At 72.2% G+C, this 111,665-nt stretch carries 97 protein-coding genes and 6 pseudogenes (1 of these 103 running past the window's edge); 45 read left to right on the top strand and 58 right to left on the bottom strand.

What is annotated here, in order from left to right:
- The 3 genes in view from ACZ4VT_RS00910 to ACZ4VT_RS00900 are tightly spaced (at most 52 nt apart) and all read left to right on the top strand, a layout consistent with a single transcriptional unit that may run on beyond the window.
- Positions 1–2,263: the 3' portion of a DEAD/DEAH box helicase gene (locus tag ACZ4VT_RS00910; protein ID WP_467945396.1), read on the top strand. The gene continues 260 nt to the left of window position 1, outside the view; 2,263 of the gene's 2,523 nt are visible here — the last part of the coding sequence; the start codon falls outside the window, past its left edge; it ends in the stop codon at positions 2,261–2,263.
- 52 nt (positions 2,264–2,315) lie between these two features.
- Positions 2,316–3,230 carry an acyl-CoA thioesterase gene (locus tag ACZ4VT_RS00905; protein WP_467945395.1) on the top strand — a complete coding sequence of 305 codons (915 nt, stop codon included), beginning with the start codon at positions 2,316–2,318 and terminating at the stop codon, positions 3,228–3,230.
- Between the two features lie 8 nt (positions 3,231–3,238).
- The gene (locus ACZ4VT_RS00900; RefSeq protein ID WP_467945393.1) at positions 3,239–3,640 is read left to right on the top strand and encodes a YchJ family protein; all 402 of its coding nucleotides are present in this window, start codon (positions 3,239–3,241) and stop codon (positions 3,638–3,640) included.
- Here ACZ4VT_RS00900 and ACZ4VT_RS00895 read toward each other — a convergent pair.
- Positions 3,604–4,455 (bottom strand): DUF6397 family protein, encoded by an 852-nt coding sequence (locus ACZ4VT_RS00895; protein WP_467945391.1) that lies wholly within the window; start codon positions 4,453–4,455, stop codon positions 3,604–3,606. The two genes, ACZ4VT_RS00900 and ACZ4VT_RS00895, sit on opposite strands and share 37 nt — an antisense overlap.
- 149 nt (positions 4,456–4,604) lie before the next feature.
- A complete protein-coding gene (locus ACZ4VT_RS00890; RefSeq protein WP_030709095.1) occupies positions 4,605–5,003 on the bottom strand; it encodes a roadblock/LC7 domain-containing protein in 399 nt (132 codons plus the stop codon).
- A gap of 106 nt (positions 5,004–5,109) precedes the next feature.
- Between ACZ4VT_RS00890 and ACZ4VT_RS00885 the strand changes: the two genes are divergently transcribed.
- The gene (locus tag ACZ4VT_RS00885) at positions 5,110–5,547 is read left to right on the top strand and encodes a PPOX class F420-dependent oxidoreductase (protein ID WP_467945389.1); all 438 of its coding nucleotides are present in this window, start codon (positions 5,110–5,112) and stop codon (positions 5,545–5,547) included.
- Positions 5,548–5,595: 48 nt separating this feature from the next.
- Here ACZ4VT_RS00885 and ACZ4VT_RS00880 read toward each other — a convergent pair whose 3' ends face one another.
- The 5 genes from ACZ4VT_RS00880 to ACZ4VT_RS00860 form a co-directional block, all read right to left on the bottom strand.
- Positions 5,596–6,213, bottom strand: coding sequence for a GTP-binding protein (locus ACZ4VT_RS00880; protein ID WP_467945900.1), 618 nt, complete (start codon positions 6,211–6,213; stop codon positions 5,596–5,598).
- Positions 6,214–6,329: 116 nt separating this feature from the next.
- Positions 6,330–6,710 carry a DUF742 domain-containing protein gene (locus tag ACZ4VT_RS00875; RefSeq protein WP_467945387.1) on the bottom strand — a complete coding sequence of 127 codons (381 nt, stop codon included), beginning with the start codon at positions 6,708–6,710 and terminating at the stop codon, positions 6,330–6,332.
- A gap of 17 nt (positions 6,711–6,727) precedes the next feature.
- Positions 6,728–7,171 (bottom strand): roadblock/LC7 domain-containing protein, encoded by a 444-nt coding sequence (locus ACZ4VT_RS00870; RefSeq protein ID WP_319733760.1) that lies wholly within the window; start codon positions 7,169–7,171, stop codon positions 6,728–6,730.
- Entirely contained in the window at positions 7,171–9,843 is a 2,673-nt protein-coding gene (locus tag ACZ4VT_RS00865) for a sensor histidine kinase (protein WP_467945385.1), read from the bottom strand. The genes ACZ4VT_RS00870 and ACZ4VT_RS00865 overlap by 1 nt, the downstream gene beginning before the upstream one ends.
- 139 nt (positions 9,844–9,982) lie before the next feature.
- On the bottom strand, positions 9,983–10,765 hold the full coding sequence (locus ACZ4VT_RS00860) for an MHYT domain-containing protein (protein WP_467945898.1): 783 nt from the start codon (positions 10,763–10,765) through the stop codon (positions 9,983–9,985).
- Between the two features lie 177 nt (positions 10,766–10,942).
- Between ACZ4VT_RS00860 and ACZ4VT_RS00855 the strand changes: the two genes are divergently transcribed.
- Complete coding sequence (locus ACZ4VT_RS00855; protein WP_467945383.1) at positions 10,943–11,542, top strand: class I SAM-dependent methyltransferase; 600 nt, start codon at positions 10,943–10,945, stop codon at positions 11,540–11,542.
- 51 nt (positions 11,543–11,593) lie between these two features.
- Here ACZ4VT_RS00855 and ACZ4VT_RS00850 read toward each other — a convergent pair whose 3' ends face one another.
- The gene (locus ACZ4VT_RS00850) at positions 11,594–12,508 is read right to left on the bottom strand and encodes an oxygenase MpaB family protein (protein WP_467945381.1); all 915 of its coding nucleotides are present in this window, start codon (positions 12,506–12,508) and stop codon (positions 11,594–11,596) included.
- Between the two features lie 135 nt (positions 12,509–12,643).
- On the opposite strand from ACZ4VT_RS00850, the gene ACZ4VT_RS00845 reads away from it, so the two are divergent.
- Both ACZ4VT_RS00845 and ACZ4VT_RS00840 read left to right on the top strand, forming a co-directional pair.
- Positions 12,644–13,423, top strand: a complete 780-nt coding sequence (locus tag ACZ4VT_RS00845; RefSeq protein ID WP_467945379.1) for a hypothetical protein — start codon at positions 12,644–12,646, stop codon at positions 13,421–13,423.
- Between the two features lie 249 nt (positions 13,424–13,672).
- Positions 13,673–14,671, top strand: coding sequence for a polyprenyl synthetase family protein (locus ACZ4VT_RS00840; RefSeq protein WP_467945378.1), 999 nt, complete (start codon positions 13,673–13,675; stop codon positions 14,669–14,671).
- A gap of 139 nt (positions 14,672–14,810) precedes the next feature.
- Here ACZ4VT_RS00840 and ACZ4VT_RS00835 read toward each other — a convergent pair whose 3' ends face one another.
- Complete coding sequence (locus ACZ4VT_RS00835; protein WP_351286947.1) at positions 14,811–14,993, bottom strand: hypothetical protein; 183 nt, start codon at positions 14,991–14,993, stop codon at positions 14,811–14,813.
- Positions 14,994–15,176: 183 nt separating this feature from the next.
- Here ACZ4VT_RS00835 and ACZ4VT_RS00830 point away from each other — a divergent pair, with 183 nt between their 5' ends.
- On the top strand, positions 15,177–18,173 hold the full coding sequence (locus ACZ4VT_RS00830) for a DEAD/DEAH box helicase (protein ID WP_467945376.1): 2,997 nt from the start codon (positions 15,177–15,179) through the stop codon (positions 18,171–18,173).
- A gap of 3 nt (positions 18,174–18,176) precedes the next feature.
- Positions 18,177–19,478 carry an SWIM zinc finger family protein gene (locus ACZ4VT_RS00825; protein ID WP_467945374.1) on the top strand — a complete coding sequence of 434 codons (1,302 nt, stop codon included), beginning with the start codon at positions 18,177–18,179 and terminating at the stop codon, positions 19,476–19,478.
- Positions 19,479–19,485: 7 nt separating this feature from the next.
- Here ACZ4VT_RS00825 and ACZ4VT_RS00820 read toward each other — a convergent pair whose 3' ends face one another.
- The gene (locus tag ACZ4VT_RS00820) at positions 19,486–19,626 is read right to left on the bottom strand and encodes a hypothetical protein (protein ID WP_467945372.1); all 141 of its coding nucleotides are present in this window, start codon (positions 19,624–19,626) and stop codon (positions 19,486–19,488) included.
- Between the two features lie 14 nt (positions 19,627–19,640).
- Here ACZ4VT_RS00820 and ACZ4VT_RS00815 point away from each other — a divergent pair, with 14 nt between their 5' ends.
- The 5 genes from ACZ4VT_RS00815 to ACZ4VT_RS00795 all read left to right on the top strand — a co-directional run bounded on the left by ACZ4VT_RS00815 (position 19,641) and on the right by ACZ4VT_RS00795 (position 25,696).
- Positions 19,641–20,966: a GAF domain-containing protein gene (locus tag ACZ4VT_RS00815; protein WP_467945371.1), complete on the top strand. Its 1,326-nt coding sequence runs from the start codon at positions 19,641–19,643 to the stop codon at positions 20,964–20,966.
- A gap of 55 nt (positions 20,967–21,021) precedes the next feature.
- Positions 21,022–22,545: an acetaldehyde dehydrogenase ExaC gene (gene exaC, locus ACZ4VT_RS00810; RefSeq protein WP_467945369.1), complete on the top strand. Its 1,524-nt coding sequence runs from the start codon at positions 21,022–21,024 to the stop codon at positions 22,543–22,545.
- 495 nt (positions 22,546–23,040) lie between these two features.
- A complete protein-coding gene (locus ACZ4VT_RS00805; protein ID WP_467945367.1) occupies positions 23,041–23,517 on the top strand; it encodes a cupin domain-containing protein in 477 nt (158 codons plus the stop codon).
- A gap of 239 nt (positions 23,518–23,756) precedes the next feature.
- Positions 23,757–25,202, top strand: coding sequence for a molybdopterin-dependent oxidoreductase (locus ACZ4VT_RS00800; protein ID WP_467945366.1), 1,446 nt, complete (start codon positions 23,757–23,759; stop codon positions 25,200–25,202).
- Entirely contained in the window at positions 25,199–25,696 is a 498-nt protein-coding gene (locus ACZ4VT_RS00795; protein WP_467945364.1) for a hypothetical protein, read from the top strand. Before ACZ4VT_RS00800 ends, ACZ4VT_RS00795 begins: the two co-directional genes overlap by 4 nt.
- A gap of 22 nt (positions 25,697–25,718) precedes the next feature.
- Here ACZ4VT_RS00795 and ACZ4VT_RS00790 read toward each other — a convergent pair.
- Positions 25,719–26,020, bottom strand: a pseudogene (locus tag ACZ4VT_RS00790) (class I SAM-dependent methyltransferase); the annotation flags it as partial.
- A 303-nt stretch (positions 26,021–26,323) separates the two neighbouring features.
- Here ACZ4VT_RS00790 and ACZ4VT_RS00785 point away from each other — a divergent pair.
- From ACZ4VT_RS00785 to ACZ4VT_RS00775, 3 genes are all read left to right on the top strand, one after another.
- Positions 26,324–28,234 carry a potassium channel family protein gene (locus ACZ4VT_RS00785; protein ID WP_467945897.1) on the top strand — a complete coding sequence of 637 codons (1,911 nt, stop codon included), beginning with the start codon at positions 26,324–26,326 and terminating at the stop codon, positions 28,232–28,234.
- 49 nt (positions 28,235–28,283) lie between these two features.
- Entirely contained in the window at positions 28,284–29,264 is a 981-nt protein-coding gene (locus tag ACZ4VT_RS00780) for a GlxA family transcriptional regulator (protein WP_467945363.1), read from the top strand.
- Positions 29,265–29,396: 132 nt separating this feature from the next.
- Positions 29,397–30,146 carry an MBL fold metallo-hydrolase gene (locus ACZ4VT_RS00775; protein WP_467945362.1) on the top strand — a complete coding sequence of 250 codons (750 nt, stop codon included), beginning with the start codon at positions 29,397–29,399 and terminating at the stop codon, positions 30,144–30,146.
- 526 nt (positions 30,147–30,672) lie between these two features.
- On the opposite strand, the gene ACZ4VT_RS00770 is transcribed toward ACZ4VT_RS00775, so the two are convergent.
- From ACZ4VT_RS00770 to ACZ4VT_RS00755, 4 genes and pseudogenes are all read right to left on the bottom strand, one after another.
- Positions 30,673–31,971: an ArsB/NhaD family transporter gene (locus ACZ4VT_RS00770; protein WP_467945360.1), complete on the bottom strand. Its 1,299-nt coding sequence runs from the start codon at positions 31,969–31,971 to the stop codon at positions 30,673–30,675.
- Positions 31,968–32,441, bottom strand: coding sequence for a CBS domain-containing protein (locus tag ACZ4VT_RS00765; RefSeq protein ID WP_467945358.1), 474 nt, complete (start codon positions 32,439–32,441; stop codon positions 31,968–31,970). The genes ACZ4VT_RS00770 and ACZ4VT_RS00765 overlap by 4 nt, the downstream gene beginning before the upstream one ends.
- Complete coding sequence (locus ACZ4VT_RS00760) at positions 32,428–32,562, bottom strand: hypothetical protein (protein ID WP_467945927.1); 135 nt, start codon at positions 32,560–32,562, stop codon at positions 32,428–32,430. The genes ACZ4VT_RS00765 and ACZ4VT_RS00760 overlap by 14 nt, the downstream gene beginning before the upstream one ends.
- Before the next feature lie 43 nt (positions 32,563–32,605).
- A pseudogene (locus ACZ4VT_RS00755) lies at positions 32,606–33,052 on the bottom strand (molybdopterin-dependent oxidoreductase); the annotation flags it as partial.
- Here ACZ4VT_RS00755 and ACZ4VT_RS00750 point away from each other — a divergent pair.
- Positions 32,948–33,277, top strand: coding sequence for a TfoX/Sxy family protein (locus ACZ4VT_RS00750; RefSeq protein WP_467945357.1), 330 nt, complete (start codon positions 32,948–32,950; stop codon positions 33,275–33,277). The pseudogene ACZ4VT_RS00755 and the gene ACZ4VT_RS00750 sit on opposite strands and share 105 nt — an antisense overlap.
- A gap of 9 nt (positions 33,278–33,286) precedes the next feature.
- Here the strand turns inward: ACZ4VT_RS00750 and ACZ4VT_RS00745 are convergent, their stop codons facing one another.
- Positions 33,287–33,730, bottom strand: coding sequence for an SRPBCC family protein (locus ACZ4VT_RS00745; RefSeq protein ID WP_467945355.1), 444 nt, complete (start codon positions 33,728–33,730; stop codon positions 33,287–33,289).
- A 14-nt stretch (positions 33,731–33,744) separates the two neighbouring features.
- Positions 33,745–33,987, bottom strand: a complete 243-nt coding sequence (locus ACZ4VT_RS00740) for a CGNR zinc finger domain-containing protein (protein WP_467945354.1) — start codon at positions 33,985–33,987, stop codon at positions 33,745–33,747.
- Here ACZ4VT_RS00740 and ACZ4VT_RS00735 point away from each other — a divergent pair.
- Positions 33,898–34,579: pseudogene (locus ACZ4VT_RS00735) on the top strand (NAD-dependent epimerase/dehydratase family protein). The gene ACZ4VT_RS00740 and the pseudogene ACZ4VT_RS00735 sit on opposite strands and share 90 nt — an antisense overlap.
- A gap of 61 nt (positions 34,580–34,640) precedes the next feature.
- Here ACZ4VT_RS00735 and ACZ4VT_RS00730 read toward each other — a convergent pair.
- Both ACZ4VT_RS00730 and ACZ4VT_RS00725 read right to left on the bottom strand, forming a co-directional pair.
- Positions 34,641–35,213, bottom strand: a complete 573-nt coding sequence (locus ACZ4VT_RS00730) for a dihydrofolate reductase family protein (RefSeq protein WP_467945352.1) — start codon at positions 35,211–35,213, stop codon at positions 34,641–34,643.
- Positions 35,214–35,374: 161 nt separating this feature from the next.
- Positions 35,375–35,549 (bottom strand): annotated as a pseudogene (locus ACZ4VT_RS00725) (ATP-binding protein); the annotation flags it as partial.
- Positions 35,550–35,634: 85 nt separating this feature from the next.
- On the opposite strand from ACZ4VT_RS00725, the gene ACZ4VT_RS00720 reads away from it, so the two are divergent.
- The 3 genes from ACZ4VT_RS00720 to ACZ4VT_RS00710 are packed head-to-tail and all read left to right on the top strand — an operon-like array spanning position 35,635 to position 37,624.
- Positions 35,635–36,351 carry a glycosyltransferase family 2 protein gene (locus ACZ4VT_RS00720; protein ID WP_467945351.1) on the top strand — a complete coding sequence of 239 codons (717 nt, stop codon included), beginning with the start codon at positions 35,635–35,637 and terminating at the stop codon, positions 36,349–36,351.
- Complete coding sequence (locus tag ACZ4VT_RS00715) at positions 36,348–36,968, top strand: TIGR04282 family arsenosugar biosynthesis glycosyltransferase (RefSeq protein WP_467945349.1); 621 nt, start codon at positions 36,348–36,350, stop codon at positions 36,966–36,968. Before ACZ4VT_RS00720 ends, ACZ4VT_RS00715 begins: the two co-directional genes overlap by 4 nt.
- On the top strand, positions 36,965–37,624 hold the full coding sequence (locus ACZ4VT_RS00710) for a class I SAM-dependent methyltransferase (protein ID WP_467945347.1): 660 nt from the start codon (positions 36,965–36,967) through the stop codon (positions 37,622–37,624). The genes ACZ4VT_RS00715 and ACZ4VT_RS00710 overlap by 4 nt, the downstream gene beginning before the upstream one ends.
- 234 nt (positions 37,625–37,858) lie before the next feature.
- On the opposite strand, the gene ACZ4VT_RS00705 is transcribed toward ACZ4VT_RS00710, so the two are convergent.
- Both ACZ4VT_RS00705 and ACZ4VT_RS00700 read right to left on the bottom strand, forming a co-directional pair.
- The gene (locus ACZ4VT_RS00705; protein ID WP_467945345.1) at positions 37,859–38,272 is read right to left on the bottom strand and encodes a hypothetical protein; all 414 of its coding nucleotides are present in this window, start codon (positions 38,270–38,272) and stop codon (positions 37,859–37,861) included.
- Positions 38,272–39,414, bottom strand: coding sequence for a molybdopterin-dependent oxidoreductase (locus ACZ4VT_RS00700; RefSeq protein WP_467945344.1), 1,143 nt, complete (start codon positions 39,412–39,414; stop codon positions 38,272–38,274). Before ACZ4VT_RS00700 ends, ACZ4VT_RS00705 begins: the two co-directional genes overlap by 1 nt.
- A gap of 114 nt (positions 39,415–39,528) precedes the next feature.
- On the opposite strand from ACZ4VT_RS00700, the gene ACZ4VT_RS00695 reads away from it, so the two are divergent.
- Positions 39,529–40,992: a glycosyltransferase 87 family protein gene (locus ACZ4VT_RS00695; protein ID WP_467945342.1), complete on the top strand. Its 1,464-nt coding sequence runs from the start codon at positions 39,529–39,531 to the stop codon at positions 40,990–40,992.
- Here the strand turns inward: ACZ4VT_RS00695 and ACZ4VT_RS00690 are convergent.
- On the bottom strand, positions 40,940–41,731 hold the full coding sequence (locus ACZ4VT_RS00690) for a bestrophin-like domain (protein ID WP_467945340.1): 792 nt from the start codon (positions 41,729–41,731) through the stop codon (positions 40,940–40,942). The genes ACZ4VT_RS00695 and ACZ4VT_RS00690 overlap by 53 nt on opposite strands.
- Before the next feature lie 1,181 nt (positions 41,732–42,912).
- Here ACZ4VT_RS00690 and ACZ4VT_RS00685 point away from each other — a divergent pair.
- Entirely contained in the window at positions 42,913–46,644 is a 3,732-nt protein-coding gene (locus tag ACZ4VT_RS00685) for a S8 family peptidase (protein ID WP_467945338.1), read from the top strand.
- A 226-nt stretch (positions 46,645–46,870) separates the two neighbouring features.
- Here the strand turns inward: ACZ4VT_RS00685 and ACZ4VT_RS00680 are convergent, their stop codons facing one another.
- The 7 genes from ACZ4VT_RS00680 to ACZ4VT_RS00650 all read right to left on the bottom strand — a co-directional run bounded on the left by ACZ4VT_RS00680 (position 46,871) and on the right by ACZ4VT_RS00650 (position 52,366).
- Positions 46,871–47,293, bottom strand: coding sequence for a hypothetical protein (locus ACZ4VT_RS00680; RefSeq protein WP_467945337.1), 423 nt, complete (start codon positions 47,291–47,293; stop codon positions 46,871–46,873).
- Positions 47,294–47,372: 79 nt separating this feature from the next.
- Positions 47,373–48,905 carry a peroxidase family protein gene (locus tag ACZ4VT_RS00675; RefSeq protein ID WP_467945335.1) on the bottom strand — a complete coding sequence of 511 codons (1,533 nt, stop codon included), beginning with the start codon at positions 48,903–48,905 and terminating at the stop codon, positions 47,373–47,375.
- 662 nt (positions 48,906–49,567) lie between these two features.
- On the bottom strand, positions 49,568–50,008 hold the full coding sequence (locus tag ACZ4VT_RS00670; RefSeq protein WP_467945334.1) for an alpha/beta hydrolase: 441 nt from the start codon (positions 50,006–50,008) through the stop codon (positions 49,568–49,570).
- A gap of 367 nt (positions 50,009–50,375) precedes the next feature.
- The gene (locus tag ACZ4VT_RS00665; protein WP_467945333.1) at positions 50,376–50,894 is read right to left on the bottom strand and encodes a hypothetical protein; all 519 of its coding nucleotides are present in this window, start codon (positions 50,892–50,894) and stop codon (positions 50,376–50,378) included.
- A gap of 217 nt (positions 50,895–51,111) precedes the next feature.
- On the bottom strand, positions 51,112–51,672 hold the full coding sequence (locus tag ACZ4VT_RS00660; protein ID WP_467945332.1) for a hemerythrin domain-containing protein: 561 nt from the start codon (positions 51,670–51,672) through the stop codon (positions 51,112–51,114).
- Positions 51,673–51,825: 153 nt separating this feature from the next.
- Positions 51,826–52,095: a hypothetical protein gene (locus ACZ4VT_RS00655; RefSeq protein WP_467945331.1), complete on the bottom strand. Its 270-nt coding sequence runs from the start codon at positions 52,093–52,095 to the stop codon at positions 51,826–51,828.
- A 40-nt stretch (positions 52,096–52,135) separates the two neighbouring features.
- Positions 52,136–52,366, bottom strand: a complete 231-nt coding sequence (locus ACZ4VT_RS00650; RefSeq protein WP_467945330.1) for a DUF6480 family protein — start codon at positions 52,364–52,366, stop codon at positions 52,136–52,138.
- 332 nt (positions 52,367–52,698) lie between these two features.
- On the opposite strand from ACZ4VT_RS00650, the gene ACZ4VT_RS00645 reads away from it, so the two are divergent.
- A complete protein-coding gene (locus tag ACZ4VT_RS00645; protein ID WP_467945329.1) occupies positions 52,699–53,499 on the top strand; it encodes an SDR family NAD(P)-dependent oxidoreductase in 801 nt (266 codons plus the stop codon).
- 66 nt (positions 53,500–53,565) lie between these two features.
- Here the strand turns inward: ACZ4VT_RS00645 and ACZ4VT_RS00640 are convergent, their stop codons facing one another.
- The 8 genes from ACZ4VT_RS00640 to ACZ4VT_RS00605 form a co-directional block, all read right to left on the bottom strand.
- Positions 53,566–54,375, bottom strand: a complete 810-nt coding sequence (locus ACZ4VT_RS00640) for an SDR family oxidoreductase (protein WP_467945328.1) — start codon at positions 54,373–54,375, stop codon at positions 53,566–53,568.
- A 544-nt stretch (positions 54,376–54,919) separates the two neighbouring features.
- Positions 54,920–55,369, bottom strand: a complete 450-nt coding sequence (locus tag ACZ4VT_RS00635) for an SRPBCC family protein (RefSeq protein ID WP_467945326.1) — start codon at positions 55,367–55,369, stop codon at positions 54,920–54,922.
- Positions 55,370–55,746: 377 nt separating this feature from the next.
- Positions 55,747–56,160, bottom strand: a complete 414-nt coding sequence (locus ACZ4VT_RS00630) for a CBS domain-containing protein (protein WP_467945324.1) — start codon at positions 56,158–56,160, stop codon at positions 55,747–55,749.
- 109 nt (positions 56,161–56,269) lie between these two features.
- Positions 56,270–57,199: a non-homologous end-joining DNA ligase gene (gene ligD / locus ACZ4VT_RS00625; protein ID WP_467945322.1), complete on the bottom strand. Its 930-nt coding sequence runs from the start codon at positions 57,197–57,199 to the stop codon at positions 56,270–56,272.
- Positions 57,196–58,209 carry a non-homologous end-joining DNA ligase gene (gene ligD / locus ACZ4VT_RS00620; RefSeq protein WP_467945320.1) on the bottom strand — a complete coding sequence of 338 codons (1,014 nt, stop codon included), beginning with the start codon at positions 58,207–58,209 and terminating at the stop codon, positions 57,196–57,198. The genes ligD (ACZ4VT_RS00625) and ligD (ACZ4VT_RS00620) overlap by 4 nt, the downstream gene beginning before the upstream one ends.
- Positions 58,206–58,667, bottom strand: coding sequence for a DNA polymerase ligase N-terminal domain-containing protein (locus ACZ4VT_RS00615; protein WP_467945318.1), 462 nt, complete (start codon positions 58,665–58,667; stop codon positions 58,206–58,208). Before ACZ4VT_RS00615 ends, ligD (ACZ4VT_RS00620) begins: the two co-directional genes overlap by 4 nt.
- A 63-nt stretch (positions 58,668–58,730) precedes the next feature.
- Complete coding sequence (locus ACZ4VT_RS00610) at positions 58,731–59,417, bottom strand: UdgX family uracil-DNA binding protein (protein ID WP_467945316.1); 687 nt, start codon at positions 59,415–59,417, stop codon at positions 58,731–58,733.
- Between the two features lie 248 nt (positions 59,418–59,665).
- The gene (locus ACZ4VT_RS00605) at positions 59,666–60,217 is read right to left on the bottom strand and encodes a DUF5133 domain-containing protein (RefSeq protein WP_467945314.1); all 552 of its coding nucleotides are present in this window, start codon (positions 60,215–60,217) and stop codon (positions 59,666–59,668) included.
- Positions 60,218–60,476: 259 nt separating this feature from the next.
- Here ACZ4VT_RS00605 and ACZ4VT_RS00600 point away from each other — a divergent pair, with 259 nt between their 5' ends.
- From ACZ4VT_RS00600 to ACZ4VT_RS00575, 6 genes and pseudogenes are all read left to right on the top strand, one after another.
- Entirely contained in the window at positions 60,477–60,668 is a 192-nt protein-coding gene (locus ACZ4VT_RS00600) for a hypothetical protein (protein ID WP_467945312.1), read from the top strand.
- Positions 60,669–60,679: 11 nt separating this feature from the next.
- Entirely contained in the window at positions 60,680–61,702 is a 1,023-nt protein-coding gene (locus ACZ4VT_RS00595; protein ID WP_467945310.1) for a DNA topoisomerase IB, read from the top strand.
- 124 nt (positions 61,703–61,826) lie between these two features.
- On the top strand, positions 61,827–63,080 hold the full coding sequence (locus tag ACZ4VT_RS00590; protein WP_467945308.1) for a cytochrome P450: 1,254 nt from the start codon (positions 61,827–61,829) through the stop codon (positions 63,078–63,080).
- A gap of 161 nt (positions 63,081–63,241) precedes the next feature.
- Positions 63,242–63,688, top strand: coding sequence for an STAS domain-containing protein (locus ACZ4VT_RS00585; protein WP_467945306.1), 447 nt, complete (start codon positions 63,242–63,244; stop codon positions 63,686–63,688).
- Positions 63,689–63,701: 13 nt separating this feature from the next.
- A pseudogene (locus ACZ4VT_RS00580) lies at positions 63,702–64,589 on the top strand (FAD-binding oxidoreductase); the annotation flags it as partial.
- A gap of 281 nt (positions 64,590–64,870) precedes the next feature.
- A complete protein-coding gene (locus tag ACZ4VT_RS00575) occupies positions 64,871–66,685 on the top strand; it encodes a thiamine pyrophosphate-requiring protein (protein ID WP_467945304.1) in 1,815 nt (604 codons plus the stop codon).
- Between the two features lie 231 nt (positions 66,686–66,916).
- On the opposite strand, the gene ACZ4VT_RS00570 is transcribed toward ACZ4VT_RS00575, so the two are convergent.
- A complete protein-coding gene (locus ACZ4VT_RS00570) occupies positions 66,917–67,240 on the bottom strand; it encodes a plasmid stabilization protein (protein ID WP_467945302.1) in 324 nt (107 codons plus the stop codon).
- 327 nt (positions 67,241–67,567) lie between these two features.
- Here ACZ4VT_RS00570 and qcrB point away from each other — a divergent pair, with 327 nt between their 5' ends.
- Positions 67,568–69,229, top strand: coding sequence for a cytochrome bc1 complex cytochrome b subunit (qcrB, locus tag ACZ4VT_RS00565; RefSeq protein ID WP_467945300.1), 1,662 nt, complete (start codon positions 67,568–67,570; stop codon positions 69,227–69,229).
- Between the two features lie 11 nt (positions 69,230–69,240).
- Here qcrB and ctaF read toward each other — a convergent pair whose 3' ends face one another.
- The 4 genes from ctaF to ACZ4VT_RS00545 all read right to left on the bottom strand — a co-directional run bounded on the left by ctaF (position 69,241) and on the right by ACZ4VT_RS00545 (position 75,250).
- Entirely contained in the window at positions 69,241–69,630 is a 390-nt protein-coding gene (ctaF, locus tag ACZ4VT_RS00560) for an aa3-type cytochrome oxidase subunit IV (RefSeq protein ID WP_467945298.1), read from the bottom strand.
- On the bottom strand, positions 69,627–71,300 hold the full coding sequence (gene ctaD, locus ACZ4VT_RS00555) for an aa3-type cytochrome oxidase subunit I (protein WP_467945296.1): 1,674 nt from the start codon (positions 71,298–71,300) through the stop codon (positions 69,627–69,629). Before ctaD ends, ctaF begins: the two co-directional genes overlap by 4 nt.
- A gap of 575 nt (positions 71,301–71,875) precedes the next feature.
- The gene (locus ACZ4VT_RS00550) at positions 71,876–74,260 is read right to left on the bottom strand and encodes a SpoIIE family protein phosphatase (protein ID WP_467945294.1); all 2,385 of its coding nucleotides are present in this window, start codon (positions 74,258–74,260) and stop codon (positions 71,876–71,878) included.
- Between the two features lie 747 nt (positions 74,261–75,007).
- On the bottom strand, positions 75,008–75,250 hold the full coding sequence (locus ACZ4VT_RS00545) for a DUF6479 family protein (protein WP_467945292.1): 243 nt from the start codon (positions 75,248–75,250) through the stop codon (positions 75,008–75,010).
- Between the two features lie 559 nt (positions 75,251–75,809).
- Between ACZ4VT_RS00545 and ACZ4VT_RS00540 the strand changes: the two genes are divergently transcribed.
- Positions 75,810–76,811, top strand: a complete 1,002-nt coding sequence (locus ACZ4VT_RS00540; protein WP_467945290.1) for a PHP domain-containing protein — start codon at positions 75,810–75,812, stop codon at positions 76,809–76,811.
- Positions 76,812–77,068: 257 nt separating this feature from the next.
- Here the strand turns inward: ACZ4VT_RS00540 and ACZ4VT_RS00535 are convergent, their stop codons facing one another.
- A complete protein-coding gene (locus ACZ4VT_RS00535; protein WP_467945288.1) occupies positions 77,069–77,485 on the bottom strand; it encodes a CBS domain-containing protein in 417 nt (138 codons plus the stop codon).
- Positions 77,486–77,946: 461 nt separating this feature from the next.
- Here ACZ4VT_RS00535 and ACZ4VT_RS00530 point away from each other — a divergent pair, with 461 nt between their 5' ends.
- From ACZ4VT_RS00530 to ACZ4VT_RS00520, 3 genes are all read left to right on the top strand, one after another.
- On the top strand, positions 77,947–78,222 hold the full coding sequence (locus ACZ4VT_RS00530; RefSeq protein WP_467945286.1) for an early set domain-containing protein: 276 nt from the start codon (positions 77,947–77,949) through the stop codon (positions 78,220–78,222).
- A gap of 169 nt (positions 78,223–78,391) precedes the next feature.
- Positions 78,392–80,818 carry a molybdopterin oxidoreductase family protein gene (locus ACZ4VT_RS00525; protein ID WP_467945284.1) on the top strand — a complete coding sequence of 809 codons (2,427 nt, stop codon included), beginning with the start codon at positions 78,392–78,394 and terminating at the stop codon, positions 80,816–80,818.
- Complete coding sequence (locus tag ACZ4VT_RS00520; protein WP_467945282.1) at positions 80,815–81,459, top strand: GPR1/FUN34/YaaH family transporter; 645 nt, start codon at positions 80,815–80,817, stop codon at positions 81,457–81,459. Before ACZ4VT_RS00525 ends, ACZ4VT_RS00520 begins: the two co-directional genes overlap by 4 nt.
- A gap of 213 nt (positions 81,460–81,672) precedes the next feature.
- On the opposite strand, the gene ACZ4VT_RS00515 is transcribed toward ACZ4VT_RS00520, so the two are convergent.
- Positions 81,673–82,086 carry an SRPBCC family protein gene (locus tag ACZ4VT_RS00515; protein ID WP_467945281.1) on the bottom strand — a complete coding sequence of 138 codons (414 nt, stop codon included), beginning with the start codon at positions 82,084–82,086 and terminating at the stop codon, positions 81,673–81,675.
- 431 nt (positions 82,087–82,517) lie between these two features.
- Here ACZ4VT_RS00515 and ACZ4VT_RS00510 point away from each other — a divergent pair, with 431 nt between their 5' ends.
- The 3 genes from ACZ4VT_RS00510 to ACZ4VT_RS00500 all read left to right on the top strand — a co-directional run bounded on the left by ACZ4VT_RS00510 (position 82,518) and on the right by ACZ4VT_RS00500 (position 84,584).
- A complete protein-coding gene (locus ACZ4VT_RS00510) occupies positions 82,518–82,928 on the top strand; it encodes a hypothetical protein (RefSeq protein WP_467945279.1) in 411 nt (136 codons plus the stop codon).
- 106 nt (positions 82,929–83,034) lie between these two features.
- Positions 83,035–83,802, top strand: a complete 768-nt coding sequence (locus ACZ4VT_RS00505; RefSeq protein ID WP_467945277.1) for a GAF and ANTAR domain-containing protein — start codon at positions 83,035–83,037, stop codon at positions 83,800–83,802.
- 47 nt (positions 83,803–83,849) lie between these two features.
- Entirely contained in the window at positions 83,850–84,584 is a 735-nt protein-coding gene (locus ACZ4VT_RS00500; RefSeq protein ID WP_467945275.1) for a GAF domain-containing protein, read from the top strand.
- Here ACZ4VT_RS00500 and ACZ4VT_RS00495 read toward each other — a convergent pair.
- The 5 genes from ACZ4VT_RS00495 to ACZ4VT_RS00475 all read right to left on the bottom strand — a co-directional run bounded on the left by ACZ4VT_RS00495 (position 84,550) and on the right by ACZ4VT_RS00475 (position 88,894).
- Positions 84,550–85,023, bottom strand: a complete 474-nt coding sequence (locus tag ACZ4VT_RS00495; RefSeq protein ID WP_467945273.1) for an STAS domain-containing protein — start codon at positions 85,021–85,023, stop codon at positions 84,550–84,552. The two genes, ACZ4VT_RS00500 and ACZ4VT_RS00495, sit on opposite strands and share 35 nt — an antisense overlap.
- Positions 85,024–85,345: 322 nt before the next feature.
- Positions 85,346–85,807 carry a DUF5709 domain-containing protein gene (locus ACZ4VT_RS00490; protein WP_467945271.1) on the bottom strand — a complete coding sequence of 154 codons (462 nt, stop codon included), beginning with the start codon at positions 85,805–85,807 and terminating at the stop codon, positions 85,346–85,348.
- A 117-nt stretch (positions 85,808–85,924) separates the two neighbouring features.
- Positions 85,925–86,542: an endonuclease gene (locus tag ACZ4VT_RS00485; protein ID WP_467945269.1), complete on the bottom strand. Its 618-nt coding sequence runs from the start codon at positions 86,540–86,542 to the stop codon at positions 85,925–85,927.
- Positions 86,543–87,451: 909 nt separating this feature from the next.
- Complete coding sequence (locus tag ACZ4VT_RS00480; RefSeq protein WP_467945267.1) at positions 87,452–87,580, bottom strand: hypothetical protein; 129 nt, start codon at positions 87,578–87,580, stop codon at positions 87,452–87,454.
- 306 nt (positions 87,581–87,886) lie between these two features.
- Positions 87,887–88,894 carry a glutathione S-transferase family protein gene (locus ACZ4VT_RS00475; RefSeq protein WP_467945265.1) on the bottom strand — a complete coding sequence of 336 codons (1,008 nt, stop codon included), beginning with the start codon at positions 88,892–88,894 and terminating at the stop codon, positions 87,887–87,889.
- Positions 88,895–89,537: 643 nt separating this feature from the next.
- Between ACZ4VT_RS00475 and ACZ4VT_RS00470 the strand changes: the two genes are divergently transcribed.
- Entirely contained in the window at positions 89,538–92,627 is a 3,090-nt protein-coding gene (locus ACZ4VT_RS00470) for a glycoside hydrolase family 3 N-terminal domain-containing protein (RefSeq protein ID WP_467945263.1), read from the top strand.
- Positions 92,628–92,700: 73 nt separating this feature from the next.
- Here the strand turns inward: ACZ4VT_RS00470 and ACZ4VT_RS00465 are convergent, their stop codons facing one another.
- Positions 92,701–93,984, bottom strand: a complete 1,284-nt coding sequence (locus ACZ4VT_RS00465; RefSeq protein ID WP_467945261.1) for a ricin-type beta-trefoil lectin domain protein — start codon at positions 93,982–93,984, stop codon at positions 92,701–92,703.
- A gap of 797 nt (positions 93,985–94,781) precedes the next feature.
- On the opposite strand from ACZ4VT_RS00465, the gene ACZ4VT_RS00460 reads away from it, so the two are divergent.
- A complete protein-coding gene (locus tag ACZ4VT_RS00460) occupies positions 94,782–95,189 on the top strand; it encodes an FKBP-type peptidyl-prolyl cis-trans isomerase (protein WP_467945259.1) in 408 nt (135 codons plus the stop codon).
- Here ACZ4VT_RS00460 and ACZ4VT_RS00455 read toward each other — a convergent pair.
- Positions 95,087–95,665, bottom strand: a complete 579-nt coding sequence (locus tag ACZ4VT_RS00455; RefSeq protein WP_467945257.1) for a hypothetical protein — start codon at positions 95,663–95,665, stop codon at positions 95,087–95,089. The two genes, ACZ4VT_RS00460 and ACZ4VT_RS00455, sit on opposite strands and share 103 nt — an antisense overlap.
- 291 nt (positions 95,666–95,956) lie before the next feature.
- Here ACZ4VT_RS00455 and ACZ4VT_RS00450 point away from each other — a divergent pair, with 291 nt between their 5' ends.
- The 4 genes and pseudogenes from ACZ4VT_RS00450 to ACZ4VT_RS00435 form a co-directional block, all read left to right on the top strand.
- Positions 95,957–96,364, top strand: coding sequence for a LamG domain-containing protein (locus tag ACZ4VT_RS00450; RefSeq protein ID WP_467945255.1), 408 nt, complete (start codon positions 95,957–95,959; stop codon positions 96,362–96,364).
- A 261-nt stretch (positions 96,365–96,625) separates the two neighbouring features.
- Entirely contained in the window at positions 96,626–98,506 is a 1,881-nt protein-coding gene (locus tag ACZ4VT_RS00445) for a serine/threonine-protein kinase (RefSeq protein WP_467945253.1), read from the top strand.
- 155 nt (positions 98,507–98,661) lie between these two features.
- Complete coding sequence (locus ACZ4VT_RS00440) at positions 98,662–99,030, top strand: hypothetical protein (RefSeq protein ID WP_467945251.1); 369 nt, start codon at positions 98,662–98,664, stop codon at positions 99,028–99,030.
- 223 nt (positions 99,031–99,253) lie between these two features.
- Positions 99,254–99,361, top strand: a pseudogene (locus ACZ4VT_RS00435) (aspartate 1-decarboxylase); the annotation flags it as partial.
- An 18-nt stretch (positions 99,362–99,379) separates the two neighbouring features.
- On the opposite strand, the gene ACZ4VT_RS00430 reads toward ACZ4VT_RS00435, so the two are convergent.
- The 7 genes from ACZ4VT_RS00430 to ACZ4VT_RS00400 form a co-directional block, all read right to left on the bottom strand.
- Complete coding sequence (locus ACZ4VT_RS00430; protein ID WP_467945250.1) at positions 99,380–100,987, bottom strand: alpha/beta fold hydrolase; 1,608 nt, start codon at positions 100,985–100,987, stop codon at positions 99,380–99,382.
- 12 nt (positions 100,988–100,999) lie between these two features.
- Positions 101,000–102,556: an alpha/beta fold hydrolase gene (locus ACZ4VT_RS00425; RefSeq protein WP_467945248.1), complete on the bottom strand. Its 1,557-nt coding sequence runs from the start codon at positions 102,554–102,556 to the stop codon at positions 101,000–101,002.
- A gap of 141 nt (positions 102,557–102,697) precedes the next feature.
- Positions 102,698–104,038 (bottom strand): diacylglycerol/lipid kinase family protein, encoded by a 1,341-nt coding sequence (locus ACZ4VT_RS00420; protein ID WP_467945247.1) that lies wholly within the window; start codon positions 104,036–104,038, stop codon positions 102,698–102,700.
- A gap of 58 nt (positions 104,039–104,096) precedes the next feature.
- Positions 104,097–105,386 (bottom strand): cation:proton antiporter, encoded by a 1,290-nt coding sequence (locus tag ACZ4VT_RS00415; protein WP_467945245.1) that lies wholly within the window; start codon positions 105,384–105,386, stop codon positions 104,097–104,099.
- A gap of 115 nt (positions 105,387–105,501) precedes the next feature.
- On the bottom strand, positions 105,502–106,263 hold the full coding sequence (locus ACZ4VT_RS00410; RefSeq protein WP_467945243.1) for a maleylpyruvate isomerase family mycothiol-dependent enzyme: 762 nt from the start codon (positions 106,261–106,263) through the stop codon (positions 105,502–105,504).
- Positions 106,264–106,395: 132 nt separating this feature from the next.
- Positions 106,396–109,242 (bottom strand): NHLP bacteriocin export ABC transporter permease/ATPase subunit, encoded by a 2,847-nt coding sequence (locus ACZ4VT_RS00405; protein ID WP_467945896.1) that lies wholly within the window; start codon positions 109,240–109,242, stop codon positions 106,396–106,398.
- 88 nt (positions 109,243–109,330) lie between these two features.
- Complete coding sequence (locus ACZ4VT_RS00400; protein ID WP_467945241.1) at positions 109,331–111,457, bottom strand: NHLP family bacteriocin export ABC transporter peptidase/permease/ATPase subunit; 2,127 nt, start codon at positions 111,455–111,457, stop codon at positions 109,331–109,333.
- Positions 111,458–111,665 lie beyond the last annotated feature (208 nt).

Genomic DNA, 111,665 nt, shown 5'->3' with positions numbered 1-111,665 from the left:
GGAGAAGTTCTTCGACCTGTGCAAGCTCTTCGGCACGGAGAACGTCGGCATGCTGACCGGCGACGCCTCCGTGAACGCGGACGCCCCGGTGATCTGCTGCACCGCCGAGGTGCTCGCCTCCATCGCCCTGCGCGACGGCAAGCACGCCGACATCGGCCAGGTCGTGATGGACGAGTTCCACTTCTATGCCGAGCCGGACCGCGGCTGGGCCTGGCAGATCCCGCTGCTGGAGCTGCCGCAGGCGCAGTTCGTCCTGATGTCGGCGACCCTCGGCGACATGAAGCGGTTCGAGGAGGACCTGACCCGGCGCACGGGCCGGCCCACCTCGGTGGTCCGCTCCGCGACCCGGCCCGTCCCGCTGTCCTACGAGTACGTCACCACGCCGATCACCGACACGATCACCGAGCTGCTGGAGACCCGGCAGGCTCCGGTCTACATCGTGCACTTCACCCAGGCCCAGGCGGTCGAGCGGGCGCAGTCGCTCATGAGCATCAACATGTGCACCCGCGAGGAGAAGGACAAGATCCAGGACCTGATCGGCAATTTCCGCTTCACCACCAAGTTCGGCCAGAACCTCTCCCGCTACGTCCGGCACGGGATCGGCGTGCACCACGCCGGCATGCTGCCCAAGTACCGCCGCCTGGTGGAAAAGCTCGCCCAGGCCGGTCTGCTGAAGGTCATCTGCGGTACGGACACCCTCGGGGTCGGCGTCAACGTCCCGATCCGCACGGTGCTGTTCACCGCGCTCACCAAGTACGACGGCAACCGGGTCCGGACGCTGCGAGCCCGCGAGTTCCACCAGATCGCCGGCCGCGCCGGCCGGGCCGGCTTCGATACGGCGGGCTATGTGGTCGCGCAGGCGCCCGAGCACGTCATCGAGAACGAGAAGGCCCTCGCGAAGGCGGGCGACGACCCGAAGAAGCGCCGCAAGGTGGTGCGCAAGAAGGCTCCGGAGGGCTTCGTCGCCTGGTCGGACACCACCTTCGAGAAGCTCATCGCCGCCGACCCGGAGCCGCTGACCTCGCGCTTCAAGGTCACCAACATCATGCTCCTGTCGGTCATCGCCCGGCCGGGCGATGCCTTCAAGGCGATGCGCCACCTCCTCGAGGACAACCACGAGCCGCGCAAGGCCCAGATCCGGCACATCCGCCGGGCCATCGCGATCTACCGCTCGCTGCTGGACGGCGGGGTGGTCGAGAAGCTCGACACCCCGGACGCCGAGGGCCGCACCATCCGGCTCACCGTCGACCTCCAGCAGGACTTCGCGCTCAACCAGCCGCTGTCCACCTTCGCGCTGGCCTCCTTCGACCTGCTGGACCCCGAGTCCCCCTCCTACGCGCTGGACATGGTGTCCGTGGTGGAGTCCACCCTGGACGACCCGCGCCAGATCCTGGCCGCCCAGCAGAACAAGGAACGCGGCATCCAGGTCGGCCAGATGAAGGCCGACGGCATCGAGTACGAGGAGCGGATGGAGAGGCTCCAGGACGTCACCTATCCCAAGCCGCTCGAAGAGCTGCTCCTCCACGCCTACGACGTGTACGCCAAGAGCCACCCGTGGGTGCGCGACCACCCCGTCTCCCCGAAGTCGATCATCCGCGACATGTACGAACGCGCGATGACCTTCACCGAGTTCACCTCCTTCTACGAGCTGGCCCGCACCGAGGGCATCGTGCTGCGCTACCTGGCGAGCGCGTTCAAGGCGCTCGACCACACCATCCCCGACGACCTCAAGTCCGAGGACCTCCAGGACCTGATCGAATGGCTCGGCGAACTGGTCCGCCAGGTCGACTCCAGCCTGCTCGACGAGTGGGAGCAGCTGGCGAACCCGGAGGTGGAGACGGCGGAGCAGGCCCAGGAGAAGGCCGACCAGGTCAAGCCGGTCACCGCGAACGCGCGCGCCTTCCGCGTCCTGGTCCGCAACGCGATGTTCCGCCGGGTGGAGCTGGCCGCCCTCGACCACGTCAACGTGCTGGGCGAGCTCGACGCCGAGTCCGGCTGGGACGCCGACGCCTGGGGCGAGGCCATGGACGGGTACTGGGACGAGTACGACGACCTGGGCACCGGACCCGACGCGCGCGGCCCCAAGCTGCTGCAGATCGAGGAGGACCCGGCGCACGGCCTGTGGCGCGTCCGCCAGACCTTCGCCGACCCCAACGGCGACCATGGCTGGGGCATCAGCGCCGAGGTCGACCTCGCGGCCTCCGACGAGGAGGGCCGGGCCGTCATCCGGGTCACCTCGGTCGGCGAGCTCGGCGCCCTCTGACCCGCTCCGGCATTCCGCCGGCCCGCCCGGACCCGACAGTGGAGATCCTCTGATGACGAACCCCGCCGAGAGACTGGTCGATCTGCTCGATCTGGAGCAGATCGAGGTCAACATCTTCCGCGGCGCCAGCCCCCAGGAGTCCCTCCAGCGCGTCTTCGGCGGCCAGGTCGCCGGCCAGGCGCTGGTGGCGGCGGGCCGCACCGTCGAGAGCGACCGCCCGGTGCACTCGCTGCACGCGTACTTCCTGCGCCCCGGCATCCCCGGGGTGCCGATCGTGTACCAGGTGGAGCGGGTGCGCGACGGGCGGTCCTTCACCACGCGCCGGGTCACCGCGGTCCAGCAGGGCAAGACGATCTTCAATCTCACCGCCTCCTTCCATCATCCGGAGGAGGGCAGCATCGAGCACCAGCTGCCTCCTCACCACTTCCCCCACCCGGATACGCTCCCCAAGGTCGCGGACGAGATCCGCGAGCACCTCGGGGCGCTGCCGGAGGCACTGGAGCGGATGGCCCGCCGCCAGCCCTTCGACATCCGGTACGTGCACCGGCTGCGCTGGACTCCGGAGGAGCTCAAGGGCGCCGACCCCCGCAGCGCGGTGTGGATGCGCGCGGTCGGCCCGCTGGGGGACGACCCGCTCGTGCACACCTGCGCCCTCACTTACGCCAGTGACATGACCCTCCTCGATGCCGTGCGCATCCCCGTGGAGCCCCTGTGGGGCATGCGCGGTTTCGACATGGCCTCGCTCGACCACGCCATGTGGTTCCACCGGCCGTTCCGGGCGGACGAGTGGTTCCTGTACGACCAGGAGTCGCCCATCGCGCACGGCGGGCGCGGTCTCGCCCGGGGCCGCATCTACGACGTGGAGGGCAGGCTGCTGGTCTCCGTGGTCCAGGAGGGCCTCTTCCGTCCGTACCCCGCCAAGCCGGCCGATGCGTCCCGGCCGTCCGAGCCCGCCCCGAAGAACTGAGCACGCCCATGCCCACCTCCGCCCTCCCCTGCCCCTGCGGGCTGCCCGCCGCGTACCCGGAGTGCTGCGGCCGCTTCCACACCGGTGCCCGGCAGGCACCCACCGCCGAGCGGCTGATGCGCTCCCGGTTCAGCGCCTTCGCCGTCGGCGACACCGCCTACCTGCTGCGCTCCTGGCACCCCTCGACCCGTCCCGCCCAGCTCGACCTGGACCCCGGGCAGCGCTGGGAGCGGCTGGAGATCCTCGCCACCGAGCGCGGCGGGATGTTCGAGACGGAGGGCTCGGTGGAGTTCCGCGCCCACTACCGCGAGGGCCGGCACACCGGCTCGCTGCACGAGCACAGCGGCTTCTCGCGCGAGGCCGGGGCCTGGGTCTACGTCGGCCCCCTCTCCCCCGTCGACTTCGACTGACCCCGAGCCCCCGTCAGGGCGAAGTCCAGGCTGGTGCGGTACCAGTGGACCTCCTCCGGCGGCCCGGCCTTCAGCAGCCGCAGCGCCACCGCCGCGGACGCCGGGACCTGCGGATGCCCGTAGGGCGGGGGCGGTGCGAGCGCGGCCAGGACGATCCGCTCCCCCGGGTCGGGCACGGCAGCCCGCAGCTCCTCCTCCGGGAGTACGGACGCCAGTACGGCGGCGCGCTCCCAAAGGTCGGCGGTACGTCTCAGCAGCAGCCCGACATGCCGCCCGCGCCACCTGCGCGGGCGCAGGTCCTCCTTGGCCGCCATCAGCTCCCGGTCCGCCTCGGGCGCGGTCCCGCGCAGCATCCCGGGCTCGCGCGCCGCGAACGTCCGTAGTTCCGCGGCCAGATAGAGCCACACCACGGCCCGGTACCGGTTGATCCGGTAGCCGACCGGCGTGACGTGCCCGCAGCGCGCGAGGCGGGTGAACCGGCTCGGGCCGATCCCCAGCACCCCGGCTGCGGCCTCCGCTCCGGCCACGGCCTCGACCCGCTCGCGCAGAGCGTCCGCTCCGCCCGCGGCCGACCCGGCCCGGTCCAGCTCCGCGCGTGCGTAGCGCGCGGCACCGCTCGCGGTCGGCCGCGCCGCCAGCACCATCCCCAGCTGGACGGCCCGGGCGAACTCGCCACGGGTCAGCCCCAGTTCCCCCGCGGCCTGCACGCCGCCCACCAGCACATCCGCTGCGCCGCCGTCGCCTTCGCCGGCCGCGTCCTTCCCCGCGCGCACGGCCACCTCGGCGTCCCGCAGCACGGTCCCCATCTGCATCATCACGGTCTCCCCCACGAGCAGTGATTACTCTGTGTGAAGACCGTAACCCAGCGCGACGACACCCGCGCTGCCTGTGGATAACTCTCCGGAGCACCCCCGCCCCCGCCGGAGTCAGCCGCCGGAGTCAGCCGCCGGAGCCGACCGCCGCGTCAGCCGCCGGTGATGCGCCGCTCCGCGACGCCCAGATGCTCGCCCACCCGGTTGACCAGCAACGTCATCTCGTACGCGACCTGGCCGATGTCCGCCTCGGCCGCGCTCAGCACGCACAGGCAGCTCCCCGCGCCCGCCGCCATGACGAAGAGGACCCCCTCGTCGTACTCGATCATCGTCTGGCGGACCTCACCGGCCCTGAAGTGCCGCCCGGACCCCTTCGCAAGGCTCTGCAGACCGGCCGCGACGGCCGCCAGGTGCTCGGCGTCCTCCCGCGCCAGTCCCGCGCTCGCCCCCGTCACCAGGCCGTCGTTGGACAGCACCACCGCATGCCGCACCTGCTGGACCCTGCGCGTCAGGTCGTCCAGCAGCCAGTCCAGTTGCTTGTCCAGTGCCATTCCCAGCCCCTCCCCGTTGACACGGCCGACGCGGCCGCGCCCCACCCCTCGTAGTCGTGCCGCAAGCCTTCCCCACCAGCGCCTTTCGGGCAAGGAGGATGTCCCCATGGCGAAGAAGATGACTCAAGAGGAATGGCGGGCATTCGTCTCCCACTCCACCCGCACCGGAAAGCTTTCCACCGTCCGCGAGGACGGGAGCCCGCACATCGCTCCCATCTGGTTCGTACTCGACGGAGATTCCTTCGTGTTCAACACCGGCAAGGACACCGTCAAGGGGCGCAACCTGGCCCGTGACGGCCGGGTCGCGCTCTGCGTGGACGACGACCAGCCGCCCTTCTCGTACGTCGTGCTCCAGGGCCGCGCCGAGATCAGCGGATACGACGACGACGCGGAAGAGTTGCTCACCTGGGCGACACGGATCGGCGCGCGCTACATGGGCGAGGAGCGCGCCGAGTCGTTCGGCCGCCGCAATGCCGTCCCGAGCGAACTCCTCGTCCGGGTCCCGATCGACAAGGTGATCGCCCTCGCCGCGATCGCGGACTGACCGGTCCCCACGGACCGGGGGCGGCCGGACGGTTCCCACGGACCCCTTTCACACGGAATCGGCCTGCGGCTCCACCGAGTCGAGCAGCCGGGCGGTGTGCACCCGCCCGGCGTATTCGACCAGCCTGATCAGCACTTCCTTCCCCGAGTCCTTGTCCCGCGCGTCACACAGCACCACCGGCGTCCCCTGGTCCAGGTCCAGCGCCCGCGACACCTCGTGCGCCCCGTACCGCCTCGCGTCCGTGAAGCAGTTGACGGCCACCACGAAGGGGATGCGGCGGTGCTCGAAGTAGTCCACCGCCGGGAAGCAGTCCTCCAGCCGCCGCGTGTCGGCGAGCACCACCGCTCCGAGCGCACCCCGCGACAACTCGTCCCACAGGAACCAGAACCGGTCCTGTCCCGGGGTACCGAACAGGTACAGCGACAGCCCGGACCGGATGGTGATCCGCCCGAAGTCCATCGCCACGGTCGTGGTCGTCTTCTGCGCCACTCCGCCCGTGTCGTCGACCAGTTCGCCCGCCTCGCTCAGCAGCTCTTCCGTCCGCAGCGGCCGGATCTCGCTCACCGCGCCCACCAGCGTGGTCTTGCCGACGCCGAAGCCGCCCGCCACGAGGATCTTCAGCGCGAGGGAAGCCAGTTCGGCGTCCTCCCCGGGGCCGGGATCCATGTCCACGTCCACGTCCCTGTCCGCGTCCCTGTCCGCGTCCCTGTCCGCGTCCACGTCAACGTCCGGGCCCGGGACCGGTCCGGCAGGTCCGAGAGGTCCGTTGTCATGCTGTCCCATCAAAGCGCTCGCAATCCCTCGATGACTTCACGCAGAATCCGCTCGTCCGGCAGCTGCGCGGGCGGCACCGGCCGGCTCACCTTGACGTGCCCGCCCTCCAGCAGGTCCCCGAGGAGGACCCGCACCACCCCCACGGGCAGGTCGGCGTCGGCGGCGAGCTCCGCCACCGACTGGGTCTCGGACCGGCAGAGTCCGAGCAACGCCCGGTGTTCGGGGCCGAGCAACGACTCGGCCGCCTCGTCCGTGCCCTCCGGGTCCGCCATGACCAGGGCGATCAGGTCGAAGCGCACCCCGTGGGGTCCCGGCTTCGTACGCCCGCCGGTCATGGCGTACGGGCGGACGAGCGGGCCCGCCTCGGCGTCGTACCACTGGCCGTGCATGTGGCGGACCGCCGCCCTCAGCCCGCGGCCGGCGGCCGCGCCGCGAACCGGGGCGGTGTGTACAGGTGCTCGCCGACCCGCTTCACCAGCCGGGCCATCTCGTAGGCGATCAGGCCGATGTCGGCGCTGGCGGCGCTGAGCACGGCGAGGCAGGACCCGTCTCCGGCGGCCGCGACGAAGAGGAAGCCCTCGTCCATCTCGACCATCGTCTGGCGCACGCCCCCCGCGTGGAAGTGCCGGCCCGCGCCCTTGGCCAGGCTGTGGAAGCCGGAGGCCACCGCGGCGAGGTGCTCGGCGTCCTCCCGGCTGAGGGCGCTGGAGGCGCCGACCGCCAGCCCGTCGTTGGAGAGGACCACGGCGTGCCGGACCTCTCGGACCCGGCGCACCATGTCGTCCAGCAGCCAGTCCAGTTCGCCGGACCTGCGCACGCCGTCGAGGTCGATCCTCTGGTGTTCGATCATCACACTTCTCCTTCGCTGCCTGCGTGGGGGGAGTTCTCCTGGGCGCCGCGGACCCAGCCGGCCCGGTATGCCGCCATCCGGTCCCGGGCCTGCTCCGGGCTGCGGCCCGGCGGATTCCCGGGAAGGCGGACCCCGGTCGGGGCCTTCGGGGCGGGGGCCTCACGGAGTTGCGGGACGAGGCTGGCCTGGCGCACCCGCCGCGGCAGCTCCGTCACCGAGGCCGAAGGAACCGAAGGGGCCGACGGGCCCGAGCGGACAGAGGGAGCAGAGGCGGCGGAGGGGGTCGAGGTCGAGGAGGTCGAGGAGGTCGAGGCCGCCTGGGTACGGGCGGCCGCGCCGCCGGGGGCGCGCGGTCGCAGCGATGCCACCGGGGCCGGGCGCGGCTCCTCGGGTGCGGGGGCCCGCTCCGCGGCCCGGATGCCGCGCGCGTCCTCCCGTACCGCCGAGCCGCGCGCGTCCTCCCGTACGACGGTCATGGCGGGCGGCGGCTCCGCCTGCGCCGGCGACTCCGGTGGCGGCGCCGCTGCCGACCGCTCACGGCCGGGGCCGGAAGCAGGGGACGGGGCGGAGGCGGAGGCGGAGGCGGAACCGGGGGCGGAGGCGGAACCGGGGGCGCCGACCGTGAGCGCGCTCTGGAGCATCGAGTTCGGCAGCAGCACCACCGCGGTGGTACCGCCGTACGGCGACGTCCGCAGGTGCACCTTCACTCCGTGGCGGGCGGCGAGGCGGCTGACCACGAAGAGCCCGAGCCTGTCGCTGTCGAAGAGGTCCAGCGCCTCGGACTGCTCGATGCGCCGGTTGGCGTCGCCGAGGGATGCGCGGCCCATGCCGAGCCCGCGGTCCTCGACCTCCAGGACGTAGCCGGCGCCGACGGGTTCGCCGCTGACCCGGACCTTGGTGTGCGGAGGGGAGAACTGCGCGGCGTTCTCGATGAGTTCGGCGAGCAGGTGGGTGAGGTCGGCGACGGCGCCCCCGACCACCGCGGCCTCGGCGAGCTGGCGGACCTCGATGCGCGGGTACTCCTCGATCTCGGAGACCGCGGCCCGTACGACGTTCGTGAGGGGGACGGGCATCCGCCAGGCGCGCCCCGGGGCCGCACCCGACAGGATGATCAGACTTTCGGCGTGCCGGCGCATCCGGGTGGTGAGGTGGTCGAGGCGGAAGAGGTCGCCGAGCTCGTTCGGGTCGTCGGCGCGCCGTTCCATCGAGTCGAGCAGGGTGAGCTGCTTGTGCACGAGGACCTGGCTGCGGCGGGCGAGGTTGACGAAGACGCCGGAGACCCCGCTGGCCAGCTCCGCCCGCTCGACGGCGGCGCTCAGCGCGGCCCGGTGGACGGTGCCGAGCGCCTCGCCGACCTGGGTGATCTCGTCGTCGGCGGGCGGTCCGGGCGGGGTCTCGGCGGTGACGTCGATGTCCTCGCCGGCGCGCAGCCGTTCCATCGCCTGCGGGAGTTTGCGGTGGGCGATCTCCAGGGCCGTGTTGCGCAGCGAGACGAGTTCCACGACCAGCGCGCGGCCGATCCGCACGGAGATGACGAGCGAGGCGGCGACGGCCGCGAGGCCCAGCAGTACGGCGGCGCCGGCCGGGCTGAGCGCCCCTTCGGCGAGCGGGTCGGCCCGGTCGGCGGCCGCCGCGTGCGCGGCTTCCTCGATCTCCCGCATCGAGGCACCGATGCCGGTGTGGGCGGCCTCCCAGCCGGCGGGCGCCCCGCGGCTGTCCGTGGACGTGCCGGCGGCCAGTGCCCGGTCCTCGGCGCCGGTGAGGTCGGCGTAGGCGGCGCTCTTGGCGACGGACTCCCATGCGGCCTGCTGCGCGGCGGGGAGGTCGCGGGCCGCGGAGTCGGTGAGCGCACGGCGGGTCTCGATGGTGCCGGTCAGCTGCCGAAGCGTTTCGGCGCTGCGCGGGCCCGGTACGGCGAGCAGGGCGTCCTCCCGCGACAGGAGTTCGCCGGCGCGGGCGAATTCGAGCAGGACCCGGGCGTCGGGGCCGAGCTCGGCGTCCTCGCCGCCGGTCAGGGCGCCGCCCACGGCGAGGGCGGAGTCGACCACGCGGGTGTAGATCTCGTAGGCCGCCTCCGGGGTGGCGCGGCGGTCGGTGATGTCCTTGCGGGCCGAGCCCAGGGCCTCGGCGGCGACGACGAACTCGCCCAGGCGGACCACGAGGTCGGAGCGGTAGTCGCCGGAGTCGGCGACGGTGTGGCGGTCGCCGAGCCGCAGCCGCCGGACGGCGGTGTCGGTGCGGCGGGCCTGCTGGTCCAGGGCGGCCGGGTCGGTGGTGGGGTCGGCGAGGAGGCGGACGGCGGCCCGCCGCTCGGCCTGGAGTTCGGTGACGGCGGCGCCGACGGGGGTGCGTATCTCGGCGTCGGCCTGGTGGATGCGGCTGAGGCGGGCGATGTCCTGGGCCGTGGTGACGGTGGCGAAGGCCCAGAGGGCGAGGAGCGAGACGACCGGGACCATCAGCAGCGAGACGATCTTCGCGCGGACGGTGGCGGGGCGCAGCCGCAGCCGGAACCCGGGGGCGGGCGGGGCGGTCTGAGCACCCGGGAGGGGCTGGTGGGACCGGTGCTCCGCCGTTTCCTCGGCCGGCGGTCCGGCGTGGGCCCGGCGGCCGCGTGCCGGGGGCGCGGGCAGCCGCGGCGCCGCTGCTTCCGGTTTTCTGCGGGGTGTTCGCATGGGCTCCTCGTTCCGGGCGGTGCCTACGGGTGCGGTGGCGGCCGTGGCGGTGGCTGCGGCGGTTCAGTGCGGGCGAAGCGGTGGCGGGCCGGGGCCCGGGGCGGTGGGGGCGCGAGTGCGGGAGCCCGGCGGCTCAGGCTCAGTGCGCGGTCACGGTGTGCTCCCCGAGATGCCGGGCGGCCGAAGCGGACGCGGCCCGTTCGTCGGCCGTCGGGGAGAGCGCGACGAAGGCGGCGGTGATGAACAGGTAGGAGCCCAGGCCGACGGCGAGCGGGAAGATGAACTGCATGGCGGTGGCGCCGGGCAGGTCCGCGTCCGAGGGGCTGACGCCGACCGCGACGGCCATCATCCCGGTGTAGTGCATGCTGCTGACCGCGGCGCCCATGACGAGCGAGGCGACGGCGACGGCCACCGGCGACTTGATGTTGAGCGCGGCCCACAGGGCCGCGGTGGCCGCGATCACGGCGATGGCCACGGAGAGGCCCACGGTGAGCGGATCGTAGGAGACCTCGCCGTGCAGGCGCAGGGCCGCCATGCCCAGGTAGTGCATGCTGGCGACGCCCAGTCCGGTGGTGAGACCGCCCAGGACGAGCGAGCGGCCGCGCTCCTTGCCGTAGCCGACGGCGAAGACCCCGGCACCGACGACCAGCATGGCGACGAGCAGGCTGAGGATGGTGAGCGGCACGTTGTAGTGGATCTCGGTTCCGTTGACCTCGAAGCCGAGCATCGCGACGAAGTGCATCGTCCAGATGCCGGTGCCGATGGCGGAGGCCGCGGTGAGGAGCCAGTTGCGGCGGGAGGCGCCCGTCGCGGCGAGCGCGCGGACGGTGCAGCGCAGCCCGAGGGCGGCGCCGATCGATGCCATCACGTATGACAGCACGGGTGTGAGCCACCCGTAGGCGGCGTGGTCCAGATGTCCCAGGTGTCCCATGGCCAACGGACGCTAGTCCGGGTGAGAGCGCGAACAGGGGGCGCATTTCGAAAGACGCTGTAACTGCTGGAATATGACAGAGCTACGTTCATCTTCGATCACACCACGTGCCACCTTGCGCACGGTCCGCAGGCACGCGGGCGCACGCCGGTGCGAGATCATGGGCGCATGAGCGAAGACCACACACACGTGCAGGAGTTCTTCGGGGCGCGCGCCGCCGACTGGGACCGCAAGTTCCCGGGCGACGGGCCCGCGTTCACCACCGCCGTGGCCGAGTTCGGGCTGCGGCCCGGGGACCGCGTGCTCGACGCGGGCTGCGGCACCGGCCGGGCCATGACCGCGCTGCGGGCCGCCGTGGGACCCGCCGGAACGGTGCTCGGCGCCGACCTCACCCCGCAGATGCTGGCTGTCGCGCAGCGGGCCGGGCGGGGCGCCGAGGGCACTCTGCTGCTCGCCGACGTGGCCCGGCTGCCGCTGCGCGACGGGGCGCTGGACGCGGTGTTCGCCGCCGGGCTGATCGCCCACCTGCCCGAACCCGGGCCGAACCTGCGGGAGCTCGCCCGGGTGGTCCGCCCCAGCGGCCGGCTCGCGCTCTTTCACCCGATCGGGCGAGCGGCCCTCGCCGCTCGCCACGGTCGCGAGCTGACCCGTGAGGACATGCGGGCCGAGCACAACCTCGGCCCGCTGCTGGCGGGTTCGGGCTGGGAGATGACCTCGTACGCCGACGAGGACGACCGCTTCCTGGTGCTGGCCGTACATCACCCGTGACATGCGTGCGTACGTCGCCGTCGCGCCCGGGATCCGCGGACGCCCCCGGGATCAGGCCGGAGGCTGTGCTTCCGCTCCGGCGGGCCGGCGGGGGTGCGGAACGGGGCAGCCGCCCGAGCCCGGCACCGGGAACGTCCCGAGCTCACCGACGTCGTAGCCGTCTGGGTAGCCCTTGATCTCCGGGTTCTGGCGGGCGTAGTGCGGGTCCCGGCGCGGGGGCAGCAGTCGCACCGCGCGGCCGCGCAGCCGCAGGGCGCCGCGGACGAGCTGCCGGACCCGGGGGCGCGGGGCCTCGTACCGGAAGGCACGCAGCAGCGGCTCGTCGAGGAGGGCGAGGCTCCCGCGGCGCACGGCGGGGGCGAGCGGCGCCGGGTACCAGGAGGCCATCAGGTCGAGCGTGGAGTCGGCGACCTTGCGGGCCCCCTCGTCCCAGCCGAAGTGGGCCTCCTCGTAGGCGTTCAGGGTGTCCTCGAACTCCTCGTAGGAGTCCGGGATGTCCGTGATGCCCAGGTGGCGGCCGAGGGTGGCGTAGTAGTTCGCGCAGGCCCGGCGCTCGTGGTGGGTCAGCGTGCGCCAGCCGTAGGCGTCGAGCCAGCGCGCCGGGACCACCACGAACGCGGACAGGACGTAGCGCATGTCCTCGTTGGAGATGTCGTAGCTGCGGTGCATCTGGTTGACGCGGCGGATCGCGGTACGCGCGGTGTCGCTCTCGAAGCCGTGCTCGACGACCGCGTCGAGGAGCAGCGCCGTGTCGTCGTACCGCTTCTGGCTCCGGTCGGTGAACTCGGCGGTCTCGGCCAGCAGGCCACCGATGCTGGGCACGGCATATGTCCGGAAGAGGGCGAGTTCCAGGGCCCGGGTGAAGTCCCAGGGGAACTCGTAGGTGGCGGTGAGCCGGTAGATGGCGAGGAAGTCCTTGTCGGGGTCGAGACGGAGGATTTCCCTCAGCCGGTCGTAACGCTGCACCGGGTGTCCCTTTCTGTGGCGGGCTCCCAACTCTACGTGCAGGTAGCAGCCTTGGAAATCGACGCCCGCCAGCTCTCGACGCACGGGTTACCCGCTGGTTAAGGTGCGCCGACGAAAGAGCTACCAGGAGGCCAGGTGTCCGACGACGAGGGTGGCGGCTCCCTGTATGTGCTGACCGCCGTACTGCTGACGCCCGCACAGTTCCCCGGGATCCTGGGCGACGACTTCCCGGAGGCCTGCTCCCTGCTGGGCGTGCCGCCGGGCGGGGACGGGTACGGACTGGTGCTGGGCCAGGACGAGGAGGGCGCGCGCTGGACGGTCGTCGTGGACGACGTCTCGCTCGTGGCCACGGCCATCGCCTCCTGGGACTGCGGGATGGAGTACGACCTGTCCCCCGACGAGCGGTCGATCGTGGTCTCGCTGGCGGGCTGGCCGCTGGAGCTGTCGGTGGCGGCGGCGGGGATCCCCGAACCGCACGATCCCGAGCAGGGCGCGGACGGCACGGGTCGGGTGCCGCTGGCGCCACCCTCCGCGGAGGCGTGGGGGCCGGTGCAGCGCCGGATGGGCGCGGACCAGATCGCGCGGGAGTGGTCGGAATGGCGCGAGCGCGTGGCCACGGACGGCGGGGCGGCCGCCGCCGCGCACCCCGGGCTCGCCAGGGCGCTGGAGGAAGCCGTGGAGTACACGCGGACCCCGCCGCCGCCGGGCCGGGTGCGGTCCTCCTTCGCCGGCGAGGGGGTGCGGACCCTGCGGGTGGACGGGCCGGGCTGGTCGCTGGTGGGGCGGACGGGCGATACGGCCTTCGTCCTGCTGGACGAGGAGCCGAGCGAGGTGCTCACCGTGCCCCAGGAGGGAGATCCCGGCCTGCCGGAGCTGCTGACGGCGCTGGACCGGGTCGCGGTCCGCCCGGCGTGAACCGCCGGTCCGGACGTCCACATGGGCGACGGTCTCGATCCACTGCCATTGCCGGGCAGTTCACCGACGCCGGGTGCGGCGGCGCCACCGGCACCAATAACCCACCATCGCAAAGAATCGGCCAGATGGGCCGAAAATTGCTCTGGATCCCCTCCCTCCGGAATGATCGAATCGGCCAGTCACGCGGCTCAAAGGGTGTGCACTTCAACCCTTCAGCCCATTCCACGACGGAGGCCGCTCTTGAATTGCATGTCGTACCTGGACCTGCACCGGGAAGTCGCGCAGGACATCGACGCGGAGATCGAAACCGCCCTGGAGCGGCTCGGCCCGCTGGCGGGCACCACACGGAGCACAGTGGCCAGGCTCCTGGAGCAAAGGAAACTGAGACATCCCCTCTCGGTACTGCCGCTGCTCACGCACGCCATAGAGACGGGAAGTCCCGGGCCGGCGATCCCGCTGTCCGCCGTGCACCTGCTGTGGTGGACCTCGGCCTGCTACCTCGACGACCTGGCCGACAAGGACGGCGCGTCCCTCTCCGGCGGCCTCACCGAGAACGAGGCGTTATTAGCCTCCGTCATCACCGGTAACGCGCTCCCCATTCAGATCATCCTGTCGCAGGAACTTCCGGAGGAGGCGCGCAGCGCGCTGATAGCCGAGATCCTGAACGGGTGGATCATCAGCGTCGACGGTCAGATCGATCACATGTGCGGGGACATCTGCAGCGCCTCGCGAAAATCAGTGATCGAGATGTATCGCAGCAAATCCGGCGCACCTTTCGGAATGATCACGGCAATGGCCGCGATATTCTCGGGCACGACCGCCGAGAGGGTGGAGCTGTGGCGTGAATTCGGCTATGTCTTCGGCATCCTGTGGCAGATCTTCAACGACCAGGAAGACATCCTGTCCGGTCGTGGCGAGGACCTGCTCAACGGCACGGTGACGTACCTCCTCGCCTCCGTGATCGAGGACGCCTCGCCCGCTTCCCGCGAGCACGTGCTGGGGCTGTGCTCGGCCGCCGGACGCTCCATTCCGGCCAGGGTGGAACTCGCGAGCCTCCTGCGGACGCCCACCGCCCTGGACCGCTACCGGGCGGAGATCGGCGACTTCCGCGCCGAGGCGTACCGCATCCTGGACCAACTGGGCGGCGACGGAACCTACGTAAAGGTGCTCCGGCAGCTCGTGGACCACGCGTCGCAGATGCTGCTCGAAGCGGACCTCGCACAGGCCACCGCGACCAACGCCGCCTGATCCCGCCGCCCGGGCCGGCGCCCCGAAACGCCCGCCCCGCGGCCGCACCTGCCGGGCTCCACACCCCACACCGCACCCGGAGCCCGTGCTGGTGCCCGTACCGCCCGTCCCGCTGCCGCTGCCGCTTCCGCTGCCGCCGTCAGCGACCGATCTGCTTCCTGGACATGCCCCGCAGACGACGCCGCTGGGAGGAGTCCAGCAGGAGGTAGGCCGCAGCCGGCACACCGATCAGGACCAGCAGACCGGCCCAGAACCCCACCGTCCAGAACAACACGATGGCTGCCACGACTCCGGCAACCGCGATCTTTCCGCTCGTGGACATCTGCGGACACCTCCTTCTGTCGCCGAACAACTACCCACCTCAACGTGCCGCCACGACCGCGCGTTCCCCGACTCCCCAACTGTCTTCGGAGTCGGCTGGTTCGCGGCCCTGCCCCCGCCGCCGGGCCACCGCGGTGGGGTACTCTCGGCCGCCTCGCCCCCGGTAGTCAACTTTGAGGAATGCGTGCGTCGCTCCGAGATCCCCGGCCAGCTCCACCACTCCGCCGTCTTCCTCCCCGGCGACCCGGCCCGCACCGGCCGGATCGCCCTCTGGCCGCCGGACGGCGAGTCGGTCGACGCCGCCCGCGTCCGTGCCGGTGCCGGCACCGGCACCGGCACCGGCACCGGCCGCATCGAAGAACTCACCGTCGTCACCCCCGACCTGCGCCGGACCCCCGTGACCGCGCTCGTGCTGCCCGTGGCCGAAGCCCTGCCCCTGCTCACCCGCGCCCGCGCCCGGTCCGCCGCAGCGGCGGCCGACGCCAACACCGACGGCTCCGGCGCGGCCTTCTGGGGTGCCGCCGCGCTGCTGGCCCTGCGGTTCGCCGCACAGGGCCGGCTCCTGCCCGGGCTGAGCCCCGCCGGCCACGACGCCTGGCGGATCGGCCCGCTGGAGGCGGCCGACCTCGCCGAGGTCCGCGAACTGGCCGCCGCCATGCCGCCCGCCGCCCACTGCGTCCCGCTGGACGCGGACGGGCCGCCCCGGCTGCCCACCCCGGAGCCGCTGCTGCGTGCCTTCCTCGATGCCGTCGCCGACACCCTCCCGCGCTCCCCCGCCGCCGCCGAGGCCGCCGGCGGACCCGCCTTCGCCGCCCGGCCACCGCGCCTCCACCCCGAGCTGCGCGACTGGGCCGCCGAGGTGGCGGCCGGCCATGACGCCGGGGTACGGATCTCGCTGCGGATCGAGCTCGACCAGAGTCTCGACCAGGCCCTCGCTCGAACCCCCGACGCGGCCCGCGACCAGGACGGGGTGGGCCGAGCCCGCGCAGCCGGCGCTCCCTCCTTCCGCGCCGTCCTCCAGATGCACGGCCCGGCCGACTCCGCCGTGGTCGCCGATGCCGCCGACGTCTGGGCCGGATCCGCAGCCGCCGCGACCGCGTTCCCGCCCGGCGCCCGGATGGACGCCCTCCGCGCCCTGCGCCGCGCCGCCCGGCTGTGGCCCGCGCTGACCCCGCTGCTCGGCGCGGCCGTGCCGGACTCCGTCGAGCTCGCCGACGAGGAGGTCACGGAGCTGCTCGGCGGAGCCGCCGCCGCGCTGGCCGCCGAGGGGGTCCAGGTGCACTGGCCGCGCGGACTCGCCCGCGACCTGAGCACCCGCGCCGTCGTGGGCTCCCCTGACTCCGTGGGGCCGGGCCTCCCCTCCGGCCTGCTCTCCCCGGGGTCCCTGCTCTCCTTCGGCTGGCGCCATGCGCTCGGTGACCAGGGCGACCTCACCCGCGCCGAGCTCGACCACCTCGCCGAGGCGAAGCGGCCCCTGGTCCGGCTGCGCGACCAGTGGGTCCTGATCGACCCGGCCGAAGCCCGCCGGGCCCGCGCCCGCCAGGACCTGGACATCGCGGCCGCGGACGCGCTGGCCGCCGTACTCACCGGGTCGGCGGAGATCGGGGGCAAGCGGGTCGACGTGGAGGCCACCGGTGCGATGGAGCGGCTGCGTGCGCGGCTCACCGCCGATCCACGGGCCAACGACGACCTCGCCGCACCGCCCGAGCTGCGGGCCACCCTGCGCGACTACCAGCTGCGCGGCCTGCGCTGGCTGGCCCGGATGACCTCGCTCGGGCTCGGCGCCTGCCTCGCCGACGACATGGGCCTCGGCAAGACCGTCACCCTCATCGCGCTCCACCTGCACCGCAACCGGGAGGATCCCGCAACCGCCGGGCCCACCCTGGTGGTGTGCCCTGCCTCGCTTTTGGGCAACTGGCAGCGGGAGATCGAGAGGTTCGCGCCCGGCACGCCCGTGCGCCGCTTCCACGGCCCCGGCCGCAGCCTCGCCGGCCTGACCGGTGCCCCTGGTCCCGCCGGTGCCGCCGGTGGCTTCGTGCTCACCACGTACGGCACGATGCGCCTGGACGCGCCCGAACTCGCCGCCACCGCCTGGGGCATGGTCGTGGCCGACGAGGCCCAGCACGTCAAGAACCCGCATTCCTCCACGGCCAAGGCCCTGCGCACCATCCCGGCCCGCGCCCGCGTGGCCCTGACGGGCACCCCCGTCGAGAACAACCTCTCCGAGCTGTGGGCCGTCCTCGACTGGACCACGCCCGGGCTCCTCGGCCGCCTCGGCACCTTCCGCTCCCGCTACGCCGAACCCGTCGAGAGCGGCCGCGACCCGCAGGCGGCGGCCCGGCTCTCCGCCCTCGTACGGCCGTTCCTGCTGCGGCGCAAGAAGTCCGACCCCGGCATCGCACCCGAGCTGCCGCCCAAGACCGAGACCGACCACACCGTGTCCCTCAGCCGCGAACAGACCGCGCTCTACGAGGCCGTCGTACGCGAGACCCTCGCCGCGATCTCGGAGGCGGACGGGATGGAGCGGCGCGGTCTGGTGGTCAAACTGCTGACCTCCCTCAAACAGATCTGCAACCACCCGGCCCACTTCCTGGGCGAGCACGGCTCAGGGGAGCACGGGGACCGGGGTACCGCCGGCGCCGGCGCCCGGTCCGGCAAGCTGGAGCTCCTCGACGAACTCCTCGACACGATCCTGGCGGAGGGCGGCTCGGTCCTCGTCTTCACCCAGTACGTGGCGATGGCCAGGATCCTGGAGAAGCACCTCGCCGGGCGCGGGATCTCCTCGCAGCTGTTGCACGGCGGGACGCCGGTGCCGCGCCGGGAGGAGCTCGTCGACCGGTTCCAGGCGGGCGAGGTGCCCGTGTTCCTGCTGTCCCTGAAGGCGGCGGGCACGGGCCTGAACCTCACCCGGGCCGGCCACGTCGTCCACTTCGACCGCTGGTGGAACCCGGCCGTCGAGGAACAGGCCACCGACCGCGCCTACCGCATCGGCCAGACCCAGCCCGTACAGGTCCACCGGATCATCGCCGAAGGCACCGTCGAGGACCGCATCGCCCGGCTCCTTGAGCGCAAACGCGCGCTCGCCGACTCCGTCCTCGCGGGCGGCGAGGCCGCGCTGACCGAACTGACCGACGCCGAGCTGGCCGAACTCGTGGCGCTCCGCGCGCCCCACGGGGAGTGAGCGATGAACACCCACGACCCGTACGACGACCACGAGAGGCACCAGAGGCACCAGAAGCACCAGAGGCACGAGAGGACGTTCCCGGCGCTCCCGCCCGCCCCCGGCCGCGCCTTCGCCCGCACCTGGTGGGGCCACGCCTGGCTGCGCGCCCTGGAGGACAGCGCGCTCGACGGGGAGCAGGTCAGGCAGGGCCGGCGGTACGCGCGCTCGGGCGCGGTGGGCGCGGTCTCGGTGCGCCCCGGCGGGCTCACCGCCGTGGTGCGCGACCGGGACGGCACGGCGCACCGGACGGACGTACTGGTGCAGGAGTTCACGGAAGCGGAATGGGACCGGCTGCTGGGTCTGGCGGCCGCGGAGTCGGGGTACATCGCGGCGCTGCTGGACCGGGAGGTGCCGCCGGAGCTGGCCGAGGACGCGGCGGCCGCCGGGGTGGACCCGCTGCCCGGCATCGGGGACCTCGATCCGCGCTGCGATTGCGGCGAGTGGGACCACTGCCCGCACACGGCCGCGCTCTGCTACCAGGTGGCCCGGTTGCTGGACCAGGACCCGTTCGTGCTGCTGCTCCTGCGCGGCCGGGGCGAGCGGGAGCTGGTGGACGAGCTGGAGGAGCGGAGCACGGCGGGCGCGCAGGCCCCGCGGGTGCCGCCCGCCGACGCGGGTGTCCCGGCGGCGCAGGCGTACGCGGCGCGGGGGCTGCTGCCGCCGCTGCCCCCGCCGCCCCGGCTGCCGGACGCGCCGGGGCAGCCGCCGACCCTGGACACCGAGGGCGAAGCGGAACCGGAACTCGACGTGGGCGCGGTGGAGTTCCTGGCGCAGGCGGCCGCGACGCAGGCGTACCGGCTGCTGGCGGAGGCGCTGGCTCCGGGCCACGCCGACCGCACACCGCCGGCCCCGCTCACGCTCGCCGAAGACGCCGTACGCCTCACGCGCGAGGCCGATGACTTCCGGGTCCGCTCCCGCCTGGCCGCGGCTACCGGACGCAGCCGGGCCGGCATGCACCTGGCCGTACTCGCCTGGGGCTTCGGTGCGGCCCCTGGCCTGGCGGCGCTGGAGGAGGACTGGACGCCGGACCGGACGACGCTGGCCCGCGCCCGGGCGGCCCTGGCCGCGGCCTGGGCGGACGAGGAGGCTCCGGTGCTCCGCCGGGTCCGCGCCCGGTGGACGGAGGCGGGGACCGGCCGCCAGCTCCGGCTGGGCCGGGAGGGGCGCTGGTGGCCGTACCGCCGCGAGGCGGACCGCTGGGTCCCGGCCGGCCCGTCGGCCCCGGACCCGGCCTCGGCGCTGGAGGCCCGTCCCACCGGGTGAGGTTCCGTCACGGACCGGCCCGGCACGGCAGGACCGGCCCGCCGGCTCGGGCGGTGTGGCCGACGTGGCGCGGAAGGCGGTGGCCGACGTACGGCTTGCCGGGGCCCGGAGCCGGTACGACGATGGGGCGCTCGGGGTACCGCGGCACGACGGGAGGGTGACATGGGCGATCCGTCGGTGGCGCTGCCGGGCGGGGCCGATCCGGCCGCGCGCACGCGCGAACTGCGGCGGGCGCATGCCGCGTTCACGCGGGACGGGCGGGTCGAGGCGCCGGTCCGGGCGGTCATCGCGCGGTCTTGGCGGCGGTGCGCGCGGGCCCGGCTCAGCCCGGAGTGCGCACCCCGGGTGGAGCTTGCGGACGCGGAGCTGCGGTCGTACCGCGAGGAGCATCCGCTGGCCCGAACGATGCCGCTGTTCCGGGACCTCGTCGGGGCGTTCGCCGCGCACGGGGCGCATCTGCTGGCGGTGTGCGACGTGCGGGGCAGCCTGCTGTGGGTGGAGGGCGAACCGGGGACGCTGCGGCGGGCGGAGCGGCTCGGTTTCGTGCCGGGTGCGCGCTGGGCGGAGACGGCGATGGGCACCAACGCGCCGGGGACGGCGGTGGCGGTGGGCGCGCCGGTGCAGGTCTTCGGGGCCGAGCACTTCAGCCGCCGGGTGCACCCGTGGACCTGTGCGGCGGCCCCGGTGCGGGATCCCCGGACGGGCCGGGTGCTGGGCGCGGTGGACATCACCGGCGGTGACGGCCTCGCCCACCCCCACTCCCTTGCCTTCGTGCAGGCGGTGGCCCGGGCGGCGGAGGCCCAGCTGACGCTGCTCGCCCCCGGCCCGCCGGCCTCCGGGGACAGCCTGACGGCCCTCGGCCGGGACGAGGCGCTGCTGGTCACGAGCGGGCGCAGGATCCGGCTCGGCAGGCGGCACAGCGAGATCATGGCGCTGCTCGCGCACCATCCCGAGGGCTTGTCGGGCGAGGAGCTGGCGATCGCCCTGTACGAGGACGAGTCGGTGTCACCGGTGACGTTGCGCGCCGAGCTCTCCCGGCTGCGCGCGCTGCTCGGGCCGGCGGCGCCGCTCTCGCGCCCCTACCGGGCGGCCGGTCCGCTGGCCGCCGATTTCACCGCGCTGACCCGGCAGTTGGCCGCCGGGGCGGTCTCCGCGGCGCTCCACCACTACCCGGGGCCGCTGCTGCCGGCCTCCACGGCGCCCGGCATCGTCCGGCTGCGCCGGCGGATCGAGGACCAGGCGCGGGCGGCCGTGATCGCCCGGGCCGATGCCGGTCTGCTGACCGACTGGGTGTGCAGCCCGTGGGGCGCGGACGACCCGGAGGCGTGGCGGGCGCTGGCGGCGGCGCTGCCGCCGGCGGACCGGTCGGCCGCGCTGGCCCGCCTACGCGCCCTGGACCGCGAGCTCGGTGCGCGGGGGGACGGCGCGGCGGTGGCGGCCCGGCGTCGTGATCGGCGTGCAACGTATCCGCAACCTGCCTCCTCCTAGCCTCCGTTCGAGCGCCGTCCGACGGTGGCCGGCGCCCGGCAAAGGGGAGGACACCATGGCCCGTTACGCTGCGCCCGGTACCGAGGGATCGCTCATGTCGTACGCGTCCCGCTACGGCCACTTCATCGGCGGCGAGTACGTCGAGCCCGCCCGCGGCCGGTACTTCGACAACCCCTCCCCCGTCAACGGTCAGCCGTTCACCGAGGTCGCGCGCGGCAGCGCCGAGGACGTGGAGCGGGCGCTGGACGCGGCGCACGCGGCCGCGCCCGCGTGGGGGCGGACCTCCATCACCGAGCGGTCGACGCTCCTGCTGCGGATCGCGGACCGGATGGAGCAGAACCTGGAGTCCCTCGCTCTCGCCGAGAGCTGGGAGAACGGCAAGCCGATCCGCGAGACGCTGGCCGCCGACATCCCCCTCGCGATCGACCAGTTCCGCTACTTCGCGGGGGCGCTGCGCGCGCAGGAGGGGGCGCTCAGCCAGATCGACGAGGACACGGTCGCGTACCACTTCCACGAGCCGCTGGGCGTGGTCGGCCAGATCATCCCGTGGAACTTCCCGATCCTGATGGCGGTGTGGAAGCTGGCCCCGGCACTGGCGGCCGGCAACACCGTCGTCCTGAAGCCGGCCGAGCAGACCCCTGCCTCGGTCCACTACTGGCTGAGCCTGGTGGCCGACCTGCTGCCGGCGGGCGTGGTGAACATCGTCAACGGCTTCGGCGAGGAGGCCGGCAAACCGCTCGCGTCGAGCCCCCGCGTGGCGAAGATCGCCTTCACCGGCGAGACCGCGACCGGGCGGCTGATCATGCAGTACGCGGCCGAACACCTCAAGCCGGTCACCCTGGAACTCGGAGGCAAGAGCCCGAACCTCTTCTTCGACGACATCTGGTCGACGGACGACGACCTGCGCGACAAGGCCCTGGAGGGCTTCGCCATGTTCGCGCTCAATCAGGGCGAGGTGTGCACGAGCCCGTCGCGCGCGCTGATCGAGCGGGGCCGGTACGCGGACTTCCTCGACGCGGCCGTGGCCCGCACGGAACTGATCGTGCCGGGGCACCCCTTGGACACGGACACGATGATCGGCGCGCAGGCCTCCGAGGAGCAGCTGAAGAAGGTCCTGTCGTACGTGGAGATCGGCCAGCGGGAGGGCGCGAAGGTCCTCACGGGCGGCGGGCGCATCGACCACGGCGGCGACCTGGCCGGGGGCTACTACGTCCAGCCGACCATCTTCGAGGGCGACAACCGCATGCGGATCTTCCAGGAGGAGATCTTCGGCCCGGTGGTGTCGGTGACCTCCTTCCAGGACTTCGACGACGCCGTACGGATCGCCAACGACACGGCGTACGGCCTGGGCGCGGGCGTCTGGACCCGCGACATCAACACGGCCTACCGCGCCGGCCGCGCGATCCAGGCGGGCCGGGTCTGGACGAACTGCTACCACGCCTACCCGGCCCACGCCGCCTTCGGCGGCTACAAGCAGTCCGGCATCGGACGCGAGACCCACAAGATGATGCTGGAGCACTACCAGCAGACGAAGAACATGCTGGTCTCCTACTCCCCGAAGAAGCTCGGCTTCTTCTAGATGGGTGAAGTCCGTTGGCTGAAGTGGGTGTTGTCCGACCCGGGCAACACCCACGCCAGCCACGCCAGGACCGCTCGTCGAGGGGGCCTTGCCCTCTTGGATCGGCCCGCACAGACGATGTGGCCGACCGGCTTGGGCCGGTCGCGGCGGAGACGGGCTCAGGTGCGGAGGCGGCTGCCGGAGGCCGTCCTGGACCACGGCGCTCTCGTCGTTGCATGGATGCCTTCGCTGGGCAGCTCGACCGTGACGGCGCGCTTGCCGTCCTTGCGGGCCCACCCCACCAGGTGACAGAAATGGCGCGAAACATCACGCAAAGTGTCATCCTGGCGGGGAGAAATCAGTTCGGCAATAGCGCCAGGAGCGGGGAATCGATGCCCGGCAGGCTGTGCTGGAGGTTCACGCATCGATCGAGCCCAGGGCTCTGAGATGTCGACGTGGCCGGCGCAGGACCGCGACCGTGTACCGCGTACCGCCTTCGTCGACCGGGAGAGAAGTATGACCATCAAGGACATCGGGCCGGAACCGCAAAGCTTCGACCTGGAGAAAGCGACGCTCGAGAACACGAACTATCGCGCCGTCGCCTGGTCCGGGAAGTACCTCCAGCTGACCCTCATGTCGATCCCGGTGGGTGCGGACATCGGCTTGGAGGCGCACCCGGAGACCGACCAGTTCCTACGTCTCGACGCAGGCCGGGGCCGCGTCCAGATGGGCCGCGCGAAGGATCGACTCGACTTCGACCAGGAGGTCGAGGACGGTTGGGCCATCTTCGTACCCGCCGGCACTTGGCACAACGTCACCAACGTCGGTGACGCGCCCCTGCAGCTCTACGCCGTATACGCGCCGGTCCACCACGCGTCGGGCAAGGTCCATGCGACAGCAGCCGACGCGGAGCGCGACGAGGACTCAGGCGGTGACGAGCCGGCAAGCTGGTCGGTCCAGCCTCCCCAGCAGCCATCGGACGAGCACGCCTGACCAGTACGGGCTCAGCGCGACAGTGGTTGTCACGACCTGGATGTGCCACCCAAAGGCTGTCCCCGGCTCCATCGGCGAGCCGCCAAGATCCTCGTCGTGGGCCTCGCCCCGTGAGAGCCCGGCGGGGATTCCCGCCGCTTGGCGTGTCGCCGGAGCAGGTGCGGCATCGGTGCGGCATGTTCTTCTAGCTGGCGAAAGAGGAAGAAAAAGCAGAAATCGGCAGTCAATGGAGGCACCCGATGGGCACGAGTGGCATCGGGCAGGGCCAGCCGGACAACGTGCCACCGCCGACGGGCAAGGAGTCGGAGAAGACCGACGCCCCTCCTACAGCCGGGCCTCCGCCCGGTCGGGCTCCCGACGCCCGGAAGCCGGCCCCGCCGAAGGTCCGGTCCGGTCCGCTGACGCGGCTGCGAGAGGCCGGGAGCGCGGCTCTGGGAACGGGCCCGCCCCCGGGGCCGGCTCGTCCGGAGTTCTGGCGGAGTCCACTGCGCGGTCCGTGGCTGACCGCGGTGTTCGGGCTGGTCCTGCTGTTCGGGATCACGGTGCTCTTCGTGACGGGCCTGCTGTCGTACGCGGCGTACAACCCCGACCTCGCGGCGGTCAACGACCAGACGCCGAACAAGGGATGGCTCGGCTTCTACCTGTTCTCGTGGCCGACTTCTCCGTACTGGCTCTACCGGCTCACCCAGGGCGTCCACGTGACGCTGGGAATCGTCCTCGTGCCCGTACTGCTGGCGAAGCTGTGGTCGGTCATTCCCAAGCTGTTCGCATGGCCACCGATCCGCTCGATCAGCCACGCTCTGGAGCGGCTGTCCCTGCTCCTGCTGGTCGGCGGCGCCGGCTTCGAGTTCGTCACCGGCATCCTCAACGTCCAGCTCCACTACATCTTCCCCGGCTCCTTCTACACCCTGCACTTCTACGGGGCCTGGGTGTTCATCGGTGCCTTCGTCGTCCATGTGGCCTTCCGGCTGCCCAGGGCACTGCGGGCCGTACGACCCCGACTCGGGGCGCCTGCGGCGGGTAGCGAGGAGGCGGTCGGGCTGGTCTCGCCCCGCCCCGCGTCGCCGACCGTCTCCCGCCGGGGCGCCCTGGCCATGGTGGGGCTCGGGTCGGTGGCACTGCTGGTCGTCACGGCGGGGCAGAGCATCGGCGGGTGGTGGCGCAGCACCGCGCTCCTGGCTCCGCACGGCCGGGATCCGGGTTCGGGCCCGAACGGGTTCCAGATCAACAAGACCGCCGCCTCGGTCGGCATCCGGCCCAGCGACGTCGGGCCGGCCTGGCGGCTGACCGTACGCGGCCCGGGGCGTCAGGTCGACCTGACGTACGGGCAGCTCCTGGCCATGCCGCAGCACGAGTCGGCCCTGCCCATCGCCTGCGTGGAGGGCTGGTCCACCACCGACCAGCGATGGGGCGGAGTCCGGCTCACCGATTTGGCCGCGCTCGTCGGGCTCGGCGTGAACACGCCCGAGGTCCTCGTCGAATCGGTGCAGCGTGGCGGCTCGTTCAGGTCGGCCGTGCTCAGCGACCATCAGGTCCGTGACCGCCGTTCGTTGCTGGCCGTCCGCGTCAACGGGGCGATCCTCTCCGCCGACCACGGCTACCCGGCGCGGGCCATCGTCGCGGGGGCTCCGGGGGTCCACAACACGAAGTGGGTCACCCGCCTTACCTTCGGAGAGACCGGATGAGCGCCCCGGCCGGTTTCCGGCGCCGCTACGGCGCCTCCCCCCTTCACCTGCTCCTCGTACTGGCCTCCTTCGCCCTCGCCGTCTACGCCGGTCTGCGCCTGTTCGAGGGGGACACCGTGGGGGTGGCCGTGTGGTTCGTCGGTGCCGCTCTCCTCCACGATCTGGCCCTGCTGCCCCTGTACTCGGTGACCGACCGGGCGGCGCAAGCGCTGTTCACCCGGGGAGCAGGCCCCTCATCGCCCGTGCCGAGGGTGAGCGTGAACTACGTCCGTGTACCCGTGTTCGTCTCCGGAGTCCTGCTGCTCGTCTGGTGGCCGCTGGTCCTTCGCCGGGTCGAGCACTACACGGCCGCGACCGCCCTTCCGGCGGACGGATTCCTCGGCCGCTGGCTGCTCGTCACAGCAGCGCTGTTCGCAGCATCGGCGGTGGTGCTGGCCGTACGGACCTGGCGCTGGAGCCGGGCTCAGCGGCAGGCGCGCAGCGCGACGAAGTGACGGCCTCGGGCGCTGGTCCACCGCCACCGATCCCGATGTTGCCGTCGATCAGCAGCGCCGTTTCCCACCGTCCCTCGTCGGGGAGCGGGTCGAAGACCGATCTGCTCACCGCGAACCGCCCCGGCAGGCGGCCGTGATCACCGCGACAGGACAGACGTCGATCCCGAGGACATGGTGGCCCCGCCCCGCAAGTGCCTCGACCATACGGCCGGCGCCGCACCCGATGTCCAGCACCCGGCCGGTGCACCGCCGCAGCACGGTCCGGTCGGCCTCGTCCGCCCGGGCGCACCACCGTTCCAGGTCCAATGGGAAGGACCAGCCCTCCGCATCGCCCAGACAGGGACAGGGACAGGGACAGGGACAGGGACAGGGCACGCTGTGGGGCGTGGATCGCCCGCGCGTAGGAGCCGGTGCTCCAGGCCCGGTATTCATGAGCGGTCATCCACCATGTCTCGCCGAGACCCGTGACCGTGGTGCGTTCCGGACCAATGATTCCCCCGAACGGCCCCCTCCCCAAGATCACCGCGACACGTGGGCGGGCGGGGCCGGACCGGCCACTGCCCAGGGCATCCTGAGGCGGTGTCTTCGATATCAGCGCAGCCTCAATCACCGTACGCCGACGGGCGGATGGTCGTGTGCGGAGACGACGGGCTGGCCCGTCGTCTGGCCTCCGAGCTGCAGGAGGTCTACAAGGAACGGGTGACGCTCGTGGCGCCTGCCGGCCGTGATGCCCAGCCGAGCGTGGGCCGTGCACCCGGCGCACCGGGACGGGGTCTGCTGGGCAGGGTCCCGCTCACCCGGCTGCGGAACCCTGCCGGGGAGCGGCCGGCTGCGCGGGAGCCGTGGGTCCTGGAGGTGGCGGAGCCCGACGAGGAGGTGCTGGCCGCGGCGGGGGTGGCCGGGGCCGCCGCTCTGGCCCTGGTGTACGAGGACGACGACACCAACATCCGGGCCGCCCTGGTCGCGCGTCGGCTCAACCCGAGGCTGCGGCTCGTGATCCGGCTGTACAACCGCAAGCTCGGCCAGCACCTGGAGGAACTCCTCGACCAAGCCGCGATGGTGGCGGAGCCCGGGATCGACCTGCGGGAGCTGGACTCCTCGACGACCGTGCTCTCGGACGCCGACACCGCGGCCCCCGCGCTGGCGGCCAGCGCCGTCGCCGGTACCGGCAAAGTGGTCCAGGCCGACGGCCTCCTGCTGCGAGCGGTGGAGCGTACGCCTCCGGGAAGGGGCGAGGTGGCCGATCCGGGACTGTGCACCCTCGCCCTCCTCTCCGCGACGACGAGTGACCCGGCCGGCGCGGAGGGCGCGGAGTCCAGCGGGAATCGCGGCCCGCACCTGCTGCCCGACGACCGGGCCGTGGCCGCGGCGACAGGACGGGGCATCGTGGCCCTGGAGACGGTCGCCCACACGGACGCGTCCCAGGCCAGGCCCAGGCTGGGCACGGGGGCCCTCCCCGTGGCCTCCCTGTTCTCCCGTCGACTGCGCTGGTCCATGGCCGGAATGGTCGCCGCTGTCGCCGCACTCGCTCTCGCCTCCTGGGCGACGACCGGCGATCACCCCCTGCACGCCGCGTACATCACCCTGCTCGACATCTTCGCGATCAACGACCCGGCGGTGGGCGACGCCACGGGGCGCCAGCTGCTTCAGATCCTGTCCGGGTTCGTGGGCCTGCTCCTGCTTCCCGTCCTCGTGGCAGCCGCCTTGGAGGCGTTGGGCTCGTTCCGGACGGCGACGGCCCTGCGGCGGCCCCCGCGCGGACTGTCGGGCCACGTGGTGCTTCTGGGGCTCGGAAAGATCGGTGCACGGGTGTTGGCCCGGCTGCGGGAGTTGGAGATCCCTGTGGTGTGCGTGGAGTCCGATCCGCAGGCGCGGGGCATCGCCCTGGCCCGCGGACTGCGCGTTCCGGTGGTCATCGGCGACGTGACCGACGAAGGCGTGCTTGAGGCGGCCCGTATCGACCGCGCCCACTCCCTGCTCGCCCTGACCAGCTCGGACACCACCAACCTGGAAGCCGCTCTGTACGCCCGCGCGGTCAAGCCGGGCCTGCGGGCCGTCCTGCGCCTGTACGAGGACGACTTCGCGACCGCCGTATACCGCACCCTGCGGGCCGCTCACCCAGCCGCTCTGACCCGCAGCCGCAGCGTGACCCACCTCGCGGCCCCCGCCTTCGCCGGGGCGATGATGGGCCGCCAGGTTCTCGGGGCCATGCCGGTGGAACGGCGGGTGCTGCTCTTCGCCGCGGTGGACGTGGCCGGCCACCCGCATCTGGAGGGCCGCACCATCGCCGAGTCCTTCCGCCCGGGCGCCTGGCGGGTCCTCGCCCTCGACACCACCGCGCCCGCCGAACGCCGGCCCGACCTGGCCGCCGCCCGAACGGAGGGGCACGCCCCGCAGTCGGGGCTGGTCTGGGAACTGCACCCGGGGTACGTCCTCAAGCCGGAGGACCGGGTCGTCCTGGCCGCCACCCGGCGTGGGCTGGCCGAGCTCCTCGGCCGCGGCGTCCCCGCGCCCAGCCAAGCCGATGGCCGGATCTGAGACAACCTCGTCATTGCGGACGCAGGGGCGGGGGAACGAGGATCAGGGCATGCCCGCACCCCACCGCGTCGTCATCGCCGCCTTCCCCGGCGTGGAACTCCTGGACATCACGGGTCCCGCCGAGGTGTTCTCGGTCGCGTCCCGGGTCTCCGAGGGAGGGTTGCCCGGCTACTGCGTCCAGGTCGCCACGGAGGACGGTGGTCCGGTGGCCACCTCCAGCGGCCTGCGGGTCCACTCGGACCTGCGGCTGGGCGAGGTGACCGGCCGCGTCGACACCCTCCTGGTGTCCGGGGCGGTCGCCCACGCCGAAGGGGGTGGTGTCCGGGCCGTCGTCGATCCGGTGGTCACCGACTGGCTCCGTACGGCGGCACCGCGGGCGGGCCGTACCGGATCGGTGTGCGCCGGCGCCCATCTGCTGGCCGCGGCCGGCCTGCTGGACGGCCGGACCGCCACCACCCACTGGCTCACGGCGGCGCAACTGGCCGCCGCGCATCCGGAGGTCGACGTGGACCCCGATCCGATCTTCATCCGCTCCGGTTCGGTGTGGACCTGTGCCGGAATCACCTCGGGAATGGACATGGCACTGGCGATGGTGGCCGAGGACCACGGTCAGGCCCTCGCGCTCGCCACCGCGCGCATGATGGTCATGTACGTCAAACGCTCCGGCGGCCAGAGCCAGTTCAGCGTGCCCCTTTCCGTCCGGGCACCCGCTGACGACCGCATCGGCCAACTCCGCCAGTGGATCACCGAACACCCCGACGCGGACCTTTCCGCCGAGGCTCTCGCGCAGCGCCTCAGCCTCAGCACGCGGCACTTCTCGCGGCTCTTCGCGCAGCGCACCGGCACCACTCCCGCCGCCTACGTGGAGTCGGCCCGGCTGGAGGCCGCACGGCGCCTCCTCGAGGAGAGCGACGCCGGGCTGCCGCAGGTGGCCACCGCCAGCGGCCTCGGCTCCCTGCAGACCCTCCACCGGTGCTTCCAGCGGCACCTGGGGACGACGCCCGCCGAATACCGCCGCCGCTTCCGCTGAAGCCGGCGCCCAACCTCACCGCCCCACCCTTACGCCCAACCCTTACCGCCCGCCCTTACCGCCCGCCGGCCCTGCCCTGGTCCGGCGGAGGCCGAGGCATGCCCGCGCCCGGCCCCTACACGAAAGGCCACCATGTCCGGCACGAAGATCATTCCGATTCCGGTGCTCGGCAAGCACGCGGTCAACGCCTACTTGCTGCTGGGCCGACGCCCCGTCCTCGTCGACGCCGGTACGCCCGGCAGCGGACGCCTCATCCACGAGCGGATCGCCGCTCACGGAGTGGACCCCGCCGACCTCGCCCTGATCGTCATCACCCACGGCCACATCGACCACTTCGGCTCCGCAGCGGAACTGCACCGCCTCACGGGCGCACCCGTCGCCGGGCACGCCGCCGACCTCCAGCCCTTCCGCACCGGCCGACCGCTGACGCCGTACCTCCCGACGGGGCCCATGGGCCGCCTGATGAACAGGAACAAGAAACTCCACGTCGCGGCGGACCCGTTCGAACCCGAGCTCCTGATCAGCGGCGAAACCGGCCTGTCCGACTTCGGGCTCGCGGGACGGATCATGCCCACCCCGGGCCACACCGCGGGCTCCGTCTCCGTTCTCACCGATGACGGTGACCTCGTAGCCGGTGACCTCGTCGCCAACTCCTTCATGGGCCTCATCCCCGGCAAGCCCGCGAACCCGCCCTTCCACGACGACCCCCTGGGCAACCTCACGAGCCTGCGCGCCATGCTCGACCTCGGCCCCACCCGCCTCCACGTCGGCCACGGCACACCCCTGGACCCCGAGCGCGTCCGCCGGTGGGCACAGCGGGAGCAACGACGGCTGGCCCGCCTCCACTCCCGGGGGCGTCTCCGAAGCCGCACGAAGAGCTGACCCAGACGATTCGCGTACGGCTCCCCACGGGCCTCCCTTCAAGCCGTCGTCCCGCGCGGGGCCGGCCATTCCGCGACTGCCGCCGTTTTCCACAAGCGCCCCACACCCCGTCCGGGCCATGATCACGCCGCCGCAGCCGTGCTGATCAACAGGCTTCAGCGCCGCCGCCGAGGAGGACGCGGACAGTCGCATCTGGCTCGGGGTCCACTTCCCGTGGGACGCCACCGACGGACTCGCCCTCGGCGACAAGGTGGCCAACCAGGTCTTCACGACGAAGCTGCGCACCCTGTGACGTGAACGGCGGGACGGGGTCCTGTACCCCCGCCCCGCCGTACGGGAGCCTGGGGCCACCTTCGCTTCCGCCCGGCCAGAAGACGCTCCGTGCCCCGACCCTCTTCGACCGGGCGGGTGCCTCCTCTGTTCGCTTTCGGGGCCGTCCTCACCGCCGAGCGGTTCGGGCTGCGCCTGTCCCAGGCCCCCGCCGACCGGCCGTCTGAGGCCCCGGCCATGACCCGCCGGACAGGCGCTAGGCGAGGGCGAAGTAGCGCAGCCACAGGTAGAGGGCGGACAGGGTGACGGTCACCACCATGACCACGAGGCCGTACTTGGTGAATTCCCAGAAGCTGATGGGGTGGCGGTTGCGTTCGGCGATGCCGAGCACCACGACATTGGCGGAAGCTCCGATGGCTGTGGCGTTGCCTCCGAGGTCGGCGCCCAGCGCGAGCGCCCACCACATCACGTGGTCGGGGTCGCCGCCCATGTCGCCGACCAGCTCGCTGGTGATCGGAGCCATGGTGGCCACGTAAGGGATGTTGTCGATGATCCCCGAGAGGACCGCGGATCCGCCCAGGAGCATCATGGATCCGCCGAGTGCGTTACCCCCGATCGCCTCCGCGAGGAAGCCGGCCAGGCTCCCGATGACACCGGTCTCGATCAGCGCCCCGACCATGACGAACAACCCTGCGAAGAAGGCGAGCGTGGGCCACTCCACCTCGCCGAGGATCTCCCCCGTCTCGACCTTGGAGATCGCGATGAGCAGGCCCGCGCCGAGCAGGGCCACGACGCTCGGCTCGTAGTGCAGCACCGGGTGCAGGACGAAGCCCGCGACGACGAGCGCGAGGACGCCGAGGCCCTGGACCAGGAGCCGGGGTTCGGTGATCGCCTCGCGTTCGCGGAGGTCCATGAGCTCAGCCGCGCGCTTCTCGTCGTAGACGAAGTGCTTCGCGAACATCACCCGGCACAGCAGCACCAGTACGGCCACGAGCACGACGCACAGCGGGGCGAGGTGGACCAGGAAGTCGTTGAAGGTGAGCCCGGCCCGGCTGGCGATGATGATGTTCGGCGGGTCACCGACGAGGGTGGCCGTGCCCCCGACGTTCGAGGCCAGGACTTCGGCGATCAGGAAGGGTACGGGGGACAGCCGCAGCCGGTCGCAGACCAGCAGTGTCACGGGTGCCACGAGCAGCACGGTGGTGACGTTGTCGAGCAGTGCCGAGGCCAGCGCCGTGATGACGATCAGCATGGCCATCACCCGGAACGGCCGGGCCCTGGCCTTCTTCACCGACCAGATCGCCAGGTACTCGAAGAGCCCGGTTCGCCTCAGCACTCCGACGATCATCATCATGCCCATGAGGAGGAAGATGACGTTCCAGTCGATGCCGGTCTCATCGGAATGGAAGGCCGCGCGGTCATCGGTGGCACCGATCGCCAGCATCAGCCCGGCCCCGCCCAGGGCCGCGGCCACACGGTGCACCTTTTCGCTGATGATCAGCGCGTACGCGCCGGCGAAGACGGCGATCGCGGCCCAGCTGTGCCAGTCGCTCACGCCTGCTCCCCCGCAGCGAGGAAGTGCCGCATCAGGGCCGCGGCCGTCACGACCCCGACCAGACGCCCACGCTCCCCACCGCTGTCGCGCTCGACGACGGCGACGAGCGGAACGTGCGCGCGGGCCATCACGGCGGCGATCTGGAGTACCCCCGCGTCCGGGCCGACGTACAGGGGTTTGAACGTCCGGCGCGGCAGCCACTCGGCGACCGTCCGGCCCGCCAGCCCCTCGGCGAGCGCGTCCGCGTGCCGCTCGTCGATCACGGCGGCGAGCAGCGGGTCCTCCCTCACGTATTCGGGCACCAATTGTCCGACCACCTGGGAACCCGGTACGACGGCGTACGGGATGCCGTCGGTGTCGAGCACCAGGAGGGCGGGCAGGTTCTGCTCCGCCAGCAGCCGCGCCGCGTCGACGGCGGGGTCGTCGGTGGTCACGTGGGGGTAGGGCTCGGCGAGATCACGGGCTGGCATGGCGCTTCTCCTGATCGGGCGGCGTGTCGCATGGCTGGGGGAGGCGGGTCTGGTTCCGGTGGTCGGCGTCGGTCGGGATGCCCGCGAGGTCGTCGGCGTGGAAGAGGCGGGCGATGGGCACGTCGGTGCTGCTGTGGCCACCCGCCGCATGCCTCCACCGGCCACGGCTGGCTCACAGGCCGCGGGGTCGGCCGCGCCCGGCCGTTGCCCGCGCACTCCGTGGTGACCCGGTGCGTCACCGCGGGGAGCGCGGGCAGGGCGGTCATGTCCAAAGCCAGGGGCATGCGGTCCCAGCCGGGGACGGTGAGCTGCCAGGTGGCGTCGTCAGCGGCGGGGATGTCGTAGTGGACCAGTAAGTGGTGCAGCCCGGCCGGGGTGACCTCGTAGCGCCGGGGCAGGGCCTCCAGGGGCAGCCCGGGGGTGCGGTCGCGTGCGCCGCCCGCACCGGCACATCGGGGGCGGTGCCCCGGCGCGCGGGCACCCGTACCGCGCAGGACAGTGGGTGCATGACGTACGACGAAGGGCTGGCCCAGCGGATCCGGGAGCGGCTCGGTCAGCGGCCCGCCGTCACCGAGAAACGGATGTTCGGCGGTCTCGCGTTCCTGCTGCACGGCAACATGACCGTGGGCGTGTCCGGCGACGAGGTCATCGCCCGTGTGGGTCAGGACCGGAGCGAAGAGGCTCTCGCGCGCCCGGAGGCCCGGCCCATGGACTTCACCGGTCGCCCGATGCGCGGCTGGGTGACGGTGAGCGGCCCGGCTCTGGCGGAGGATGCCGTGCTGGACCACTGGGTCACGACGGCGGTGGCGTTCGCGGACACGCTGCGGCCCAAGTGAGATCCGTACTCACCGCTCCAGCAGCGCCTTGAGTGCCGCCAGGTCCTTGTGCTGGGCGCGGCGCATGGCCGCCGCCATCACGGTGGCGCCGAGGGAGGCGAACCCGCTGGGCTCGCCGCGGTTGCGGAGGGTCATTCGGGTGCGGTCCGAGCCTTCCCCGTACGGCTCCCAGGTGTAGGTGGTCTCCATGGGGAAGGGGCCCTCGTCCGTACGCATCACCAGTCGGCGCCCGGGCTCGTACGCGGTGATCTCGTACGTGTAGGCCAGCCGCCTGCCGAGGAAGCGGGCGACGAAGGCGACCTTGGAGCCGACCGCCGGCGGTGGCGGGGTCCGCCAGTCGGCGGAGGTGATGTTCGCGTACCACTCGGGTGCGTGCGTGGGGTCGGCCGCGTAGGCGGCGACCCTGTCGCACGGGGCGGCGATCACGGCCTCGGTCAGCACGTCGACCTTCATCGGAGAGCCTCCGCTCAGGACTCGGGGGGGGCGGTCTTGGTGACCCGGTGGCACTGGAAGTGACGCGCGACGCGGGCACGGTTGCCGCAGCCGGCCGAGCACCCTTCGCGGCGTGGGTGCTGCTTTACGAAGTAGAGCACGCAGCCCTGCGCCAGGCAGGCAAGCAGCTGCGGCCGCATGTCGCCGGTGAACAGGTCGACGGCTTGTCCGGCCGGCATGGCGAACACCGCCTGCTCCGCGAGATCACTGGTGCGCACGATGCGGGTCGGGTCCCCGCCCGAAGGCCAGGGGAGCGTCGCCCACACCCGCCGCCCACCCCGGCACCGCCGCCGCTGCCCGACGCCGAGTTCGTGCGGGCCGACGTACGGGACGCCGTCGCGGTCCGGCCGCGCTCCGCGGGATCGACGCGGTGTGCCGCCAGGCGGCCATGGCCGGCCTCGGCAAGGACTTCGCGGACGCCCCGGACTACGTCGGTTGCAACGATCTCGGGACGGCGGTGCTGCTGGCGGCTGCCCCGACTGCGGGGCCGGACTCGCGCCGGGTCTGGTCGGCGAGGACGCCCCGACGGATCCGCGGAACGTGTACGCGACGACGAAGCCGGCCCAGGAGCACCTCGCGGCGAGCTGGGCCCGGTGCGCGGAGGGCCGGGCGGTGTCATTGGTCACCGCGCACGGCGGACCCGCCCCGCTGGTGACGGGCGAGTTCCGGCTCGGCGACGTACGGCACATCACCGCCGACTCCGCCCGGCTGCGCCAGGAGCGGGGCTGGCGTCCGAGGGTCGGCTTCGTCGACGGCATGACCGAGTTCGCGCGGGCCGGCCGGCGCGAGTCGGCCGGTGTGACCGGCTGAGCCCGGGAACCGGCCGACGTCGTCGGCCGCTTCCCCTGCGGGTTGAGCGCGAAGGACCTTCTCAGCGGACGACGTCGAAGACGTTCTTCTGCACGCCGTTGGCGTACGCCTCGTGCTCGACGAGCTTCAGCTTCTGGGTGTCCTTGTCCGTGCCGCTGAACAGACGCTTACCGGCTCCGAGCAGGAGCGGGAAGACGAGCAGGTGGTAGCGGTCGATCAGGCCCGCGTCCGAGAGGCTCCGGTTCAGCGCTGCGCTGCCGTGGACGATGATCGGACCGCCCTCGGTCTCCTTCAGCGCGGCGACCTCGTCGAGGGAGCGCAGGATGGTGGTCTCGCCCCAGTTCGACACCAGGTCGTCCTCGGCGAGGGTGGTGGAGACGACGTACTTCGGCATCACCTTGTAGTCGGCGAAGTCCGCCATGTCGGGCCACACCGGGCTGAACGCCTCGTAGCTGCTCCGGCCCAGCAGCATCGCGGCGGCTTCCTTCTGCTCCCGCCCTTTGATCTCGAATGCCTCGGGGAGGAACTCGACGTCCTTGAAGGTCCATCCGGAGTTGCGGTAGCCGGGCTCCCCGCCCGGGCCCTCCACGACCCCGTCGAGGGAGATGAAGGCGGTGCTGATCAAGGTACGCATCTGGGTTCCTCGGTGTCTGGGGTCCGGCTTCTCAGCAGATTCGGTCAATGCGCGCCGGGCACACACCCGCTTGCCGCACATCACCATGATCTCTGACTGTCGATCATGAAGGAACTCATCGGTCGTCGCCGATTTCGACTCCGCGATCCGACCGGAACGGCCTACGCGGGCGCGGGGAGGGACAGTTCGAAGCGGCAGCCGCCGGGCACGTTGTGGACGCCCGCGCGCCCGGAGTGGGCCTCGACGATCCCCGGACGATCGCCAGCCCCAGACCCGCGCCCGAGGGAGGGTACGGGCCTGACTGCCCCGCCAGCCGGTGTCGAAGACCCTGGGCATGGCCTGCCGCCACGCGACGCGGTGTCCGCGTTTCGTAAGGTCTTCCGGCGCCCTTCTTCGCCCTTCGCTTCCTACGGTGTGGAGGGTGACTCCTTCTGCTTGTCGTCCGCCCCGCGCGGACCTCGTACTGCCGTGCCTCGACGAGGCGGAAGCCCTCCCCTGGGTGCTGGCGCGGGTGCCGGCCGGGTGGCGGGCCATCGTCGTCGACAACGGCTCCACCGACGGCTCGGCCGACATCGCCCGCTCCCTCGGCGCCACCGTCGTGCACGAGACCCGGCGCGGGTTCGGCGCCGCCTGCCATGCCGGGCTGCTCGCCGCACGCGCCGAGCTGGTCTGCTTCTGCGACTGCGACGCCTCCATGGACCCCGGACTGCTCGCGCCCATGGCCGAGCGCGTCGCGGCCGGCGAGGCGGATCTCCTGCTCGGCCGGCGCCGTCCGCAGGGCCGCGGCGCCTGGCCCGCGCACGCGCGAGCCGGAAACATCGCCCTGGCCCGCATGCTGCGCCGCCGCACCGGACTACGGCTCCACGACCTCGGACCGATGCGGGTCGCCCGCCGCGAGGCACTGCTCGGCCTGGAACTGAGCGACCGGCGCAGCGGCTACCCGCTCCAGATGGTCGTACGGGCCGCCGACGCGGGCTGGAAGGTGGCCGAGACGGACATCCCGTATCTCCCCCGATCCGGGAAGTCCAAGGTCACCGGCACCTGGCGGGGCACCTGGCATGCCGTCCGCGACATGCGCAGGGTCCTGGCCGAGCCACCGGGCAGCCGACCCGCACCGACCGAGGGGATCTCCGCATGAGCACCCTCCTCGTCATCGCCAAAGCTCCCGTCGCGGGGCGCGTGAAGACCAGACTGACCACGCAGTTCACCCCGCGGCAGGCAGCCGACCTGGCCCTCGCCTCACTCCAGGACACCCTCGCCGCGGTCCTTGCCACGCCGGCCCGGCGCCGCGTCCTGGTCCTCGACGGACAGCCGGGCCCCTGGATCCCGGAGGGGATCGAGGTCGTCCCGCAGTGCACGGGCGGCCTGGACGTCCGACTGGCCGCCGCCTTCGCCCTGGCCGCAGGACCGGCCCTGCTGATCGGCATGGACACCCCGCAGGTCACCCCGGAACTGCTGGCGCCCGGGCTCGACTTCAGCGAGGCGGACGCCTGGTTCGGGCCCGCCGACGACGGTGGGTTCTGGGCGCTGGGCCTGGCCGATCCCGACCCGGCCCTGCTGCGCGGCGTCCCCATGTCCGTGGCCCACACCGGCGAGGTCCAGCGGCAGCGCCTGACCGATGCCGGGCTGACCGTACGCGACCTGCCCGAGCTGTGCGACGTGGACACCCCCGCCGACGCGCAACGGGTCGCGGCCGCAGCCCCGCGGACCCGGTTCGCCGCCCTGCACTCCGGCCTGTGCGCGGTGACCCGATGACCGCCCAGCTCACCGAACCCGCCGCCCGTACCTGGCAGGCGGACCCGTACGCGGACGCCCTCCGTACCGGGCAGGGGCCGCTGTACCTCCGGCGTCACGACGGCTGGCTGCTGCCGCTGGAGGTCGAGCGGTGGTGCGCCGAACCCGACGCGGCCGACGACACCGTCCTGGCACGGTGTACCGGGCCCGTCCTCGACATCGGCTGCGGACCGGGCCGTCTGGTCGCCGCCCTCGCCCGGCTCGGCCGCACGGCGCTCGGTGTCGACGTCACCCCCGAGGCCGTGGCCCGTACCGAGAGGGCGGGCGGCAGCGCCCTGTGCCGGTCGGTCTTCGACCGACTGCCCCGCGAAGGCGGCTGGGGCACGGTCCTGCTCATAGACGGCAACATCGGCATCGGCGGGGACCCCGCCGCCCTGCTGCGCCGGACCGCCGAACTGGCCGCACCCGCCGGCTCCCTGCTGGTCGAGGTGGCGACCACCGATGTCGACGAACGCGTCGAGGTGTACGTCGAGGACGGCACCGGTGGCCGCGGAGCCTCCTTCTGGTGGGCTCGGCTCGGCGCCCGCACCCTGTGCGCCGAGGCGGAGGCCGCGGGCTGGGCCCCGTACGACGCCTGGCAGACGGCGGGCCGGCACTTCGTGCACCTCACGCGCTGACGGTTGCCGAGCGGCGCACAGCCGGGTGGGATCCGCGGTCCGCGGCGGTGCGGATCCCACCAGGAGTGCCAGACCCTCGACCAGGCGCCCCTCGGCGGGCTGGCGGAAGGTCTGGGGCTTCAGCCGCCGGTGACGACCATCTCGGCCTCCACCACCCCGGGGCACTCGATCCCGGGGACGGCGGCGACCTTCCGGACACCGCACGGTACCCGCGGTCCCAGAACCGCGCCCCGGTCAGGCCCGACGGCTCTCGCGGCCCACGCGGCGCGCGACGGCACGCACGCCGACGTACGCGAGGGTGAACAGCGCGATGCCGGCCATGGCCAGCAGCCAGTTGCGCAGGTAGTCGAGCGGCAGGACGGTGGGGTTGGCCACGCCGCCCGGACGCAGCAGCGGAGGAAGGGCGATGGCGGTCAGGGAGCCCGCGACGATCAGGGCTCCGCGCATTGCCCCGTGCAGGCGCAGGCCCGCCACCGCGACGAGGGCGGCGAGCGCCGTCACGACGGGCGCGACGAGCCCGTCGTGCACCACGACCGCTCCCCCGAGCCAGACGGCGATCCGCCACGGCTCGGGCTGCCGGAGGAGCAAGTACCCGCCCCATGCCGCGCACACCAGCCCGAATCCGCCCGTCACGTATCGGACGTTCATCACGCCGCCTCCAGCCGGCCGACCCACTTGGTCTGCAGGACACCGGGCCGGTTCGGGGCGATGATCCGCGCCGGGTAGCCATGGTCCAGGGACAGCACCTCGCCGTTCAGCCGCAGCGCGAGCAGCGTGAGCGGGTCCTGCGCGTACAGGCGTCCCATCTCCATCACCCGGTAGGCGCCCGCCGTTTCGAGGGAAACCACCCGGGCCCGCGCGTCTGAGCCGGCGCCCGCGCGCTCCAACAGGTCCCTTACCCGTACCCCTGTCCAGTGCGCGGATTTGCTCCATCCCTCGACGCAGGCGATGGGCAGGGTGACCTCGTGCTGTGGCATGGCGCGCAGCTCATCGAGGGTCAGGGTGTACGGGCGGGGCCCGACGACGGTCAGCCGCCAGTCGGCCAGCGAGGCCTCGGTGACGCGCGCCGCGGCGGCCGTCCGGTTCACGGGGAGTCCTTGGGCCCCGTGGGCGGGGCTGCGCGGGCCGAACAGTTCCAGCGGGCCGAGCGCGGTGACGGACTGTCCGACCGTGGTGAGCGTGACCGCTCCGACCGCGGCCGTGACGCCGAGGAGGAGCTGGCGCCGGTCCGGCCCATCGGCCTCGGGCAGGGCCCGGGTTCCGGGAGAACGCAGCGTGAAGTGGTCCCGGATCTTCGGCCATTGCACGGCAACGTGCAGGAGCAGCGATCCCAGCAGGAGCCAGGCGACCGCGTAGTGCACGGGAACGAAGCTGAAGGGCCACGGGTACCACTGGAAGGTGTTCAGCAGCCCGGTGAACAGCTCGAACAGTCCGGCCGCGACCAGGACCGCCACCGAGATCCGCTCCAGGGCGTGGAGGACCGATCGCACCGGAGGCCAGGCGAACAGCCGCGGGTAGACCGCCCACAACTTCGCGAGCAGCAGCGGGATCGCGGCGATCCCGGAGGCCACGTGCAGCCCCTGGGTGAGCCGATAACCCCAGTACGGGCCGCTCGGCAGCGAGTCAGCCAGCCAACCCGGCGGGTGCTGGAGGTAGTGGCTCAGCACACCGGTCGCGAAGCAGACGGCCATGGCCAGGCCGAGCCAGCGGCCGATGGCGGTCGCGGTACGGGCATCGTGCAGGCGCGCCTTGAAGGTGAGGGGCGGCCCGGAGGGCAGGGTGAGACGCATGCCCCCATCACACCCCCGACGAGGCCGAAGCAGGCTGCCGGAACACCTTACGAAAAACGGACATCGGAGACGGCACGGCCCATGGGAGAGCCGATCCCTGGAACGATTCCGCAGGTGAAAGCCCTTACCGCCCTCGCTCCTCGCACCGGGTCGGCGACCACCGCCCTCGCCCTTGCCGCACTCACGACGCTCCTCGCCCGCACCCTCATGTACGGGGGCTACTTCAGCGACCCCGTCGGGCTGTTCTGGTGGTACGCGGCCTGCTGGGTGCTCTTCACCGTGGCCCTGCTCGCCCTGCGCCGGGTCCCGGCCCGCCACGCCGCCTGGCTGATCGCCGCGGGGGCCGTCGCCGTCACGCTGACCGGGCTGGTGGGGCCGCCGCGGACCAGCACCGACGCGTACCGCTACGCCTGGGACGGCCGTGTCCAGGCGGCCGGCGTGTCGCCGTACGACCACACCCCACAGGATCCGGCGCTCGCGCGGCTGCGCGACCCCTGGCTCTTCCCCACGGGCGCCGCCTGCACCGGCCCGGATCTTTCGGCCGTCCCGTCCACCGACGGCACGCGCCACTGCACCCGCCTCAACAGGCCCGCCGTGCACACCATCTACCCGCCCGTCGCCGAGGCGTACTTCCTGGCCGTCGACCAGCTCTCCCCCGCCGGCTCCCGCCACAAGCCGCTCCAGATCGGCGCCGCCCTGATCTCCCTCGGGGTCACGGGCACGCTCCTCCTGATCCTGCGGCGGCGCGGCAGCGACCTCCGCAAGGCCACGTACTGGGCCTGGTGCCCGGCCGTCCCCGTCGAGGCCGTCAACAACGCCCACGCCGACGTCCTGGGCGTGCTGCTCGCGGTCACCGGACTCGGCCTCGTCGCCTCCCGGGCACTGCCCCGGCGGGCAGCGGGCGGCGTGCTGATCGGCGCCGCCATCGCCACGAAGCTGATGCCGGCCGTCGTCCTCCCCGGGGCGCTGTCAGGGGTCCGCCGCGTCCGCGACGCGGCCGCCGTACTGCTGCCCGCCGCTGCCTTCGTCGTAGTCGCCTACGTCCCGTACGTCCTCCTCTCGCACGGCTCGGTCTTCGGCTACCTCGGCGGGTACGTCGAGGAGGAGGGCTACGGCGACCCCTCGGCCGGGTCCCGCTACTCGCTCCTGCGCCTGGTCCTGCCCGACACCTGGGCCTTCCCCGTACTGCTCGCCGTCATCGCGGGCGTCTGCCTCTACGTGATGTGGCGCGGGGACCCGCGACGCCCCTGGAGCGGCGCCCTCCTGGTCACCGGCTGGGCCTTCGTCCTCCTCACGCCCGGCTACTCCTGGTACGCCCTGCTCCTGGTCGCCCTCGTGGCCCTGGACGGTCGCTGGGAATGGCTCGGCATCCCCCTCGCGGGCGCCGCCGTCTACGTCCTCGCCCCGACGCTCCACTTCCAGCCGGCGCTGAGCAACATCGCGTACGGCGCAGCAGCGGCCCTCGTCCTCGTGATGACCTGGGTCCGGCGGCGGGCGCGTGCACGACAGCGGCCGCGCCGTCGGCTCATGGGGTCCAGTACCGCGCCAACGCTCCCTCTCGGTACGGTGCCGGACTGACGCTCAGTTCACCCGCGAAGGGCCGGTCGAGGACGAAGACCAGGAGCAGGCTGAAGCCGATGAGGGCGGCGACCGATGCGACGAAGAGGAGCTGGATCCGCAGCTTGCGCATGCCGTACAGGAACGTGAGCGGGACCAGGACGATCGCGCCGCCGAAGGCCAGGGCCTGGAGCAGTGGGGGCAGCTGCTGCTCGGCCATGGTGAGGCGGGCCCGGCGCTGGGCGGCGACGTCGTTCAGGTGGTGGACGGCCTCCCCGTAGAAGACCTCCTCGCGGACGGTCTTCGGCTCGTACGCCTGCAGGACGTCGTAGACCGCCTGGAGCTTGCCGGCGTTGGCCTCGTAGCTCGGCTCCCCCGCGCGCATCCTGGGCCACTGGTGGTCCACGACCGAGTGGACGTAGCCGCTCAGCGCGGCGTCGACCTTGGCGCGGACCGGGGGCGGGAAGGCGGCGGCGTCCCGGGCGATGAGCGCGACATCGGTGGCCTCGGACGCCACGACGGTCTGCGTGCTGTCCAGCTGCGTCCAGAGCGTGACGATGACGAAGGCGAGGATGATCCCGTAGATCGCGCCGAACATCCCCAGCGTGACGCCGACCATGTCGTTGTGCTCACCCCTGGCCAGCGACGGGTATCTGCGGCGGAGCAGCACGCTGCCGGCGACGGCGACGGCGACGGTCCCGCCGACGGTGACCAGGGCCAGGGTGAAGGTGCTGAAGTGATTGAGCAGCCAGAGCGACATGTCCGGGAAGCCTAGGGGCGCGACGCGCGTCGGCGCCGCCACCGAGGGTGCCTGCCCCGGGTGGGCACGGGGCCGGGTGGGTGGCGGAACAGCGGCTCCGACGGATCAGACCGGAGTCGGCGGGCACCACCGAGTCCACACCATCGAGTGAGGGGAAGGCCGGCTCACCCGTCACCGGAGGCCCGCTCGGCGGTGCGGCGGAAGGCGCCCGGACCCACGGTGTCGTCCTGGCCGACGGTACAGGGGGTGTCCGGCGGCGTTCGGGGCGACGAGGTAGGCGTCGAGTTCCTAGCGGGCGCCTCCGGCCGGGCTCGTACGCCGGACGAGGGCGCCGTAACGAGGCCGTCGAGGAAACCGGCCGGGCCGAAGACCGTGTGCAGCAGAGCCGCGAGGTCGCCCAGGGCCACGGCCGCTCGGTGAAGGAGCGGTGGGGCGCCTGGCGTAGAGGGCCTGCACCAGCGGCACCCGCAGGCTCGGAGCGGGCGCCCGGGGCAACAGGATGCGGTCGGCGTCGGGGTACTCGATGAACAGCGGGGGCAGGCCGTCCACGGTGAGGTGGGCGCGCAGCTCGGGCCTGACGGTCCGTACGGCAGGCAAGCGGCGTGCGCCTCTCGGCTGGAACGACTACGCCATGGGCTACATCAAGGCCGACGACGTACCGGTCGAGACCGACACCTGCCGGGAGACGGGGACCGATCAGTCCGCCGCTCGGCTCACTGCGGCGGGCGCAGGGCGTTGCGGAGGATGGTGAGGACCGCGTCGCGGTTGGGGGGTGTGGATGCCGTCATCAAGGTCGCCGCACCGCCGCGGCAGACCGGCCCTGTCAAGGTCGCGGCCTTCGAGACCCGTGGGGCAACCACTGGTTCCGTGCGAAACCGGCCATGCGCACGGCCACGAGAACGGGGTGTCGGTATGAAGATCGCAGTCCTCGGTACCGGCGGCGGAGGCCGCGCGCACGCCGCCAGGCTGCTGGAGCTCGGCCACGAGGTCGTCGTGGGCGGACGCTCACCACAGGCGGCGGCGCCGAGGGACATCCCGCCTGGCACTGACGCGTACGCCGGCACGCCCCATGCCCTCTTGCCTCGAATCGCGCGGTTTTCGGCTGTCAGATGCTTGCCATGGCGGGGACTTGCCACCCGGTGGCCTTCACGCCGGCGCTGCTCGGTCGATAGACCCATGGCATGTTCTCCTCCTCTCAGTCCTCCGCCTTCCGGCGCAGGCGGCGGCAGCTGATCTCGACCGCCGCCGCGGTGCCCCTGCTGGCGTCGGGGCTCGCGGTTCTGCAAGCGCCCGCACTGGCCGCTCCGAGCAAGCCCACCGTTCCCGCCAAGGCTTCGGCGACCCACAAGGTCACCCTGGTCACCGGCGACGTCGTCACGGTCACCACGATGGCCGACGGCAAGCAGTCCGCCGAGGTCGACCGGCCGGACAGCGCCGTCGGCGGCGTGAAGATCCAGCAGATCAAGGGAGACCTGTTCGTCGTCCCGGACGAGGCCGCGCCGTTGCTGGGCACGGACAGGCTGGACCGCCGGCTGTTCAACGTCACCGACCTGATCGAGATGGGCTACGACGACGCGAAGTCGGCCACGGTCCCGCTGATCGCGACGTACGCCCGGACGAGGTCCGGCGCGGCCGTCGAGCCGACGGCCCCCCGGGGCAGCCGGCTGACCCGCAATCTCAAGGACATCGGCGGTGCCGTGCTCACCACCGAGAAGGGGCAGGCCCGTGCCTTCTGGAGCTCCATCGCGCCGCAGGACAGCACGGCGCTGGGCGCCGGTGTGGCCAAGCTGTGGCTCGACGGCAGGGTGAAGGCCGATCTGAAGGAGAGCGTGCCGTTGGTCGGCGCGCCCGCGGCCTGGGCGGCCGGCCACACCGGCAAGGGCGTCAAGGTCGCGGTGCTCGACACCGGCATCGACGTCAACCACCCCGACTTCGCCGGTTTGATCGACGGCACCGCCAGTTTCGTACCGGGTGAGGACGTCGCCGACGTCAACGGGCACGGCACGCACGTGGCCGGCACGATCGTCGGCTCGGGCGCCGCCTCCGGCGGCGACCACAAGGGTGTCGCTCCCGGCGCCGACCTGTACGTCGGCAAGGTGCTCGGCGGCGTGGAGGGCTACGGCCAGGACTCCTGGATCATGGCGGGCATGCAGTGGGCCGCCGAGTCCGGTGCGGACGTCGTCAACATGAGTCTCGGCGACTCGTACCCGACGGACGGCAGCGACCCGATGTCGCAGACGGTCGACGCGCTCTCCGCGCGGTACGGCACGCTGTTCGTGATAGCCGCCGGCAACTCGGGGCCGGAGAGCATCTCCGCCCCGGGCGCGGCCGCCTCGGCGCTGACCGTGGCCGCCACGGACAAGCAGGACCGGCTCGCGAGTTTCTCCAGCACCGGCCCGCTGACCCGCTCCGGCGGCATGAAGCCGGACATCGCGGCACCCGGCGTGGACATCACCGCGGCCCGCTCGTCCCGGATGACCGACGGCGGCGAGGGTTCCTACCGCACCATCAGCGGCACTTCGATGGCCACCCCGCACGTGGCCGGCGCGGCGGCGGTCCTGGCCCAGCAGCACCCGGACTGGACCGGCGCACAGCTCAAGGAACACCTGATGAGTACGGCGAAGGGCCTGGACGGCGGGTACTCGCCGTACGAGGTCGGTACCGGCCGTCTCGATGTGGCCGCTGCCGTGCGCACCACGGTCCGCGGCACCGGATCCCTCTTCTTCGGCAACTACACCTGGCCGCACGAGCCGAGTGACGTCGCCGTCACGAAGGCCCTGACCTTCACCAACACCGGCTCCGCCGACGTCACGCTGAACCTGGCGCTGACCGGCGGCGGGCCGTTCACGCTGGGAGCCGCCAAGGTGACCGTCCCGGCGGGCGGCACCGCCGCCGTCCCGGTGACCGGTGACCCGGGGGCCGCCCCGGCGGGCCGGCACGTCGGCTATGTGAGCGCCACGAACGCGGCCAGCGGGCAGCCGGTGACCCGCACCTCCGTGGCGCTCCTCAAGGAAGAGGAGCGCCACGACCTGAACATCAAGCTGGTGGGGAGGAACGGCAAGCCGGCCGCCGGCTGGGTCGGAATCAACCTCGCGGGCGACGTCTGGCCCTGGACGGTCCACGTCGACGGATCGACCACCATGCGCATGGCACCGGGTACGTACACCGTCGCGGCATACCTCGACGTGCCCGGCGAGAAGGGGGACCGCTCCGGTCTGGCCGTGCTCGTCGACCCGGAGACGGTGCTCAAGGGCGGCCCCGCCGACGTGGTGCTGGACGCGAGCAGGGCACGCCTGCTGCAGACCGAGGCGCCGGAGCGTACCGAGGACCGCCAGCGCAAGGTCGACTTCAACGTCCACTACAAGGGCCTCGACCCGTACCTGGACTACCGCAGCGCGTACGTGCTGCCGCCGACGTACGACGACGTCTACGTCGCACCGACGGAGGCGATGAGGCAGGGCGACTTCATGCTGATCACCCGTTGGCGCAAGGGTGAGCCGCAGCTCGGCCTCAGCACGCCGGGCGACCGGCTCCGGCTCGATGCGCGGGTCCAGGCGGGCAGCGCCCTGGGCACCGCGACGGACAGGCTGGACGTCGTCTACGCGGGCAACGGCGCGGCAGCCGCGTACGAGAAGGTCAAGGCGAAGGGCAGGGTGGTCGTCGTCGAACGCGGCGACGAGGTCGCGCCGCAGGAGCGCGCCGAGGCCGCGGTCGCGGCCGGCGCGAAGGCGCTGATCGTGGTCAACGACGGCGTCGGGACCTTGATGGAGTACGTCGGACAGTCGGCCATCCCGGTCGCCTCCGTGCACCGCGACGCGGGCAAGGCCCTTGTCTCGATGGCCAGGAGCGGCCACGACAAGCTGACCGTCAAGCAGACCGAGTACACGCCGTTCGTCTACGACCTGACCCGGGACTACCCCGGCCGGGTGCCGGACCGGGCCCTGGTCTACAAGCCGGGCAAGGGCGACCTCGCCCGGATCGACGCCCGCTACTACGCGGCGGCCGGCGGCCGGCTCGCGGAAGGCTACCGTTCCGATTTCACCCTCAGCCCGTCGTTCAACCTTCCCGAGGTCGAGTGGCACCCGGGCACCCGCACCGAGTGGGTGACTCCGGGCCAGGTCTGGAGGGAGTTCCACACGCAGGGCGTCGACGGACCACTGCCGTGGTCGATGGTGTCGGGCGACAACGCCTTCGCCAAGGGCAGCACCACCCGCCTGGACTGGTTCGCTCCGGCGACCCGGCCCGGCCAGAGCGAGTCCTTCGGCGTGTACAACTCCCGCTGGCAGAACCACATGACCTGGAACGTCCAGGCGTGGGCCTCCGCGAGCGACACCATGCGGCTCGGCGGCTACCTGCCGTGGGGTGAGACACCGTCCCGCCTCCAGGTCTTCCAGGGCGGCACGCTGATCCACGACAACCCGGTCAGCGGCGACATGCAATGGGTGGAGGTGCCGGCGGGCCACCTGCCCTACCGCACCGTCCTCGACGCGGAGCGGCCCGGTGACGTCTTCCGGCTGTCGACGCGCACCCACACAGAATGGACCTTCATGTCCGACACCGTCGACTCGGACTTCTTCGAGCCGTTCTCGGTGCTGAACTTGGACTACGAGCTGGAGTCGGACCTGCACGGCGACCTCCAGGCCGGCGCGAAGCAGCAGATCGCCCTCAAGCCGGTGTCCATGGACCGCGGCACCGTTCCCGGCACCGTGTCCGCGGTGACGCTGGACGTCTCGCACGACGACGGCGCCACCTGGCAGAAGGTGACCCTGGCCGAGGGCGCCGGCGGCTCCTGGGCGGGTTCGTTCACGACGGCCAAGAAGCCCGGTGGCTTCGTCTCCCTGCGCGCGAGCGCCGCGACGGACAGGGGCTTCGGCGTCAAGAACGAGATCATCCGGGCGTACGGCCTTCGATGAACCGTAGTGTCGGGCTCCGGGGCGGCGACTCCCCGGGGCCCCTCCCCCCACACCCACACCCACACCCACACCCACACCCGCTCCCGGTCCCGCTCCCGCTCCCGCTCCCGGCAGGGACTGTGCAAGGTCTGCCGCCATGGCGCATACTCTCCCCGCTGCGGCAAGCGGAGGAGGGTCGGTCGCCGATGCTGGATGTTCTTGGCCTCGATCCCGAAGACGAGCGCGTCTACCGGGCGCTGCTCGGACGGCCGAACTCCACTGCGGTCCTTCTCGCCGACCTGGCGGTCCTGTCGCAGGCCCTCGTCGACAAGGCATTGTCCCGCCTCGTCGAGTGGGGACTGGCGACCCGGTCGGCGGACGAACAGTTCACCGCGGCGCCGCCGGCGATGGCGCTCGGCGCGCTGATCAGCCAGCGCCGGGACGGGTTGCGCATGGCCGAGCATGCGCTGGTGACCTTCGCCGAGGAACACCGGGCCGCGATGACCGGGAACAGCATCAGCGATCTGATCGAGGTCGTCACGGGTGTCGACGCCATCCGCCACCGCTTCCTCCAGGTGCAGCAGGCGGCCCGTACGCAGGTCCGGAGCTTCATCACCGCTCCGTTCGTCGCGCTGTCGCCCGACGAGAACACGGCAGAACCCGTGGCCATCGGCCGTGGTGTTCAATTCCGGGCGGTACTGGACCGATCCGTGCTGGGAGAGCCGGGCATCATCGACGATGCGATCGATTCACTGCGCAAAGGCGTGCGGCTGCGTGTCGCCGACCAGCTGCCGATGAAACTCGTGCTGGCCGACGCCGACCTCGGCCTCGTCCCGCTCACGGTGACGCCGGACGGAGAGCCCGGCGCCGTGCTGCTGCACCGCAGCGGCCTGTTGGACGCGTTGGACGCGCTGTTCGAGACGGTGTGGCGGACCGCCCACCCGCTCGAACTCTCGGGCACGGGCGGGGAGGCCGAACCCACCGTCGAGCTCGGTGTGACGGGCCCGACCGACCTCGACCGGAGGATCCTCGCGCTCCTCCTGGCCGGCCTGACCGACCAGACGGCCGCGGCACAACTCGGCCTGTCGCCGCGGACGCTGCACCGGCGCCTGCGCCACCTCACGGACCTGGCCGGAGTCCGAACCCGGATGCAGCTCGGCGGTCACGCTGTCCGGCACGGCTGGGTGGGGCCGCTGTGACACGCTCGTACCGGAAGAGGAAGTCGCTGAAGCCGAACCCGGCGGGGCGGGGCTCCGCGAGGTTCCCGACCAAGGGGTCGACCCTGTGACCCTTCCCTCGTACAGGTCCCTGAGCAGCGCGGTGTCCCCCGGGTGGCCTCCGGTCAGCTCCTCGAAGGAGGCGACCGGGCGCTTGCGCAGCATCTGCCGGTAGGCGTTGTAGCGCGGGATTCCCCGCTCGCGGTCGCGCAGGATGTCGACGGTCCCGAGGTCGATGCGCTCGCCGGAGAGCCGGGCGAGGTCGCGCAGCGCGTCGGGGTGGTTGTGCAGGACGAGGGCGCCGGGGTGCTCGGTGCCGAAGGTGTAGAGCAGGTCGCTCATCCCGTACGCGTCGATGGCGCTGCGGGTGCTCGCGCCCTGCATGTCGTCGAAGCCGGTGACCTCGCGGGCGGCCCCCCGGGTGTGGTCGCGCACCGTCACCTCGTCGGGGATGAGCGGGTGCAGCCGGTAGGCGGAGACGAACTCCTCCGTCATCGAGTACGGCGCCGCGTGGTGGTCGGTCGGCGAGCCGAGGATGCCGCTGAGCATCTCGTCACTGCCGATCCGGCCGAACCGCTTGGAGACCCAACGGGGCTGCACGCCGTACCAGTTGGCGTCCATCGCACGCTTCAGCACGGGGGTGTCGAGGACGCCCGGGGTCCACTCCACCGTGTGGATCTTCGCCATCAGGGCGGTGTTGACGAGCCGCGCCGTGTGGAAGAGCCTCTCGTCGTCCCAGGTGGGGTGGTGGGAGCGGATCTGGTCGCAGATCGCGTTGTGTTCCTTCGCGAAGAGCGTGTGGAGCAGGGAGAGGCCGGTCCAGTAGTCGCTGTTCATCCCGGTGGCGTCGAGGCAGGCCAGGTCGGGGCGGGGGTCGGAGGGCAGCCGGCCGTCCCGGACGATGAGGTGTCCGTGCTCGGCGGTGCGCAGGGACCGGCAGCGGGCTTCGTCCGAGCCGTAGATCTGCGAGCCGTCCCACCAGTGCGTGACGGTGTTCTCGTACGTCGCCGGCGGGTCCGGGGTGGTGTGGGCGACCGGGTCGGGGCCGGTGCGGTTCACCCGCATCGGGCAGCCGCCGCCCAGTCGTCGCCGGCGGCGAGCGGGACGGTGAAGGGCTCGGCCTCCTCGTTGTCCCCGTGGTTGGCCCAACCGTGGTTCTGGAACTGGATCCAGCGGCGGCCAGCAGGTTGAGGGTGGGGGCGGGGGTGAAGCCGCCCGAGCGGGCGAGCAGTTGCCTGCTGATCTCGCGGGGGCTCGGCGTCATGAGGTCTTCGTCGGAGTCCGGGAAGACCATGTGCAGCGGCGCGTTGCGGTCGAGCCGGGTTCCGGCCCGGCCCATGTCGATGTCGTCCGGGTCGTAGCCGGAGCCGTCGTACGAGCGGTGGGGCGCGAGGCGGGGCGTGGCCCGGCGGGGGCGTTCGCCGCCCGCGCCGTAGGTGTCGTACAGGTTCTTGCGGCGCAGGTCGTCGCGGAGTACCCACAGGTTCAACATGGCGACGGGACCGGGGAGTTCCCACCGGTCGTGCGAGCGGTTGATCCGGTCGAAGGCGGCCGAGCCGAGGCGATCCAGGAGTCCGGGCGGGCCGTAGGGGGCGGGGGCGGGGCGTTCGGGCTGCGCGGGCAGGGTCGCCGGGCGCGCGGCGGTCCCCGCCGTTCGCGTCGCGCGGGTCGTGTCCTTCGCGTTCTTCGTGCCCGTGATGTCCGTGGTGTCGGTCATCGTGAGGTCCTCAGCGGTCGTAGAGCTGGAAGAGCCGGGTGTCGGTGACCCGGCCGCGGCGCGGGCAGGGCGTACGGGGAGACCGAGGAGCGCCCCTCCAGGCTCGGTACGACATCGTGACCTGGGTGGCCGGGTCCGCGGGCCGCTTCCCGTCGACGGGCGAGCCGACGGCGACGACGTGCGTGACCCGGTACAGCGCACAGAACTCCCGGTCCGCGGCCAGGTTCATCGCGGTGATCTCGCCCAGGCTGTGGCCGACCAGCGCGATCTCGGTGCCCGTGGGAATCGCCAGCCGCAGGGCCCGTGCGGTGGCCCTGGAATAGGGGGTGCTGGGCCTGGCCACCGCGTGGACGGCGCCGAGCAGGTCCTGCGGGCTGTCGTTGCGCACCCCGTCCGTGGACATTCCGGCGAGCTGGACCACGTACCGCGTCACCTCGTCGGGGCCCGACACCCGCTGGACGAGCAGGGTGCCGCCGGTGCCGACCGTCCCGATGTTGCGGAGGTACCCGCCGATGGTGCCGGAGGTGTCGAGGCGCTCCAGCAGCCCCGGCTCGGGGGCTTGGGCTCGGCGCGGCCGGGCCCGGGGAGCCGAGATACGCGCCCGCGCCGTCGGCGCCGGCGGCAGGCAGGCCGAGGCCCCGACGGGTGCCGAGGGGGAGGCGCACTGCGGGGTCCGACCCGGCAGGCGTCTGCCCCGCGCGCGGACCCGTGTGCCCGGTCGCCGACGTTGCCAGTGCCAGGAGACGAACGCGTGTCCGGCCCGACGGTCATCCGGTTGTCACGTTCGGTGGCCATCCCGTTTCCCACCGGCCCGAAGATCAGGACAGTGCGGCGCCGTGCGCGTCCAGCCGTTGCAGGAGCCGGGGCCGGTGCAGCACCGCGATGCCTTCGAGGAGGTCGGGGTGGCGAAGCAGCACGGCGGCTTCGCTGTCGAGGGCGCTGGGGTGGGTCAGCCGTTGCAGGCTGCCGGTCTCGGTGTGGTGCTCGGTGGCGGCCAGCGCCTGGTGGGCGCGTGTGGCCAGGGCGGGCTCGGCCAGGAGGCAGGCAGCCCAGCTGACGACGGTTTCGTCGACCCAGGTACGCCAGGCGGTTTCGGTGTCGTCGTCGTGCGGTTCGCATCCCGTGAGCCAGTCCAGCCGGTGAGATCCACTGGGGGCGAGCAGGTGGAGCAGCTGGACGTCCATGCTGGTCGGATAGCACAGGGAAGCTGCCAGCGTGGCGGCCTGCCGGGCCTGGGCCTCGGCCAGCGCGCGGCTGAGCGCGCCTGTCGGGGGTTGGTAAGCCGCCAGGAGCCAGCGGGCGGATGCGGCTATGAGCGCAGTCAGGTCGGAGGGCACGGGCGATCGGTCCTCGGGGGCATGCTCCCCGGGATCTGCTGACCGGCGGTGAGCTGTTCTGTACGGAGCCGCGTTGCCCCGCTCGTGAACGCCCAGTGTAGGCGGCCGACACATCCTGCGGGGTGACCTGCGTCACGCCACTACCCTGCTGGCGCGTGAGGACGGCCGCACGCACGCGGCCGTCCTCATGCGCCGGAGATCCCGGCTGCCGGGCCGGTCAGGACTTTCCGCGGCCGGTGACGAAGTCGCGGGCCCGGTCGACCAGACCGACACCCGGGGCGAGGAGCTTGTTCGCCGGCGGAGTGGACGGCGCGGAGGGGTGCGGGCGGGTCGGGGCCATGGTCTTGGCCCGCCGCACCTTGTCCCCGAGACCGTCGAGCGTCTCGGCAGAGCAGGTACGCCGCAGCATCGGGAAGAGGTTGTTCTCCTCGTCCTGGACGTGGGCGGCGACCTCGTCCATGAGCTGCTGCAGCACCGGGCTCATCTGCGCATCGCCGGTGTCCATCTTCTCCAGCTGCTTGAGGATCTTCTCGACCCGGCCGTGGTCCTCGATCTCCTTGTCCGCCAGCCGGTCACCGCCCTCAAGGTATTCGCGGACGGCCGGGTACAAGTACTGCTCCTCCGCGACCGAGTGCCGCACCAGCTCGATGGTGACCTCGTCGACCAGATCACGCAGTTCCTGTCCTCCGCCCGGCATGGCCTGGATCCGGCCGAAGATCTCCTCGACCTCCCGGTGGTCCGTCATCAGCTCCTCGAGCACGTTGCCGCCGTGTCCCATCACCCGTCCGCCTCTCACTGGTTGCTGTCAGGGCCGGGCCATCCCGTCCCGGCTGACAGTGATCCCCCACACGGCAGAGCATGAGTGCCCGGCGTACGCACCCCACCCGATCGGAGTGCCTTGCCGGTCCGAATGGCCCCAGCCCGGGCTCCCTCAGCGCGGCCTCCTGGCCCGCCACACCACTGCGGCCGTCGTGGCGGCGGCGAGCAGCAGGAGACCGCGGCGAAGCACTGGCTCTGCCAGAACTCCCCTGGCGAGCCGCCCTCCGTTCGTGGTGTCGGGCCGGCTCCCGGCGTTTGCCCCGGTGAGCTGGTCAGTGACGAGCAGGGCCTTGATACGCGCGGATTGGGCCGTCTCTGGCGTGTCCCTCGTGTCGTTCATGTCGTTCATGTCGTTCATGTCGTTCATGTCGTTCGTGACCATGTCCTCGTTCCTCTCCTGACCCGGGGCGCGTCGGCGGACGTCAAAGGTTCAGGATGATGGCGTAGGCAAGGAAGAACAGCGCGAAGACGAAGGCCAGCAGGCAGATCACCACGAGGGGGCCTTTGCCCCAGCCGCGTGTGAGGGGCCGGTACGGGCCCGCTCCGGAGCCGGTGCTGGATTCTCCGGGCGGTGTCTCGCCAGGTGGCACCCCGCCCTCCGGTCCGGGTCCGACAGCTCCCTGCCGGTCCGGTTCTGCGAAGTGTTCGGACATGAGTCTGCCCTCCTCGGCTCGAAGGCCGTGTCCTGCACGGCCGGGCGACCTCACGGAGCGCGGTGATCCGGTGGCCCCGGGGTCCTCGGCGCCTACCCGCAGCGGGTCTCCCCACTCCCTCCGGTGCGCAACTTCGCGTCCGCCGGGCGTCGACCACGGCATCGTCGGAGGGCCGTCCTGGACCACTGCATCCAGCGTCGGGGCGTATTCGGCGACGCTGGACGGACCCCGCGTGGGCTTGAAGCTCCCCCTGCCGGGCAGTCGCCCCGTGGAGCGGCGGCTTCCCGCGGAGGGCGCGGCCGCGAGGCACCGTACGAGAGGCGCAGAATGCCATGGACACCTCACATCCCCTTGCTGTGATCACCGGCGCCTCCAGCGGCATCGGTCTGGAGCTGGCCCGGGAGTTCGCCCGGCACGGATATGACCTGGCGGTCACCGCCGACGACGAACTCCTCGACGACGCGGTGGCCCGGCTCCGGCTGTACGGCACCCGAGTTCACGCGACCCGCCTCGATCTGGCGGCCTCCGGCGGTGTGGAGACCCTGCTCGCGGAGCTCCGCGCCCTCGGCAGGCCGGTGAGCGCCGCGGTTCTGAACGCGGGCATCGGCCGTGGTGGCGCCTTCCTGGAAACCGACCTCGCGGATCTGGCGCGCGTCATCGACGTCAATGTCTTCTCGACCGTGCACCTGACCCACCGGCTGCTGAGCGACATGGCCCGGCGTGGAGAGGGGCGGATACTCATCGTCGCGTCGGTGGCCGCCGAGATTCCGGGGCCGTACCACGCGGTCTACAACGCTTCCAAGGCCTTCCTGAAGTCCTTCGCGGAAGCCCTGCACACCGAGGTGAAGGGCTCCGGGGTGTCCGTCACCGCGTTGATGCCCGGTGCCACCGACACCCGGTTCTTCGTACGTGCCGGTCTGCTGGACACCCGTCTCGGGCGGGCGAGGAAGGACGATCCCGCACTGGTGGCACGCCAGGGCTACCGCGCGCTCATGGACCGTAGAACACGTAAGGTCGCGGGATCCCTGCGCACCCGCGCACAGCATGCGATGACCCGTCTCTTCCCCTCGCAGGCGCGCTCTGCACTGCACCGCCGGTGGGCGCAGCCGCACGGCAGCCGAAGCCACCTCTGACCGTCCTCGCACCTCACCTGATGTCCGTCCGCAACGGAAGCGGGCCGCGCAGGGACGGCGATTCCTTCAGGGTCTGCGCCAGTGGTCGTGGTCCAGGTGCGAACCGGCCATGGGACCCATGCGGAGCATGCCACCGTCCACCGCCCAGGACGCTCCGGTCACGTACGAGGCTCCCGGCCCGGCAAGGAAGGCAACGACCTCGGCCACCTCGCGGGCGTCTCCCGGCCGGCCGAGCGGCACGCCGGGCCTGCGCACCACCCGGACGTCCTCGTCCTCCTGGCCGGTCATGGGGGTGGCGATCTCGCCCGGCGCGACGGCGTTCACGGTGATGCCGTATTCAGCCAGCTCCAGAGCCATCACCTGGGTCAGCAGCCCGAGGCCGGCCTTGGCCGCGCAGTACGGGCCCGCGCCCACCCTCGGCTGGTGCTCGTGAACGGACGTGATGTTGACGATCCGACCCCCCCGGCCCTGACGGATCATCCTGCGTGCCGCGCGCTGGCCGCACAGCAGCGGTCCCACGAGGTCGACGTCCAGTACTTGCCGCACGGTGGCGAGGTCCAGGTCGAGGAACGGCGTCGCCGTACCGGTGCCCGCGTTGTTGACCAGGACGTCGATACCCGCGAGCTCGTCCGCCAGCCCGTCGATGACCTCCGCGGCGTCCGGCAACGCGGCAAGGTCGAGTCTGGACACCACCGCCCGCCGTCCGTAACCGCGGACCTCGTCGGCGGTGTCCCGCGCCCCCCGCTCGTCGGCGTGCCAGGTGATGCCGACGTCGATGCCGGCCTGGGCGAACCGTACGGCCACGGCCCGGCCGATACCGGAATCGGAGCCGGTGACCACTGCGGTCTGCGGCATGAAGCCCGCCGGGACGGTCATGCTCCTCACCTCACTTAGCGCTGCTTCGGCGCGGGCCGCCCGGCCCGCAGGCTCTGCCCTGTGCACTGCCCCTACCCGCCCGTACCCGGACAATCCCTCGGCTCGTTCCGACCCTCTTCCGCTGGGTTCGCGCCCGGATCGGGCCGGCTGGGCACGGTGTGGAGGTAGCGGCCTGCGGCGATCTCGGTAGGGACGGCGGAGACGGTCTCGTCCCGGGCGGCGAGCAGCGTGTCCTCCTGCTCGATGACGGCGACGCGGCCCCGGCGTGGAAGACGTGCGCGGGTCGGCCGCGACGTGGCCGCCACCCAGCACCGCCAAGTGCCGTGGCGGACACTCCAGGCGCCTGCCCTCTTCGCCCCTCGGCCGCCTCTCGGTCCAGACGTCCGACGATCCTCGCTCGTACGTCGGCGCAACGGACGTGCTCTCGTGGCCGGACGCCCCGCGTACCGGCGGCGGCCGCCGTGCGGCGTTGCGCACGGCGGCCGTCCACTGTTCCTACTGCTGCTTCGTCCACCGCCCAGCCCGGGGTGGTGTCGGGCAGCGGTCAGACCTGTCCACGCCATTGGCCGGTGGCCGTGCCGCGTTCTTCGATGAAGTGTTTGAAGCGCTTCAGGTCGCCCTTGACCTGCCTGTCGACGAAGCCGAGCTTGTCACCGATGTTCTCCGCCATGCCGTCCGGGTCGAAGTCCATCATCAGCGTGACCTCGGTGTGGGCCGGGTCGATCCGCCGGAAGGTGACCAGCCCCGACTGCTCGGTCTCACCGCCGACGGTGACCCAGGCGACCTTCTGGTCCGGGACCTGTTCGGTGATCTCCGCATCGAACTCCCGCTCCACCCCGGCGATCTTCGTCACCCAGTGCGTGAGCGTGTCCGTACGCTGCTCGATCCGCTGCACACCGTCCATGAATTCCGGGAACGACTCGAACTGCGTCCACTGGTTGTAGGCCGTCGTCACCGGCACGTCGACCTCGATCGATTCCTTCACCTGCGACATCAGAGAAGTCCTTTCGGCTGCTGTTCCGCGGCCGTGACCCGCGGCGGTCGCTTCATCCCTCCCCCACGCCCACGCACCTGCCCGGGCTCCGCCGCGGCAACCACTCGCGGGGACCCAAGCGGGCGGCGTGTCGGCAGCAGCCGGCCCAGCCCGAGTGGCGGCATCTCCGAAACGGTCCGGGGCGAAGGCCCAAGGCTGCCTGCCGGGATGCGGCCCCGTCGCAGCCGGAAGGCCGGACCGCACCCCGGTACAGGGCCCCTACCCGCCTCAGTCCATCCCATCCCGCCACCCGGTGCAGGCGGCCGGAGCGCGCAGCAGGTTCGTGGACGAGCCCGGTGGGCGAAGGAGCGGCTTCCTCTTCGCCCGCCGGTTGCGGGTCAGGCGGAGAGGGCTTCGAGGAGATCGCCGACCTGCGGATCGGGGAGCGAGCGGGCGACATCGGCCTGGGCGACGATCCCGACGAGGGTGTGGCCGTCGATGACCGGGAGGCGGCGGACCTGGTGTTCACGCATGGTCCGAAGGATCTCCTCCGCCTCGTCGTCGGCGCCGATCGTGACCGCTTCTCCCTGTGCCAGCTCGCCCGCCTTCACCTGCGCGGGGTCCTTGCCCGCGGCGAGGACCTTCACCACGATGTCCCGGTCGGTGAGCATCCCCTTGAGCTTCTGGTCCTCTCCGCAGATGGGCAGCGCGCCGACCCCGTGCGAGGCCATCTTCTTCGCCGCCTCCAGCACCGTCTCCCGCGCGCCGATGCAGGTGGCGTCCGGCGTCATGATCTCCCGGGCGGTAGTCATGATGATCCTCCTTGAGCCTCGGATGACTTGTCTGTGGTCGTATGGGCGCCTGCCCGGCCCGGCCGTCCATACACGAGTCGGAGGAGCGCGGTGCCGGATCACGAACGCTTCAGCTCTCCTCGCGCAGTGCGGTGAGGAGGTGCCGCGCTTTCCCGAGGGAGCGCGGCCGCGGGGGGTCCTGCCAGGGATTCTCCTTGAGGAGCCGGTCGGCGGTGGTGAGCGTCCAGTGGCGTGCGCCGAGTTCGGGGTCGTCGAGATCCGCCCAGGAGAGCGGGGCCGCGACGGGAGCCCCGGGGCGGGCGCGGACGGCGTAGGGCGCGACGGCGGTCTGGGCGTAGGCGTTGCGCTGGATGTCCAGGTACAGCCGGCCCCGGCGGGCCTGTTTCCTCGGCTCGGTGGTGAACCGGTCCGGGTTGCGCGCCGCGAGGACGTCGGCGGCACCGCGGGCGAAGGAGCGTACGTCGTCGAAGGGGGACCTGCGGTCGAGGGCCACGACGACATGGAGACCTCGCGAGCCGGTCGTCATCACTTGAGAGGGCAGCTCCAGCTCGTCCAGCAGCTCGTGCAGTGCGTGTGCGGCCGCGCGCACCAGGGCGAAGTCCTCTCCGGGCGGGTCGAGGTCGAACACCATCCGGTCGGGATGGTCGGGCCTGTCGGACTTCGAGAGGAAGCGGTGCGGGGTGACGCAGGCCTGGTCGGCGAGGTGGAGCAGGGAGGCGGTGTCGTCGCATATCGGGTAGGTGACCGTGCCGCCTTCCTTGGGGAGCTCGGCGCGGTGGAACCAGTCCGGGTAGTGGTCGGGCACGTTCTTCTGCATGAAGGCCGGGCCGTCGATCCCGTCCGGATGCCGCTCCAGCATCAGGGGACGGCCGCGCAGGTGTGGCAGCATCCGCCGGGCCACCGTGCGGTAGTAGGCGACGAGGTCCGCCTTGGTGATGCCGTCGTCCGGGAAGAGGATCTTCTCCGGGCGGCTGATCGTGACGGTGCGCCGGCCGGCCCGTAGGCGCAGGGGCTGCGGGGGTGGCTGTTTCTCGGTCATCGGCTGTTCCCCTCGGGTCGTTCGCGGACCACCTCGCGAGCGGATTTGTCCTCGCGCAGGCCGAGGTAGCGGGGGTGGCGGAGCAGGCCGGCGGTGGTCCATTCGGTGAAGGCGACCTCGGCCACCATCTCGGGGCGAACCCAGTGCGCGGTCCGTTCCCGTACCTCGCCGGCCGGGAACGGTGCCTGGTCCTCTTCGAGCGCGTCGAGACGCCTCCGCAGGGTGCGCAGGGTGGCCGTGTCGTAGCCCGTGCCGGCCTTTCCGGCGTAGCGCAGTCTGCCGTGCTCGTAGTAGCCCAGCAGCAGGGCCCCGAAGCCGACCCGTTGGCCGGCCGGCTCGGTGAACCCGCAGATGACGAACTCCTGGCCGGCGGAGCATTTCAGCTTGAGCCAGTCGGTGGTCCGGCGGTGGACGTACCTCGCCTGGGCCCGCTTGGCGATCAGGCCTTCCCAGCCCTGGGCGCACGCCCGCTCCAGGAGGGCGGGCTCGAAGCGGTTGCGGTGCGGAGTGAAGCGCAGCGGCGCGCGGAAGCCGAGGGTGTCCCTGAGCAGGGTCTTGCGGGTGCGCAGGGGCAGTTGGGTGGTGTCGTGGCCGTCCAGACGCAGGAGGTCGAAGAGGTAGTAGGTGACCCGGATGCGCCCGGCCGCCCGGACGGCTGCGGCACCGGTGAGCTGCATGCGCTGCTGGAGGAGCGCGAAATCGGTTCGGCCTCCGCGCAGGGCGACCAGCTCCCCGTCCACGGTGAAGTCACGACAGTCTTGCGCGGCCAGCGCCTCGGCGACCTCCGGATAGGTGGCGTTCAGCGGCTTTCCGTTGCGGGAGAGCAGCTTCACCTCGCCGTCCCGGCGCGTGGCGAGCGCACGGATGCCGTCGAGTTTGCGCTCGAGGATCCAGCCCTCGTCGAAGTCCCGGGCACTGAGAGTGGCGAGCATCGGAGTGTCCGGCGTCCCGCTCGCGGAACGCAGCAGACGCCGCTGACCTTCCGGTAGCCGGTCCAGGGAGGCCGTCACCGCCGCTCACCCGCCGGCGCCGCGGCTGCGACCTGCCCGAGCGTGCCGCCGGTCCGCGCCGACCGTGCCCGACGGGGGGCGGGTGTGCCGGCGGAAGCGGCCCGTTCGCCGGCGTGCTTGGCCAACAGCCGTGCCTCCCGCCCCTCGTCCTGCGGGGTGCGGATCCGGGTGGGGGGGTAACCGCCGTGCAGTTGCCGGCCGGCGAGCCGGAAGGAGGCGCGCCCCTGCCGCAGGGCATCGGCGCGCGGGACCCCGTGGCCGGAGCGGTCGGTGGACAGGTTGCGGTACGTTCCCCCGCCCCGCACGATCACCGTGCCGCGGCCGTATTCGCCGGGCGGGATCACGCCTTCGAAGTCGCGGTACTCCAGCGGGTGGTCTCGCGTCGGCGTGGCGAAGCGCTTGTCGTGCGGATCGCGGGACGGGTCCTCGGGCACCGCGAAGGCCGGGGTCGTCGTCATGGCGTCCTCCTCCCACCGGATGCGCCGGCCCCCGCTCGGCGGGAGGCCGCTCTCCCCGGGCGCCTACTCCAGCACGGTGGCCGCCACGGACAGGTCCGCCACCAGACCCGCGAAGGCCGCTTCCCTGTCGTCGGCCCGCAGGACCGCGGAGGGGTGAACCGTGGCCAGCAGCTGGCCGGGGACGGCTCCGGGTTCCTCACCGAAGGGGTCCGGCATCGGCAGCAGGACACCACGCCGCTCGCCCACCCGGAACGAGGACCCGAGCAGCGCCTTGCCCGCCGTTCCCCCCAACACCACCAGCACGTCGGGGGCGACCAGTCTCAGTTCCTCCGCCAGCCAGGGCTTGCACGCGGTCATCTCCCGCAGGCTCGGTGCCTTGTGGATGCGGCGCTTGCCGCGCGGGGCCGGTGTGAACTTGAAGTGCTTGACCACGTTGGTGACGTAGGCGTTCTCGTCACCCAGCCCGGCCTCGTCGAGCGCCCGGCGCAGCAACTGCCCCGCAGGGCCGACGAAGGGCTCTCCCTTCACGTCCTCCTGGTCTCCGGGCTGCTCCCCGACCAGCATCAGCCGCGAACGGGCCGGGCCCTTGCCGAAGACCGTCTGCGTGGCGTCCCGGAACAACGGGCACCCGTGGCAGTCGGCCGCGGCCCGGCGCAGAGCCGCCAGGCCTCCGCGCGAGGGCAGGTAGGGAGTCGCGTCGTAACCCTGGCCGCTGTCCGAGGCCGAAGAGGCACTCGTGTCCGCCTCCATGACCACCGCCTCTACCTCGTGGATCCCGTTCGGACCCTTTGATCGGTTCCGTGGTCGCACCGCCCGAACGGCAGTCGGCTTCTGCCCGAGCGGCTCGGCCCGAAACCGGCGGCCGGCCGCCGCCCCGGGTGAGCGTCACGCGGCCGGGCCCGCTCCGGACGGGCGCGCACGTCCTCGTACTACGAGGCCGCCGCCGACGGGCGCGAGGAAGGCAACAGCCGGCTGCGCCTCTGACCGCGGTGGGATGGTCAGCCGTCGACCGGCGGCATCCGCGGTTCCAGCCGGTTGACGGCGATCATCTGCTCCGCCGCCAGCAGCGCGCCGTGGGCGCTGCGCTGGCCCATCACGACGCAGAGGGCATACACCGCCTCCTCCAGTTCGCCGCGCGCCCCCGCGTCGTCGGGAGCCGCCAGCGTGCGGCGGCGGGTGGCACGCAGGTGATTCACGTGCCGCCGCAGGACATCCGGGTCCGGGGACGACCAGGAACCGGCCGGAACGCCCGGCAGGGTCCGGGCCCGGGCGAGGCAACGGCGCAGTGCGTCCTCGACGGCGGGCGCGACGGGTCCACCGGTCCGCGCGGCGAGAACGGCTTCGGCCGTCTCGCTGAGGCCGGCTCCCGCCACCATGGCCGCCTCCGCCAGGATCCGGCGGGCCTTGGCCGCGGTGCAGGGGGCGAGGGCCATGAGCACACCGGCGGCACGGGCGACGGCGGCCCGGGCCTCCTGAGGTCCCGGCGCTCCGCCCTCCGGGACGGGAGGCGCTGCGGACGTCCTGGCCCGCTGCTGTGCCGGTTGGTCCATCCGTCCGCTCCTTCGCATCGGTCTCCTCCTGATTCGTGGAGTCCTGCTGTGTAGCAGGCGGAAACCGGCGCCGATTGGCGAACACGCCCCTGCACGGCCACGATCGCCCGATCCGGGTCCCGTAGCGGTTCCCCGGTTGACGTCTCGCGTTCCCTCTCGCGTCCGTCACCGCGCCCGTCACCGGGCGGGCGGGACTCTGATCGAGGCGTCGACGGGCGTCGCCCGGGGTTGACGGCGCGCGCAGGGGTAGACGCCAGGCATGAACGAGACGAATCACTGGAAACCTGGCGAGACCGTCCCCCAGAGCGGCATCTACGCCTGCGACTGCGGCCGGGAGCACCTCTGGAGCAAGAGCACCGATGTGCGCGGGCACCGGTTCCCGCCCCTGCCCTACGACTGCTCGGGGCAGGCCTGGACCCTGCGTACGCAGGCCCACCCCGACGCGGACTGACGACCGACGCCGTGCGGTTGCGTACCAGTGACCCCCACGCCCCCGGATGGCGCCGGGTGGGGCACGGTCGCGGATTCCGTTATTTGGACACGGACGGCCAGCGGCTGTCCGCGGCGGACCAGGGCCGGGTCCGCGCGCTCGTGATCCCCCCGGCATGGCGGGACGTCTGGGTCTGCCCTTGGCCGAACGGCCACATCCAGGCGGTGGGAACGGACGCCGCCGGCCGGCGCCAGTACCTCTACCATCCGGCTTTCCGCGCTCAGCGGGACGCCGCCAAACACGAGCACGTCCAGCGCGTCGCCCGCTCACTCCCACGCCTGCGCGAGCACGTGACGAGCGATCTCCGCGGACGCGGCCTGACCCGCGCCCGCGTTCTGGCCTGCATGACCCGGCTGCTAGACCTGGGTTTCCTGCGGATCGGCGGCGAACGCTACGCCCGGGACAACGGGAGCTACGGGCTCACGACCCTGCTGCGGGAACACGCGTCCTGCCGGAGCGGTGAGGTCCGGCTGGACTTCCCCGCCAAGTCCGGCAGGACCGTGACCCGCACGCTGATGGACGAGCAGGCCCATGCCGTGGTCCGGGCGCTGCTCCGGCGCAAGGACCCCGGGCCGAGACTCTTCGCCTACTGGGGGCACGGGGCATGGCACGAGGTCCACGCCGAGGACCTCAACGCCTACCTGCGGGACGGGGCGCGGCAGGACGTCACGGCGAAGGACTTCCGGACCTGGTACGCCACCGTCCTGGCCGCGGTCGCCCTGGCCGTGTCCGAGAACACCGCCGGCTCCTCCCCCGCGCGGCGCGGCAGGGTCGTGGCCCGCGCCGTGCGCGAGGTCAGCGACTACCTGGGGAACACTCCAGCCGTCTGCCGGGCGTCCTACATAGACCCCCGCGTCATCGAGCTCTACGAGGACGGCAAGACCATCGCTCCCGCCCTCGGCAAGCTGGGCGAGGGCGCTCTGTTCGGGCAGCCGTCCACGCAGGGTGGGATCGAGCGGGCCGTCCTGAACCTCCTACGCACCGACCCGGCGTGACGGCCGGCCCCTCACCGGCAGGGAAGGAGGAAACAGAGCGCCCGGGCGGGTGAGCCCCCATGGGAAACGGGTGACCTCGGTTTGTCGCCGGTGTGCGCCGGGCGATGTCGGGTACGCGCGCCCCATGGCTTCCTCCAAGATTTCCGTGGCCCCGTGGAGCGACAGCACACTCGGCCTCTTGGCACACGGCTATGCCTGGCTGCCCAACCGGATGCGCGACACCGGCGACGGCACGGTCAGGACCCGGCTGCTGGGCCGGCCCACCATCGCACTGCGCGGCCCCGACGCGGTCGCCTTCTTCTACGACGAGAAGCACGTCGTACGGGCCGCGGCCCTGCCGGACCCCGTATTGGACACCCTGTTCGGGCAAGCCGCCGTGCACACCCTCGACGGGGACGCGCACCGGGTCCGCAAGGCCATGTTCATCGCCCTCCTCAAGGACGACACCGGCGTCGCCGCACTGCGCCGGCACGTCAGCCGGCGGTGGCGCGAAGCGGTGGCCGGCCGGCGGCACGACCGCGTGGTGCTCTTCGACGAAGCGGCCAGGGTGCTCGCCCTCGCAGTCTGCGACTGGGCGGGCGTGCGGCTCTCCGACGCGGCGGTCGCCGGGCTGGCCAGGGACTGCACGGCCATGGTCGACGGCTTCGCCTCGCCGGGCCCCCGCCACCTGCGCGCCCGTCGGGCCCGTCGCCGCCAGGAGGCCGCCATGGCCACCCTGGTCGCGGAGGTCCGCCGGGCTCCGGAAGCGGACGCGAAGGACTCGGCCCTGGAGACGGTGGCGTGGCACCGGGACGCGGGCGGGAACCTCCTGGACCTCCACACCGCGGCCGTGGAACTGCTGAACATCATCAGGCCGACCGTCGCGGTCGCCTGGTTCGCCGCGTTCGCCGCCCACGCCCTGCACCGCTGGCCCCACCACCGGGACCTGCTGCGCTCCGACACCGAGGGGGCCTACGCCACGGCGTTCGCACACGAAGTACGGCGCTTCTACCCCTTCGCCCCCTTCGTGGGCGGACTCGCGGCGCAGGACCTGACCTGGCACGGCGACGGCATCGCGAAGGACTCGCTCGTCCTGCTCGACCTGTACGGCCAGAACCACGACCCCGGCCTGTGGGAGCATCCGTACCGCTTCGACCCGCACCGTTTCACCGCCGCCGAGGGCCCCCCGGATTCCCTGGACAACCTCATCCCGCAGGGCGGCGGAGACCCGGCCCGCGGTCACCGCTGCCCGGGGGAGGACATCACCGTGACGGCACTCGCGGCCATCGCCGGGGAACTCGCGCGCCTGGACTACAGCGTCCCCGACCAGGACTTGACCATCCCTCTGTCCCGCATCCCGACGCGGCCGCGCAGCGGTTTCGAGCTGTGCCCGGCCTGACGGTCCCCGGCCCTGACCGTGCCCGTGCCCGTGCCCGGAGCCTCCTGGCACGAGCGCCATCCGACGGCGCAGGGTCCGCGCGCCCCGCGCACCCACAGGAATGCCGGCCAGTCGGCCGGGTAATCGCATGGGTGACACACGTCTTGGCGAGGTGAGACGCCATGGAATGCGACTTCCACATCACCGAGCGGCAGTACGGGCCGACCGTGCACCTGGCTCCGGCCGGCGAGCTCGGCTGGGATGCCGGCCCGGTGTGGGACGGGGTTGAGTCCAGGATCGCTGACTCCGTCGATGTGGTCGTGTGCGACATGGCGCTGGTCCGGTTCATGGACGTGACCGGCCTCACCCGCCTGATCGCCTTCGCCGATACCCTCCGTGCCCGGGGAACGACCCTGTTCGTCATCAATGTCCGAACCCAACCGGCTCATGTCATGGACCTCTTGGACGACCTCACGGAGCGCAGCAGCGCTTTCCCCGGCGTCCCGGCCGAGGTGGCGACCGCCGCCCTGCGCCGGACGCTCACCGAGCGCGCCGGCGCCATCCGGAACCGCGCCGCCGACGACGGGCAGAGGACGCTACGGCCACGGGCCGCACAGCGTTCCGTCTGAGAAGGGATGCGCGATGAAGCACTCCGGCAGCGTGGACATCGATGTCTCGGCGCTGGAGGCGGCCCTGCGCGAAGGGGTCCACGGCGAGGTGCGGTTCGACCCGGGCAGCCGGGCGGCGTATTCCACGGACGCGTCCACCTACCGGCAGGTGCCCATCTGCGTCGTGGAGCCGGGCATCGTGCTCGACGAGCTGAACCGGCAACTGGCCACCGGCGGGCTGCGATTCGGCCCCAAGCCGGCGACCCACACCCACTGCTCCCTGGGCGGCATGACCGGCAACGACTCGTGCGGGGGCTCGGCGCAGGCCTACGGCAAGACCGTGGACGACGTACGGCGCCTGGAGATTCTGACCTACGACGGCCTGCGCTGCTGGGTCGGGCCCACGCGACGCGGCTTCCCGCGGATTGCGCGCCGGGTGTCGGGCTACAACCTGGACTCGCTGCTGCCGGAGCGGGGATTCGACCCGGCCCGCGCCTTCGTGGGCAGCGAGGGCACCCTCGTGGCGGTGCTGCGGGCGGTGCTCGATCTGGTGCCGGTGCCCGCCCAGGAGGCGATGGGGGTGCTCGGGTACGAGGACATCTGTGCCGCCGCCGACGACGTCCCCCGTCTGCTGGCGCACAGTGACCCGGAACTCCTCGAAGCCCTGGACGGGCGGATGGCCCAGCTGATGAGGGAGGAAGGCGCGTACCTCTCGTCGCTCGACGCGCTCCCGGACGGTGAGAGCCGGCTGTTGTTGCAGTTCACCGGTGACAGCCGCGAGGACGTCGACCGGCAGGCCCACGACCTGCTCCGGGTACTTCGGCTTCGAGGGCGGCCACCAGGGCCTGTCGATGACGATCGCCGAAGAAGGCGTCCTGCCCGCCGTGCGGAAGACGGCTCCGAGCGCCCTGGTGATCGCCGACGGGTTCAGCTGCCGTACACCAGGTCGACCAGGCTGCCACCGGCCGACGGGCCCTGCACCGGGCCGAAGCTCTGGCCCTCGGCCTCGACGGGCCGATCCCCTCCCACCACCCCGAGAAGCCCGCCTCCCGCCCCGAAGCCTCTCGACAGGACGCCGTGCTGCTCACGTCGGCCGTGCGCGCGGCCGCCCTCTCGGCGGCGGCCGGCCACCACCTGCTGCGCCGCCGGAACGCCCACGGGCGGACCGACTGACCCGACTGCACGAGCACGAGAAGGAGCATCATGTCGATCAAGGTCGCCGACTTCATCCTCCAGCGCCTGCGCGAGTGGGACGTGGAGCACGTCTTCGCCTATCCAGGTGACGGGATCAACGGTCTGTTGGCCGCGTGGGGCCGCGCGGACGACAAGCCCCGGTTCGTCCAGTCGCGCCACGAGGAGATGTCCGCCTTCGAGGCGGTCGGCTACGCCAAGTTCTCCGGCCGGGTCGGCGTATGCGCCGCCACCTCCGGACCGGGCGCCATCCACCTCCTCAACGGCCTGTACGACGCCAAGCTCGACCACGTTCCGGTAGTGGCGATCGTGGGGCAGACCAACCGCAGCGCCATGGGCGGCTCCTACCAGCAGGAGGTCGACCTGCTCAGCCTCTACAAGGACGTGGCCTCCGACTTCTGCGAGATGGTCACCGTTCCCGAACAGCTGCCGAACGTCATCGACCGGGCCGTGCGCACGGCGTACGCCAAGCGCACCGTGACCGCGGTCATCGTCCCCGCCGATGTCCAGGAACTGGACTACTCCCCGCCGACGCACGCCTTCAAGATGGTCCCCTCCAGCCTCGGCACCCCCTCCTACGCGCCGGTGCCCGCCGGCGCCGACCTCGCGCGGGCCGCCGCCGTCCTCAACGAGGGCGAGAAGGTCGCCGTCCTGATCGGCCAGGGCGCACGCCACGCGAGGGCCGAGGTCGAAGCACTGGCGGACGTGCTGGGCGCCGGGGTGGCCAAGGCCCTGCTCGGCAAGGACGCCCTGCCGGACGACCTGCCGTACGTCACCGGCTCGATCGGGCTCCTGGGCACCCGCCCCTCCTACGAGATGATGCGGGACTGCGACACGCTCCTGGTGGTGGGTTCCAGCTTCCCGTACACCCAGTTCCTCCCGGAGTTCGACCAGGCCCGCGCCGTGCAGATCGACATCGACCCCTTCATGGTCGGCCTGCGCTACCCGTTCGAGGTGAATCTCGTGGGGGACACGAAGGAGACGCTGACGGCCTTGCTCCCGCAGCTGAAGCGCAAGAAGCACGGGGCCTGGCGCAAGAAGATCGAGAAGGACACGGCGCGGTGGTGGAAGGTCATGGAACGGCGTGCCGGGGTCGACGCCGACCCGGTCAATCCCGAGTACGTCGTGCACGCCCTCGACGCGCTGCTGCCCGATGACGTGATGCTCGCGGCCGATTCCGGTTCTGCGGCGAACTGGTACGCCCGGCACCTGCGGATGCGCGGGACCATGCGCGGCTCGCTGTCCGGAACCCTGGCCACCATGGGGCCCGGGGTGCCGTACGCCATCGGCGCCAAGTTCGCACATCCCGACCGCCCGGCGGTGGCCATCGTCGGCGACGGCGCCATGCAGATGAACGGCATGGCCGAGCTCATCACGGCTGCCAAGTACTGCCGGGACTGGCAGGATCCGCGGCTGGTCGTGGCCGTGCTGAACAACCAGGACCTCAACCAGGTCACCTGGGAGATGCGGGCCCTGTCCGGCGCCCCCCAGTTCCTGCCCTCGCAGGCACTGCCCGACGTTCCCTACGCCGACTTCGCGCGGTCCATCGGGCTGGACGGCGTGCGGGTGGAGGAACCTGGCGGTGTGGAGTCCGCCTGGAAGCAGGCCCTGGCCGCCGACCGGCCCTTCGTCATCGACTTCCGCACCGACCCCGCCGTCCCGCCGATCCCGCCGCACGCCGACCTGGACCAGATCGAGGCCACCGCCGCCTCGATCCTCAAGGGGGACAGCGACCGCGCCGGGATGGTCCGCCAGGGCCTGAAGGCCAAGATCCAGGAGATCCTCCCGGGGCGCGGCCACACCCGCCACGGGGACGAAGGAGCCTGATGGGCACCGGCCCCGTCCGTCGGCGAGGAGCCGTCGGTGGACGGGGTCGACGCCGCCGCCTACACGGTCCCCACCGACGCGCCGGAGGGAGACGGCACCCTGGCGGGGGACTCGACGACCCTCGTCGGCGGCGGGTGCTGCGCCGGCGGCCCTGCGCGCGGCCCGGCGACGCGGCGGCGTACGCCGCTGACGGGCGCGGCTCAGGGCCGCCGCTCGGGTTCCGGCCGGGATTCAGTGGCCGAGGGCGCGCTTGAGTTCGGCCTTGTCCATCTTCGAACGGCCCTCGATGTTCCTCTGCTTCGCCTCGTTGTACAGCTGGTCCTTGGTGGGGCCCTGCGAGCCGCTGTGGGAGCGCCGGCCCCCGCGCTCGGAGGAGGACATGTCGTCGAGGGAGGACCGGCTCGCGGTCTTCGACTCCCCGGCGCGGGCCCGTTCCTTGTTGACGGTGCGCGCGGCTATCTCCTCGGCACGCTTGGTGCTCTCGCCGCGCTGCTCGGCGCTCTCCTTGATGTGCTCGTACTGACGTTCACGCTTGGGGCTGGAACCGCGGGGCATGACCACTCCTCGACTCGTCACGTACCGGCACGGTGGCGGATCCACCGGACCCACACGGCGCCTGCCCGAACCGGGACCGCTCACACCGGCTCCGGCGCCTCAGCCCGCCGCCGGCCAAGACGTCCACCTCCACCCCAAGGACGCTCGCGCTGAGGACACTCTGGAGCCCCGCGGTGTCGCGGCAGCGGTCGCCGCCGTCCGGGCGAGCGAGCGGCCGGCGCAGGGGCCGATCACGTGGTTTCGGGCGGGCCGGTCGCGTGCCTCCCCCTGGAGCGTCCCCCGGAGGGCCATGCTCCGCGCAGGGGAACCTGATGCGCGGAGGGTGCGGTGCTGCTGAAGAGGACACGGGTCCGCGCCGCGCGGCGTGCGGGCCGGGCGGCACGCCGTTCGTTTCGCGGATTGGATGAGCGCCTGCCGCTCGCCGAGGCGGCGCGGACCACTGTGCGCAAGGCGTTTCCGGACCACTGGTCGTTCCTTCTCGGGGAGATCGCCCTCTACAGCCTGCTCGTCCTGCTCCTGACCGGCACCTGGCTCACCTTCTTCTTCCAGCCGTCGATGCAGGACACCGTCTACGCAGGTCCTTACGCCCCGCTGCGCGGACTGCGGGTCTCCGAGGCGTACGCGTCCACCCTGCGCATCAGCTTCGAAGTGCGCGGCGGCCTGCTGATCCGCCAGATGCACCACTGGGCGGCGCTGGTGTTCGTGTTCGCGATCGGCGCCCATCTGCTGCGCGTGTTCCTCACGGGCGCGTTCCGCCGGCCGAGGGAGGCGAACTGGGTGGTCGGGGTGACCATGCTGCTGCTGGCACTCGTGGAGGGCTTCGCCGGTTACTCCCTGCCGGACGACCTGCTGTCGGGTACGGGGCTGCGGACCGCCCAGGGGATCATGCTGTCCGTGCCCGTGGCCGGAACGTACCTGTCCTTCTTCGCCTTCGGCGGCGAGTACCCGGGCCAGGACATCGTCGCGCGCCTGTACCCGGTCCACATCCTCCTGGTACCCGGCCTGCTCGTGGGGCTGGTCTCCCTGCACCTGCTGCTGGTGGTGCACCTGAAGCACACTCAGTGGGCGGGTCCCGGACGCACCGGCCGCAACGTCGTGGGTGAGCCGTTCTTTCCGCACTACATTGCGAAGTCCGCCGGGCTGTTCTTCCTCACCACCGCCGTCCTCGCCGCCGTCGGCGCGCTCGCCCAGATCAACCCGGTCTGGGCGTACGGCCCTTACCGGACGGACGTAGTGTCAACGGGTGCGCAGCCGGACTGGTACGTCGGCTTCCTGGAGGGTGCGCTGCGCCTGATGCCCGGGGTGGAGACCCGGCTGTGGGGGCACACCCTCATGTGGAATCCGCTGGTGGCCGGCATCCTGCTTCCCGGTCTGCTCTTCGCGGGCCTGTACGGGTACCCGTTCTTCGAGCGGTGGATCACCGGCCGCCACGGCGAACGTCATGTGTGCGACCGGCCCCGGAACCGCCCCGCCCGGACGGCCCTGGGGAGCGCCGCCCTCACCTTCTACGCCGTGCTGCTCCTGGCCGGGGCGCAGGACATCGCCGCCTTCATCACCGAGATTTCGGTGCAGGCCATCACCTGGACCCTGCGCTGCGCGGTCGTGCTCCTGCCCCCTCTCGCGTTCTGGCTCACCCGGCGCCTGTGCCTCGGGCTTCAGGCCCGCGATGCCGAGCAGTTGGTGCACGGCACGGAGAGCGGTGAGGTGCGCGAGAGGGTGGAAGGCGGCTTCGAGGCCCTGCACGTACCGCTGCCCGCCGAGCAGCGCCACGTCAACGCCGTGTACGAGGTGAACGCCCCGCTGCCCCGGCAGTCGGCCGGAACCGCCTCGGCGCGCGGGACGTGGCCGGCCCGCCTGCGCGGCGCCCTCAGCCGCTGGTACTACGCGGGCCGGTTGCGCTCACCGCTCAGCGCGGAGGACCGCCTGCGGGCGAAGGACATGATCGCCGGACCGGACGAGCCCCTCCGGGAGCCGGCGGACCGGACCTGACACGTCCGGGCTCAGCCGTCCGCACGGCGTGGGCGGAAGACGAACCCGAACACTCCGGGTGCGAGGACGCCGAAGCCGATCAGGACCAGCCACAGCCCCTGCACGACTCCGAGACCGATCAGCGCGGCTCCCACCGCCGTGACCACAGGGGCGTAGCTGCGCGCGGGGAAGAAGAAGCGGCGGTCGCCGCCTCCGGCGACTTCCGCCGCCCCGTCGTCCTCGGGCCGCCGCCCGTCGCGTGAGAACTGCCGCCACATGAAGGCGGCGACGAGGGCGGACATCAGCAGCGAGACCATGAGTGCGGAGATGCCCGCCGGATCGTCGGACAGCGCCGCGTAGATGCCTCCGGTCAACGCGAAGAACACCGCGACTCCGGTGAACAGCCAGGCTTCCGCCCTCATCGCGGCCTCACCTCCGGATGGTGCAGGTCGAACGCGGGCGAGTCCGAGCGGATACGGGGCAGCGCGTGGAAGTTGTGCCGGGGCGGCGGACAGCCGGTCGCCCATTCCAGGGAACGTCCCCACCCCCACGGGTCGTCCGACGTGACACGGACGCCGTTGCGGACCGTGCGCCAGACGTTGTAGAGGAAGGGCAGGGTCGAGAGCCCCAGCAGGAACGCCCCGATCGTGGAGAGCGTGTTCAGGAGGGTGAATCCGTCGGCCGCGAGGTAGTCGGCGTAGCGTCGGGGCATTCCCTGCTCCCCCAGCCAGTGCTGGACGAGAAAGGTGAGCTGGAAGCCGACGAACAGCGTCCAGAAATGGATCTTCCCCAGGCGTTCGTCGAGCAGCCGGCCGGTGAACTTGGGCCACCAGAAGTAGAAGCCGGCGAACGTGGCGAAGAGGATCGTGCCGAACAGCACGTAGTGGAGGTGTGCCACGACGAAATAGCTGTCGGTGAGGTGGAAGTCCATCGGCGGGGAGGCGACGAGCACCCCGGTCAGCCCGCCCAGCAGGAACGTGACGAGGAAGCCGATGCACCACAGCATCGGCGTCTCGAACGACAGCGAGCCGTTCCACATCGTCCCGATCCAGTTGAAGAACTTCACCCCGGTCGGCACGGCGATCAGGAACGAGAGCAGCGAGAAGAACGGCAGCAGCACCGCCCCCGTGGCGAACATGTGGTGCGCCCACACCGTCGCCGACAGCCCCGTGATCGCCATCGTCGCGCCGACCAGGGCGACGTACCCGAAAATCGGCTTCCTGCTGAACACCGGCACGATCTCACTGACCACTCCGAAGAACGGCAGGGCGACGATGTAGACCTCCGGGTGACCGAAGAACCAGAACAGGTGCTGCCACAGCAAAGCCCCGCCGTTCGCGGCGTCGAAGACGTGCGCGCCGAACTTCCGGTCCGCCTCCAGGGCCAGGAGGGCGGCTGTGAGCACGGGGAAGGCGAGCAGCGCCAGGATGGACGTGAACAGCACGTTCCAGGTGAAGATCGGCATCCGGAAGAGGGTCATGCCCGGTGCGCGCAGGCACACGATGGTGGTGATGAAGTTGACCGACCCCAGGATGGTGCTCAGGCCGGACACCGCCAGCCCCATGATCCAGAGGTCCGCGCCGACGCCCGGGGAGAAGACGGCTCCGTTGAGGGGCGCGTATGCGAACCAGCCGAAGGCGGCCGAGCCGTTCGCCGTCAGGAATCCGCTGACCACCATGAGCCCACCGAACAGGTACACCCAGTAGGTGAAGGCGTTCAGGCGCGGGAACGCGACGTCGGGGGCGCCGATCTGCAGGGGCATCACGGCGTTGGCGAAGCCCGTGAAGGTGGGGGTGGCGAACAGCAGCATCATGATCGTGCCGTGTACCGTGAACAGCTGGTTGTACTGCTCGGCCGAGACGATCTGCAACCCGGGACGTGCCAGCTCCGCCCGCATCAGCAGTGCCAGCACCCCTGCGAACAGGAAGAATCCGAACGCGGTGACGAGGTACATGTAGCCGATCACCTTGTGGTCGGTGGTCGACAGCACCTGCTGCACGCGGGCACCGACGGCGGCCCTGCGGTGCGCCTCATCGGCCGCGGCCGTCCCGGCGGACCCCGAGGACGCCACGCTCTCCTCGACCGACACCATGGGCCTCCCCGCAGGACGCACTCCGGCCGCGCCATCGCGGCCTCTCCCCAACCCTGGCAGCCCGCGCCCCCGCCCGGCGGTAGGCCCCCGGCGCGCCGTCCGCACCGGTGTCCGGGGGCGGGCAATCGGGTGAGGAAGCCCGGCGTCGTCGAAGGAAGGCAGCGCGGCGGGTCCGGTCCACGCGGGCGCAGGCCGAACGCCGTCACCTACCGGGTCGGTGAAGCCCTGCAGGCAGGGGCACCGACTACCAGGACGGGACGGTCGTCGAGCGCGACGGTCAGGTCTGCCGGTGGCCCCAGCCCAGGCGCCGCCGCACCGAGGGCGAGGTCCGGCGTACCGAGAGGGGCCCGCGCCGTGCAGCGATGAGCCCGTCTCGGTCCGCACCGGGTCAAACGGCGGGCGGGAACCTGTCCCGGGCCCGGTGCCCGGCCAGGGCGGCGGCGAAGGCCGCGACGAACGACGCGCCGTCGTTCCCCAGGCCGATGCCGGGGCCGTCCGTGCCGATGCCGGCGGTCTCGCACGCGGACGAGGTGCGTCGGTCGCTCCGTGACCTGAGGTCATGCCGGAAGGCTCACTCAGCCGGCCGGAATGTGGACGCACATGACGCAGATGTCGTCGCGCCGCTCCCCCCGCTCGTGAGCCAAGGCGTGCGCGAGGGCCTCGGGTTGGCAGGTCCGGCTCAGCCGCAGGGCGTGCTCCGTCAGCCGGGCGAGGCCGGTGTCGATGTCCTCCCCGGGTTCCTCGACCAGTCCGTCGGTGTAGAAGAGGATTCGGTCGTCCGGTTCGAGAGTGATGACGGCCTGCTCGTATACCAGCCCGGCCACGGCTCCGAGCAGCGTGCCGGCAGGCTGCGGCAGGAAGGTCGCTCTTCCCCGACGGATGAGCAGGGGTGGCAGGTGGCCTGCGCGCGCCCAGGTCAGGCGTCGCCGGGCGGGCTGATAGCGCGCCATGACCATGGTGGCGGTGGCCCCGCCGTCATGGGGGCCCGGGTGGGTGCTGCGCAGCAGGAGGGTGTTGAGCCGGTGCAGGACGTTCGGGAGGGAGGAGCCGGTGACGGCCATGCCCTTGGCGGTGAACCGGAGCTGCGCCATGGTGGCGACAGCGTCCAGCCCGTGTCCCGCGACGTCGCCGACGACCAGCAGGGCATCCTGGTCCGGCAGTTCGATGGCGCTGTACCAGTCCCCGCCCACATTGACGCCGCTGTCGGCCGGCAAGTACGCGACTTCGACCGCGAGTCCGGGAAGGCGCAGCGACTGCTCGGGGCTCGGCAAGAGGGTTTCCTGGAGCCGCTCCGCGAGGATCCGCTCGGCCTGGAGTTTGGTCTTGTGGGTGAGTACGGCCCGCTCGCTGTCCCGCAGCGCTCGCTCGGCCTCGCGCAGGCTGGTCATGTCCTGGAAGAATCCGTGGACCTCGAGGGGTGTGCCGTCGGCGTCCACCCGCGCTTCGGCGACGATCCGCAGGTGCCGCACCCCGGCGGCGGTGTTGATGCGGAATCCCTGGTCGACGGCCTTTCCCTTCGTCAGCAGGCGCTCCACGGCGGCGCCCAGGAGGGCGATGTCGTCCGGGATCAGATGACGGGGCAGTTCGTCGAGGCCCATGGGCCCCAGTTCGGGATCCCGGTAAAAGATCCTGTAGACCTGCTCCGACCACGTGATCGCGTCCGTGACCAGGTCCCAGTCCGCCCAGCCGAGATTGCCGAGGCGCTGCATGTCGTCGAGGCGGCGGGTTTCGCGGTCGCTGGCGTCGTGGCGCATCCAGGTGACGACGAGGCGGTCCCCCAGACGTGCCGCCCGCACCGAGTACAGGGACTCGTGGGGTATTCCTCCGGCGCTCTCCCGGTACGTGAAGGGCTCCCCTTCGTACACCGTTCCCGTCGCCAGTGTCTCCAGGTAGCCCTCCCACAGGGGCGTGCCCTCGACGGTCGGGTACGTCTCCAGGACCGTCCTGCCGATGAGTTCCTCGCCCTCTCGCCCCGCCACGTCCACCGAGCCCGGGGCCGCGGCTTCGACACGGAAGTCTTCCACGTCGCCGGCCGCCGAGCGCACGGGCGCAAGGAGCACAGCGGGCCCGGGCAGGGCATCCAGCACCTGTTGAACGGAGGCGACGTCCTCGGGCGCGACGGCCGCCACACGTCCCGAGTCGAGCCCTCTCAACGCGGTGGCAACGAGCTGCACGGCCTGCAGCAGTGTCTGGCGCGCGATCGCGTCGAAGCCTCCCTGCACGGTGCTGAAGAAGCCGATGGCCGCAGGCGCGCAACCGTGCCCCGGCTGTACTACCGGCAGCCAGGCCCCCGAGGGCCACTTCCCGGGATCGCCGCCGATGAGGACGTGACGCTGAGCGTCACGGGCGGGATGCTCCAGCCACAGCGCCCGGCCGGTGTCCAGGGCTTCGAGGGCCGCGAGGCCCGGTAGCGGAGCGGCATGGCTCCACTGGGTGACGATCCGGTTGTCGACGCCGGCCGAGCCCAGCAGTTCCAGCCCGTTCCCCGGCGCCCTGGCATAGATCATCACCGCGTCCACACCCATGGGGCCGGCAAGTACGGTCCGCAGGAGTCCAGCCGCCTCGTCCGCGCTCCGTACCGCCTTGAGCCCCGTTGCCAGGCCGGACAGGAGCGTCCTGCCGCGGGAAACGTAAGGGGCAGCGCGGAAACTCGACCGCGCCTCGGGAACGACCTCGACCGACGGGGCCCCCTGATCGGCTACGGCCCCGCCAAGCGTGGACCAGCATTCCTCCATGAGGGATCGACGGCGTACTCGAGCCCTCAGGAGCAGCCTGTCGTACGCCTGCGCCGCCGAGACGTGCTCCTGGGCCATGACGACCCCCTTGGCCCGCTCCACGACGGCTGCCTCGGAAGCCCGGGCCGTGACGTCTCCGGCCTCGGACCGCCGCTCGTTCACGGCCGTCGTCAAGGCCAACGCCTCCGGCGCGGCATCACCCGGCCGGTCGGAGCCCTTCGTCATGAATCGAGCATGGCACGGATGAGCAGGGCGGGCGCCCGATTCAGCCCGGCAGTTCGGCTGCCGGGGCGGCCCGTCGAAGGACGAGCAGACCGGCGCGTCGCGCGGAAGCGGATGCGCGGCCGGGGAAAGTCTTGACCGGCCCGGCAGCCGGGATATGCGGGAGCTGGGGGCGGCCGCGCACATCCGGGCCGCCCCACTGATCGGTCACGAGCGGTGCAGCGCGGCTCCGTACTGAACGGCTCACCCCCGGGTGAGTTCGTTTCCGAGGACCGATCGCGCGAGTTCGCCGACCTGCCCGCGCTCGGAGGCGCATCGGTGCGCTGCTCCTGGCGGCCACCAGCTCCCGACAGGGCGCACTCAGCCGCGCGCCGGCCGAGGCCCCAGGAGGCAGGCGGCAGGCCGCCGTGCTCGCGGCTTCCCCGTGCTATCCAGCATGGACGTCCAGCTGTTCCACCTCCTCGCCCCCAGCGGATCCCACCGGCTCGACGGCTCACCGGCTCCGAGCCGCACGACGACGACACCGAAACCACTGGCGTACCTGGGTCGACGAAACCGTCATCAGCTGGGCAGCCTGCCTCCTCGCCGAGCGCATACGTCTGTACGGGCTGGCCTTCCGTCGGCGGCGTGGGCACGTGCCTGTCCGGCCGCCGGTGGGTACTGGCCGGAGGCCATGAGGCTCGTCGGGACGGCGCCGCGACATCACGCGGCGGTCGCCCCTCCGGCCGACGGGGCGGCCGATGGGGGGAGTCACGGGCGTGGGTATCGATGTTTTTCCTCGTCGCGGACGTGCTCTTTCGGAGTCTGCCAGGAATCCTCGCGGCTCTGCAGCAGAGGATTCTGCGCGCTCGGCGGGGGCGGGGCAGCGGCCCGGCGCCGCCGTCGGCTGCCGTACCAGAACGCGCCGATAAGCAGGCCGACCAAGACCACTCCGACAACGATGAGAAACAGTGATGGCTGTGCCTCTGCAGCTTGGGTCTCGAATGCAGTCATGCCCGGCCCCTACCCGCGATCAGCCGCCCTATTTGCCATGGGCCGACAGGTGCGACCGCTCGTTGACATCACGGAGCACTCTGACCGGCCAGAATGCGGAGCGCACCCTCACCGTCACGCTTTCGCATGGTGCCCGCACCTTCCGCCAACCGGCGTCGAATCGATCGCTGACTGTTTCGACGGGCGCGGCGGCCGGAGGTGACGCTGGGTTTCCGAGGGAACCGTCATCGCGCGACGGCGCTGCCGCTCCCCCAGCGGCGAGGCCGATTGCGCCACCGCACGAACGTGTGGGGCGCAGGCAGCCGGGCGTACTCCTCCAGCGCTCCTGCTCGGTCCCGTGGCGCATGAACGTCCAGCGCAGGGGGCACACGTGGGCTTGCGGCGCGGATAAAGCCGGTCGTGAGGGGAACCGGCCAGGACAAGAGGTGGGGGACCATGGCACCGAACCGGCGACGACTGAACGGAACTGTCGCTTCCGGCAGCGAAGCCCGGACGGCCCCAGGCCACAGCCCCTGGGGCCCCTGGGTGCGCTTCCCGACGGCGGGCCGACACTGGAGGCATGGACCCGAACGAAGCTCTGCGTCGGATCGCCTTCCTCCTCGAATGGCGCGGCGCGTCCCCGTATCGGGTGCGGGCCTTCCACACGGCAGCCGACGCCGCCCGCGACCTGCAACCGGGGCCGGTGGACGCCGACCAAGCCAGACAACTGCGCGGGGTGGGCCCGGTCACCGCCGAGGTGATCTCCCAGGCATCGACCGGAGCGGTGCCGAGCTACCTCGCCCGTCTGGAGGCCGAAGCCGACCCGGGCGCCCGAGCCGGCTGGGACCTGGCGGCTGCGAGCACCGGGGACTGCCACCTGCACTCCGACTGGTCGGATGGCGGCAGCCCGCTCGAGGACATGGCCGAGGCGGCCCGCGCCTTGGGTCATCAATGGGCCGTTCTGACGGATCATTCGCCGCGGCTGACGATCGCCCACGGCCTGAGCCCGGATCGGCTCAAGTGCCAACTACAGGCCGTGGCCGCCGTGAATTCCAGCATGGGCCCAACCTTCCGGCTGCTCACCGGCATTGAGTGCGACATCCTCGAGGACGGCTCACTCGACCAGGAGGAAGACCTGCTCGGCCGGCTCGACATCGTCGTGGCATCCGTCCACTCCAAGCTCCGCTCGGAACCCGAGCCCATGACCGCCCGCCTGCTGGCTGCGGTGCGCAACCCGCGCGTCGACGTCCTGGGGCACTGCACAGGGCGGATCATCACCGGTCGGGGGCGCCCGCAGTCCCGCTTCGACGCCGAGACGGTGTTCGCCGCGTGCGCAGAGTCCGGTACCGCGGTAGAGATCAACTGCCGGCCCGAACGACGGGACCCCCCGGATGACCTCCTCGTGCAGGCCGCCACCGCGGGCTGCCGGTTCGCCGTGGACACCGACGCCCACGCCCCGGAACAGCTGCACTGGCAGAGCTCCGGTTACGCACGGGCGGCGCGGATCGGCCTGGGCGCGGACCGGCTGATCACGACCTGGCCGCTCGGCCGGCTGCTGACAACCAGAAGCGGCAGTCAGTGATCTACCCGCCTTCCGCCCTGTACGTCGGCCCGGCTCGGGGCAGCCGCCTCCGCCTGGCGGGTGAGACGCCCCGTGCAGCCGAGCACCGTTCGGGGGTTCGAACCGCTGTGAACGGCCCCCGAGGGATGCGTCTGAGCTCGTACAGGACCGCGCGGAGCCGGCGACAGCCGACGCGGGGTGGGCCGGAGGGAGTCCGGCCCACCACGGCATCAACACCGGGAAGTCGCGCCCCCGCCATTGGCGTGCGCGCGGACCGGTCAGTCCTGAGAGATCGCCTCGAGCAGGTCGCCGACCTTCGTGTCCGGCAGAGCGCGGGCGACGTCGGCCAGGGCGACGATGCCGACCAAGGTGTGTCCGTCGATGACGGGGAGGCGGCGGACCTGGTGCCGGCCCATCGTGCGCAGGATTTCCGCGGCGTCATCGTCGGCGCCGATGGTGACGGCTTCGCCCTGGGCGAGGTCGCCCGCCTTCACCTGGCCGGGATCCTTGCCCGCGGCGAGGACCTTCACGACGATGTCCCGGTCGGTGAGCACACCCTTGAGCTTCTCGTCCGTACCGCAGATCGGCAGCGAGCCGACCTTCAGCTGGGCCATCTTCTTCGCGGCCTCGAGCACCGTCTCCTGGGCGCCGACGCACGTCGCGTCCGCGGTCATGATGTCGCGAGCCTTCGTCATCTGCCTTACTCCTTCGTCCTCGTCTGCGGGTGCGGGCCGGCCTGAGCGCGCCGACCGGCCACGGGACCTATGGGTGCCCCCTGCCCCCGCTCGGTAACGGCATTCACCCCACAACCACCCCAGCCACGTCCACCGGAGCGCGGAATGCGGTACGCCGGCGCGCTTCCGCCGGGTCCTCGAAGCGCGGGTGCCGGGTTCTGGGGCCCGTGCGGACTTCGCCGCTGGTTGGTTGCCCTCCGCCTCACGCAGCCGTGGTGATACTGCGGCCCGGACTGTTGCGGCTGTGGCCGGCGGGCGGGCCGGCGGGCGGGCGGGCGGGCGGGCGGGTACAGCCTGGGGGCCGAGTGGCCCCGGACGGGTGACGCGGGCCTTCGTACGGCGGGTCGCGCGCCGCGCCGGGTCGGCTGCGTCAGGCTGGCCCGGACGGCGGGCCACGCCCGCCCTACGGAAAGGATCCCTTCGTGCTGGAGCGCAAGCGCCGGAAGAACACGACCGATGTCACCTTCGTACTTCCCGAGAGCAGTCCGCCGGGACCGGTCAGCGTGGTGGGCACGTTCAACGAATGGCGTCCGGGCGTCCACGTTCTCGAACCGCGGACCGACGGCACGCGATCCGTGACCGTGGCCCTGCCCGCGGAGGCCACCCACAGCTTCCGCTACCTGGCGGCCGGGGACTACTGGTTCGACGAGGAGAACTGCGACGGTTTCGAAGAAGGCAACAGCCGCCTGCACACCTGACCGCGGAACGGTGCGCCCCCCAGTCGATCCCGCTCGCGATCGGCCATTCACTCACGGTGCCCGCCCCTGCGGTTTCCGGAGCCCGCCCTTCTGCCCGGCCGACGCCTCCGCACATCCGAGCTGCACACGCCGAGGGCATAGCGGTCGGGAAGGAGGGCAGGCGGCGAGTATGGCCAAGGAATCAGAGCCGACTCCTGACCGCCTCGCCGAGCCGTGGGGACGCCGTACTCCCTACGGACGTGCCGGAACGTGGCCGGAGCGCGTCGACCGTTACGTCATCGGGGAGGCCCCTGTCGACCGCTGGGTCGCGACGGCATCGAACCTCCACTCCAACGGGGACGCCATGGAGCTGGCCGTCCGGGACGGCAGGCTCGTCGGAGTCCGGGGTGTGGGCCGCGACAGGGTCAACCGCGGCCGCCTCGACCCCAAGGACCTCTACGGTTGGCAGGCCATCGCCTCACCGGACCGCCTGACTCGTCCTCTGGTCCGCGAGGACGGAGCCCTGCGGGAAACCGACTGGGACACCGCGATGACCCGGATCACCGAACGTACCCGCGCGCTCCTGGACGGGCCGGGGCCCTCCTCGATCGGGTTCTACACCAGCGGTCAGCTCTTCCTGGAGGAGTACTACGCGCTGGCGCTCATCGCGCGCGGAGGTCTGGGGACCAAGCACCTCGACGGGAACACCCGGCTGTGCACGGCCACGGCGGCCGAGGCGCTCAAAGAGTCCTTCGGCTGCGACGGCCAGCCCGGCTCCTACACCGACATCGACCACGCCGACACGCTCGCGCTCTTCGGCCACAACATGGCCGAGACCCAGGGCGTGCTGTGGAGCCGTGTCCTGGACCGCATCGCCGGACCCGAACCGCCCGTCCTCCTCTGCGTGGATCCCCGGCCCGGTCCCGTTTCCGAAGTCGCGACCCTGCACCTCCAACCGAGGCCCGGCACCAACCTCGCCCTCATGAACGGAATCCTCCACGAGGTGATCGCGAACGGGTGGACCGACCCCTCGTACATCGACGCGCACGTCGTCGGCTTCGATGATCTGGAACGCCAGGTGGCCGGCTTCCCGGCCGAGGCCGCCGCCGAGGCCACGGGGGTGCCCACCGAACAGATCCGGGCCGCTGCCCGACTGCTCGGCCAGGCGGACCGGCTCCTGTCCACCGTCCTGCAGGGCTTCTACCAGTCCCACCAGGCCACCGCGGCCGCGGTCCAGGTCAACAACCTGCACCTGATCCGCGGCATGCTCGGACAGCCAGGCTGCGGCGTGCTGCAGATGAACGGGCAGCCCACCGCCCAGAACACCCGCGAATGCGGCGCCGACGGGGACCTCCCCGGTTTCCGCAATTGGGCCAACCCCCGTCACGTCGAGGACCTCGCCGAGATCTGGAACCTCCCCGCCGACCGCATCCCGCACGACGGCCCGCCCACCCACCTCATGCAGATGGTGCGCCTCGCCGAGGAAGGCTCCCTGCGCATGCTGTGGATCTCCGGCACCAACCCCGCCGTGTCCCTCCCCGAACTGGACCGCATCCGCGCCCTGCTCGGGCAGGACCGGCTCTTCCTCGTCGTGCAGGACCTCTTCCCGACAGAGACGACCGAGTTCGCCGACGTAGTGCTGCCCGCCGCGGGGTGGGGCGAGAAGACCGGCACCTTCACCAACGCCGACCGCACCGTCCACCTCTCGCTCAAAGCGGTCGACCCCCCCGGCGAGGCACGCCCCGACCTCGACATCTTCCTGGACTTCGCCCGACGCATGGACCTGCGCGACGGCTCGAACGCCCCGCTCGTCCCGTGGCAGGGCCCCGAGGAGGTGTTCGAGGCGTGGAAGGAATGCAGCCGCGGCCGCCCCTGCGACTACAGCGGCCTGAGCTACGCCCGACTGCGGGAGCGCGGCGGCATCCAGTGGCCCTGCACCGCCGAACACCCCGACGGCACCGAACGCCTCTACACCGGCGGCGACTTCCGCAGCCGGCCTGACGACTGCGAGACCTACGGCCGCGACCTCCTCACCGGGACCCCACACGACGAGGACGGGTACCGATCGCTGAACCCGGACGGCAAGGCCGTCCTGCGCACGGCTCCCTTCGTACCGCCGCCCGAGCAGCCCGACGCCGAATACCCCCTCTGGCTCACCACCGGCCGCACCCTCTACCAGTTCCACACCCGCACGCGCACCGGCCGCGTGCCCGAACTGCGTTCGGCGGCACCCGAGATGTGGATCGAAGTCTCCGCCGCGGACGCGGCAGCCGCCGGCATCGAGGAGGGGGACCTCGCCGAGGTGACCACCCGGCGGGGAAGTGTCCGGGCGCGGGCGCGGATCACGGGGATCCCGGAAGGCGTCCTCTTCCTGCCCTTCCACTACGGATACTGGGACGCGCCCGGCTGCGACGGCCACCACCGGGCTGCCAACGAGCTCACTCCCACCACCTGGGGCCCCGCCTCCAAGCAGCCGCTCTTCAAAACCGGAACGGCCCGGATCGACCTGGCCACCCACCTCGCCGGCCCCGCCTCTGCTCCCACGACCACCGCCTCCGCACCGGTGCACGGCGCCTCCGCGGCCGGTGAGGACCGCGTGAGGAAGGCACCGCCATGACCTCGACCGCGCCGCACGGCACCACAACGGTGCTCCGCCCTCTCGGGACCCCTGTGCCCGTCGGCTTCCTGGGACTGGCCGGCGGCGCACTGGTGATCGCCGCGTTCCAGCTCGGCTGGATACCGCCCCACGAACGTCACGCGGTGGCACTCGTCCTGCTGGCCTTCGCCTTCCCGCTCCAGCTCATCGCGGCGCTCCTCGGCTTCCGCGGCCGCGACACGGCCTTCGCCACCGCCATGACCGTCCTCGCGGGGAGCTGGCTGGTCCAGGGCGTCCTCCTCGCGGCCGGACCCGCGCCGGAGGCCCGGCACACGCTCGGGCTCTTCCTCCTCATTGCCGCCGTGGCCCTGCTCGTCCCTCTCGCCGCCTCGGGAGGCAGCAAGCTGGCCGCGTCCGCCGTCATCGGCTGCGCGGCCGTACGCCTGACCCTGGCCGCGATCGATCAGCTCACCCGGTCACCCGCCTGGGAGGACGCGGCCGGGGCAACCGGGCTGGCCCTCACGGCTTCGGCGCTCTACGCCGCCGCCGCGTTCGCCCTTGAGGACACCCGCGGCCGACCCGTACTGCCCGTCGGGCGACACGGACCCGGCAGTCGAGCCATGGACCAGGGGGCGGAGGCAGGGGTTCGTCCTCTGCTCTGAGAGAACCGGCCGAATGGTGCGCCCGCAACGGGTTCGGCCTCCTCGTAGCGGCCGCCGACGACGAGTTGAACCCGGCCGCCGCCGCACCCTGTCCGACCCCGAGGGTCGGCCGTGGGCACCCGGCTGACCGGCGGGCGGGGCCCGTTCCTTGTTGACGGTGCGCGCGGCGATCTCCTCGGCACCCTGGGTGCTCTCGCCACGCTGCTCGGCGCCTCAGCCGGCCGCCCCGTCGACGCGGAGGCGCACCTGCTCCTCCAGGCGGGCGAGGCTGCCGTCGAGGGCATCGTTGGCCGCCTGCTCCCCGGGATCGGTCTCCCCGGTGAGGAACGAGAGGTGGACCGTCACTTCGCTGGGACCCCCCTCATGGCCGGCCACCTGGAGCCACCCGGTGTAGCCGCCGCTCTCCCGGCTCCCCCACTCCAGCCGCATCTGGTCCGCCCTGGCGCGCAGAACGGCCGCCTTGTCCTCCTCGGCGCCGTCCTCGCGCACGCGCACGGCAGGCAGCTCGGCGGCCTGCACGTGCAGTTCGCGCGGGAGCCACTGGTCCATCTGCCCGACGTTGGACGCCTGGTCGAAGACGTGCTCCGGCAGCGCGGGCATCGTGCGGGACCGCTCGTACTCGGTCATCGATCGTCACACCTCTCGTCCGTTCCGCATCGTCCGTACCGGCTTCTGCCCGCCCCGGCCGCGGTCACGCGCACGCACGGGGCCGGACCGTTCGTCCTGGTGAACCGAGGCGGACCCGGCAGACCCGGCAGGCCCGCAACCGCGTCAGGACCCTCCTCACCCCTGGTCCGGGCGCGGGGGACGGTGTCGCCTCCCCGGTCCGGCATTTCCGGGGCGCGGGCACCGGTCCGCCCGGCCGGAACCGTGGGATGGTGAGAGGGATGGACCAGCCTGGTTCCGTCGTATCGAGGCTTCGGCGCCCCCGCCCGCCGGACGGGCCCCCTCGCGGCCTTAACGCGCCGGACATGTCCACGGCGCCCGCCGTGCACCCGGACCAAGGCCCTTCCGGGTCTGCTGTTCAAGGCTGCCGCCCCCTAGGTGGGGAAGCCTCCGTGACCTCCTGTCTCGCCCGGACCCAGTTCCTGGGCACCTACGCCGTACTGACCCTGTGTCCCGATCCCCACGCCCGCCAGGCCGTGGGATGCCGTCGCCGACTCGCGCCCGCCCTGGCTCTGCTCCCGCCGCGCGTCACCTGCCTCCTGCTGGATCTCGGGTACCTCCCTGCCACCGACACCGCCGATGTCCTGCCGGCCGTGAAGGCCTGGGCCACCAGGCGCTCGGTGTCCCTGGTCCGGATCGGGGCCGACGGCGCCCCCGGTTCTGCGCCCGTCCACGTCGTCCTCCTCCCGCCCACACCGGAGGGACCCTCGCTCCCGCACACCCTCGCGGCACGGGTGCTCCTGCAACGGGCGACCGGGGTCTGCCTCGCCCGCAGGGCGGATCCCCCGTGCCGCGGCAGCTGACCGCCCCGGTCGCGGCCGGGGGGAACGGTCATGTGGTCAATGGCGCAACCCCTGTGCCCCATGGAGGAAGATGGGGGTGACGGGCTGCCCCAGGAGGTGAAGCGCCGTGGATCCTGTCCACCCCGACGACGCACCTGCCGGGCGGAGCGCTCCGCTCCCCCGGGGCGGGGAGCACGGCAGGCTGCACAGCCTGTTCCGCGGCGCGGTCGACGGCGTTGCCGCTCACGATGCGCCCGCCGCCCTGTGCCGGGCCTGCGTGGACCTGATGGACATCACCGGCGCATCTGTGTCGCTGTCCGGCGAGGACCTCGAGATCCGCACCCTCTGGTGGTCGAGCGACGAGGTCGCGGGCCGTCTCGCCGAAGCCCAGTACACCCTCGGCGACGGGCCCTGCGTCACCGCACTCACCGACCTCGCCCCCGTCCTGGCCGCCGACCTCACCGGCGGGCCGGACGCCGCCCGCTGGCCCGTCTTCGCCCAGCAAGCCGTCGAACTGGGCGTACGGGCGGTGTTCTCGCTGCCGCTGCAGAACAGCGCCGTCGCGATCGGCACCCTCGACCTCTACCGCGACCGCACCGGCCCCCTCTCCGAGAAGGACCGCTCCTTCTCCTTCCCCGCCGCCGACGCGATCACCACCGCACTGCTCGCCCTTCAGGCCCAAGACGACGGAAACGGCCTGGGCGGCTCCTGGCTGGACGAGGCGGAGACCGATCACGAGGAGGTCCACCAGGCAACCGGAATGATCATGGTTCACCTGGGGGTTGACCCCCACCACGCGCTGGCCCGCCTGAGGGCCCACGCCTATGCCCACGGACAAACCGTGACCGAGGCGGCTTTCGACGTCATCGCCGGGAGAATCAGGTTCCATGACTAGGCCCGCCCCCACCCCATGGGCCGGAGCAGGGAAGCGGTGAAACCGGCATGAACACCCGCGAGCAGCAGCTCACCGAAGCGTTCGTTGCGCTCAGTGACACCCTCGCCGACGACGTGGACGCCCTCGTCCTCCTGGACCGGCTCACCCGGCACAGCGTCGCCCTGACCGGTATCGACGCCGCGGGCGTCATGCTGGTCAACGCCCGCGGGCACCTGCGCCCCGCCATCGCCACCGAGCACACGGTCGAACTCACCGAGATGTGGCAGGCGCAGATCCGGCAGGGCCCGTGCGTCGACGCCTTCGACCAGGGCATCCAGGTCCACTCCATCGACCTCGAAGGCGACCGGGACCGTTGGCCGGAGTTCGTCCCCCTCGCGCTCGCCGCCGGCTATCAGAGCGCCCACGCGGTGCCCCTGATCGCCCGGAGCCAGACCATCGGCGCCCTCAACCTCCTCGCCCAGAGGCCCACAGCGCTCGACGGGTCCCAGACACACCTGCTGCGCGCCCTCGCCGACATCGCCACCATCGCCCTGATGACCTGGAGAAAAGAAGGCCTCCGGTCCGACGACATCGCCACCCGCACCCAGGCCGTGCTGTCCGGCAAGGCCGTCTTCGACACCGCCACCGGGATGCTCGCCGCCACCGCCGACATCACCCCCGCTCTGGCAGCCCGGCATCTCACCGCCTTCGCCGACCGTCGTCGGCAGCGCCCCACCGAGATCGCCGCCGACGTCGTCCAGCGGCGCATCACGCCCCAGACCGTGCTCGACGAACTCTCGTGACCCCGGCCGGAGCGGACGCCAAGGCCTCACTGCCGCGGGCGGCTTCGATTCCGGCGGCGCGGTGGAAGGTGACCGAGTCACGCAGGGTGTTGCGCAGGAGCCGGGTGGGTGCCGCGCGGGGCGCACCGGACACGTCTCCAGTCGGGCGCAGACCATCGATGAGGTCCAGGAGCCGACGGGGCTCGGCCTGCCAGTTGTAGGCGAAGAACGCGATGCCCCGACCGTGCAGATGGCGGGTGAAATCGAGCAGGCCGTGCACACCGGCGGCATCGAGGAACGTCAGATGTTGCATGTCGCAGGCCACGACGGCGACGACACCGTCGTCGTCCAAGGCTGTCCGTACGTCGTCAAGAGCCGATCCGCTGTCCGAGTCGAGCTCGCCGACCGGCGCGAGATAAACGGTCGGCCCGTACTGCCTCATCAGCACGCGGAAGTCCATGTCCTCTCACCTCGCCGCGTTCGGCCGGCTTGGTGCGCGCGTGTCCGGCTCCGCTCCCGGGGAGGGCCCAAGTCGATGGTCCCGAATCGATGGTCCCGCCACCCCGCATCCTTGCGCAAGCTCGTACCCGAGATCCGGGCGTCGCCGCCACTCGCCTCCCTTCCATGGGCCGCGGACACCGATTCTCCGCATCCGGACGGGAAGCGGCCTCGACAGGGAACGGCCGGCCCGCGGGGATGTCACCCGCCCGGCTCGGGCGGCTTTGTCCGCGGCCCGGCGTCAGCCACGTCCTGGTCGGCACGTACGTCCTGGTGGTGGTTCGTTACCACTCCGCCTCGTCGGTGTCCGGGAGGACGTGCACGGCCGCCTCTTCCGCAGACGCCGCCCCCGCGTCGATGCCGACGTCGTGCGCGAGGACGTTGTTGCGGTGGGGGGTGGCGGTGGCGGGGGCCAGCCGCCCGGCGCGCTCTCCGCCCGCCTGCGGGTCGACGGGCTCGCCCTCTCCGTCCGTCAGGTCCCCGATGCCGTCGCCCGTCGGGGGCGCCTGCTCGGGTTGTTCCCGGGCAAGGCGGTCGTCGAGGCTCTCGCCCCTGCGCTGTCCCTCGGCCGTGGTGTCGTCCCGTTCGCTCGCGTAGGGCCGCTCGGGCGGCGAGTACCCCTGGTCGAGCTGTTCGTCCATGTCCGGTTCCCCGAGGCTGTCGTCCATGTCGGGCTGGAGTTCGGAGGGCTCGTCCCCGGGCTGGGGCTGGTAGACCCCGTCTCCGCGGCCATCGTTCTCGCTCATGGCGCGTCCTCTCGTCGTCGCGGCACCGTCCGGCGGAACCGCCGCTCTCCCGGCGCCTCCCCGGAATCGCCCGGATCACACGCCGCGCGATTCCGGGCGGTTGCCGGATGGATGCCGTCAAGACGGGGAGGAGAGTTCGGCGCGGACCAGGGCCGCCGCCAGCCTGGGCAGGTCCTCGGTGCTCACGAGACGCGCCAGGCCCTCGGGGGTCCGTGGGAACCCGAGTACGGCAGCGGCGCGGCGGGCCCGGCGGTCGAAGGCGGGGCGCAGCTCGGGCCACACGCCCTGGGCCTCGCGGCAGAAGATGTCGGCGCCCACGGGTCCGATCCGCGGAACCTCCCGGAGCAGTTCGCGGATGCGGCCGGGGTCCCCGTGGGCCGCGCTGCGCAGTCTGCGCAGGTCTCCGCCGTACCGGTCGAGGACGAGTTCGGCGCTCTTTCCCAGTGCCGTCGCCGTACCTTCGTCGTAGCGGCGGTAGTGGGCGCGGCCCAGCGCGTCCACCCTGTCCTGCCAGGAGGACGCCGCCATCGCCCGGGGCGTGCGCCACCCCGCGGCGTACACCTCCCGGGCAGCGGCCACCGCGATGTCGGCCTTGATCCGGACCGAGCACAGCAGGCACAGCGTCAGGAGTTGGTACAGCGGCATGGGCGTGTTCCCCATCCGGATGCCCGCCTCCTCGGCATGGGTCCGCCCATGCTCCGCCAGCAGCTCCTCCACGGCGGCGCGCCGCGTCATGAGGGACCTCCCTTTCGTCCGGCCGGTGACGATTCCGGGCCGTGTCCGACGCTGTCGATCCGTCGGACGACGTCCGTGGCCTCGACCCCCTCACCGCCCTGTTCATCCATGGCGTCTCATCGCGGCCGCTGCCCGTTACCCGACGGGCGAAACGCACCATGACGCCGGCCGGCCGCGCGGTGGCGATGCGCGCGCTGTGGCATGCGGAAACCGGCGCCATGGGCAGGGCGCGGCCCGTGTGTCGAGCCCTGTTGACGGGAAGACGCCGTTACGGGCCTGCGGATCGGCCCAGGAGGGAGCGGTGCCATGTGCGGCAGGGAATCGACCTGTCGGACAGAAATGGCCATCTCGCCGGGGCGGAGGCGCGAGTCACCCTCCTCAAGCGGGCGGCACGCGCCCACCGCGGCACCGTCGCCGGGCCGCGCCTGGCGGCCCTCACCGAGGAAGTCCAACGGCAGGCTGCTCTCGCTCTCGCCCCTGAGCGACGTCCTCGAACTGGAAGATCCGCGCCTGGACACCGAGGCCGTGTGCCGGCTGCTGGCACGTGCCGAAGGATCGAAGTGAGGAGACCATCGTGCACAGGACCGGAGATCACCGCGACGAGGCAGGACAGCACGGCCACGGAGCAAGTCCCAGGCTGCCCGACAACGGGGCGATGGTCGACGAGCACGGACGTCCGCCCGGAGTCGCCTCCCGCACGGGAACCGGCTCCGTCGCCCCGCCGGCCAGCCCCGATCGCATCGAACGAGCCTTGGAAGACGACCCCTCCCAGAACGAGGAAGACGCCGACCCCGCTTAGGTCGTGCCCGTGAGAGCGATCCACGCCGAGGCGTATCGAGGCGAGCGCGGTGCGGGTGGCATGGCCTGCTGGCCGCCGCGACCCTGACCCCGCGCGACCTCCCGGACGTCTCACCGCGGCGAGTGGTGCGGCTCGGGATCCTCGCCCTGCTCGCGGGCGTGGTGGTCCTGATGGCCGCGCTCGACGCGGACGCCGGCGCGGCGGTCGTCACCGTCCCAGCGTCCCGTCCACCACCGCACCGTGCGTGGCCTGTGGGTGGACCACCGCCCGGTCACGCCGACGCCGCGGCGTACGCGGCATGCGCCGGCAAGGACTGCCGACCATCGCCGAATGGAAGTACGCCGCCCGCGGATGGTCTCGACGGCGCCACCTACACCTGGGGGACTCGGCCACCATGCGGGGCCGGTCCATGGCCAACACCTGGCACGGCCGGTTCCCCTACGAGTACCTGAAGCGAGACGCGGCTTCACCTCCGGCCACGGCCCGGGAAGCCGATCCGTGCGCGAGCCGGCCCCCAGGCCCCCCGCTGCGTGCCGCCGCCGGTCTCAGACGGCCGCGGTGTGGCCCGCCGGTACCTCTTCGCCGGGGGCCACCGGCCCGGGCGGGGTGCCGTCGCCGAACGGCCGTCCGCCGAGCGCCGCGCGGCGGTGCGGCTCCAGCCAACCCGACAGGTCCGGGCCCCCTGGCACGATGCCGGTGGGGTTGATGTCGTCGTGCACCAGGTAGTAGTGCCGCTTGATGTGGTCGAAGTCGACGGTGTCGCCAAAGCCTGGTGTCTGGAACAGGTCCCGCGCGTACGCCCACAACACGGGCATCTCGCTCAGCTTGTGCCGGTTGCACTTGAAGTGACCGTGGTAGACGGCGTCGAAGCGGACGAGCGTGGTGAACAGGCGCACGTCGGCTTCGGTGATCGTGTCGCCGACGAGGTACCGGGATCCCCCGAGCCGCTGCGAGAGCCAGTCCAGCCGCGCGAAGAGGCGCTCGTGGGCCGAGGCGTACGCCTCCTGTGACCCGGCGAACCCGGCCCGGTAGACGCCGTTGTTCACGTCCTCGTAGACCACGCTGTTCACGGCGTCGATCTCCGACCGCAGAGCGGCCGGGTAGAGATCGGGCGCCCGGGCCCGGTGGTAGGGCCCCCACTCCAGCGACATGTCGATCGTGATCTGGGTGAAATCGTTGGTCACGACCTCGCCCGACGGTACGTCCACCATCGCCGGCACCGTGATGCCACGGTCGTAGCCCGGATCGCGAGCGAGATACGCGTCGCGCAGCCGTTCGATGCCAAGTACCGGGTCGCGGCCGCCCGGGTCGAGGTGGAAGGACCAGCTGCGCTCGTCGTGCTCCGGGCCGGCCACGGCCATGCCGAGGGCGTTCTCCAGCCCCAGGAGACGGCGTACGATGACCGCCCGGCTCGCCCACGGACACGCACGGCTGACCACCAGTCGGTAGCGGCCCGGCTCCACGGGGAACCCGTCACGCCCGTCCGCGGTGATGCGGGTGGTGATGTACCGGCTGTCGCGGGTGTACTCCCTGCCCCGGTTCACGTAGCTCACGCCCTCGCGACTACCCGGAAACGGGGGCCGCAAGCGACCGACGCCACTCACAGAGCGCCGCGGTGTCCCGCCGGCGGGCGTCGACCCGTCACCGCCGCTCACCCGCCGGTGCCGCGGGTGCGACCTGCCCGAGCGTGCGGCCGGTCCGCGCCGACCGCGCCCGACGGGGGTGGGGGGGGGTGGCGGCTGTGCCGGCGGCAGCGGCCCGTTCGCCGGCGTGCTTGACCAGCAGCCCTGCCTCCCGCCCCTCGTCCTGTGCCGTGCGGACCCGGGTCAGGGAGTAACCGCCGTGCAGTCCGCGGTGATCCCTTGGAAGGTGCCCCGATGCGTTCCGCGGAAGTGGACCCGCACCACCACCTTGTCGACCCGTGCCTGCGCCGCCGGTGCGCCGGTTGTGGGTCGCGGCGGCCGGCGGCCCGTACCCCCGGGACGCCGCGGGATCGGTCGCGAAGGGCACCACCTGGGCGGTGGCGGAGTCCCGGCTCTCTGAGGCCGCGTGTTCGGGCGCTGAATGCAGAACCGATCCATCCGGCCGCTGGTGACGACTTCGGGCCAGGCGTGACGCCAAGTCTTGACGACACCCGGCTCGGTCGGTTGACTCACGCGGTGTCCCGTCCGGTGGTATAGACCTCGGAGGAAACTCGTGAACAAGGCACGGCCCTGGACCAGATACGCCCTGCTCGCCTGTGCGGGCCTGCTCGCCGGCCTGCTCCCCCTCGGTGCTGCCACGGCATCCCCGGCGGGCCCGGCAGCCGACCCGCCCCCGACCGCCGTCGACCGCTTCGAGGGTGAGATTCCGTTCGCGGGCCCGCCCGCCGAGGGGATCTTCACCTGGGGCAGCGACGCCGACGACCAGCCCCGGCTCGCCCTGGAGGAACGCGCCGACGCCCCGGAGGGCGCGAAGGCGCTGCGCGGCTCGTACGACATCAGCGGCTGGGGCGGCTTCAGCCACGACTTCGCCTTCGACCGGCCCGCCCAGGACTGGAGCACCCGCAAGGGCATCCGGTTCTGGTGGTACGGGCAGAACACGGCGCCGCTGCCGCCCGGTTCGGGCCCCCGCGTGCACTTCGAGCTCAAGGACGGCGGCGCGAACGGCGAGGCGTCCGAGCTCTGGACGACCTCGTTCACCGACGACTGGCAGGGCTGGCACCTCGTCGAGATCCCGTTCTCCCGGTTCGAGTACCGCACCGACTACCAGCCCGTCGGCGGCATCGACCAGGTGCTGGGACTGCGCGAGATGTGGGGCTACGCCGTCACCTTCCCGGTGGGCCGGCCGGGCGGGTTCCTGATGGACGCGGTCGAGCTCTACGGCGCGGCCGACCCGGCACTACGGGCCACGGTCCTCACCGACTCCGCCGTTCACCCTGTGAAGGAAGGCGCTTCGGCCGGCATCCGCGTCTCCGTGGCGACCACCGGCTCCGCGCCCCTGTCCGAGCCGGTCACGGTCGAGTACGCCACGCGCGGCGGCACCGCCACTCCGGGCGCCGACTACCGCCCGGTGACCGGCACCCTCACCTTCCCCGCCGGAACCCCCTCCGGCACCTCCCGTACCATCACCGTCACCACGGACCGGGACGGCGACGCCGAGAGCGCCGAGACGGTACCGCTCGCACTGACCGTGACCGGTGCGCGGCCACCCGCCGAGGACCCGCAGGTCGTCATCGACGCGCATGGTCTGCCCTATCTCGACGCCGAGCTGCCGGTGAAGCGGCGGGTGGCCGATCTGCTGGCCCGGATGACGCCGCAGGAGAAGGCCGGGCAGATGACCCAGGCCGAACGCAACGCGCTCAAGGCCCCCGGGGACATCGCCGGGTACGGGCTCGGCTCGCTGCTCTCCGGCGGCGGCTCGGTCCCGAACCCGAACACACCGGAGTCCTGGGCGAAGATGATCGACGGGTACCAGCTGCGCTCCCGGGCGGCCCGCCTGCAGATCCCGCTGATCTACGGCGTGGACGCGGTGCACGGCCACAACAACGTCATCGGGACCACGATCATGCCCCACAACATCGGGCTGGGCGCGACCCGCGACCCGAAGCTGGTGGAGCGGACCGGCGCGGTGACCGCCGCCGAGGTCCGGGCGACCGGCGTCCCGTGGGACTTCGCACCCTGTCTGTGCGTGACGCGCGACGAGCGCTGGGGGCGCTCGTACGAGGCGTTCGGCGAGGACCCGGCGCTGGTCACCGCGATGGAGACGGTCATCCGCGGGATGCAGGGCGCGCCGGACGGAAGGGACCTGTCCCGTCCGGACAAGGTACTGGCCACCGCCAAGCACTACGCGGGTGACGGCGGCACCGGGTTCGGCTCGTCGAGCACCGGCTCGTACACGATCGACCAGGGCATCACCCGGGTGACCCGGCAGGAGCTGGAGGCGGTGCACCTCGCGCCGTTCCGGGAGGCGGTCGAGCGCGGGGTGGGCTCGGTCATGCCCTCGTACTCCTCGGTGGACATCATCGGCGATGACGCGGGCCCGGTGAAGATGCACGCCCACGCCGAGCTGATCAACGGCGTCCTGAAGGACCGGATGGGCTTCGAGGGCTTCGTCGTCAGCGACTGGCAGGCCATCGACCAGATCCCGGGGGACTACGCGAGCGACGTGCGGACCTCGGTGAACGCCGGCCTCGACATGATCATGGTGCCGACCGCGTACGGGGAGTTCCACGCGACCCTCGTCTCCGAGGCGGCGGCCGGCCGCATCCCCATGGCCCGGATCGACGACGCCGTATCCCGGATCCTGGAGCAGAAGTTCAAGCTGGGCCTGTTCGAGAAGCCGTACGCCGACACCTCCGGGCTCGCCCGCGTCGGCTCGCCGGAGCACAGGGCCGTGGCCCGCGAGGCGGCGGCGAAGTCGCAGGTGCTGCTGAAGAACGAGGGCGGGCTGCTCCCGCTGAAGCCCTCGCAGAGGGTGTACGTCGCCGGATCCAACGCCGATGACCTCGGCAACCAGGCCGGCGGCTGGACGGTGACCTGGCAGGGCGCCTCCGGGGACGTCACCGAGGGCACGACGGTCCTGGAGGCGATGCGGAAGGCCGCCGCCACCCCGGACTCCGTCACCTACTCCAAGGACGCCTCCGCCCCGCCGGCGGGCCACGACGTGGGCGTGGTGGTCGTCGGCGAGACCCCGTACGCGGAGGGCGTGGGCGATGTCGGCAACGGCCACGACCTGGAACTGTCGACGGCCGACCAGGCGGCGATCGACACCGTGTGCGCCGCCATGAGGTGCGTGGTGCTGGTGGTCTCGGGTCGTCCGCAGCTCATCGGCGACCGCCTGGACCGCATGGGGGCGCTTGTGGCCTCCTGGCTGCCCGGCACCGAGGGGGACGGCGTCGCCGATGTCCTGTACGGCAAGCGCCCCTTCACCGGACAGCTCCCGGTGACATGGCCCCGCTCCCAGCAGCAGCTGCCAGTCAACGTCGGCGACGCGGCCTACGATCCGCAGTTCCCGTACGGCTGGGGCCTGACCACTCCGGGTTCGCCGCCGGCCGGGGGCGAACCGGCCCTGCGGGCGCTCGCCGCCGCGGCGAAGGTCCTGGAGAAGGCCGGCGCGGGCCGGTCCGAGGCGGCCCGGGCGCTGGCGGCCAAGGCCCGCTCGATCGTCCAGCAGAAGATGGGGACGCACCCCACCGCGGCGGCGGCGAAGCCCTTCGCCGAAGCGGACCACCTGGTGCTCACCGGAGCGCTGACGGACGCGTTCGGGAAGTTCACCGCGGCCTACAGGGCCGCCGCTGCCCGCTGATCCGTGCTGTTCCGCTGATCCATGCCGGTACGGCCGGGGGTGGCGGATACGTCCGCCGCCCCGGCCTCCGGGCTCAGCCGGTCAGTGTCCACTTCTGGTTGGCGTTGCCCGTGCACCACCAGATCAGGACGGGGGTCGCGTCGGCCGGGTCCTGGTTGCGCACGTCCACACACTTGTCGGCCGTGATGTTGACCAGGTCGCGGGTGGTCGCGTTGTAGTCGAACCGCTGCGCGCCGGTCCCGTTGCACTGCCACAGCTGGACCTTCGTGCCCGGCTCGGTCGAAGCGCCGTTCACATCCAGGCATTTGCCGAGCGCGCGGACGGTCCCGTCACCGGGGAGGGTCCAGCGCTGGGCCGGGGTTCCGTTGCACGTGTAGAGCTGGACCGGGGTGCCGTCGGCGGTCTGCGAGCCGGCCACGTCGAGGCACTTTCCGGCGAGGCCGACGAAGGCGCCGGTGGTCCCTCCGCCGCTGCCACCGTCCCAGGCCGTGACGCGGACGTGGTCGACGACCAAGTGGTTCGGGAAGGCGGTGGAGCCGTCCGGGTTGCCCGGCCAGTCCCCGCCGACCGCGAGGTTGAGGATCAGGAAGAACGGCTTGTCGAACACCCACTGTCGGCCGCCCAGGTCCGCCGGGGTGCGCCGCTGAAAGACCTGCCCGTCCACGGACCAGGTGATCGAGTCCGGGGCCCAGTCGACGGCGAAGGTGTGGAAGTCGTCGGCGAACGCCCGCCCGCCGGAGAGGGTGTACGCGGCTCCGATGCCGCCGCCACCCGAGTAGCCGGGGCCATGGAGCGTGCCGTGCACGGTGCCGGGCTCGTAGCCGACGTTCTCCATCACGTCGATCTCTCCGCTGTTGGGCCAGCCGACCTGGCCGATGTCGTGGCCGAGCATCCAGAAGGCCGGCCACATGCCCTGTCCGCGCGGCACCTTCATGCGGGCCTCCACGTGCCCGTACGTCTGGGTGAAGCGGCCCGCGGTGTTCAGCCGGGCGGAGGTGTACTCGCACCGGCCGTACCAGCACTGGTGGTTGCCCGGGTTCTCGCGGCGCGCGGTGATGACCAGGTGCCCACCGCCGTCCAGCGCGGCGTTGGCGGCGCCGGGGGTGTAGTACTGCCGTTCGTGGTTGTTGACGTTGTCCCCGGTCTCCGTCTGCCACCTGCCCGGGTCAACCGCCGCGCCCGCCGGGCCGTCGAAGTTGTCCTCGAACGTGACCGCCTGCGCGGCGACGGCCGGACCGGACGGTGGGGCGGCTTCGGCGGCGGGGAGCGTCCAGCCGAGCGTCACGGCCGTCAGGGCGGCGGCCGCGACGGCCGCCCGGCCCAGGACGCGGCGGCGGGTGTGTAAGAACACGGACATGGGGGCCTCAATCTCTGCTGGTCCAGACCTGCGCTGGCCGGAGTGAACCGCAAGGCCGTGTACCTGTCAACCTCCGGGAAACCCGGCAGGAATCCGGCACCGCTCCGCACGCACGCCGGTCACCATGCCACTGGCCGCGCCCCCATCTGGGTCGGCCCTCCTCCAGGTCGTCCTCGGGCAGGACGAACACGCTGCGGGCGGGCGTCTGTGACAAGTCGGATGCCTCGTGTGTGACAACCAGGCTGCCTCGACCGTCCCCATTCGCCGGCTCAGCTGGTCCCGCTGGTGACAACTCCTGAGCTTCGGCTCAGCAGACGAAGAACTTGCTGGTCTCCTACTCTCCCGAAGAAACTCGGCATCTTCTGGTTACGCCCGCAGGGCGGGGATACGCAGGGTGGTCAGTTGGCCGGCTCGCGCCATCGTGCGCCGTCGCTCCGGACCTCGGCGATGCTCGGGTGGCGCACCGCGTCCGATCTGTCAGCGGCGAGGTGGGCGGGGAACTGGGTCCCTACGGTCCGGTCGGGCCATGCGCAGGCATCGTGGTGAGGGAGTGCCTCATCCAGCCGGCCCCGGCGGCCCGGGGTGCACGGCCAGTTCGCCGGGCGCTTGCCGACCTGTGCCAGCACGTCGTCCCATCGGACCCGCCGCCCTCCCACCGTGATAACGACAGGCCGGGGGCTCGCGGTGTGCCGGCAGGTGGATCGGCATTTCTCGGTAGCGTGACCCTCTGACGCACGCGGTGTCCAGGTGTCCTGCCGGTCCGTGCTGGGTTTCCGACGGAGAGTGATGAGGCTGCCATGAGTGAACTGACGAAGCCCGAGGTCGACGTTCCCGAGGGTGACGCTCCTACTGAGCTGACCGTCCGGGACCTGGTCGTCGGGGACGGGGCCGAGGTGAAGGCGGGCATGGTGGTCAAGGTCCACTATGTCGGGGTGACCTTCGAGTCCGGGAAGGAGTTCGACGCCTCCTGGGACCGGGGCCAGCCGTACAAGTTCGCCCTGGGCAGCGGCAAGGTCATCAAGGGCTGGGACCGGGGGGTGAGGGGGATGAAGGTCGGCGGTCGGCGCGAGATCATCGTCCCCCCGCGTCTCGGCTACGGCAATCAGTCGCCCTCGCCGCTGATCCCGGCGGGCTCGACCCTGGTCTTCGTGGTGGACCTGGTTGACTCGTATTCCAGTGCAGCCGGGTGGAGCAGCGCCCGGTGACCCTGGCCTCTCCTCCCCTTGGACACGCCGCGCCCTAGGTCGGCGGCCCGGCGCCTGCCCCGTTGGCGGCGCGGGTACGGGAAGAGCCGTGGCGAGCGTTCGGCCCCGTCCTCGACCCAGCCGAAGGCCAGGACCGGCAGGCCGAGCAGCGGGAGAGCCACCAGCGGCGTGAACCATTGGCTGGCCAGCAGCCACCGGAAGTTCGCGTGGACGAAGGGGACGCTCCAGAGCGGGTCGATCAGCGGGATGGCGACCACCAGGGCGACCTGGTGCCAGAGGCAGACGCTGACAGCGCGTGCGTTGGAGATGGTGGTGAAGCGGTAGCCCTGGGCCTGCGGTTTGTCGATGATCTGTAAGAGCGCGTCGATGGTCTGGATCCGGTCGCCACCCGCGTGGTGCAGCAGGATCAGCTCTCCCGCACCGGGCCCTGGACGGCATCGCCGCCTTGACGATCTCCTCGAAGCCGGGACGCTCACCGGGTAGAGGCGTCGGAGGAGTACGGCGGGCGGAACAGCGCCCTGTGGACGCCCGCCACGCCGGCCAGCGCCGGCTGCGTCTGCCGATGCCCCCGTCCTCAGCACCGCGCCGACCCCGTCCGGGCCGCCGGGAACCCTGTTCGACGACTTCCACTACAGCGGCACCGACGACCCCGCGCTCACCGCCAACGGCTGGGGGGTCCGCAACGGCGCGGGCAGCCCGGGGATCAAGGACACCTGGTCCGGCACCCGCGCCGGCTTCCCCTCCGACACGACCGCCAGGGAGGCCGGGTGCTGCGACTGCACGCCTCCACCGACGGCACCCCGCAGGGCACCAGGCAGGTCGAGGTGCAGCGCACCGGCACCGACCTCTTCACGGGGACCTACGCCGCCCGGGTCCACTTCAGCGACAAGCCGCCGAGCGGTCGCGACGGCGACCACGTCGTGCCGACCCCCTTCCCGATTTCCCCCTCGGACTCCTCGGCGAACCACAGCGAACTCGACCACGCGTACCTGCCGAACGGCGGGTGGGGCTCGGTGGGGCCGCAATTCGACAACGTCACCTGGTACGAGGCCGATCCGCCGGACCGGGTCAGCTACAAGGCCGGTGAGGCCGTTCCCCAGGCGGAGGTCCAGAAGACGGTGGACGGCTTCTACCGTGCCGGTACCCACTACATCAACACGGTGCCGAGGTCCTGACTCCGGTCCGGGGTTCCGGCGGCCGAGAATCGTTTCTCCGATCGGCCGCCCGCTACTCCGGAAGCGGCAGAAGCCCGCCGCTGCCGTGCCGTTCATCCTCCTGCCGCGATCCGAGTCGGACGAACAGCCTTCAGCCCGAGCCATCAACTACCTCAGCCGGCCCGGTGGTCCGGGGCGGGGGTGGTCCGGGCATTGGGTACGCTCTCGGTTGACTTCGGGGCGCCGGCAGGTGCTGAATCGCCGCAATCAGAGATGGATCCCATGGGCAGCGCACCTTCCGCCGACTTCTTCCAGCCACTCAAGGCGGACGACCCGGCCGTCGTGGGCGGCTACCGCCTGGCGGCCGTGCTGGGCGCGGGCGGCATGGGCAAGGTCTACCTCTCCTACACACCGGGCGGCCGGCCCATCGCCATCAAGGTGATCCGGCCCGAATTCAGCGAGGACCCCGAGTTCCGGCGGCGCTTCCAGCAGGAGGTGCGGGCCGCGGAGCGGGTCCAGGGGCTCTACACCGCACCGGTCATCGACTCGGACACCGAGGGCCCGCAGCCCTGGCTGGCCACGGCCTACGTACCCGGCCCCTCGCTCGCCCACGCCGTCGCCCGGCACGGCGCGCTGCCGGTGCGCAGCGTGCTGCTGTTGACCGTCGGGGTCGCCGAGGCGCTGCACGTCATCCACGGCGCGGGCATCGTCCACCGGGACCTGAAGCCCGCCAACGTGCTGCTCGCCTCCGACGGCCCGCGCGTCATCGACTTCGGTATCGCCCGGGCCGCCGACTCCACCGCTCTGACCAGTACCGGCGTCAGCGTCGGCACCCCCGCCTTCATGGCGCCCGAACAGGCTTCGGCCGGCACGGTCACCCCGGCCACCGACGTCTTCGCCCTCGGGCAGATCGCGGCCTTCACCGCGATCGGCGCCTCCGTCTTCGGCGACGGGCCCTCGCACGCGGTGCTCTACCGGATCGTGCACGAGGACCCCGACCTCAGCGCCCTGCCCGCGGAGTTGCGGCCGGTGGTGACCCGCTGCCTCAGCCGCGACCCGGCCGACCGCCCGACCCTGACGGAGGTCATCGAGCTGTGCAACGCGGCTTCGGAGGCTCCGCTTCGCCAGGGCGAGGACTGGCTGCCGCAGGCCGTCGCCGGTTCCATCACCGAGCGGCTGCGGCTGCCCGCGCCGGCGCCCACTCCGCCGCCGCAGCCGCAGCCGCCGACGGCCGCTCCGACGCCGACTCCGACGCCGACTCCGACCGAGGTTTCGCCGCAGTCGCCGGCCCCGGATGCGCCCGCGGCACCCGCCGCGGCGCCCGGATACACGCCGACCGGTGTGGCCGCCGCGCCGACGCAGACAGCTTCGGCGCAGGGGGCTCCGGGGGCCGTGCCGCCGGGTTACCCGACGCCGCCCCCGTACGCGCAGGCTTCGTACCCTCAGCCTCAGTACAACCAGCCGCAGTACAACCAGCCCCCGTACAACCAACCCCAGTACACGCAGCCCTCGTACGCCCCGGGCCACCACACGCAGCCGCCGTTCCACACCCAGGGCTTCGCGCCCGTTCCGCCCGCTTCCGCGCGCCCCAAGCGGACGGGGCTGATCGTCATCGGGGCGGTGGCGGCGGCGGTCATCGGCCTCGCGGTCATCGGGTCCCTGCTGCCGGACGGCTCCGGCAAGGGCGGGGGCGACAAGGCGTCGTCGGGCGGCGGCAGCACCTCACAGCAGCGGCCCGACCCGCAGCCGGTCTCGTACCAGGGCATCGACGTGCCCCAGAACCACCAGCTGATGTTCGCCGACAACCCGCCGCGCCCGGCCGAGGAACCGACCGGCGCCGGGGTGCTCTACGGGCACGCCGACCTCTTCTACTACCGCGACACCCTGTTCGGGGACGAGAAGTTCGGTAGCACGAACGGCAAGCTCGTCCTGCTGAACAACTCCGAGAAGGGCTCCCTGGAGACCTGCCGCGCCGTGACCCGCTTCACCGAGAAGGTCGGCCTCGACCAGCTCACGGACGGGTCGCAGGTCTGCGTGCTGAGCAAGGCCGGCCACATCGCGCTGGCGACCTTCCGCGGCAGGTCCGGCGCGAAGAACGAGACCTCCTTCATCACCGTCGACCTGACGGTCTGGCGCAATGCCGAGGCAGCGGCGAAGAACTGAGGCGGCGTCAACGCCGCGTGTGCCCAAACCCCTTGTGTGGGCTGGACGGCGAGCGCGGTCCTTGCAGGGGCGGTCGAACTCGTCGACGATGCTTTCAGACCCCGGCCTTCCGGATCCACCGGGCCCGGCTCGGGCAGGGGAGAACAGGGGAGACAGTGACAACGAACAGCAATCGGAAGAAGCGCCCGATGGTCGCGGCGGCCATCATCCCGCTCTTCGTGCTCGCCGGGATGCTACTGGGTCCCGCGGCGACCGCCTCGGCGGCCGCTCCGCCCGCCCGGCAGGCTCCTGCCGCCGCGGCGCTGCCGCAGGGTGGTCTCCTTGCCGGCGGCGGCGTGGCCACCGGTCTCCAGGCACCGGTGTCGTCCCGGGTCCAGGCCACCACCGGGAACAAGAAGGGCAAGAAGAAGAGCAAGAAGAAGGGCGGCCTGTTCAAGAAGCTCTTGATCGTCTTGGTCGTGGTCATCGTGCTGCTCGTCGTCCTGTACGGGGTCCGCCGGGCTCTGCGCCGCAGGTCCGCGTAGAAAACGGCACGGGGCCGGTGGTCATCGCCCGGCCCGCACCCGCCGGCGGCGTACGCCGGCACCACCGCCTCCGGAGTCCGGCGGCGGCGGCGGTCAGGACGACGGCGAGGCTTGTCGGTACGCAAACGAGCACGTTGATGGACGACGGCCCACGCTGCCCGCCATCCTTGAGCGCCTACCACCGGCTGAGCGGTGTCCCGGTGCTGTGCAACACCAGCGCGAAGTCGTCCACGTGGACGGCGACAACCGCATCGTCGCCCTGGGCGCGGACCCGTCCGAGCCGGTGCCCGGTTCGGACCAGGAACGCAGGCCGCAGGCGGTCGGGGCCTGAGGCCGCGGGCCCGGCGGCTCAGGGCCCGATCTCGAACTCGGGCGCCTTCAGGCTGTTCAGGCACGCGGTCTTCGGCGCGGCCGGGTCGTCGAAGAACGAGACGGTGATCTCCTGGGCGCACTTCGAGGTGGCGAACACCACGTGCGGCTCGTACGGGACCGTGACGACCTTCGCCTTGCTCAGCGTACGGGCGACGTAGGGCCCGTTGTCCGCCCCGGTCTGGGAGTCGAACCCGCCCGACAGGGCGAGGGTCGGGATGTCTCCGCGCGTGGCGTCCCGGATCGAGGGCGGCGCCGCGGGGACGTCCCAGGCGGCGCAGTCCGGACGGAGGAAGGTGAGCTGCGGAGCCTGGGCCTGTACCGAGCGGGGGTACGACGGGAAGGTCTCCTGTGCGCCCCGGAGCGCCTGCGCCTGGCTCTCGTACGGTGTCCACTCGCTGCAGAAGACGCCGTAGGCGAGCCCGTGCGCGACCCGTCCCATGGCCTGGGGGCTGAGCTTGCCGCCCGCCCACTGCTGGGCGATCCGCTGCGGTTTGCCGTGTGCCAGCTCGTCGAGGGCGGCCGGAACCTGGGGCGCCACGTGGGTGGCGGAGGTCATCCAGTTCACCAGGGCCCCGCCGTCCAGCACGACCTTCACCGGCTTGTCGCTGCCGGGGAGTGTGACGGTGGTGGTGACCGGCTTGGCTTCGAGTTCGCGGACGAGCCTGTCGAAGGTGGCCGACAGGTTCGGATGACGCTTGTTGCACGCGGGCTGCTCCGCGCAGGCCTTGAACAGGCCGTCGAAGCCCTGCCGGGCGCTGCTCCAGGTCGCGGCCGACCCGGACGTGGACGGCGGCAGTATGCCGTCGAGGCCCACCGAGCGCAGCCCCTCGGGGTGCAGGCGCATGGAGACCAGCGCCAGGTGGGTGCCGTAGGAGATCCCGAACAGGTTCCACTGCTTGAGGCCCAGCGCGGTGCGCAGGTCCTCGTAGTCGGCGGCGCTCTCGGTGTCGTTGTAGGCGCTGAGGTCGATCCCGCGGGCCGCCAGTTGGTCGCGGCAGGCCTTCGTGGCCTCGACGTGCAGGCGTTCGGTGGACGGAGCGTCGTAGACGAGGCCGACCGCTCGCGCGTTGAACTCGTCGATGTTGGGGCAGAGAAGCGTCGGGTCGGCCGAGTACGTACCGCGCTGGGACATGAAGATCACGTCACGGTCGCGGTTCAGGCCGCCGTCGATCGCCATCTTCGCCTCGCCCACGGCGTCGTCTCCGGGTCCGCCCGCCAGCCACACGATGGGGTCGGGTTTCGGGGTGTCGGACACGGCGGGCACGATCGCGACGCCGAGCCTGATCATCTTGCCCGTCGACTCGGCGCGGTTCTCGGGCACGGTGAGCGTGCCGCAGCGGGCCCCTTCCAGCTCCTCGATCGGTTCCGGGGTCTTCGGGCAGGGTCCCGGCTCGAAGCGGGCGTCGCCCACCGTCCGCGCGACCGTACCGATCGGCGCTCCGGGGCCGGTACTGGCGTCGGTGCGGGAGTGAGCCCCGGCGGGCGCGGCGAGCAGGCCGGTGACGAGGACACCGGTCGCCAGGGCGGCCGACGTGGTGTGGAGTCGTCGTACGGTGCGGCGGCGGGGCGCTTGCGGGCGGGTCATCTGGCCTCCCGGTCACTTCGGGATGATCGTGAACGGTGCGGGCTCGACGTCGTCCACGCACGCCGTGTCGGGCGCGGTCGGGCGAGCGAAGAACGAGGCCAGCACGCGCTGCGCGCAAGGGGACTGCGGGACCACCCAGTGGCCGATTCCGGGAACCTGCACGGCGGTCGAACGGGACAGGTCGCGGGCCACGCCCTTCGCCCAACTCGCCCCGGTCTTCACGTCGAACGTGCCGGAGATGAGGAGCGCCGGCACCGAGCTGACGGTGGCCACCCGCTGGACGGACGCGCGGTCCGGAACGTTCCACTCCCGGCACACCGGGTACTGGAAGGGCAGTTGCGGCGCCTGGGCCAAGACCGTGTCCGGCCACCCGGGGAAGGCCTTGCGCCCCGCCTTCAGCACGTCGGATTCCGAGTACCCCGGAGCCCACTCGGCGCACGCTATCGAGTTCGTCAGACCGTGGGCGAACTCCCCGGTCTTCTGGACCGAGCCGGCCGCTCGGGCCTGTGCGAAGCGCTCCGGGTTTCCGCGGCTGAGTTCGTCGAGCGCCGCCGGGATGTCCTTGGGCCGCGGGGTGAAGGCGACGATCAGGTTCAGCAGCGCGCCCCCGTCGAGGACGACCTTGACCGGCTTTCCGCCGCTCGGCGGCGTGACGTTCAGCGTCAGGGGGTTTGCCTCCAGCTTGCGCACCTGCTCCGTCAGCATGCGCGGCAGGTCCGGGTACCGGTCCTTGCAGGCGGGCTGCGCCGCGCACGCGTCGAAGATGTTGCGGATCCCCTCGGCGGTGCTGGTCCACGTCCACGGCAGGGTCACGACCTGGGGAGGTGTGATCGAGTCGATCGCCACGGCGCGGATTCCCTCGGGGTGCAGGCGCAGGTACGTGAGGGCCAGGTTGCTGCCGTAGGAGTACCCGTAGACGTTCCACCGGGGGATGCCCAGTGCCTTGCGCAGGTCGGCGAAGTCCGCGGCGTTCTCGGTGCTGTTGTAGGCGCTCGGATCGACGCCGTCGGCCGTCAGGCGGGCCCGGCAGTCCTTCACCGCCTTCAGCATGAGCTGCTGCGCCTGCGTCGAGTCGTAGCCCAGGCCCACGGCCTGCTCGTTGAAGCGGTCGACTTCCGGGCAGGCGAGGTTGGGCTGGTCGTAGAGGTTGCCGCGCTGGGCCATGAGGATCAGCTCGCGGTCCTTGTTCAGGCCGGAATCGATGAGGAAGGGGATGTCGTCGAACGTGTCGGCGCCCGGGCCGCCCGCCATGAACACCAGGGGGTCCTGGGCCGGCTTCGCCGGGTTGACGGCCGGGATGACCGCCACGGCCAGCTTGATGGTCCGGCCGCCGGGGCGGGAGCGGTTCTCGGGGACCTCCAGGAAGCCGCACCGTGCGCTGCCGAGCGCTTCGATGGGTTCGGGCGTCTTCGGACAGGGACCGGGCACGAACCGGGACGGGGCCGCGGTACCGGACCGGCCGGCGGACTGGGCGGGTGGTGACGCGGCGCTGCCCGGTGCGGGACCGAACGCTGTCAGGCAGACCAGAGCGGCTGCGGCCATCGCCGCGTGGATGCTGTGCTTCGGCATGTGATCCCGTTCCTCTGCCGACATCGGCGGCGGCCCCACCGGGCCGGGCCGCAGCGGTATGGACGGAACGCTCGCTCCCGACGCTACTCGGTGGAACGTACGCGCGCACTCGGAGCGACGAGAGGGGCGGCCGGCCGTCGGTCAGGCGGCCCCGTGTCCTGCCGCGGTTCGCCCCATCGTCAGGGCCAGGCGTCGTACCCGGCGCCAGTTCATCGGGGGCGCGGCGTGCGGGACGCCGGGCCGGTGGCGGGGCACGCGCACGCGCAGGGCGCCGGGCTCCAGACGGCAGCGGACCGGAGTGGGCAGTGTGAGGGCCTCGCCGTCGACGCCGACCGGGATGACGGGCGCGTCGGCGTCGACGACGACCTCGCGGGCGGTGGCCTCGGTCAGCCCGCGGCCCTGCCCACCGCGCAACAGGAGTTCCGTGGCTTCGGCGGCGTTGCCGACGCCGACGCACAGCACTCCCAGCTCGCCGGAGTCCAGCCGCCCTCGGCGTCCCAGTCCGGCCGAATCGCCCCGCTCGTACGGGTTGTTGCTCACGAGGACGGCCTGGGGGACGTCCTTGGTCAGCGAACCGGCACGGACGGTCAGCCGTGCGCCACTGTGATGGGTCAGCAGGTCCGGCAGCATCTCCAGGATGGTACGGGCCTTGTCGTCGCGGTAGGCGGGACTCTGCACGACTTCCGCGTACACGCCGAACGAGGCGTTGTTGAGGAAGACGCGGTCCGCGCTCCGGTCCGCGGGCTCTCCCGCCTGGAGGCAGCCCACGTCGATGCGCAGTTCGACGCCGTCGGTCAGGGCCTCCAGGCACGTGGAGGGGTCCTGCCGGTCCAGGCCGAGATCCATGGCGAAATGGTTGCGGGTCCCGGCGCTGATCACCACGAAGGGAAGGTCGTGCTCCACGGCCACACCGGCGACCAGGGCCTGCGTGCCGTCGCCGCCCGCGACGCCGAGCAGGTCGGCGCCGTCCCGTACGGCCTTCCGCGCCAGCTCGGCCACGTCCTGCCGCCGGGCCGGATCCAGTACGACGACCTCGGCGCCCAGGGCCCGCGCCCGCTCCGCCAGCCGGAACTTCTCGACCTTCCCGCCGCCCGAGCGCGGATTCATGATCAGGAACGGCCGCTGGGGCCGGCCCGCGGAGTGCTCCGGCATGCCGGGCGGGGTGTCGTCGACCAGCGCGGCCCGGCCCGCGGACACGGCCAGCGCCCACAGCGCGAGTGAGACCAGCACGACCCAGAGCAGCCCGGCAGCCGTGTACAGGATCAGGACTCCGAGCGGCGCGGCGACCGCGAGCAGTGCGGCCAGCGCCCTGATCCAGCCGGTGTGGGTGAGCAGCCACCACCCGCCGGCCGCCGTGAGCACCAGCCCCGCCCACCCCACGCCCATGAGCACGAGGCTGCCGAGCCCGGCGAAGACCACCAGCACCGCGAACGCCGCTGCGCCCGCCGCCAAGGCCAGTCGCGCGGCCCAGCGTCTGCTCATGGGGCAACCTCCCACCGCTCCACGGCTGCCGGACGGGACATTCGGCCTCCTCTTCAGGCTACGGGCGCTCACCCTGCGCAGCACGTCCGCCCGGGGCGCCCTCGCGCAGACCCGGGGAGGCGGCCGCGGCCTTCTCGTACCAGCGGCCGTACCGCTCGGCGAGGGGTACGGCCGAGACGCCGTGCAGGAGGACGCTGAGGCCGACGGTGATCGCGACCACGCGCCCCAGGAGGTCCACCCCCGGAACGTGTTCCTCCACCACGAGCAGCGCCAGCACCACGGACGCGAGGCCGCGTGGCCCGAACCAGCCGATGTACGCCACCGTGCGGGGCCGCAGTCCGCTCCCGGCGAGGGAGAGGATCACCGGCAGCATCCGGACGACGGTGAGGCTCAGCACCGCGTACAGGCAGATCCGCCAGCTCAGGTGCGCGAGGGTGGGGCCGAGCAGCACCGCCCCGAAGACGAGGAGGCTGATCGCCGCCAGGAGTCCGCCGAGGGTCTCGGTGAACTCGGCCGTGCGTTCGACGTCTCCCTGCTCGTCGCCGACCGGGAATTGGCGCAGGGCGAACCCGCAGGCGAAGCCTGCCACCCAGGCGGCGATGAACCCGCTGCCGTCCGTCACGAAGGCGAGTTCGTACGCCGCTGCCGCGACGGCCGGCGGGTAGATCTGCCACCACTCCCCCGCGACCCACCCCCGGGCCCGTGACCACTGCAGCAGCCGGCCTCCCAGCCAGCCGGTCAGCAGACCGATGGCGGTGCTCAGCACCAGGGCGCGCCAGAAGACTCCCGCGACGCCTTCCTGCGCGTAGTGCGTGCCGGGGATGGCCGCGAGGAAGAGGATGAAGAAGGGCAGCACCATGCCGTCGTTCAGGCCGCTCTCGACGTTCAGCCCGTCCCGTACGAGCGCCGGTACCCGGGGGTGGGTCATGGCGGTCTTGCCGAGGGCGGCGTCGGTCGGGGCGAGGATGGCTCCGACCAGTGCGAGCTCCCACATGGTCAGCCCCGGCAGCAGGGACCAGGCGAGGAGCCAGCCCGCGCCGATGCTCAGGGGCAGTCCGATGCCCAGCAGCCGCCCGGGCAGGAAGCCGCCGGTCCGGAGGTCCCGTCTGCGCACGTGCAGGGCGTCGGTGAACAGCACGAGCGTCAGCGTGGTCTCGAGGAGCGCCACGATCGGTGCGGCGTCGTGCCCCAGGCTGACGATGTCCAGCACGGCGGGCCCGAGCAGAACGCCGGCGCCGACGAACACGATCGCCGACGACAGGGGCGTGGTGGACAGCCGGCGCGAGCCCAGCGCGTACGCGGCCGTGACGGTCGCCGCCGCCGCGACGGTCCAGGCGCCACCGCTCATGACCAGCCCTCCAGATCCACCCGCCGGCCCCACCGTGACCTCGTTCCTACAGGTCGACGGAGCGTGACGGGCCGACGTCGGCAGGGACACGCCGCGTGGCGGGCCTCGCGGGGCGCTAGAAGGCCGAGTGGGCGAACCAGTGGGTGAGCAGGTCCTGGTCGCCGAGCAGCCGGAAGGCGTCGCTGCGGCGGTCGAGGCGGCCGTAGAGGAGGAGCAGGAGGTCTGCGGCGGTTCCCCGGACGGCGGCGTCCCCCGCGATGGGCCCGGCCTGGCCGGTCACGAGGGCGAAGCCGTCGGGGCGCAGGCCGACCAGCCAGTCGCCTTCACCATCTGTGCAGCTGAAGCGGATGGTCCGGTCAGGGGCGCGTAGTTGGGCGGTCAGCGGGGCGAAGGAGGACGCGAACGGCAGGTTGGTCAGGAACTCGTCGATGCCGTCGACCGCCAGTGGGCGGTCGATGTGCGGCGTGAGCCCGAGCGCGAGTTGGGCGTCGACGCGGTGGACGAGGGTCTCGAAGAGCATGCGCCGGACCCAGAACCGGGCGTGCTGGTCGACTCCCCAGGCCCACATCGGGGCGTCCGGGTCGGTGGCGGCGAACACCTCGGCGGCCTCCGCCGCGCTCGCGGCCAGCCAGTCGGGCAGGCCGTCGGGCCGCTCGGGCAGCCGCAGGTCCACCTCACGGCTGGTCGGCGGCTGCTGGACGCGTCGGCGCAACAGCTCGCTGAACCAGCGGTGCACGCTGCCGACGTGCCGCGTGAGGTCCTCAAGGGTCCAGCCGGGACAGGTCGGCACCGGGGTGGAGAGGTCGGCCGCCTTGACCGCGGCGACGAACGCGGCGGTCTCGGCTGCGACGGCCGCTCCGTGCTGGGCGGAGTTCATGTCCGTGCCCTTCCTCTGGTGCGCTGCCCGGGCGGCGTGATGCTTAACGGGGTGGATGGTTCATATCCTCAAGTATTAATCGACGGTAATTCTCAACCGTTGAGGATGTCAACTTTCCGCGCGCGCGGCCCGTCAGCGCAGTTGGCGGCGGACCAGGTCGTGGAAGAGGCCGGCCGTGTCGGCGAGCAGTTCCGCCGGTGGGCCCTGCTGGACGACGCGGCCGTCCTTCATCGCGATCACGCGGTCGGCGTCCATGATCGTGCTGAGCCGGTGGGCGATCACGATGCGGGTGGCGTGCAGGGCGCGGGTGGATTCGATGACCACGCGCTGGGCCTCGTTGTCCAGCGCGCTGGTGGCCTCGTCGAAGAACAGGACGCGCGGCTTGCGGATGAGGGCCTGGGCGATCATCAGCCGTTGGCGCTGGCCGCCCGAGACGGTGCCGCCGCCGTCGGACAGCATGGTGTGCATGCCCATTGGCATGGCCTTGATGTCCTCGGCCAGACCCGCCATCGCGGCGGCCTCCCACGCCTCCTCCGGCGAGAACGTCCCGGCGCCGCAGATGCAGTCGAGGATCGAGCCGGTGAAGGGCTGGGCGTTCTGCAGGACGACACCGCACTGGCGGCGCACGGCCGCCTGGTCGAGCGCGGCCAGGTCCTGGCCGTCGTAGAACACGCTGCCGGACAGGGGCTTGTCGAAGCCGATGAGCAGCCGCAGCAGTGTCGACTTGCCGCAGCCACTGGCGCCGACGATCGCCACGAACTCCCCCGGCCGGATGCGGAAGCCGACGTCGTCGAGGACGAGCGGGCCGTCGTCGGCGTAGCGGTACGACAGGTTCCTGGCCTCTATGGCGCCGGTCAGCTCCCCCGGCCGGGTACTGGAGCCGCCCACCTCGGGAACCTCCCGCAGGACCGGCTTGATCTGCTCGAACATCGGCAGTACGGCGGCCGCCGAGATCAGCGCACCGGTCAGCTGCGTGACCGACGACAGCAGCATCGTCAGCGCGGTGCTGAAGGTCAGGAATTCGCCGGCGGACATGGCGCCGCGGGCGGGTCCGGCCAGCAGGACGAACATCACCAGCGTGCACAGCGGCAGGTAGACGGCCCCCAGGACCGTGATGACGTTCTGGATCCGGCCGGTGCGCTGGTGCAGGTCGCGGGTACGGGCGAACTCCCGTGCCCAGGCCGCGTACGCGAAGCTCTCGGCGGCGGCCACGCGCAGCTTGGGCAGGCCGCGCAGCGTCTGGAAGGCCTGGTTGTTGAGCCGGTGGCCGAGCTTGATCAGCCGGCGCTCGTAGCGCAGCTGCCACAGCCCCAGGCCCAGGAAGACCCCGGCGATGACGACCAGCATCGCGAGCGCGGCCATCGCCAGCGGCACGCTGTAGACGAGCAGCAGGACGAGGTTCATCGCGCCGACCGCGCCCGCCTGGACGCAGACCGGGCCGATGCCGGACAGCACGCGGCGCATCGCGCTGATGCCCATCGCCGCGCCGGCCAGTTCGCCGGTGGAGCGGCCGGCGAAGAACGTCGCCGGCAGCCGCAGCAGCCGGTCCCAGACGGCCGGCTGCAAGGTGGCCTCGATGCGGCCCTCCATGCGCAGGAGGGAGGTGTTCTGCAGCAGCATGAACGCGGCCGAGACGATCGCGGTCGCGATCAGGGCCAGCCCGGTCTGCACGATGAGGCCGTTCTCGGCCTGCGGGACGTACCGGCCGAGGACCTGTCCGGTGGCGATCGGCACCAGCGCGCCGAGGACCACCGCGACCAACCCGCCCAGGAGGAGGCTGCGCAGCTCGGGGAAGGTGCCGCGCACGCTGAAGCGGAGCAGGGCCACCAGGCCCACCGGCCCGTCGGGCAGGGGGCGGTAGAGCATGATGCCGTGCGGTTCGAAGGCGGCCTCGTTGGTCTTCGAGACGCGCTCGCGCGTGCCGGTGGCGGGGTCGACCGCCTCGTAGCCGCCGCGCCGCCACAGCAGGGCGACGGGCGTGCCGTCCTTCTCCCGCCGGCCGACGAGCGGGCCGCTGTTCTCCCGCCACCAGCGCCCGCCGAGTCTGACCACGCGGGTGCGGATGCGCGAGGCGAGCGCGATGCGTTCGACGGGATCCAGCTGCTCGGACGCGGCGCCGGCCCCGCCCGGCTCGGACAGGGTGATCCGGGCCGCGGCGGCGACCGTGCGGCACACGGCGAAGGTCGCGTCGGCGCTCCCGCTCCGGTGGGGGTGCCGGCCGGAGCGGACGATGGACGCGAGCAGGGTGCGGTCCGCCTGGGTGCGCGCCGCCCGACCCGCCTCGATGCCGGCGGCCGTGCGGTCCTCGTGCGTGCGCTCGAGCTGTTCGATCCAGCCGTCGAGGGCGTACAGCAGCCGGTGCTGCTGGTCGACCATGCCCTGCCACATCGCGGCGTCGACGAGGAGGGTGCCCACCGCCTCCGCCTCGTACACGGCCCCGTACTGGACGCTGCCCGGGGTGAGCTGCATCCACAGGATGTCGTCGTCGGCCCCACCGTGCCCGGTGGTGGCGCTGCCGTCGAGGGGTGCCTGGCAGAGCACGCGCAAACCACGGCCGACGCCGCGCGCGAAGGCGTCCTCCAAGGGGCTCAGCCGTCCTGCGCCGGCGGTCCCGTACGGCACTTGGTCGGCGTACCACGCTCCGCCGTCGAACTGACCGGCCTGGAACTGACCGGCCCGGAACTGGTCGGCTTGGAACTGGTCGCCGTACTCCGGGCGGTACAGCTCCCGCAGTTCGATGCGGCGCAGCCAACACCCCTCCAGGGGACGGCCGACCAGGGTGTGATCGGGGCCCTCGGCCGGGCCCAGCAGCAATGTGCCCGGCTCCAGCCGGCCCAGGAAGTGCCAGTGACCGGCCTGCGCCGCGTCGACGGCGAACAGGTCCAGCTCGCCCTGTACGACGAGCCACAGGACGAGCGGGCCCTCCAGGGCCAGGCTGCGCAGGCCCGTGCAGTCGACGGGCGAGCCCAGTCCGCCCAGGGCCGCGACGACCGGGTCCGGGTTCCCGCCCGGCTGACCGGCGCCGTCGCCGGCGAAGCCGACGGTGCCGTGGTGTGCCTGCGTCACCTCAGTGCTCCTTGACCAGCGCGGCGTACGGGCCCTGGGCGGCGAGCAGCCGCTCGTGCCGCCCGCGTTCCACGACCGTGCCCCGATCCAGTACGACGATCTCGTCGCTGTCCCGCACGGTGCTCAGCCGGTGTGCGATGACCACGCAGGCGCAGCCACGACGGCGCAGGTTGTCGATGATGACCTGCTCGGTCACCGCGTCCAGGGCGCTGGTCACCTCGTCGAGGACCATGACGCTGGGGCGGCGCACCAGCGCCCGTGCGATCTCCAGCCGTTGGCGCTGGCCGCCGGAGAAGTTGCGGCCGTCCTGCTCGACGCGGCTGTGGATGCCGCCGGGGCGGCGGGCGACCACGTCGTGCACGGCGGCGTCCTCGAGGGCGGCGATGACGGCCTCGTCCGGGATGGAGGGGTCCCACAGGGTGACGTTGTCGCGGACGGTGCCCTCGAAGAGGAAGACGTCCTGGTCGACGAAGGAGACGGAAGCGGCCAGCGCGCCGCGCGGGATGTCCGCCAGCCGCATCCCGTCGATGCGGACGGCCCCCTCCCAGGGGGTGTAGAGGCCGGAGATCAGCCGGGAGACGGTGGACTTGCCACTGCCGGAGCCGCCGACGAGCGCGACCTGCTGACCGGGGCCGACCGAGAGCGAGAAGTCCTTGAGCAGCGGGGCGTCCAGTGGGCTGTAGCCGAAGGTGACGTGGTCCAGTTGTACGTGGCCCTTGAGGCGGCGGGTGCCGCCGGCGGGCTCGCGCCGCGCGTGGACCGGCGCGACGGGAAAGTTCTCGACGTCCTTGAGCCGGGCGACGTCGGCCGCGAAGTCCTGGATCCGGCCGGCGACGCCGCCCAGCCGGGAGATCGGCGCGGTGAAGCTGGTCACGAGGGCCTGGAAGGCGACGAGCAGGCCCACGGTGAGGTGTCCCTCGGCCGCCCGCAGGCCGCCGATCATCAGGATCAGCGCGCTGTTGAACGCCGCCAGCGTGGGCGCGACGATCGCCAGCCACGCGCTGGGCACGCCGAGCCGCTGCTGCACGTCGAGGGTGACGGCGTGCTGTCCGGCCCAGCGGCGGAAGAAGCCGTTCTCGGCGCCCGTGGCCTTCATGGTCTCGATGAGCTGGAGACCGCTGTAGGAGGTGTTGGTCAGCCGGGCGCTCTCGGCGCGCAGTTTCTGGGTGCCGGTGGCCCTCAGCCCGATCACGATCCGCATCGCCAGGACGTTGAGCAGCGCCACGGCCACGCCGACGAGGGTGAGCTGCGGATCGTACGTCCACAGCAGCACCGCGTAGAGCACGACCACCACGGCGTCCACGCCCGCGGCGGCCAGGTCGCGGGCGAGGGTCTCGGCGACCGCGTCGTTGGACTGCAGGCGCTGGACCAGGTCGGCCGGGTTGCGCTGGGAGTAGAAGGTGACCGGAAGCCGGAGCAGGTGCCGGAAGAAGCGGGCACTGCCGAGGGTGGAGGAGATGATGCGCCCGCGCAGCAGATTGGCCTGTTGCAGCGCGGTGAGCGTCGCGGTGAGGACGAGGGCGACGGCCATCGCGGCGAACAGGGCCCCCAGCAGGGACGTCTGCTCCCCGATGAGGAACATGTCGATGTACGTACGGCTGAGCGCCGGCACCGACGCCCCGACGGCGACCAGGAGCAGGCTGGAGAGCACGGCGGCGGCCATGGTGCCCGAAGTGCCGCGCAGGCGGGCCGGCATGGCGCCCAGGACGCCCGGCTTGCGGCCGCCGCGGCGGAAGCCCTCGCCGGGCTCGAAGGTGAGGACGACACCGGTGAAGCTGGTGTCGAACTCGTCCATGGGGACGAACCGGCGGCCCTTGCCGGGGTCGTTGACGTACACGCCGCGGCGGCCGAGCCGGCGGCCCGTGCCGTCGTAGACGACGTAGTGGTTGAACTCCCAGAAGAGGACGGCCGGCGCGCTCACCTCGGCGAGCGCGGCCAGGTCCATCTGCATGCCCTTGGCCGTCAGCCCGTAGCCGCGGGCGGCCTTGAGGAGGTTGCTGGCGCGGGAGCCGTCGCGGGAGACGCCGCAGGCGATGCGCAGTTCCTCGAGGGGGACGAAGCGGCCGTAGTGGCCGAGCACCATGGCCAGGGCGGCGGCGCCGCACTCCACGGCCTCCATCTGCAGCACGGTGGGGGTGCGTACGGGGCGGGGCGTCCGGCCCCTGGGGGCCGCGGGGGCGGGCGCGGTCCTGCGGCGGGTGCCGCCCCTGGGCTCGGGGGGGGGGGGGGGGGGGGAGGGGGGGGGGGGGGGGGGGGGGGGGGGGGGGGGGGGCGCGGTCGTGGTAGCAGCCAGCCGAAGGGGCGAAAGGCGGAGAGGGGGACAGAGCAAGTGAGCG

The organism is Streptomyces sp. NPDC029164 (genome assembly GCF_055563995.1).
Note: the sequence above shows the minus strand (reverse complement) of the source record. Positions and strands in the feature narration are given on the sequence as shown.

What these genes read in the sequence shown, in the direction of transcription:
- ACZ4VT_RS00605 (WP_467945314.1), bottom strand. Translation starts at nt 60,217, where the DNA reads ATGGACCAACCGGCACAGCAGCGGGCCAGGACGTCCGCAGCGCCTCCC.
- ACZ4VT_RS00635 (WP_467945326.1), bottom strand. Translation starts at nt 55,369, where the DNA reads ATGTCGCAGGTGAAGGAATCGATCGAGGTCGACGTGCCGGTGACGACG.
- ACZ4VT_RS00545 (WP_467945292.1), bottom strand. Translation starts at nt 75,250, where the DNA reads ATGACTGCATTCGAGACCCAAGCTGCAGAGGCACAGCCATCACTGTTT.
- ACZ4VT_RS00650 (WP_467945330.1), bottom strand. Translation starts at nt 52,366, where the DNA reads ATGTCCGAACACTTCGCAGAACCGGACCGGCAGGGAGCTGTCGGACCC.
- ACZ4VT_RS00600 (WP_467945312.1), top strand. Translation starts at nt 60,477, where the DNA reads ATGAACGAGACGAATCACTGGAAACCTGGCGAGACCGTCCCCCAGAGC.
- ACZ4VT_RS00730 (WP_467945352.1), bottom strand. Translation starts at nt 35,213, where the DNA reads ATGCGTACCTTGATCAGCACCGCCTTCATCTCCCTCGACGGGGTCGTG.
- ctaF (WP_467945298.1), bottom strand. Translation starts at nt 69,630, where the DNA reads ATGAGGGCGGAAGCCTGGCTGTTCACCGGAGTCGCGGTGTTCTTCGCG.
- ACZ4VT_RS00410 (WP_467945243.1), bottom strand. Translation starts at nt 106,263, where the DNA reads ATGAACTCCGCCCAGCACGGAGCGGCCGTCGCAGCCGAGACCGCCGCG.
- ACZ4VT_RS00750 (WP_467945357.1), top strand. Translation starts at nt 32,948, where the DNA reads ATGACGTACGACGAAGGGCTGGCCCAGCGGATCCGGGAGCGGCTCGGT.
- ACZ4VT_RS00465 (WP_467945261.1), bottom strand. Translation starts at nt 93,984, where the DNA reads ATGTCCGTGTTCTTACACACCCGCCGCCGCGTCCTGGGCCGGGCGGCC.
- ACZ4VT_RS00490 (WP_467945271.1), bottom strand. Translation starts at nt 85,807, where the DNA reads ATGAGCGAGAACGATGGCCGCGGAGACGGGGTCTACCAGCCCCAGCCC.
- ACZ4VT_RS00630 (WP_467945324.1), bottom strand. Translation starts at nt 56,160, where the DNA reads ATGACTACCGCCCGGGAGATCATGACGCCGGACGCCACCTGCATCGGC.
- ACZ4VT_RS00640 (WP_467945328.1), bottom strand. Translation starts at nt 54,375, where the DNA reads ATGACCGTCCCGGCGGGCTTCATGCCGCAGACCGCAGTGGTCACCGGC.
- ACZ4VT_RS00430 (WP_467945250.1), bottom strand. Translation starts at nt 100,987, where the DNA reads ATGACCCGCCCGCAAGCGCCCCGCCGCCGCACCGTACGACGACTCCAC.
- ACZ4VT_RS00610 (WP_467945316.1), bottom strand. Translation starts at nt 59,417, where the DNA reads ATGGAGGCGGACACGAGTGCCTCTTCGGCCTCGGACAGCGGCCAGGGT.
- ACZ4VT_RS00540 (WP_467945290.1), top strand. Translation starts at nt 75,810, where the DNA reads ATGGACCCGAACGAAGCTCTGCGTCGGATCGCCTTCCTCCTCGAATGG.
- ACZ4VT_RS00485 (WP_467945269.1), bottom strand. Translation starts at nt 86,542, where the DNA reads ATGACGCGGCGCGCCGCCGTGGAGGAGCTGCTGGCGGAGCATGGGCGG.
- ACZ4VT_RS00885 (WP_467945389.1), top strand. Translation starts at nt 5,110, where the DNA reads ATGGCGAAGAAGATGACTCAAGAGGAATGGCGGGCATTCGTCTCCCAC.
- ACZ4VT_RS00710 (WP_467945347.1), top strand. Translation starts at nt 36,965, where the DNA reads ATGACCGCCCAGCTCACCGAACCCGCCGCCCGTACCTGGCAGGCGGAC.
- ACZ4VT_RS00835 (WP_351286947.1), bottom strand. Translation starts at nt 14,993, where the DNA reads ATGTCCACGAGCGGAAAGATCGCGGTTGCCGGAGTCGTGGCAGCCATC.
- ACZ4VT_RS00445 (WP_467945253.1), top strand. Translation starts at nt 96,626, where the DNA reads ATGGGCAGCGCACCTTCCGCCGACTTCTTCCAGCCACTCAAGGCGGAC.
- ACZ4VT_RS00890 (WP_030709095.1), bottom strand. Translation starts at nt 5,003, where the DNA reads ATGGCACTGGACAAGCAACTGGACTGGCTGCTGGACGACCTGACGCGC.
- ACZ4VT_RS00550 (WP_467945294.1), bottom strand. Translation starts at nt 74,260, where the DNA reads ATGACGAAGGGCTCCGACCGGCCGGGTGATGCCGCGCCGGAGGCGTTG.
- ACZ4VT_RS00590 (WP_467945308.1), top strand. Translation starts at nt 61,827, where the DNA reads ATGGCTTCCTCCAAGATTTCCGTGGCCCCGTGGAGCGACAGCACACTC.
- ACZ4VT_RS00515 (WP_467945281.1), bottom strand. Translation starts at nt 82,086, where the DNA reads ATGACCGAGTACGAGCGGTCCCGCACGATGCCCGCGCTGCCGGAGCAC.
- ACZ4VT_RS00585 (WP_467945306.1), top strand. Translation starts at nt 63,242, where the DNA reads ATGGAATGCGACTTCCACATCACCGAGCGGCAGTACGGGCCGACCGTG.
- ACZ4VT_RS00865 (WP_467945385.1), bottom strand. Translation starts at nt 9,843, where the DNA reads ATGCGAACACCCCGCAGAAAACCGGAAGCAGCGGCGCCGCGGCTGCCC.
- ACZ4VT_RS00705 (WP_467945345.1), bottom strand. Translation starts at nt 38,272, where the DNA reads ATGAACGTCCGATACGTGACGGGCGGATTCGGGCTGGTGTGCGCGGCA.
- ACZ4VT_RS00570 (WP_467945302.1), bottom strand. Translation starts at nt 67,240, where the DNA reads ATGCCCCGCGGTTCCAGCCCCAAGCGTGAACGTCAGTACGAGCACATC.
- ACZ4VT_RS00415 (WP_467945245.1), bottom strand. Translation starts at nt 105,386, where the DNA reads ATGAGCGGTGGCGCCTGGACCGTCGCGGCGGCGGCGACCGTCACGGCC.
- ACZ4VT_RS00900 (WP_467945393.1), top strand. Translation starts at nt 3,239, where the DNA reads ATGCCCACCTCCGCCCTCCCCTGCCCCTGCGGGCTGCCCGCCGCGTAC.
- ACZ4VT_RS00805 (WP_467945367.1), top strand. Translation starts at nt 23,041, where the DNA reads ATGACCATCAAGGACATCGGGCCGGAACCGCAAAGCTTCGACCTGGAG.
- ACZ4VT_RS00780 (WP_467945363.1), top strand. Translation starts at nt 28,284, where the DNA reads ATGCCCGCACCCCACCGCGTCGTCATCGCCGCCTTCCCCGGCGTGGAA.
- ACZ4VT_RS00840 (WP_467945378.1), top strand. Translation starts at nt 13,673, where the DNA reads ATGTCGTACCTGGACCTGCACCGGGAAGTCGCGCAGGACATCGACGCG.
- ACZ4VT_RS00655 (WP_467945331.1), bottom strand. Translation starts at nt 52,095, where the DNA reads ATGGTCACGAACGACATGAACGACATGAACGACATGAACGACATGAAC.
- ACZ4VT_RS00895 (WP_467945391.1), bottom strand. Translation starts at nt 4,455, where the DNA reads ATGATGCAGATGGGGACCGTGCTGCGGGACGCCGAGGTGGCCGTGCGC.
- ACZ4VT_RS00775 (WP_467945362.1), top strand. Translation starts at nt 29,397, where the DNA reads ATGTCCGGCACGAAGATCATTCCGATTCCGGTGCTCGGCAAGCACGCG.
- ACZ4VT_RS00615 (WP_467945318.1), bottom strand. Translation starts at nt 58,667, where the DNA reads ATGACGACGACCCCGGCCTTCGCGGTGCCCGAGGACCCGTCCCGCGAT.
- ACZ4VT_RS00700 (WP_467945344.1), bottom strand. Translation starts at nt 39,414, where the DNA reads ATGCGTCTCACCCTGCCCTCCGGGCCGCCCCTCACCTTCAAGGCGCGC.
- ACZ4VT_RS00795 (WP_467945364.1), top strand. Translation starts at nt 25,199, where the DNA reads ATGAGCGCCCCGGCCGGTTTCCGGCGCCGCTACGGCGCCTCCCCCCTT.
- ctaD (WP_467945296.1), bottom strand. Translation starts at nt 71,300, where the DNA reads ATGGTGTCGGTCGAGGAGAGCGTGGCGTCCTCGGGGTCCGCCGGGACG.
- ligD (WP_467945322.1), bottom strand. Translation starts at nt 57,199, where the DNA reads ATGACCGAGAAACAGCCACCCCCGCAGCCCCTGCGCCTACGGGCCGGC.
- ACZ4VT_RS00535 (WP_467945288.1), bottom strand. Translation starts at nt 77,485, where the DNA reads ATGACGAAGGCTCGCGACATCATGACCGCGGACGCGACGTGCGTCGGC.
- ACZ4VT_RS00575 (WP_467945304.1), top strand. Translation starts at nt 64,871, where the DNA reads ATGTCGATCAAGGTCGCCGACTTCATCCTCCAGCGCCTGCGCGAGTGG.
- ACZ4VT_RS00660 (WP_467945332.1), bottom strand. Translation starts at nt 51,672, where the DNA reads ATGGGACACGGCGGCAACGTGCTCGAGGAGCTGATGACGGACCACCGG.
- ACZ4VT_RS00425 (WP_467945248.1), bottom strand. Translation starts at nt 102,556, where the DNA reads ATGCCGAAGCACAGCATCCACGCGGCGATGGCCGCAGCCGCTCTGGTC.
- ACZ4VT_RS00905 (WP_467945395.1), top strand. Translation starts at nt 2,316, where the DNA reads ATGACGAACCCCGCCGAGAGACTGGTCGATCTGCTCGATCTGGAGCAG.
- ACZ4VT_RS00785 (WP_467945897.1), top strand. Translation starts at nt 26,324, where the DNA reads ATGGTCGTGTGCGGAGACGACGGGCTGGCCCGTCGTCTGGCCTCCGAG.
- ACZ4VT_RS00495 (WP_467945273.1), bottom strand. Translation starts at nt 85,023, where the DNA reads ATGGACTTCCGCGTGCTGATGAGGCAGTACGGGCCGACCGTTTATCTC.
- ACZ4VT_RS00420 (WP_467945247.1), bottom strand. Translation starts at nt 104,038, where the DNA reads ATGAGCAGACGCTGGGCCGCGCGACTGGCCTTGGCGGCGGGCGCAGCG.
- ACZ4VT_RS00815 (WP_467945371.1), top strand. Translation starts at nt 19,641, where the DNA reads ATGGGCGATCCGTCGGTGGCGCTGCCGGGCGGGGCCGATCCGGCCGCG.
- ACZ4VT_RS00690 (WP_467945340.1), bottom strand. Translation starts at nt 41,731, where the DNA reads ATGTCGCTCTGGCTGCTCAATCACTTCAGCACCTTCACCCTGGCCCTG.
- ACZ4VT_RS00500 (WP_467945275.1), top strand. Translation starts at nt 83,850, where the DNA reads ATGAACACCCGCGAGCAGCAGCTCACCGAAGCGTTCGTTGCGCTCAGT.
- ACZ4VT_RS00870 (WP_319733760.1), bottom strand. Translation starts at nt 7,171, where the DNA reads ATGATCGAACACCAGAGGATCGACCTCGACGGCGTGCGCAGGTCCGGC.
- ACZ4VT_RS00460 (WP_467945259.1), top strand. Translation starts at nt 94,782, where the DNA reads ATGAGTGAACTGACGAAGCCCGAGGTCGACGTTCCCGAGGGTGACGCT.
- ACZ4VT_RS00715 (WP_467945349.1), top strand. Translation starts at nt 36,348, where the DNA reads ATGAGCACCCTCCTCGTCATCGCCAAAGCTCCCGTCGCGGGGCGCGTG.
- ACZ4VT_RS00520 (WP_467945282.1), top strand. Translation starts at nt 80,815, where the DNA reads ATGACCTCGACCGCGCCGCACGGCACCACAACGGTGCTCCGCCCTCTC.
- ACZ4VT_RS00680 (WP_467945337.1), bottom strand. Translation starts at nt 47,293, where the DNA reads ATGGCCACGGGTTCTGCCGTGTTCTCGTCGGGCGACAGCGCGACGAAC.
- ACZ4VT_RS00675 (WP_467945335.1), bottom strand. Translation starts at nt 48,905, where the DNA reads ATGCGGGTGAACCGCACCGGCCCCGACCCGGTCGCCCACACCACCCCG.
- ACZ4VT_RS00855 (WP_467945383.1), top strand. Translation starts at nt 10,943, where the DNA reads ATGAGCGAAGACCACACACACGTGCAGGAGTTCTTCGGGGCGCGCGCC.
- ACZ4VT_RS00745 (WP_467945355.1), bottom strand. Translation starts at nt 33,730, where the DNA reads ATGAAGGTCGACGTGCTGACCGAGGCCGTGATCGCCGCCCCGTGCGAC.
- ACZ4VT_RS00880 (WP_467945900.1), bottom strand. Translation starts at nt 6,213, where the DNA reads ATGGATCCCGGCCCCGGGGAGGACGCCGAACTGGCTTCCCTCGCGCTG.
- ACZ4VT_RS00525 (WP_467945284.1), top strand. Translation starts at nt 78,392, where the DNA reads ATGGCCAAGGAATCAGAGCCGACTCCTGACCGCCTCGCCGAGCCGTGG.
- ACZ4VT_RS00645 (WP_467945329.1), top strand. Translation starts at nt 52,699, where the DNA reads ATGGACACCTCACATCCCCTTGCTGTGATCACCGGCGCCTCCAGCGGC.
- ACZ4VT_RS00685 (WP_467945338.1), top strand. Translation starts at nt 42,913, where the DNA reads ATGTTCTCCTCCTCTCAGTCCTCCGCCTTCCGGCGCAGGCGGCGGCAG.
- exaC (WP_467945369.1), top strand. Translation starts at nt 21,022, where the DNA reads ATGGCCCGTTACGCTGCGCCCGGTACCGAGGGATCGCTCATGTCGTAC.
- ACZ4VT_RS00875 (WP_467945387.1), bottom strand. Translation starts at nt 6,710, where the DNA reads ATGCACGGCCAGTGGTACGACGCCGAGGCGGGCCCGCTCGTCCGCCCG.
- ACZ4VT_RS00765 (WP_467945358.1), bottom strand. Translation starts at nt 32,441, where the DNA reads ATGCCAGCCCGTGATCTCGCCGAGCCCTACCCCCACGTGACCACCGAC.
- ACZ4VT_RS00825 (WP_467945374.1), top strand. Translation starts at nt 18,177, where the DNA reads ATGAACACCCACGACCCGTACGACGACCACGAGAGGCACCAGAGGCAC.
- ACZ4VT_RS00800 (WP_467945366.1), top strand. Translation starts at nt 23,757, where the DNA reads ATGGGCACGAGTGGCATCGGGCAGGGCCAGCCGGACAACGTGCCACCG.